General features: G+C 43.6%; 106 protein-coding genes and 5 tRNA genes (1 of these 111 running past the window's edge). 85 read left to right on the top strand and 26 right to left on the bottom strand.

Going from position 1 to position 115,343, the window contains the following annotated elements; all coding sequences use genetic code 11:
- From FBF61_RS24515 to FBF61_RS24485, 7 genes are all read left to right on the top strand, one after another.
- Positions 1-1,010 carry the 3' end of a transglutaminase family protein gene (locus FBF61_RS24515; RefSeq protein ID WP_138482294.1) on the top strand. It extends 2,410 nt beyond the left edge of the window, so only the last 1,010 of its 3,420 coding nucleotides appear in the window; its start codon lies off the left edge, out of view; it ends in the stop codon at positions 1,008-1,010.
- Positions 1,011-1,092: 82 nt separating this feature from the next.
- Positions 1,093-3,645 (top strand): circularly permuted type 2 ATP-grasp protein, encoded by a 2,553-nt coding sequence (locus tag FBF61_RS24510; protein ID WP_138482292.1) that lies wholly within the window; start codon positions 1,093-1,095, stop codon positions 3,643-3,645.
- Entirely contained in the window at positions 3,635-4,510 is an 876-nt protein-coding gene (locus tag FBF61_RS24505; RefSeq protein ID WP_138482290.1) for a transglutaminase family protein, read from the top strand. The genes FBF61_RS24510 and FBF61_RS24505 overlap by 11 nt, the downstream gene beginning before the upstream one ends.
- 209 nt (positions 4,511-4,719) lie before the next feature.
- A complete protein-coding gene (locus tag FBF61_RS24500) occupies positions 4,720-5,700 on the top strand; it encodes a pyruvate dehydrogenase complex E1 component subunit beta (protein WP_138482288.1) in 981 nt (326 codons plus the stop codon).
- 181 nt (positions 5,701-5,881) lie between these two features.
- Positions 5,882-6,268 carry a TraR/DksA family transcriptional regulator gene (locus FBF61_RS24495; protein WP_138482286.1) on the top strand — a complete coding sequence of 129 codons (387 nt, stop codon included), beginning with the start codon at positions 5,882-5,884 and terminating at the stop codon, positions 6,266-6,268.
- A gap of 135 nt (positions 6,269-6,403) precedes the next feature.
- Positions 6,404-6,664, top strand: a complete 261-nt coding sequence (locus FBF61_RS24490; RefSeq protein WP_138482284.1) for a DUF6922 domain-containing protein — start codon at positions 6,404-6,406, stop codon at positions 6,662-6,664.
- A complete protein-coding gene (locus FBF61_RS24485; protein ID WP_138482281.1) occupies positions 6,654-7,289 on the top strand; it encodes a nucleotidyl transferase AbiEii/AbiGii toxin family protein in 636 nt (211 codons plus the stop codon). The genes FBF61_RS24490 and FBF61_RS24485 overlap by 11 nt, the downstream gene beginning before the upstream one ends.
- Here FBF61_RS24485 and FBF61_RS24480 read toward each other — a convergent pair.
- Positions 7,286-8,509 carry a metallophosphoesterase family protein gene (locus tag FBF61_RS24480; RefSeq protein ID WP_138482279.1) on the bottom strand — a complete coding sequence of 408 codons (1,224 nt, stop codon included), beginning with the start codon at positions 8,507-8,509 and terminating at the stop codon, positions 7,286-7,288. The two genes, FBF61_RS24485 and FBF61_RS24480, sit on opposite strands and share 4 nt — an antisense overlap.
- Before the next feature lie 45 nt (positions 8,510-8,554).
- On the opposite strand from FBF61_RS24480, the gene FBF61_RS24475 reads away from it, so the two are divergent.
- Entirely contained in the window at positions 8,555-9,370 is an 816-nt protein-coding gene (locus FBF61_RS24475) for a polysaccharide deacetylase family protein (RefSeq protein WP_229215200.1), read from the top strand.
- Between the two features lie 13 nt (positions 9,371-9,383).
- Here the strand turns inward: FBF61_RS24475 and FBF61_RS24470 are convergent, their stop codons facing one another.
- From FBF61_RS24470 to FBF61_RS24455, 4 genes are all read right to left on the bottom strand, one after another.
- Positions 9,384-10,499, bottom strand: coding sequence for an acyltransferase family protein (locus FBF61_RS24470; RefSeq protein ID WP_229215199.1), 1,116 nt, complete (start codon positions 10,497-10,499; stop codon positions 9,384-9,386).
- A 28-nt stretch (positions 10,500-10,527) separates the two neighbouring features.
- Positions 10,528-11,049: a KdsC family phosphatase gene (locus FBF61_RS24465; protein WP_138482273.1), complete on the bottom strand. Its 522-nt coding sequence runs from the start codon at positions 11,047-11,049 to the stop codon at positions 10,528-10,530.
- A gap of 61 nt (positions 11,050-11,110) precedes the next feature.
- Positions 11,111-11,914 (bottom strand): Rossmann-like and DUF2520 domain-containing protein, encoded by an 804-nt coding sequence (locus tag FBF61_RS24460; protein ID WP_138482271.1) that lies wholly within the window; start codon positions 11,912-11,914, stop codon positions 11,111-11,113.
- A 54-nt stretch (positions 11,915-11,968) separates the two neighbouring features.
- The gene (locus tag FBF61_RS24455; RefSeq protein ID WP_138482269.1) at positions 11,969-12,700 is read right to left on the bottom strand and encodes a 3-keto-disaccharide hydrolase; all 732 of its coding nucleotides are present in this window, start codon (positions 12,698-12,700) and stop codon (positions 11,969-11,971) included.
- A gap of 138 nt (positions 12,701-12,838) precedes the next feature.
- On the opposite strand from FBF61_RS24455, the gene FBF61_RS24450 reads away from it, so the two are divergent.
- From FBF61_RS24450 to ftsZ, 15 genes are all read left to right on the top strand, one after another.
- On the top strand, positions 12,839-13,546 hold the full coding sequence (locus FBF61_RS24450) for a hypothetical protein (protein ID WP_138482267.1): 708 nt from the start codon (positions 12,839-12,841) through the stop codon (positions 13,544-13,546).
- Between the two features lie 192 nt (positions 13,547-13,738).
- Positions 13,739-14,182 carry a 50S ribosomal protein L13 gene (gene rplM, locus FBF61_RS24445; RefSeq protein ID WP_138482265.1) on the top strand — a complete coding sequence of 148 codons (444 nt, stop codon included), beginning with the start codon at positions 13,739-13,741 and terminating at the stop codon, positions 14,180-14,182.
- A 3-nt stretch (positions 14,183-14,185) separates the two neighbouring features.
- Positions 14,186-14,572, top strand: coding sequence for a 30S ribosomal protein S9 (gene rpsI, locus FBF61_RS24440; protein ID WP_026631735.1), 387 nt, complete (start codon positions 14,186-14,188; stop codon positions 14,570-14,572).
- Between the two features lie 204 nt (positions 14,573-14,776).
- On the top strand, positions 14,777-15,598 hold the full coding sequence (gene rpsB, locus FBF61_RS24435) for a 30S ribosomal protein S2 (RefSeq protein WP_138482263.1): 822 nt from the start codon (positions 14,777-14,779) through the stop codon (positions 15,596-15,598).
- Positions 15,599-15,785: 187 nt separating this feature from the next.
- A complete protein-coding gene (tsf, locus tag FBF61_RS24430; protein WP_138482261.1) occupies positions 15,786-16,622 on the top strand; it encodes a translation elongation factor Ts in 837 nt (278 codons plus the stop codon).
- Between the two features lie 134 nt (positions 16,623-16,756).
- Positions 16,757-17,344 carry an RNA polymerase sigma factor gene (locus tag FBF61_RS24425; RefSeq protein ID WP_138482258.1) on the top strand — a complete coding sequence of 196 codons (588 nt, stop codon included), beginning with the start codon at positions 16,757-16,759 and terminating at the stop codon, positions 17,342-17,344.
- A gap of 79 nt (positions 17,345-17,423) precedes the next feature.
- Entirely contained in the window at positions 17,424-18,350 is a 927-nt protein-coding gene (locus FBF61_RS24420) for a DUF3078 domain-containing protein (RefSeq protein ID WP_138482256.1), read from the top strand.
- A 25-nt stretch (positions 18,351-18,375) separates the two neighbouring features.
- Positions 18,376-18,705 carry a large-conductance mechanosensitive channel protein MscL gene (mscL, locus tag FBF61_RS24415; RefSeq protein WP_138482254.1) on the top strand — a complete coding sequence of 110 codons (330 nt, stop codon included), beginning with the start codon at positions 18,376-18,378 and terminating at the stop codon, positions 18,703-18,705.
- Between the two features lie 144 nt (positions 18,706-18,849).
- Positions 18,850-20,202, top strand: a complete 1,353-nt coding sequence (gene murD, locus FBF61_RS24410) for a UDP-N-acetylmuramoyl-L-alanine--D-glutamate ligase (protein WP_138482252.1) — start codon at positions 18,850-18,852, stop codon at positions 20,200-20,202.
- 36 nt (positions 20,203-20,238) lie between these two features.
- On the top strand, positions 20,239-21,393 hold the full coding sequence (locus FBF61_RS24405; protein WP_138482250.1) for an FtsW/RodA/SpoVE family cell cycle protein: 1,155 nt from the start codon (positions 20,239-20,241) through the stop codon (positions 21,391-21,393).
- Between the two features lie 2 nt (positions 21,394-21,395).
- Positions 21,396-22,493 carry an undecaprenyldiphospho-muramoylpentapeptide beta-N-acetylglucosaminyltransferase gene (gene murG / locus FBF61_RS24400; protein WP_138482248.1) on the top strand — a complete coding sequence of 366 codons (1,098 nt, stop codon included), beginning with the start codon at positions 21,396-21,398 and terminating at the stop codon, positions 22,491-22,493.
- Between the two features lie 34 nt (positions 22,494-22,527).
- A complete protein-coding gene (murC, locus tag FBF61_RS24395) occupies positions 22,528-23,919 on the top strand; it encodes a UDP-N-acetylmuramate--L-alanine ligase (RefSeq protein WP_205748315.1) in 1,392 nt (463 codons plus the stop codon).
- 25 nt (positions 23,920-23,944) lie between these two features.
- The gene (locus FBF61_RS24390; RefSeq protein WP_138482244.1) at positions 23,945-24,721 is read left to right on the top strand and encodes a cell division protein FtsQ/DivIB; all 777 of its coding nucleotides are present in this window, start codon (positions 23,945-23,947) and stop codon (positions 24,719-24,721) included.
- Between the two features lie 15 nt (positions 24,722-24,736).
- The gene (ftsA, locus tag FBF61_RS24385) at positions 24,737-26,077 is read left to right on the top strand and encodes a cell division protein FtsA (RefSeq protein WP_138482242.1); all 1,341 of its coding nucleotides are present in this window, start codon (positions 24,737-24,739) and stop codon (positions 26,075-26,077) included.
- 41 nt (positions 26,078-26,118) lie between these two features.
- The gene (gene ftsZ, locus FBF61_RS24380; protein WP_138482240.1) at positions 26,119-27,552 is read left to right on the top strand and encodes a cell division protein FtsZ; all 1,434 of its coding nucleotides are present in this window, start codon (positions 26,119-26,121) and stop codon (positions 27,550-27,552) included.
- A gap of 41 nt (positions 27,553-27,593) precedes the next feature.
- Here ftsZ and FBF61_RS24375 read toward each other — a convergent pair whose 3' ends face one another.
- Complete coding sequence (locus tag FBF61_RS24375; RefSeq protein ID WP_138482238.1) at positions 27,594-28,136, bottom strand: NADPH-dependent FMN reductase; 543 nt, start codon at positions 28,134-28,136, stop codon at positions 27,594-27,596.
- A gap of 256 nt (positions 28,137-28,392) precedes the next feature.
- Between FBF61_RS24375 and accD the strand changes: the two genes are divergently transcribed.
- The 23 genes from accD to FBF61_RS24260 all read left to right on the top strand — a co-directional run bounded on the left by accD (position 28,393) and on the right by FBF61_RS24260 (position 53,210).
- A complete protein-coding gene (gene accD, locus FBF61_RS24370; protein ID WP_138482235.1) occupies positions 28,393-29,235 on the top strand; it encodes an acetyl-CoA carboxylase, carboxyltransferase subunit beta in 843 nt (280 codons plus the stop codon).
- A 1-nt stretch (position 29,236) separates the two neighbouring features.
- Positions 29,237-30,214 (top strand): radical SAM protein, encoded by a 978-nt coding sequence (locus FBF61_RS24365; protein WP_138482233.1) that lies wholly within the window; start codon positions 29,237-29,239, stop codon positions 30,212-30,214.
- 167 nt (positions 30,215-30,381) lie between these two features.
- Complete coding sequence (gene smpB / locus FBF61_RS24360; protein WP_138482231.1) at positions 30,382-30,840, top strand: SsrA-binding protein SmpB; 459 nt, start codon at positions 30,382-30,384, stop codon at positions 30,838-30,840.
- A gap of 136 nt (positions 30,841-30,976) precedes the next feature.
- Entirely contained in the window at positions 30,977-31,486 is a 510-nt protein-coding gene (locus FBF61_RS24355) for an HNH endonuclease (protein WP_138482228.1), read from the top strand.
- A gap of 198 nt (positions 31,487-31,684) precedes the next feature.
- Entirely contained in the window at positions 31,685-33,508 is a 1,824-nt protein-coding gene (gene rpsA / locus FBF61_RS24350; RefSeq protein ID WP_138482226.1) for a 30S ribosomal protein S1, read from the top strand.
- An 85-nt stretch (positions 33,509-33,593) separates the two neighbouring features.
- Positions 33,594-33,664, top strand: a tRNA-Cys gene (locus FBF61_RS24345).
- A gap of 276 nt (positions 33,665-33,940) precedes the next feature.
- Positions 33,941-35,236: a c-type cytochrome gene (locus FBF61_RS24340; RefSeq protein ID WP_138482224.1), complete on the top strand. Its 1,296-nt coding sequence runs from the start codon at positions 33,941-33,943 to the stop codon at positions 35,234-35,236.
- A 48-nt stretch (positions 35,237-35,284) separates the two neighbouring features.
- Positions 35,285-38,377 (top strand): TAT-variant-translocated molybdopterin oxidoreductase, encoded by a 3,093-nt coding sequence (locus FBF61_RS24335; protein WP_138482222.1) that lies wholly within the window; start codon positions 35,285-35,287, stop codon positions 38,375-38,377.
- Positions 38,378-38,431: 54 nt separating this feature from the next.
- Positions 38,432-39,865 (top strand): NrfD/PsrC family molybdoenzyme membrane anchor subunit, encoded by a 1,434-nt coding sequence (gene nrfD, locus FBF61_RS24330; protein WP_138482220.1) that lies wholly within the window; start codon positions 38,432-38,434, stop codon positions 39,863-39,865.
- 46 nt (positions 39,866-39,911) lie between these two features.
- Positions 39,912-40,442 (top strand): DUF3341 domain-containing protein, encoded by a 531-nt coding sequence (locus tag FBF61_RS24325; protein WP_138482218.1) that lies wholly within the window; start codon positions 39,912-39,914, stop codon positions 40,440-40,442.
- A gap of 14 nt (positions 40,443-40,456) precedes the next feature.
- Complete coding sequence (locus FBF61_RS24320; protein WP_138482216.1) at positions 40,457-41,065, top strand: c-type cytochrome; 609 nt, start codon at positions 40,457-40,459, stop codon at positions 41,063-41,065.
- Between the two features lie 31 nt (positions 41,066-41,096).
- On the top strand, positions 41,097-42,443 hold the full coding sequence (locus FBF61_RS24315; RefSeq protein ID WP_138482214.1) for a quinol:cytochrome C oxidoreductase: 1,347 nt from the start codon (positions 41,097-41,099) through the stop codon (positions 42,441-42,443).
- A 21-nt stretch (positions 42,444-42,464) separates the two neighbouring features.
- On the top strand, positions 42,465-43,571 hold the full coding sequence (locus FBF61_RS24310) for a cytochrome c oxidase subunit II (protein WP_138482213.1): 1,107 nt from the start codon (positions 42,465-42,467) through the stop codon (positions 43,569-43,571).
- Positions 43,572-43,600: 29 nt separating this feature from the next.
- Positions 43,601-45,487, top strand: coding sequence for a cytochrome c oxidase subunit I (locus tag FBF61_RS24305; protein ID WP_138482211.1), 1,887 nt, complete (start codon positions 43,601-43,603; stop codon positions 45,485-45,487).
- Between the two features lie 28 nt (positions 45,488-45,515).
- The gene (locus FBF61_RS24300; RefSeq protein ID WP_229215198.1) at positions 45,516-46,484 is read left to right on the top strand and encodes a COX15/CtaA family protein; all 969 of its coding nucleotides are present in this window, start codon (positions 45,516-45,518) and stop codon (positions 46,482-46,484) included.
- 26 nt (positions 46,485-46,510) lie between these two features.
- Positions 46,511-47,404 (top strand): heme o synthase, encoded by an 894-nt coding sequence (cyoE, locus tag FBF61_RS24295; RefSeq protein WP_229215197.1) that lies wholly within the window; start codon positions 46,511-46,513, stop codon positions 47,402-47,404.
- Positions 47,405-47,422: 18 nt separating this feature from the next.
- Complete coding sequence (locus FBF61_RS24290; RefSeq protein WP_138482207.1) at positions 47,423-48,010, top strand: cytochrome c oxidase subunit 3; 588 nt, start codon at positions 47,423-47,425, stop codon at positions 48,008-48,010.
- A 13-nt stretch (positions 48,011-48,023) separates the two neighbouring features.
- Complete coding sequence (locus tag FBF61_RS24285) at positions 48,024-48,794, top strand: cytochrome c oxidase subunit 3 (protein ID WP_138482204.1); 771 nt, start codon at positions 48,024-48,026, stop codon at positions 48,792-48,794.
- Positions 48,795-48,823: 29 nt separating this feature from the next.
- Positions 48,824-49,153, top strand: a complete 330-nt coding sequence (locus FBF61_RS24280) for a cytochrome C oxidase subunit IV family protein (RefSeq protein WP_138482202.1) — start codon at positions 48,824-48,826, stop codon at positions 49,151-49,153.
- 12 nt (positions 49,154-49,165) lie between these two features.
- The gene (locus FBF61_RS24275; RefSeq protein WP_138482200.1) at positions 49,166-49,795 is read left to right on the top strand and encodes a hypothetical protein; all 630 of its coding nucleotides are present in this window, start codon (positions 49,166-49,168) and stop codon (positions 49,793-49,795) included.
- A 2-nt stretch (positions 49,796-49,797) separates the two neighbouring features.
- The gene (locus tag FBF61_RS24270; protein ID WP_138482198.1) at positions 49,798-50,337 is read left to right on the top strand and encodes a DUF420 domain-containing protein; all 540 of its coding nucleotides are present in this window, start codon (positions 49,798-49,800) and stop codon (positions 50,335-50,337) included.
- 23 nt (positions 50,338-50,360) lie between these two features.
- Positions 50,361-50,612 carry a CAMCR motif-containing small membrane protein gene (locus FBF61_RS24265; RefSeq protein ID WP_510185893.1) on the top strand — a complete coding sequence of 84 codons (252 nt, stop codon included), beginning with the start codon at positions 50,361-50,363 and terminating at the stop codon, positions 50,610-50,612.
- 75 nt (positions 50,613-50,687) lie between these two features.
- Positions 50,688-53,210: a glycosyl hydrolase gene (locus tag FBF61_RS24260; protein ID WP_138482194.1), complete on the top strand. Its 2,523-nt coding sequence runs from the start codon at positions 50,688-50,690 to the stop codon at positions 53,208-53,210.
- Positions 53,211-53,212: 2 nt separating this feature from the next.
- On the opposite strand, the gene murI is transcribed toward FBF61_RS24260, so the two are convergent.
- Complete coding sequence (murI, locus tag FBF61_RS24255) at positions 53,213-54,022, bottom strand: glutamate racemase (protein WP_138482192.1); 810 nt, start codon at positions 54,020-54,022, stop codon at positions 53,213-53,215.
- A gap of 266 nt (positions 54,023-54,288) precedes the next feature.
- On the opposite strand from murI, the gene FBF61_RS24250 reads away from it, so the two are divergent.
- The 21 genes from FBF61_RS24250 (at position 54,289) to FBF61_RS24150 (ending at position 75,722) form a co-directional block, all read left to right on the top strand.
- Complete coding sequence (locus FBF61_RS24250) at positions 54,289-54,879, top strand: RNA polymerase sigma factor (RefSeq protein WP_138482190.1); 591 nt, start codon at positions 54,289-54,291, stop codon at positions 54,877-54,879.
- Complete coding sequence (locus tag FBF61_RS24245; RefSeq protein ID WP_138482188.1) at positions 54,860-55,672, top strand: hypothetical protein; 813 nt, start codon at positions 54,860-54,862, stop codon at positions 55,670-55,672. Before FBF61_RS24250 ends, FBF61_RS24245 begins: the two co-directional genes overlap by 20 nt.
- An 11-nt stretch (positions 55,673-55,683) precedes the next feature.
- Positions 55,684-56,778 carry a hypothetical protein gene (locus FBF61_RS24240; protein ID WP_138482185.1) on the top strand — a complete coding sequence of 365 codons (1,095 nt, stop codon included), beginning with the start codon at positions 55,684-55,686 and terminating at the stop codon, positions 56,776-56,778.
- A 164-nt stretch (positions 56,779-56,942) separates the two neighbouring features.
- Positions 56,943-57,025 (top strand) — tRNA-Tyr (locus FBF61_RS24235).
- Between the two features lie 55 nt (positions 57,026-57,080).
- Positions 57,081-57,153, top strand: a tRNA-Gly gene (locus FBF61_RS24230).
- Between the two features lie 85 nt (positions 57,154-57,238).
- Positions 57,239-57,310 (top strand) — tRNA-Thr (locus tag FBF61_RS24225).
- Positions 57,311-57,723: 413 nt separating this feature from the next.
- A complete protein-coding gene (gene tuf / locus FBF61_RS24220; protein ID WP_138482183.1) occupies positions 57,724-58,911 on the top strand; it encodes an elongation factor Tu in 1,188 nt (395 codons plus the stop codon).
- A gap of 101 nt (positions 58,912-59,012) precedes the next feature.
- Positions 59,013-59,083 (top strand) — tRNA-Trp (locus tag FBF61_RS24215).
- Between the two features lie 16 nt (positions 59,084-59,099).
- Positions 59,100-59,291 carry a preprotein translocase subunit SecE gene (secE, locus tag FBF61_RS24210; RefSeq protein WP_056291150.1) on the top strand — a complete coding sequence of 64 codons (192 nt, stop codon included), beginning with the start codon at positions 59,100-59,102 and terminating at the stop codon, positions 59,289-59,291.
- Between the two features lie 37 nt (positions 59,292-59,328).
- A complete protein-coding gene (nusG, locus tag FBF61_RS24205) occupies positions 59,329-59,883 on the top strand; it encodes a transcription termination/antitermination protein NusG (protein WP_015812908.1) in 555 nt (184 codons plus the stop codon).
- A gap of 76 nt (positions 59,884-59,959) precedes the next feature.
- Complete coding sequence (gene rplK, locus FBF61_RS24200; RefSeq protein ID WP_138368218.1) at positions 59,960-60,409, top strand: 50S ribosomal protein L11; 450 nt, start codon at positions 59,960-59,962, stop codon at positions 60,407-60,409.
- A 32-nt stretch (positions 60,410-60,441) separates the two neighbouring features.
- Positions 60,442-61,140 (top strand): 50S ribosomal protein L1, encoded by a 699-nt coding sequence (gene rplA / locus FBF61_RS24195; protein ID WP_138482181.1) that lies wholly within the window; start codon positions 60,442-60,444, stop codon positions 61,138-61,140.
- A gap of 1 nt (position 61,141) precedes the next feature.
- Complete coding sequence (gene rplJ, locus FBF61_RS24190) at positions 61,142-61,672, top strand: 50S ribosomal protein L10 (protein WP_138482179.1); 531 nt, start codon at positions 61,142-61,144, stop codon at positions 61,670-61,672.
- 90 nt (positions 61,673-61,762) lie between these two features.
- Positions 61,763-62,149 (top strand): 50S ribosomal protein L7/L12, encoded by a 387-nt coding sequence (gene rplL, locus FBF61_RS24185; protein ID WP_031528319.1) that lies wholly within the window; start codon positions 61,763-61,765, stop codon positions 62,147-62,149.
- Positions 62,150-62,463: 314 nt separating this feature from the next.
- Entirely contained in the window at positions 62,464-66,327 is a 3,864-nt protein-coding gene (rpoB, locus tag FBF61_RS24180) for a DNA-directed RNA polymerase subunit beta (RefSeq protein WP_138482177.1), read from the top strand.
- Positions 66,328-66,407: 80 nt separating this feature from the next.
- Positions 66,408-70,730: a DNA-directed RNA polymerase subunit beta' gene (gene rpoC / locus FBF61_RS24175; protein WP_138482175.1), complete on the top strand. Its 4,323-nt coding sequence runs from the start codon at positions 66,408-66,410 to the stop codon at positions 70,728-70,730.
- Positions 70,731-70,872: 142 nt separating this feature from the next.
- Positions 70,873-71,202 carry a DUF3467 domain-containing protein gene (locus FBF61_RS24170; protein ID WP_138482765.1) on the top strand — a complete coding sequence of 110 codons (330 nt, stop codon included), beginning with the start codon at positions 70,873-70,875 and terminating at the stop codon, positions 71,200-71,202.
- A gap of 115 nt (positions 71,203-71,317) precedes the next feature.
- Entirely contained in the window at positions 71,318-71,779 is a 462-nt protein-coding gene (locus tag FBF61_RS24165) for a (2Fe-2S)-binding protein (RefSeq protein WP_138482173.1), read from the top strand.
- Between the two features lie 2 nt (positions 71,780-71,781).
- A complete protein-coding gene (locus FBF61_RS24160; RefSeq protein WP_138482171.1) occupies positions 71,782-73,926 on the top strand; it encodes a xanthine dehydrogenase family protein molybdopterin-binding subunit in 2,145 nt (714 codons plus the stop codon).
- A 200-nt stretch (positions 73,927-74,126) separates the two neighbouring features.
- Positions 74,127-75,104, top strand: a complete 978-nt coding sequence (locus FBF61_RS24155; RefSeq protein ID WP_138482169.1) for a hypothetical protein — start codon at positions 74,127-74,129, stop codon at positions 75,102-75,104.
- A gap of 267 nt (positions 75,105-75,371) precedes the next feature.
- Complete coding sequence (locus FBF61_RS24150; protein ID WP_138482167.1) at positions 75,372-75,722, top strand: hypothetical protein; 351 nt, start codon at positions 75,372-75,374, stop codon at positions 75,720-75,722.
- Between the two features lie 35 nt (positions 75,723-75,757).
- On the opposite strand, the gene FBF61_RS24145 is transcribed toward FBF61_RS24150, so the two are convergent.
- Positions 75,758-75,934 (bottom strand): hypothetical protein, encoded by a 177-nt coding sequence (locus FBF61_RS24145; RefSeq protein WP_229215196.1) that lies wholly within the window; start codon positions 75,932-75,934, stop codon positions 75,758-75,760.
- Between the two features lie 238 nt (positions 75,935-76,172).
- Between FBF61_RS24145 and FBF61_RS24140 the strand changes: the two genes are divergently transcribed.
- Positions 76,173-76,487, top strand: a complete 315-nt coding sequence (locus FBF61_RS24140; RefSeq protein ID WP_138482163.1) for a hypothetical protein — start codon at positions 76,173-76,175, stop codon at positions 76,485-76,487.
- Between the two features lie 28 nt (positions 76,488-76,515).
- Here the strand turns inward: FBF61_RS24140 and FBF61_RS24135 are convergent, their stop codons facing one another.
- Positions 76,516-77,514 (bottom strand): 2-hydroxyacid dehydrogenase, encoded by a 999-nt coding sequence (locus FBF61_RS24135; protein WP_138482161.1) that lies wholly within the window; start codon positions 77,512-77,514, stop codon positions 76,516-76,518.
- 168 nt (positions 77,515-77,682) lie between these two features.
- Here FBF61_RS24135 and FBF61_RS24130 point away from each other — a divergent pair, with 168 nt between their 5' ends.
- Positions 77,683-79,203, top strand: a complete 1,521-nt coding sequence (locus FBF61_RS24130) for an ArnT family glycosyltransferase (RefSeq protein WP_138482159.1) — start codon at positions 77,683-77,685, stop codon at positions 79,201-79,203.
- An 8-nt stretch (positions 79,204-79,211) separates the two neighbouring features.
- Here FBF61_RS24130 and FBF61_RS24125 read toward each other — a convergent pair whose 3' ends face one another.
- Entirely contained in the window at positions 79,212-80,315 is a 1,104-nt protein-coding gene (locus FBF61_RS24125) for a transglutaminase domain-containing protein (protein ID WP_166444604.1), read from the bottom strand.
- Positions 80,316-80,493: 178 nt separating this feature from the next.
- On the opposite strand from FBF61_RS24125, the gene FBF61_RS24120 reads away from it, so the two are divergent.
- Entirely contained in the window at positions 80,494-81,201 is a 708-nt protein-coding gene (locus tag FBF61_RS24120; protein ID WP_138482155.1) for a 3-keto-disaccharide hydrolase, read from the top strand.
- 194 nt (positions 81,202-81,395) lie between these two features.
- On the opposite strand, the gene FBF61_RS24115 is transcribed toward FBF61_RS24120, so the two are convergent.
- On the bottom strand, positions 81,396-82,664 hold the full coding sequence (locus tag FBF61_RS24115) for a dipeptidase (RefSeq protein WP_138482154.1): 1,269 nt from the start codon (positions 82,662-82,664) through the stop codon (positions 81,396-81,398).
- A 131-nt stretch (positions 82,665-82,795) separates the two neighbouring features.
- Positions 82,796-84,166, bottom strand: a complete 1,371-nt coding sequence (locus FBF61_RS24110; protein WP_229215195.1) for a hypothetical protein — start codon at positions 84,164-84,166, stop codon at positions 82,796-82,798.
- Positions 84,167-84,723: 557 nt separating this feature from the next.
- On the opposite strand from FBF61_RS24110, the gene FBF61_RS24105 reads away from it, so the two are divergent.
- Positions 84,724-85,758 (top strand): dienelactone hydrolase family protein, encoded by a 1,035-nt coding sequence (locus FBF61_RS24105; RefSeq protein ID WP_229215194.1) that lies wholly within the window; start codon positions 84,724-84,726, stop codon positions 85,756-85,758.
- A gap of 135 nt (positions 85,759-85,893) precedes the next feature.
- Here the strand turns inward: FBF61_RS24105 and FBF61_RS24100 are convergent, their stop codons facing one another.
- A complete protein-coding gene (locus tag FBF61_RS24100; protein WP_138482152.1) occupies positions 85,894-86,475 on the bottom strand; it encodes a class I SAM-dependent methyltransferase in 582 nt (193 codons plus the stop codon).
- A gap of 144 nt (positions 86,476-86,619) precedes the next feature.
- Here FBF61_RS24100 and FBF61_RS24095 point away from each other — a divergent pair, with 144 nt between their 5' ends.
- Positions 86,620-87,009, top strand: coding sequence for a winged helix-turn-helix transcriptional regulator (locus FBF61_RS24095; protein WP_166444603.1), 390 nt, complete (start codon positions 86,620-86,622; stop codon positions 87,007-87,009).
- A gap of 13 nt (positions 87,010-87,022) precedes the next feature.
- Positions 87,023-87,643 carry a Crp/Fnr family transcriptional regulator gene (locus tag FBF61_RS24090; protein WP_138482150.1) on the top strand — a complete coding sequence of 207 codons (621 nt, stop codon included), beginning with the start codon at positions 87,023-87,025 and terminating at the stop codon, positions 87,641-87,643.
- 85 nt (positions 87,644-87,728) lie between these two features.
- On the opposite strand, the gene FBF61_RS24085 is transcribed toward FBF61_RS24090, so the two are convergent.
- Together FBF61_RS24085 and FBF61_RS24080 are read right to left on the bottom strand one after the other, a co-directional pair.
- Positions 87,729-89,075 (bottom strand): MFS transporter, encoded by a 1,347-nt coding sequence (locus tag FBF61_RS24085; protein WP_138482149.1) that lies wholly within the window; start codon positions 89,073-89,075, stop codon positions 87,729-87,731.
- A gap of 8 nt (positions 89,076-89,083) precedes the next feature.
- Entirely contained in the window at positions 89,084-89,881 is a 798-nt protein-coding gene (locus FBF61_RS24080; protein WP_138482148.1) for an isocitrate lyase/PEP mutase family protein, read from the bottom strand.
- Positions 89,882-90,136: 255 nt separating this feature from the next.
- Here FBF61_RS24080 and FBF61_RS24075 point away from each other — a divergent pair, with 255 nt between their 5' ends.
- The 3 genes from FBF61_RS24075 (at position 90,137) to FBF61_RS24065 (ending at position 92,165) form a co-directional block, all read left to right on the top strand.
- Positions 90,137-90,529, top strand: a complete 393-nt coding sequence (locus FBF61_RS24075) for a VOC family protein (RefSeq protein WP_138482147.1) — start codon at positions 90,137-90,139, stop codon at positions 90,527-90,529.
- Positions 90,530-90,655: 126 nt separating this feature from the next.
- Entirely contained in the window at positions 90,656-90,916 is a 261-nt protein-coding gene (locus FBF61_RS24070) for a helix-turn-helix domain-containing protein (RefSeq protein WP_229215193.1), read from the top strand.
- Position 90,917: 1 nt separating this feature from the next.
- On the top strand, positions 90,918-92,165 hold the full coding sequence (locus FBF61_RS24065; RefSeq protein ID WP_138482761.1) for a type II toxin-antitoxin system HipA family toxin: 1,248 nt from the start codon (positions 90,918-90,920) through the stop codon (positions 92,163-92,165).
- 364 nt (positions 92,166-92,529) lie between these two features.
- Here the strand turns inward: FBF61_RS24065 and FBF61_RS24060 are convergent, their stop codons facing one another.
- A complete protein-coding gene (locus FBF61_RS24060) occupies positions 92,530-93,201 on the bottom strand; it encodes a DUF2971 domain-containing protein (protein WP_138482143.1) in 672 nt (223 codons plus the stop codon).
- Positions 93,202-93,319: 118 nt separating this feature from the next.
- On the bottom strand, positions 93,320-94,390 hold the full coding sequence (locus FBF61_RS24055; RefSeq protein WP_229215192.1) for a virulence RhuM family protein: 1,071 nt from the start codon (positions 94,388-94,390) through the stop codon (positions 93,320-93,322).
- Positions 94,391-94,694: 304 nt separating this feature from the next.
- On the opposite strand from FBF61_RS24055, the gene FBF61_RS24050 reads away from it, so the two are divergent.
- Both FBF61_RS24050 and FBF61_RS24045 read left to right on the top strand, forming a co-directional pair.
- On the top strand, positions 94,695-94,982 hold the full coding sequence (locus tag FBF61_RS24050; protein ID WP_138482141.1) for a hypothetical protein: 288 nt from the start codon (positions 94,695-94,697) through the stop codon (positions 94,980-94,982).
- A gap of 150 nt (positions 94,983-95,132) precedes the next feature.
- A complete protein-coding gene (locus tag FBF61_RS24045; protein ID WP_138482139.1) occupies positions 95,133-96,392 on the top strand; it encodes an MFS transporter in 1,260 nt (419 codons plus the stop codon).
- Between the two features lie 27 nt (positions 96,393-96,419).
- On the opposite strand, the gene FBF61_RS24040 is transcribed toward FBF61_RS24045, so the two are convergent.
- Positions 96,420-96,668, bottom strand: coding sequence for a hypothetical protein (locus FBF61_RS24040; RefSeq protein ID WP_138482137.1), 249 nt, complete (start codon positions 96,666-96,668; stop codon positions 96,420-96,422).
- A gap of 144 nt (positions 96,669-96,812) precedes the next feature.
- Between FBF61_RS24040 and FBF61_RS24035 the strand changes: the two genes are divergently transcribed.
- From FBF61_RS24035 to FBF61_RS24020, 4 genes are all read left to right on the top strand, one after another.
- Positions 96,813-98,450 carry an ABC-F family ATP-binding cassette domain-containing protein gene (locus tag FBF61_RS24035; protein WP_138482135.1) on the top strand — a complete coding sequence of 546 codons (1,638 nt, stop codon included), beginning with the start codon at positions 96,813-96,815 and terminating at the stop codon, positions 98,448-98,450.
- Between the two features lie 141 nt (positions 98,451-98,591).
- A complete protein-coding gene (locus FBF61_RS24030; protein ID WP_138482133.1) occupies positions 98,592-98,876 on the top strand; it encodes a hypothetical protein in 285 nt (94 codons plus the stop codon).
- A gap of 595 nt (positions 98,877-99,471) precedes the next feature.
- Complete coding sequence (locus FBF61_RS24025) at positions 99,472-100,173, top strand: hypothetical protein (protein ID WP_138482130.1); 702 nt, start codon at positions 99,472-99,474, stop codon at positions 100,171-100,173.
- Entirely contained in the window at positions 100,170-100,613 is a 444-nt protein-coding gene (locus FBF61_RS24020; protein ID WP_138482128.1) for a pYEATS domain-containing protein, read from the top strand. Before FBF61_RS24025 ends, FBF61_RS24020 begins: the two co-directional genes overlap by 4 nt.
- A gap of 323 nt (positions 100,614-100,936) precedes the next feature.
- Here FBF61_RS24020 and FBF61_RS24015 read toward each other — a convergent pair whose 3' ends face one another.
- Both FBF61_RS24015 and FBF61_RS24010 read right to left on the bottom strand, forming a co-directional pair.
- Positions 100,937-102,211, bottom strand: coding sequence for a relaxase/mobilization nuclease domain-containing protein (locus tag FBF61_RS24015; RefSeq protein ID WP_138482126.1), 1,275 nt, complete (start codon positions 102,209-102,211; stop codon positions 100,937-100,939).
- Positions 102,199-102,630 carry a plasmid mobilization protein gene (locus FBF61_RS24010; protein ID WP_229215191.1) on the bottom strand — a complete coding sequence of 144 codons (432 nt, stop codon included), beginning with the start codon at positions 102,628-102,630 and terminating at the stop codon, positions 102,199-102,201. Before FBF61_RS24010 ends, FBF61_RS24015 begins: the two co-directional genes overlap by 13 nt.
- Before the next feature lie 412 nt (positions 102,631-103,042).
- On the opposite strand from FBF61_RS24010, the gene FBF61_RS24005 reads away from it, so the two are divergent.
- Complete coding sequence (locus FBF61_RS24005) at positions 103,043-104,536, top strand: carboxylesterase family protein (protein ID WP_138482124.1); 1,494 nt, start codon at positions 103,043-103,045, stop codon at positions 104,534-104,536.
- 460 nt (positions 104,537-104,996) lie between these two features.
- Positions 104,997-107,087, top strand: coding sequence for an HRDC domain-containing protein (locus tag FBF61_RS24000; protein ID WP_138482122.1), 2,091 nt, complete (start codon positions 104,997-104,999; stop codon positions 107,085-107,087).
- Here the strand turns inward: FBF61_RS24000 and FBF61_RS23995 are convergent.
- From FBF61_RS23995 to FBF61_RS23970, 6 genes are all read right to left on the bottom strand, one after another.
- Entirely contained in the window at positions 107,084-108,145 is a 1,062-nt protein-coding gene (locus FBF61_RS23995) for a hypothetical protein (protein WP_138482120.1), read from the bottom strand. The genes FBF61_RS24000 and FBF61_RS23995 overlap by 4 nt on opposite strands.
- 71 nt (positions 108,146-108,216) lie before the next feature.
- A complete protein-coding gene (locus FBF61_RS23990; protein WP_138482118.1) occupies positions 108,217-108,564 on the bottom strand; it encodes a hypothetical protein in 348 nt (115 codons plus the stop codon).
- 98 nt (positions 108,565-108,662) lie between these two features.
- Positions 108,663-111,047 (bottom strand): argonaute/piwi family protein, encoded by a 2,385-nt coding sequence (locus FBF61_RS23985; RefSeq protein WP_138482116.1) that lies wholly within the window; start codon positions 111,045-111,047, stop codon positions 108,663-108,665.
- The gene (locus FBF61_RS23980) at positions 110,986-112,023 is read right to left on the bottom strand and encodes a PD-(D/E)XK nuclease family protein (RefSeq protein ID WP_138482114.1); all 1,038 of its coding nucleotides are present in this window, start codon (positions 112,021-112,023) and stop codon (positions 110,986-110,988) included. The genes FBF61_RS23985 and FBF61_RS23980 overlap by 62 nt, the downstream gene beginning before the upstream one ends.
- On the bottom strand, positions 112,023-112,628 hold the full coding sequence (locus tag FBF61_RS23975) for a hypothetical protein (protein WP_138482112.1): 606 nt from the start codon (positions 112,626-112,628) through the stop codon (positions 112,023-112,025). The genes FBF61_RS23980 and FBF61_RS23975 overlap by 1 nt, the downstream gene beginning before the upstream one ends.
- Positions 112,625-113,251 carry an RNA polymerase sigma factor gene (locus tag FBF61_RS23970; protein WP_138482110.1) on the bottom strand — a complete coding sequence of 209 codons (627 nt, stop codon included), beginning with the start codon at positions 113,249-113,251 and terminating at the stop codon, positions 112,625-112,627. The genes FBF61_RS23975 and FBF61_RS23970 overlap by 4 nt, the downstream gene beginning before the upstream one ends.
- A gap of 172 nt (positions 113,252-113,423) precedes the next feature.
- On the opposite strand from FBF61_RS23970, the gene FBF61_RS23965 reads away from it, so the two are divergent.
- Positions 113,424-114,935 carry an alpha/beta hydrolase gene (locus FBF61_RS23965; RefSeq protein ID WP_138482108.1) on the top strand — a complete coding sequence of 504 codons (1,512 nt, stop codon included), beginning with the start codon at positions 113,424-113,426 and terminating at the stop codon, positions 114,933-114,935.
- The last annotated feature ends 408 nt before the right edge of the window (positions 114,936-115,343 follow it).

Here is a 115,343-nt window from a genome sequence, read left to right as displayed (position 1 = left end):
TCTGGATGGTGGACAGGATTTTCAGGAATTTGCTGGTGGATATCACCGGCAATACGCACCGTTCAGAATTCTGTATGGATAAATTGTACTCGCCGGATTCCGCAACGGGCCAGCTGGGTATACTTGAATTCAGGGCATTTGACATGCCGCCGCACAAACACATGAACCTGGTCCAGACTTTGCTGGTCCGGGCTTTGATCGCCAAATTTTGGAAAAATCCATATAAACATAAATTGATACGCTGGGGAACAGAGCTGCACGATCGCTTCCTGTTGCCGCATTTTGCCTACCTCGATATGGTGGACGTGGTCAATGATCTCAAAGAGGCAGGATATAATTTCGATATTTCCTGGTTTGATCCATTCTTCGAGTTCCGTTTTCCACATTATGGCGGGATCAAGGTTGACAATATCCAGCTGGACTTGCGTCTGGGTATAGAACCCTGGCATGTTTTGGGAGAGGAATTGTCCAATTCCGGTACCGCCCGTTTTGTCGATTCTTCGCTGGAAAGACTGCAGGTGAAAATCAGCGGTTTTGTGGAAGGAAGGCATATTCTGGTATGCAATGGCTGTCGGGTACCGCTTCGGAGTTCGGGTATCAAAAGTGAATATGTGGCCGGAATACGTTACAAAGCATGGAACCCGCCATCTGCTTTGCACCCGACGATCGGGGCTGACGCGCCGCTGGTTTTTGATATTGTGGATACATGGAATAACCGTATATTGGGCGGTTGTACTTATTTTGTTTCACACCCCGGCGGGCGCAGTTTTGACACTTATCCCGTAAACAGTTTTGAGGCAGAATCCAGAAAAATCAGTTTGTTCCAGGGTTTCGGGCATACACCTTCCGCAAAACAGGAAGTCCCTATATTGGAGAAAAATACAGGAGGCGTCTCCAGGTTTGTCGCGGAGACCAAAAAGGAAATGAAAAGCGATACACCGATAGAGCTGATCAACCCGGAATATCCTAATACGCTGGATTTGAGAAAATTCTGGAAAACGAGATCGTAATCTTGCCGGCAGTTACGTCGCGGGTGCAACGCAATATGGTATGCCAAACACCCTTTTCTAACTGAATAATTTCAATTGAACTATGCTTACCGAGGCATCCGTGAATCTTTTACAGTCGTATCAAAGCGGACTTAGCTCTTATGATGAAGTTCTGGATCTGAACGGTAAAATAAAGCCATACTGGCAGGCACTCTTCTCCACGCTGGAGAAGCTGGGGCTTGACGAACTGAAAAACAGGAACCAGGAGATTATCAGTAAGCTGCGTGAGAATGGTGTGACCTACAATGTATATGGCACACCTGACGGCCTGAACCGTCCGTGGCAATTGGATCCTATTCCTTTTTTGATCGAACAAAAAGAATGGGCACTGATTACAAAAGGCCTACAGCAAAGGGCTATATTGCTTGACCTCATACTGAAAGACCTTTACGGCCCGAGGAATCTGGTAAAAGATGGAATTATCCCGGCCGAACTTGTCTTCGAAAATACCGGCTTTTTAAGGTCATGTATTGATATAAAACTACCTTCCGCGAATCAGCTGACGCTTTTTGCTGCGGACATGGCGCGGGGGCCCGACGGTCAGATGTGGATTGTCGACAACCGGACGCAGGCACCTTCCGGCTCTGGCTACACGCTGGAAAACAGGATCGTGATGAGCAAGCTCCTGCCCGAACTTGCAGATGGGATGTATGTCAGCAAACTTTCACCTTATTTCAATTGTCTCCAGAACACCGTTTCGAGGTTATCGGATAAAAGTAAAGACGCACCAAATATTGTCTATCTCACTCCCGGCCCAAACAACGAAGCGTATTTTGAGCACGCGTACCTGGCATCTTATCTTGGCTACACCCTGGCTCAGGGTGACGATCTCCTGGTGCGGAACGGATGTGTGTGGCTTAAATCGATAGACGGACTTCAGAAGGTGGATGTTATTATCCGCCGGATCGATGACGACTGGTGTGACCCGCTCGAACTCCGCGAGGATTCGCAGCTGGGTGTGCCGGGATTGCTTCAGGCTATCAGGATGGGAAATGTGCAGGTGCTGAATCCGCCGGGAACCAGTGTGGTTGAAAATCACGCGTTTCTGGCATTTATGGATAATATCAGCCTATATTTTCTGGGAGAAAAACTTGTGATGCCTTCCGTTGCTACCTGGTGGTGCGGACACAAAAAAGAACTGGGTTATGTGTGTGACCACCTGGATGAGCTGATCATTAAAAAAGCCAACAGAAAATCAAAGTTCAGGTCGATTTACGGCAGGCTGCTTTCTTATTCGGAGCGTGAAGAGCTGAAAAAAATGATCTCCCAGCGCCCGCACGAATATATCGCCCAGCAGGAAGTAAGCCTTTCTACCACGCCGTCATTGATCAACGGGAATATTGAACCCCGTTATGCAGCGTTGAGAGCATTTATGGTAGCCGATGAAAACGGTTATCATGTGATGCAAGGCGGCTTGACAAGGAGCTCCCCAGTGAAAGACCGGTTCGTTATTTCCAACCAATATGGGGGGCTTTCAAAGGATACCTGGATCGTTTCAGATAAAACCGAAGAAATTCAGGAGAAAATTGTGCTGAATGTTCCGGCCTCTGTAAACAAACACATATCGCTTCCCAGCCGGAGCGCGGAAAATTTGTATTGGGTGGGCCGTTATTGCGAAAGAACGATGGCGGTGATCAAATTCATGAACATTACGATCAATGTACTGAACCTGGACAGAAACTTTGGTGGATCGGCCAAGCAGGAGCATATCAAAGTTTTGCTGCAGGCCCTTACGCATCTTTCAGCTACTTACCCCGGTTTTACCGAAGAAGATACGCTCTCAAATCCTTACACGGAAATTATTGATCTGGTGTCCAATACGACCAGACCAGGGAGCATTGCATCGAACATAGGATCGTTTCTGAATTCCGTCGGCGCAGTACGTAACCAGTGGGACCTTGAAATCTGGCGGATCGTCGATCTGATCGATAATGGATTTCATGAGATCCGAAATGCGTCGTCGATGAACAGCAACAATATCCAGAAAACGCTGGACGGATTGTTCAACAACATGTTCACGTTTTTGGGTGTGATAGCCGAAAGTATGCCAAGGGATAACAGCTTTTTGTTGTTCGAAACAGGCAAACTTATCGAGCGCATCTTGTCCCGCACCAGCGTGATCCAATCAAACTTTGGCGTAAAAAATGAGCAGAATGTTGAGAATGAATTAATAGAAGCTACTTTAATTAATCATCATTCTCTCGTGAATTATCGTCAGATATATAAATCTCAGCTTAGCGTGGAAACGATGCTGGACATGGTTTTACTTGAAAAGTCACTGCCTTACTCGCTGGTTTATATGCTCGATGAATTGAAAAGGAACCTTGGTAAATTGCCGGTAACGACAAGAGGGGAGCGTTTGAATGAGGCCCAAAAATTTGTGCTGAAAGCTTCCACCTTGGTCAAGCTCGCGAATATATCGGCCCTCAGCAAATCGGATGAAGATTCGGAAAGGAAGGAATTGTTCGATTTGTTATCGGAAGTTTCCAGGCTGATTTCCTCTGTTTCCACCAATCTGACCAACATGTATTTCAGCCACACCATGATGCAGCATTCGTTTTTTGAACCCGTTGACTACGATAAGGATGAAATATAGGCTGACACATAAAACTGAATACCAATATACTGTGCCGGTAAACAACTACCACAGTTTGTTGTGCCTCACGCCGCGCACGTTGCCGAATCAGATATGTCATTCATTTTCCATCAATGTAACGCCAGAGCCTGCGCAGATTGTGGAACGGACTGATTTTTATGGAAATAAAAACCATTATTTCTCAATTCATACACCGCATAAGAACCTCACTGTGCTTACGTCCAGTATTGTGGAATGCCTGAGCGAGGCCATGGGGCCGCCGTTGATCTCTGCCGACGGAACTTGCGGGGCTGCCCGCCAGCGGTTTGTTACAGACAGGTCGCTTAAGATTTCATTGATGGAATATATCACGCCCAGCCCGCTTGTGAAATGGGACCAGGAAATTCTGGATTTCGCGGCTGACTGTTTTCGGGATGATGTTTCACTTTACGAATGTGTCCGGAATTTGTGCCGGAAAATTTACACGGAATTCGATTTCGTTTCTGATTTCACAACGGTTAATACGCCAATAAAGGAGGTACTTGCCTCCAAAAAAGGTGTTTGTCAGGATTTTTCCCACTTAGCCATTGCTTGCATACGTAGTTTCGGTTTTGCCGCCAGATATGTAAGTGGCTATCTGGAAACGCTTCCGCCGCCCGGAAAACAGAAATTACAGGGATCGGATGCGTCGCATGCCTGGATATCGGTTTTTATTCCTGATTATGGCTGGTGCGACTTCGACCCTACCAATAATGTCGTACCCGGAGAAAGGCATATCATCACGGCATGGGGCCGCGATTACAGCGATGTCCCGCCATTAAAAGGGATAATATTCAGTTATGGAAAACACGAGCTTTCTGTGGAAGTAGATGTGATTCCGGTTTAACCCGTATTTGCTGTAATTTTTGGCTTCTTTTTAACAGAATGGTTCTCTGAAAGAATTTGAGAATTGACCTTGTTTCTCTAATTTTACCAGATCATTTTGAAATAAGTATACAAAACGTCTTTTTATGTAACCACCAGGTGTAAATCAAATTCAGAAAATCGGATTTTGCTGTGGTTCCTTCTAAGAATTAAATAATTATAAAATCACGAATGAAAGAATTAGCATTCAGAGATGCCATTCGCGACGCTATGTCGGAAGAGATGCGCCTTGACAAAAGTATATTTCTTATGGGCGAGGAAGTTGCGGAATACAACGGCGCCTACAAAGCCAGTCAGGGAATGTTGGACGAATTTGGTCCCGACCGCGTCATCGACACGCCTATTGCTGAGCTTGGATTTGCAGGTATTGCAGTTGGAGCAGCAGGAAATGGTCTTCGTCCGATCGTCGAGTTTATGACCTTCAACTTTTCGCTGGTAGCTATCGACCAGATCATTAATAGTGCGGCCAAGATTCTTTCCATGTCTGCCGGGCAGTATGGTTGCCCGATTGTGTTCCGTGGACCTACTGGTAATGCGGGGCAGCTTGGAGCGCAGCATTCTCAGAACTTTGAAAACTGGTTTGCGAATACGCCGGGTTTGAAAGTGGTTGTGCCTTCCAATCCTTATGATGCGAAAGGTTTGCTGAAGTCTTCGATCCGTGACAATAACCCGGTTATCTTTATGGAATCGGAAGTGATGTACGGAGATAAAATGCAGGTGCCCGAAGAGGAGTATCTGATTCCGCTGGGCAAGGCTGATGTAAAACGCGCAGGTAAGGATGTAACCATTGTTTCTTTCGGAAAAATGATTCCCCGCGTGGTGATGCCCGCGGTACTCCAGTTGGAAAAAGAAGGAATTGATGTGGAGGTTGTAGACTTACGCACAGTTCGTCCTATTGATTATCCTGCTGTTATTGAGTCCGTTAAAAAGACAAACCGTTGCGTAGTAGTAGAAGAAGCCTGGCCTTTGGCATCCATTTCAACAGAAATTACATACCATATCCAGCGTCACGCATTCGATTATATGGATGCGCCGGTGATCAGGGTCACCAATCGCGACGTGCCTCTTCCATACGCTCCAACGCTGATTGAAGAAATTTTGCCAAGCGTAAAAAGAGTGGTCGAAGCTGTAAAGTCGGTTCTTTACAAATGATCACCAGAAAGAAATAATACGAAGCCATTTCCCTTGTCGGGTAATGGCTTTTTATTTGGCAGCCTGCTTTCCGGTAAGAAAGGGTCTTATCTTTTATATAATGTTCCAAATAAGCAGAAATACTACTATTTTTGTATTTTAAAGCCTCCCCTTAATAGAGATTCACGAAAAATCAATTAAGATTATGCAAGAAGAACGGACCAGGTATTCAGAAGAAGAACTAAAAGAATTTGAAGAACTCATTCGTGGAAAACTGGAAGCAACAATGAGTGAACTTAATTATATCAAAGGAGGTCTGAGTAAGAAGAACGATAGTGGCACTGATATAACGGCTGGTTCGGCTAAGCTTGTGGAAGACGGAGCAGATGCAAGCGAACGTGAAAATTTGAGCCAATTGGCTGCCAGGCTACAGAAATATTCCATACAGTTGGAAAATGCATTGGTACGCATTAAAAACGGAACGTACGGAATTTGCATTGACACCGGCAAGCTCATCCCGAAAGAAAGATTGAGGATTGTACCACATACACAGCAAACCATTGAAGCGAAACTGAGACGCGCAAGCTGATCGGAAAGCTATTCGAGTATTAAGCGACAAACAATCTGAGGATTGTTTGTCGCTTTTGTTTTATCCTCAGTCTCTTTTCAATTGCGTGTAATAAGGATTAATGTAAATTTACAACACACATCAATAGCTGATTGTATGAAAAAACCTGACAGACCAAATATCCCAGCCCGACTGCTCTGGGAATTTGACTATGATCATTTCAATTTCAGGAAATCATATAGAATTGTAATTGAACGGGTGTTGGAGCGAGGCGACCTTAATAATTGGCGGGAAATGATCCAATATTATTCAAAAGAACAGATTTTAGAAACCATCGATTGGTCCTCGCAGCTAGAAGAAAGAGACAAGCATTTTTCAAGGCTATTCATCAATTCAGATTTTGTAAATGCTGAATAAAGATCCATTTATAATTGACCCGCACACTTTTGAGCTTATTCAGCAACTTCAGGCAACCCCTGGACTTAGCGACTTTTACCTTGTTGGAGGAACCTCACTTGCTCTGCAGATTGGGCATCGTAATTCTATTGATATCGATCTTTTTACTACGAAGGAGTTTGTAACGGATGAGATAATTGAATTTTTACAACCCCGCTTCCATGTGGAGGTCTCATCCAAAAGAAATATAAACAGTCTTTTCACTTTTATCAATGACGTCAAGACCAATTTTGTACGTCATGATTATCCTTTGATAAAACCTGCAAGAACAGAAGAAGGAATTACATTTTTATCAGCCCAGGATATTTCGGCGATGAAGCTAAATGCCATTGTCAACTCGGGTAAACGCTTGAAGGATTTCGTAGATGTATATTTTCTTCTAGAGCATTTCAGTCTCAATCAAATCATTTCGTTTTTTGAAACGAAATATCCCCATATGAATGCTGTAATCGCGTTAAAATCGCTTTCGTACTTTGATGACATAGACCCCGAACTGGATCCTCCAAAAATGAAAATAAAACTGACATCCAGCCAGATTCGAAAAAGGATTGAATTGGCGATATTGAATCGTAATACAATTTTTTAAGATTCCTCTTCCGTCCCCAGCACTTCCCTGAAGACCTCCATAAGCCCTTCCGAAGGCTGCTGACCTTTGTTTTTGGTTTTAAAATACTCCAGAAACAGTTTTTCGATACTGAGAGATAAATCTATTTCTGCGCTAGTTTCTGCCAGCTCGCTTTTTTTGATTTGCGGAATGATCTGTATGATCCCGGAATGTGCTTCGGTCAACCGTTTTTTGTCAGCTGCTTCCAGGTAGTTATCGGATACAATCGTTAGCTCGATCAGGTCGTCGGAATGTTCATGCAGCCAGGCAATTGCGTCGTCAATATTATCGAAATTTTTACGCCTCAGCTTTTTGCCTCTTAACAGTTCAATCGGTCGGTAACTGATCAGCTTCCCGGCCTCTGCTTCGATCAAAACTACATATTTGGACTGATTGGCCTCTGAAAAACTATAAGCAAGCGGACTGCTGGAATAGATGACCGGCGCAGGATTTTTATCAATAACCTGATATCTGTGCAGGTGTCCCAACGCGACGTAATGTACTTGTTTTGGGAAGTTTTCAGTAAAGATAGCCTGTGCGCCTCCTATGTGAAGAATAGGGCGCTCATCGTCTGGTTCTTCGGGCATAGGTCCGCCTTTTTGCATTACAAAAAGATGCGTGGCCAGTAAATTGAAACCTTCGTTATCCAGATACAGGTCGGCCAGTTCCTGCCAGTGATTTTGTAAATTAATCCGCAATGCTTCTTCGGAATCTTCAATACCGAGGAAAGTTTTAAGGCGTTGTTCATTGGCATAAGGTGTATGTAAAATCCGCAACGGAACGTCCGAATTGGGCAGACTCAGTTCTATAAAACCTTTGGCAGAGCGTATGATTTCTACTTTTCCCTGTGTACAGAACGGGCTTATTTCAGTATTAGGAAAGCCTACAAAAATAATCCCGCAAACTTTTGCCAGCGCATCAGGAACCTGAATCCGTTCGGGAGAATCGTGATTGCCTGCGATGGCCACTACGGCCCTGCTTCCATTTGCGGAAAGGCGGTGCAAAGTGCTGTATAACAATTCCGTAGCTTCTGAAGAAGGATTGAAATTGTCGAAAAGATCGCCCGCCACTATCACCGCGTCAACCTTTTCCTGTTCTGCAATTACACAGATTTCGTCCAGCACGAGCCGCTGTTCTTCCAGGCGGGAGTAGTTATCAAGCCTTTTACCAATATGCCAGTCGGCCGTGTGGAGAATTTTCATTTTGTGTGATTAATTTAGCGAAAATAACATTTCATCCGGGAAGTATTGAAATATTCAGCGAACAGGCCTGTATTCATTTTTGTATCAAAACTAACTTTCTTCTTTCTATTTCTGGGGTGCGGACAGGAGACGGTTAACCACGAAAAAAGCGGCGTAGCCATTTCTTTTGACGACCGTTTTATTAATGAATGGTATGCGTTGCGACCCTTGTTCCAAAAATATAATGCGAAAGTTACCTTCTTCGTCACATGCAGCGATAGCCTTTCTGCGGAGGAGATCTCTAAATTAAAACAGCTTGAAAGAGATGGGCATGAAATTGGTTTTCACGGGACTATTCACGGCAAATCTACCGAACTGATCAAGGCATTGGGGCCGGAAAAGTACGCTGCCACAGAAATCTATCCGGGTAAAGACGCAATGAAAAAGGCCGGTTTTTATCCAAAATCCTATGCGCATCCCGGTGGTAATCACAATGACCAGGTCGACTCAGTGCTGTTTGCGAACGGGTTCGAAATCCTGCGGGATGTAGCGATTTCCAGACGTAAAATTTATGGAATACCCGTTTATACGATTGCGCCCAGAGTGATGGATTGGATATTTTACGGGTTTAAAAAAGAAAAACTTGTAGATGCTCTGCTGATCGATACCGACTCGGGTATTACAGAGCGAGAAATCAATGATGCAATTGAAAAGGCAAAAAATACGGGCTCGGCATTGATGCTATTTGGCCATGAACCTTTGTACGGTTCTCCGAATAATGGCGAGTATGGATTCAAGGTGGCGTTTCTTGAGAAAATATTGAAAGAAGCGAACCGGAAAAATCTGAAATTCTATACCATGTCCGAACTTCCTGAAAACTAGGGAGCTGAGGTTGTTAGCGTCCGAAACGCTTGTCCTTAAAGGCCAGCAGCGGTTTTTCGATATAATTGTACGACAAAGTGGCAACCAAAACGGATGCTGCAACGCTTAGAACATAAAGCACGATTTGGTAAACCGGTCCTCCCCATTCAGGAGAAAAGGTGATCAATAGGTTGATTACCAGTACAATGACCGCTACGTGGTAGAGATATAATCCATAGGAGATTTTACCGATATGATGCATAAACGGATTCTCCAGACTGATCAGCGTATCGGGATTGCAGGAAACATTTAAGACAAAAAACGCAAAGAAAACGGCATATACTTCCAGGAATCCTGTGAAATGCACGCCTGAAAAGAATAGGACAAGCAGGATCAGATAAGCAATAACCTGTACATCCTTTCTGAAAATAAAGTCCAGGATATGAGTTTTCTGATTGTATACCAGCCACGCGCAAAGTCCGCCCAGCGCCATTGTCTGTATTCTGAACTGGCCCAGAAAGGTACTGATCATCGTACTTCTCGTCTCTTCGGAAACATCAACCAACTCAAGGCCGAGGAGGAGAATTGCAGCAGTAATTGCCAGAAAGAAAATAAGTATCGGGATACGTTTTTTAGGATATTTGATCAGCCAGGGCCACAGGTAGTAGAATTGCTCTTCCACCCCAATTGACCAGGTTTGGGCGCACCAGTAGGGCAGATCATAAAGGACGAATGCAAAATTTGGTAAAACCAATAGAAGTAGCGTGAGTCTTTCGGCCGCGTGTACCTGCAACTTTTCATCAGTGCCTGGAAAATCCATTAAGCTGATGTGCGGAAATACTAGAAAAGACAGTCCGATGATCAAAAAATAGATGGGCCAGATGCGAAAAATCCTGCGCAGATAGAATTTTCCGGTATCAACGTTCCCGAACCGGCCTCTTTCTTCCAGCAGTAAATAAGTGATCAAAAAGCCGCTCAGGACAAAAAACAGCCCTACACCTAGTCGTCCCGCGTGCTGTACAATCGGTAATTCATAGAAATTCGGAATTCCCAAAGCATGTTTAGCCTGTTCCAGATGATGAAAAACCACTAAGAGAGCTGCAATGCACCGGATGCCATTCAGGTTTGGGAAGTAACGCTTTTTTTCCACTAATTCTGCTCGGGATGTTTCCCTCGTTTTACTCAAACCAACTCATCCATTTTCCCTGAACCTTCATTACCTGCTCGATCAGATCGCGAACTGCGCCATGACCGCCTTTTTTAGGGGATATGTAATCGGATAGTTCCAGGATTTCCTCAACTGAATCGGCAGGGCAGGCAGCAAGTACCGACGTGCGCATGACTTCGTAATCAGGCAGATCGTCGCCCATGAATACGATTTCGTCTTCGGAAAGGCCGGTCTCGGCCAGATATTTTTTGAAAACAGGCAGCTTGCCATCGGGAGAAGTACCGATGAAAATATCGGAAACACCGAGATATTCCAGACGTCTGCGGACGCCAACCTGATTTTGGGCGGATATAATAGCTACTTTGTACCCCATTCTGATCGCGCGGTTGATACCATATCCGTCTTTCACATTGAAAATCCGGGGTTGTTCTCCGCTTTCGAGCGCAATCACGCTTCCATCAGTCATTACACCATCGATATCGAAAATAAAAGTGGTGATACGTTTAAAACGGTCTGCCAGTTTAGAATCCATGCATGATAAAATTGTGGTTCTTGCAAATATAGCCTAACTTTTTTCAGAGCGAGCAAAATCACTATTTAGAGATGTGCAGGTTTCTTATTTTGTCAGTCATGAGCCTGTAAATTTCGGTCCAGTCGGAGTTTGTTTCCTGCAGGTATTCGAGATGATGTGCGGTGGTCTTCCAGTCTCCGCGCCGTGCGGGGCCGGTTTGCCCGAGGGCCGGATCATCGGACTGCAAAGCTTTTTCAATCGTAGTTCGGATGAGCGGTTTGAGCAGATCAAAATTCAGTTGCTCATGTTCGAGCAAAGCGTGGGAAATACCCAGCAGGTAATTTGTGAAATTACTCGCAAAAACGGCCGCTACATGAAGGATGAACCTTTCATCTGAATCCATACGGCTGACATTATTGCTCACGCTCTGGGCAAGTTGCAGAAGCTTGTTTTCAATTAGCTCGTTTTTTGACTCAATACAAAACGGCAATTCTGTATAATCCATTTCCACGCCTTTTGTAAAAGTCTGCAGCGGGTAAAAAACACCGGTATGGACATATACGTCGCTGTAAATTTCAATCAGGTTCTGAAAATCCGCCAGTGATTTCGCACCGGAAGTGTGAACAAGGATAACGCCCTCAGGTAAAACGACCCTCTCGATAATACTTTCGATCGCATCGTCGGTGACGGCTATAACGATCACATCCGCCTCGCTTTCAGAGAAATTAAGATCGGGCTGAATATTGGTATCATACAGATAAGATGCCAGCTGGCGGGCTTTCTGCGTGTCGCGGCTGTATATTTCACAAATCCAGTGTCCGGCATCCTCGAAAGCCTGTGCGAGATGCCAGGCCACATTTCCTGAACCAATAAATGAGATTTTCATACAGGAGAAAATAAATATGTCCTCAATTTATGATCGGAATGCCAGCTCTACAAATCAATTTACCAAAGGAGCGGTTTGCTCGGCACTCGTCACGCCGGAAGGCAGTTCAAGTATACGCATATTCCGAAAATGAATTTCAGCACCCTCGGCCTCCAGGCATATATATCCCTTTTTGCGTTCTGACCCACGGAGCCCGTTGACGAATTTTCCATTGACCGACAGCTTGACCGTTCCGTCTACACAAACCACCACATACTTGTTCCACTCGCCTTTTCCTTTACATCTCTTTTCAATGGATTTGCTCCTGATACCCCTCGGGTTATCAGGAACGGCCGTCATGCCCATCGTTGGGAAAAGTTCTCCGTGAACATAGTCATCCGTTGCGTTGTGCTGCCTTGCATAGTCGAGTTCCAGCATTTGCACTTCTATGGCTTTTGTAAGCGGATCGTGTTCCTGCGGCGTGCCTTCGCTCCATACAAAAATGCCGGAATTGCCGCCTGCCTCCATGTGTTTCCATTCTACCTCTAATATGAAATTTTCATATTGGCGATCGGAGCGCATTACCCCTATAGGCTTCCCGGAGCATATTAATGTGCCATTTTTTACTTTCCAGGTCTCCTTGGATGTATTCACGTCGACCCAGCCATCGAGATTTTTACCATTGAAAAGAGGTTTGAAGGAAAGCATTTCAAATCCCTGTGCCCGGGGTGCAGGGCCGTTTAAAAAAAACAATGCGAGCAGCATCAGTAGTGCAGGTAAGCTGGGAAGTGGGCGAATGTTCTTCATCTGAAAGGATACTTATTTGTTAAAGAGATTTAGGAAAAATGATTTTCAGTGTGACTTTTTCAAAAGCCGACGTCTAAATGACATTTCGCTTGTGGAGCGAGTGGTTTTTGTCAAAAGTCAATAATATCATTTAATTCTATGAAAACGATACAATTAGCTTTGTTTACTATCATGATTTTGAAATTTACGACATCCCAGGGGCAGTATCAGCTTAGTTCCGGTGCCGGAATTGATGTGGGGGCCGGGTTGAGAGGCAAATCATGGACGCCGGGGATCACTTATCACGAAGAGCTCGGCGTGCGTGGAATGCCATGGCTGCAGGCTATGCTGGGTATCAGGGCATGGGGATATTATGCCGGGAATTCGGAGCTTTTTTCGCAAAAAACAGATTTTCCGAGAGACACACTTCAATATAATGCGCTTTCTTCCAATGGTATAGGGTTTGTTTTGGGCGTAAATTTGAAATTCGGGAGGGTGAACTTCGGAGCTAGCACAGATCTTGGTAATCTGGCTTACGGATCAGCCCGGCGCGCTATTTATCGGAAAAACACGGCAGACACTACCGGTATAGGATCTGCATATTATAATAAGTATGTCTCCACAATGCCCGCCAATTTGAACCTGCTTCCACTTCTTCTGCGGAGGCACAGCGGGCAATCGGAAATTTATGCGAGGATTTGGATCACAAAGAAAGTTGGGATAAAGCTGGCTTACATATATGGCAGGCAAGCTTATACCACCAAATCCGTGGAGAATAGCCCCGTTTATCTTGATAACCGTCAGCGGCGGTTTTCGAATGTTTATTCGATACCTTACGTGGCGTTGTGTTTCCGTTTGTTTGAGTAAATAAAGGTATGCCTGCCAAAATAGCAGAGATGAGCACCCGGACAATCCTCTCCAATGCGGTCCGGATGCCGAAATATCTTAGACATACTTGTAATTCAATTTGTTAAACTCTATATTTGCACTCCCATTTTGCGATGGGACTGTCTTGTTACAGTGTAAATTATTGAAAATCAATTAAATTTTTTGTTAATCGTGGATACGTTAAGCTACAAAACCATCTCGGCGAACAAAAACACAGTGAACAAGGAGTGGGTTGTTGTGGATGCTCAGGATGCAATTTTAGGTCGTTTGGCCAGTGAAGTTGCTAAAATTATCAGAGGCAAGCACAAGGCAAGTTACACTCCTCATGTGGACTGTGGTGATAATGTTATCATTATCAACGCCGACAAAATTAAGTTGACAGGAAAGAAGATGACCGACAAAATCTATGTTCGTCACACTGGCTATCCGGGAGGTCAACGTTTTCAAACTCCCCGTGAGTTGCTCGAAAAACACCCAGAGCGTGTGATTGAGAAAGCAGTAAGAGGTATGCTTCCAAAAAATCGTTTGGGACGTCGTTTGTTTACTAATCTGTTTGTATATGCTGCTGCAGAACATCCGCACAGCGCTCAACAACCAAAAGAAATCCAGTTGTAATTCATGGAAGTTATCAACACAATAGGTAGAAGAAAAACAGCTGTGGCCCGTATCTATATGACGCCAGGCAAAGGAGATATCAAGGTAAACGGACGCGATTACAAAGAATATTTCCCTTTCGAAGTTCACCAGATCGTTCTTCAGCAGCCTTTTGCCGTCATCAGCGGAGGCAATGGTTATGATCTTAAAGTGAATGTAAGAGGCGGCGGTATATCAGGACAGGCGGAAGCAATCCGTATGGCTGTTTCACGTGCGCTTTGCGAATATAACGGAGAATTCCGTGGGGCGTTGAAAAAAGAAGGATTCCTTACCCGTGACCCTCGAATGGTTGAACGTAAGAAATACGGACGCGCTAAGGCTCGTAAGAGATTCCAGTTCTCGAAACGTTAATATCAAACCGTCACTTTTGGTCATTGATGGTCAGATATCGTCATTTACTGTTTTCCATCTTAAAACAAGACCTGACAATAAGCGACGACAAATGACCGCGCGGCGGACCGCAACTAATGACAAAAAATTGTCCAGACGTAGCTTATCGTGCCCGATGCTTCGTGCTGCGTAATTTCAAAAAAAACATTCTAACATTAATCTGTAATGGCACAATTAGAATATAAAGAACTATTGGATGCAGGTGTCCACTTTGGTCACCTTACCCGCAAGTGGGATCCACGTATGGCTCCATACATCTTCATGGAGAAGAACGGTATCCACATCATTGACCTGAACAAAACTTTGAGCTGCATCGATCAGGCTGAGGCCGCTTTGAAGCAGATCGTTCGTTCAGGACGTAAGATCATGTTTGTTGCTACTAAAAAACAAGCTCAGGAAATCGTAACGGAAGAGGCGAAACGCCTTAAAATGCCTTACGTGACTGATCGCTGGTTAGGTGGTATGCTTACAAACTTCGGCACAATTCGCAAGTCTTTGAAAAAAATGCAGACTCTTGAGAAGATGCTTAAAGACGAAACCACGGTTAGCAATATAGCGAAGAGAGAACGCCTGATGCTTACACGTGAAAAGGATAAACTGGAAAGAGTGTTAGGTGGTGTAGCTGACCTGACCCGTCTTCCTGCTGCCCTTTTCATCGTTGATGTAAAACGCGAGCACATTGCAGTTGCAGAAGCAAAAAGATTGAACATACCCATCTTTGCAATCTGTGACACCAACTCAAACCCTGAACTGGTTGACTTCCCGATCCCAAGTAATGACGATGCTTACAAGGCTATCTCATTGATCACTTTGGCTATCGGAAAAGCGATCGAAGAAGGTTTGATGGAACGCAAGCAAGATAAAGACGATCAGCGCCTTGTAGAAGAAGAAGAAGCCAAACGTCAGGTTGACAAAGGCGGTGAAGAAGCGGCTCCTGCACCACGTGCGGAAGTAGCAGAAGAGACAAGTGCTGTTGATGAAGAGTAATTAGGGCGATATGGACTTGGTTCCAGTAACCTTTCCTGTCTGACAGATAAAAGTAGCCCATAGCCTTTTTGCTATGGGCTACAGTTTTTTAAAATTCAATTGGAAAACGGATTTCATAACTATTTGATAATGCAATAGTAAAGGTCGTTTTCATTCAAAATAATATTAAATCATATTAAAGCAAATCATGGCAATTACCGCACAAGATGTAAACAAACTCCGCCAAATGACTGGCGCGGGCATGATGGATTGTAAAAAAGCACTTCAGGAAGCTGATGGTGATTTTGACAAGGCCGTTGATATTCTACGTAAACAAGGTCAGAAAGTAGCTGCCAAACGTGCAGATAACGCTGTGTCCGAAGGAACGGTTTTGGTTAAAATCAGCGAAGACGGAACAAACGGAAAACTGGTTGCATTGGCTTGCGAAACTGAACCGGTTTCCAATGTCGAGGATTTCAAGAATCTTGCGCAAAGCATTCTTGACAAAGCAGTTGCAGACAATATTTCTGATAAAGAAACTTTGCTTTCTTCTCCTTTGGCAGATGGCCGTCCTGTTAGCGAGCATATCGTTGATCTGGTTGGCAAGCTGGGCGAAAAACTTGAAATCACTGCCTACGAAAATGTAACTGCTGATCAGGTTGTCCCTTACATCCACTCAAATGGTAAATTGGGCGTATTGGTAGCGTTTGGAGGAGTAAACGGAACTGACGTTACCGAGCTTGGTAAAGACGTAGCAATGCAGATTGCTGCCATGAAACCTATCGCTTTGGATAAGGATGAAGTTGATTCTGCAACTGTTGAGCGTGAAATTGAAGTGGGTAAAGAGCAGGCAAGAGCGGAAGGCAAGCCAGAAGCGATGCTTGAAAAAATTGCTCAGGGAAAACTTCAGAAGTTTTACAAAGACAATACTTTGTTGAATCAGGAGTTTGTAAAAGATTCTTCTCTGACGATTCGCCAGTTGCTTGAAAAAACAGCGAAAGGGCTCACAGTTACGTCATTTAAGCGTATTGCTATTGGTGCTTAGTAGTTAAGCCTAACAAAATATTCCTGACAACGCCTGGTATACATTTGTATACCAGGCGTTGTTTTTTAATATTTACGAAAATTAAGATCGTTATTTAATTTTTCGCACACTATCAGTGATCTTTTGATATCAGAATGGTTACAACATCAACAGACAATTACGCCTGGCATAATTCGACGGACGAAGAACTTGTAAAACTCTTCCTGGAATCTCAGGACAACCGTTATTTCGAGAAATTATATGAAAGATATTCCTTTAAGGTTTATCAGAAGTGCGTTGCACTGATCAAAGATGCGTCCGGAGCGGAGGATGTTACCCATGATGTTTTTCTTAAGCTGATCGGTAAAATGAACTCGTTTAAGAAAGATGCCAAATTTTCAACATGGTTGTTTTCAATCACTTACAACCATTGCATGGATCTGTTAAGATCTAATAAAAGGCGGATCATAACTGTTCACGGAGAAACGGCCGACTTTGTTGATGATTTTGATATGTATACGATCTTCGACCTTGATGAAATTGATATGAGGAGTTTGAAAATCGCATTGACACAATTGAACCTGGATGAAAAAGCACTTTTGTATATGAAATACATGGATGATTTCAGTATCAAGGATATAGCGTTGACTTTCAAGGTTACTGAGAGCGCGGTAAAAATGCGCCTGATGAGATCCAGGGAAAAACTGAGAAAAAGATATCTGGAAGCGCGTCTCTTTATATAAATATACCCTCGAAATGCTCTCCCCAATTCTTTCAGAAATAACAGTATTTTAACTCAACGTTTCACCAAATAAATTGAAAATGAACGAAAAACTTCGCCGTGGCCTACTATGCTTTTTAATTTTTGTCATCGCTGTTCCTGGTTTTGGGCAGAATAATGTTGATCTGACCAACTCGTTGAATAAAGAAAAACTCAAAACAGCAAATGATACAACCTGGAAAAAGATTGAATTCGGCGCTAATTTGAATCAGGGTTCTTTTAGCTCTAATTGGACCGGCGGAGGTGTTAATTCAGTGGCGCTCGGCCTTTTTTTTAATGCGCTCAATGAAACTAAACGCGGCAAGAACGCCTGGAGGAATGATTTTCAGTCGCAGTATGGTATTGTCAGAAACAAAGGGCAACAAAGCAGAAAAAATGTTGACAGGATCTTTTTTGACACAAAATACAACCGTGAACTGACACAGAAATGGAGCTTGTTTGCTAATATTAACTTTCTTTCCCAGTTTGGTGCCGGATATGAATATTCCTCCAATCCTGATTCGGCAAATGTCAAGAGAAAGGTTTCCGGAATACTCTCTCCTGCTTATCTCACAGAGGCCATTGGTATTGAATATCGTCCCGTCCCTTATTTTTTCCTGGATTTTGCACCGGGAGCTTTGAGGCAGACTATTGTGGTGGACACAGATTTGTATGTTAATACACCGGATCAGAAGAATTATGGTGTTCCGATTGGCAAGAGGATAAGAACCGAGGCAGCTTTAATGCAGATTGTCGCCAACTTTGATAAGGACATAGCAAAAAATGTTAACCTCAAATTCCGATATCTGATGTATTCAAGCATCAAACACCCCTTGAATATAGACAACCGGCTGGATGCCATGCTGACTGCCAAGATAAATAAATTTGTAAATGTCAATCTTGGTGCGATTGTAGTTTATGATGATGATCAAAGCAATAAAGTACAGTTCGCCCAGGCTCTCAGTATAGGATTTTTATACTCTTTTTAATCCATTTCACTAACCTCAACTTGTTATGCTTCAGGAGTTCAAAACGTTCATTGCCAAAGGAAATGTCCTTGATTTGGCTGTCGGTGTTGTCATCGGTGCGGCTTTTGGTAAAATTACTACTTCATTGGTTGAAGATATAATCAACCCCATCCTCGGTCTTTTGATTGGCGGTGTGGATTTCACGCAGCTGAAAATTGTTTTGAAAGATGCAGTAGGCGATACGCCTGAAGTGGCCGTAAAATACGGCAACTTTATTCAGGTGTTAATTCAGTTTGTTATTATTGCCTGGGTGATATTTTTAATTGTTAAGCTTGCCAACAGGCTAAGGATCTCAGAATCTTTGAAAAAGGAGTAGTTGAAATCCATAGAAAAATAAATACCAAAAAAGAGGCATGTACCGACATGCCTCTTTTTTTATGGAGATATAGGGCAGGAGTAAATATTTTTTCCGGAAAAGTTTACCTTCGCAGTCAATGCAGGTTCTACCACGTTTAATTTAATGCTTGTGCAAAAAAAGGTAATTGTTTTGGGAGGAGGAGAGAGCGGTGCCGGAGCTGCGATCCTTGCAAAATCCCGGGGATATGATGTTTTTTTATCAGATCGCGGCCAGTTGCACCAAAAATATAGCGATATTTTGACCAGCAGAGATATCTCTTTTGAGCATGGACAACATACAGAAGAGCGGATCCTGGCAGCTGATCTTGTCGTAAAAAGTCCAGGAATTCCGGATACGGTTCCGCTTATTCTGGCTTTAAAAGAAAAGGGAATTCCCGTCATATCTGAAATCGAATTTGCCTCCCGTTACACGGACGCCAAGCTTATTGCAATCACTGGGAGCAACGGAAAAACGACCACAACACTGCTCACCTACCATCTTCTGAAAACCGCAGGCTTACATGTAGGGCTGGCCGGTAATATTGGTGAAAGTTTTGCGTGGCAGGTGGCTGAAAAAGATTTTGACTACTATGTGCTAGAAATAAGCAGTTTTCAGCTGGATAATATTGTGAGTTTTCGGCCGGACATAGCTGTGTTACTGAATATTACCCCGGACCATCTGGATCGCTACGGGTATAATTTCGAAAACTATATCAACTCTAAATTCAATATCATCATCAATCAGACCGGAAGTGATCAGCTTGTTTATTTCCGCGACAGTGAAGTGATTGCTTCTGGTTTGGAGAAGCGAAACCCTCCGGTTAGAAAATGGGCGATTTCGCTGTCGGATACGCTCAGTGAAGGCTCATATTGGAATAATGGAATTTTGAAATCTGAAATTGACGGAGTTGGCTTAGAGCAGGATTTCGGCCAGTTGCCTATCAAAGGGCCACATAACGCGATCAATGCAATGGCGGCTATATCGGTCGCCCTGCTCGTAGGTGTGGACGGCACAGATATACGAAAGGGCTTGATGACCTTTACAAACGCGCCCCACCGGCTGGAGAAGGTAGAGGAGATCAACGGCGTTACTTACATTAACGACTCCAAAGCAACGAACGTAGATTCGGTTTTTTATGCTTTGGGAAGTTTTGAGCAGCCTGTTATCCTGATTGCCGGTGGAGTTGATAAAGGGAATGATTATAGCCAGATTGAGGACCTGGTAAAAAATAAAGTGAAGGGATTGATAGTTCTGAGTAAAAGTTTTGAAAAACTAAAGGACTACTTTTCGGGAATTGTTCCTCAGATTTATACCACTCAGGATGTTCAGGATGCGGTAAATAAGGCGCAGGAATGGAGCACTCCGGGGGATGTTGTTTTGCTTTCTCCCGCCTGTGCGAGTTTTGATCTGTTTCAGAATTATGAAGACAGAGGTGATAAATTCAAAGCCGCCGTCAGGAATCTGTTGAGCCGTTAATACCCAATAACATCAGTTTGTAACCGGTAATTCAACATGGATTTCTTGCAAAAGTTAAGAGAAGATACGCAGGCCTGGTTTGCCAGAAACCTGAAAGGAGATCCCTGGATTTGGGGAATTTGTATCATCATGCTTCTCTGGAGTATTGTGGTAGTATATAGTGCAAGCGTAAAAGACGCATATAGCCAAATGGACGGTAACACTGAGTACTACCTCTATAAGCATGTTCTTTTATGTGTAGTTTCATTGGTGGTGATGTTCTTCGTCCACCGTATTCCTTATATCCGATTTGTGTATGTTACCCGGCTGGCCGTGTGGAGTTCGATCCTTTTGCTGGTTTTTACGATGTTCTTCGGGACATCCGTTAATGACGCTGCGCGATGGATCGAGATACCAGTTATAGGGCAGCGGTTTCAGCCGTCGGAATGGGCGAAAGTGGCTTTGATCGCACACTTATCACTTATTCTTGCAAGGCATATCAAGGGCGGCTGGAATACCAGGGAGCTTTTTATGGAACCACTGGCACTGGTAGGAGTGGTATGCGGGTTGATATTTACAAGTAATGTATCGACGGCTGTTATGCTGGCAGGTATTTGTTTTCTGCTGATGTTTGTAGGTAAAGTTCCTTTGCATTATTTGCTTTTTACTGCATTAGGGCTCGTTTTCTTCGCTACCATTGCTATTCTTTTGAATTCGACCCAAAGGTCCGGGACTGCCCAGAACAGGATCACTGCTTTTTTTGACAAGGATGTAGTTGTTTATCAATCTCAGCAATCCTATATGGCAATGGCCCGTGGCGGGTTGTATGGTGAAGGCGTTTCCAAAAGCCGGCAGAGGCGTTTCCTCCCTGAGCCTCAGAAAGACTTTATTTTTGCGGTTGCTGTCGAAGAATATGGTACATTGGGCGGCACCATTCTCATTATTTTGTACCTGATCCTCTTATACAGGGGGCTCAAAGCAATTGAGGCAACGAAACGACCGTTTGGCGGTCTGTTGTCCGCAGGATTAACATTTATCGTGGTTAGCCAGGCATTTTCTGCGATGGCTGTGACCGTAGGTTTAGTTCCCGTTACGGGCCAAACCCTACCCTTTTTTAGTCAGGGTGGTACTTCGCTGATTTTTACAGGAATAGCTATGGGAATGATCCTCAGTGTAAGCCGGGGGGAAAAGATCGAAGAGAAACGAATTTAGAAATGTCAAAGAGGGTAATCATCAGTGGAGGCGGAACAGGCGGGCATATTTACCCGGCCATTGCCATTGCGACTGCATTGCAGCAAAGGGAACCTGATCTCGAAATCCTTTTTGTTGGTGCTCTGGGTAAAATGGAGATGGAAAAAGTGCCCCGGGCAGGATATAATATTATCGGCCTGCCGGTTGCGGGAATTAAAAGAGAAATCTCTGCGGATAATCTTTCATTTCCCTTTAAACTCATCCGCAGCCTCTCCATGGCAAGAGCAATCATAAAAGATTTCAAACCTGACGTTGCGGTTGGAGTAGGTGGTTTTGCCAGCGGGCCTTTGTTAATGATGGCTTCCCTTGCCGGTATACCGACATTGATCCAGGAGCAGAATTCTTATGCAGGTATTACTAATAAATTACTTGCAAGACGAGCAAAGAAAATCTGCGTGGCATATCCGGGGATGGAGGCATTTTTCCCGAAGGATAAACTTGCGCTGCTCGGAAATCCAGTGAGAAGCGACATTGTGGATGTGTCCTCGAAGCGGAGAGAGGCATTGGTTCATTTTGGGTTAAACGAAAATCAAAAGACACTTTTCGTGATGGGTGGCAGCCTTGGTGCGCGGTCGATCAATGAGAGTATTAATAAGGGCTTACCTGAAATAATTGCAGCAGGCTATCAGATTTTGTGGCAAACAGGAAACGGATATATTGATACCGCCAAGACAACCATAGCCGGGCTGAATACTGATAGTGTGAGAGCTTTCGATTTTATATATACCATGGACCTTGCTTATGCAATAGCCGATGTCGTGGTATCGCGTGCAGGGGCTTTGTCCGTTTCGGAACTATGCCTGGCGGGAAAACCTTCGGTGCTGGTTCCGTATCCTGCAGCGTCGGAAGACCATCAGACAAAAAATGCGCTCAATCTTGTGGAACAAAATGCCGCTATCCTGATTAAAGATTCGACGGCGCGAGATGCATTAGTGCCGGCTGCTTTGGAATTATTAAAGGACATGGCCAGACAGCAAGAACTTAAGATTAATATCAGAAAACTTGCCAGGCCGACAGCTGCTGACGATATAGCTGCTGAAGTATTTAAGTTAATAAAATAACACACCCCAGAATTTTACGCTTATGTCATCTTCTATGACGAATTGGAAATATATTTATTTTGTCGGGATCGGCGGGATCGGAATGAGTGCGCTGGCCAGATGGTTCAATGCAAATGGTTTTCACGTGGCAGGATATGACAAGACGTTGACACCGCTTGTTCAGAAGCTGGTTGAGGAAAACATCCCGGTGACGCTCGAAGATGAAGTTGGAAGCATTCCCGGAGATTTTAAAGCGGATCCTCAGCAAACTTTAATCATTTACACACCGGCCGTGCCTGTACATCACAAGCAGATGCATTATTTCCGGGACCAGAATTTCCTGATTCTGAAGAGGTCGCAGGTGCTGGGGATGTTGACACGAAATTTAAGGACAGTCGGGGTAGCCGGAACTCATGGAAAGACTACGACTTCATCCCTGGTTGCGCATATCCTGCGTCATGCCAACGTAAACAGTACTGCTTTTTTAGGAGGAATTACCCAGAATTACGGCACGAACCTGTTGCTCAATGAACCTACGGAAAATCTGGAAGAGGTGGTTTGTGTGGTGGAAGCCGACGAATTTGACCGTTCATTCCTGACTCTTTTTCCGGAAATTGCCATTGTAACTTCCACGGATGCCGACCATCTTGATATATATGGAAAGCACGAAGCGGTGCTGGAATCGTTCCGGGAGTTTGTAAGCCAGATTGACGATAACGGGATACTTTTCATGAAAGACGGCCTGGAAATTGCTTCGAGTACCAAGGCCAAAGTGTCAACCTATGCACTGAAAAGCGGCGATTACCATGCCGAAAACGTTCATATCGAGAATGCCAGATTTGTGTTTGACCTGGTCTATCCGGGTGGGACAATTGATGGGATCGCGATGAGAATACCAGGCTATCACAACATCGAAAATTCCATCGGGGCGAGCGCGGTTGCCTTGTATCTGGGAGTGGCCCCTGAGAAGATCAAAGAAGCACTGGAGAGTTATAAGGGTGTCAAAAGGCGTTTTGAATATCAGCTGGAAGAGGCAGCTCACGTTTATATCGACGATTATGCGCATCACCCTGCCGAGATCGAGGCGTTCCTTTCATCTGTCAAAGCTTTGTATCCGGGAAGACATGTCACTGCCATATTTCAACCGCACCTTTTTACCCGGACGCGCGATTTTGCGGAGGGTTTTGCCGAAAGTCTGTCCATCGCAGACCGTTTGCTTTTGATGGAGATCTACCCTGCCAGAGAGCTGCCGATCGAGGGGGTAACTTCTGAAATAATACTACGTAATGTGAGTGCAAAGGACAAACAAATTGTAGGTAAAGATAATATAATTAAGATTTTAGCCGGTTTAAATACGGATATTGTGGTTACAATCGGTGCCGGAGACATTGATACATTGGTGGAGCCGGTGAGGAACTTGCTTAAAAATCCATTTGTGAATAATTAGTCAAAGCATTTTTAATATTACTAAGATGTTACGTAAATTTGACTATTCATGGTTTTTATTAAAACGTAGTTTGTGGCTCATTTTGCCAATTGCTGCCATAGGAATGGCGGAGAACAAACTTGGAAAACAGCGTTGTACGAATCTGGTAATATCCATTAAAGGCGACTCCAGTACACGGTTTTTGAATCAGTCGGATGTGCAGTTACTGGTGACCGAGAACGGCGGTGATCCGTTGATGGGTAGCCGTTTGGACGATGTAGCCTTGCATGAGCTTGAAAACAGGGTCAGACGTAACAAATTAATCAAAAAATGCCAGGTCTTTCGTGACCTCAAGGGGAATATAGTGGTTGAGGTGGAGCAGGAAAAACCACTTGCGCGCTGGATAAATACTTCAGATAACGGGGAGCTACGGAATACATCGGGATACTATATTAACGAGGAAGGCGTTTTTTTTCCATTATCCGATACTTATTCAGCCCGTACTTTGCTGGTTTCCGGCTCTTTTTTCAATAATTCCGGTAAGATGAAAACGGAAAAGGGGGCGTCGTTTATGGAACTGCTGCGTTTTTTAAACACCGACCCTTTCTGGAAAGCTCAGATCGCTCAGTTAAATGCAGATAAAGAAGGGGAGATCTTTTTTACCACTGTTTTGGGGAACCAGCGAATTGAGTTCGGTACTGCGGAGGATTATCAGTTGAAATTTAATAAGCTGAAAATATTCTACGAAAATGTATTGAGCAAAGACTGGAGCAGGTATCAAAGAATTAGTATTAAGTTTCAAGATCAAATAGTTTGTGAATAATAATTCACCATCAACATGGCACACGAAAAAATTGTAGTTGGAGTCGATATCGGAAGTACGAAGATTGCTGTTATTGCTGCCCAGGGGTCGACGTCAGGCCCCCGGCAGAACAATATCGAGATATTGGGTTTTAGTGAAGTTCCTGTGCCTGTCGGAGCAGTAGTAAACGGATCAGTAGAAAATATAAAGCAAGTAGGCAGTGCAATCAGGGAAGCTTTGCAGGAGGCATCCTCCCGCTCAGATCTTGACATTGGTATAGTAAACGTAAGTTTTGGAGGTACTCATGTAAAAATCGGCACGCATAGCGATGGAGTTATAAGACCATCTGCGTCATCGGGAGAAGAGGTGACGCAGCGAGACGTCGATCAACTGGTTGACGATATGTACAGGGCTAAAATTGAGCCTAATTACGATGTGCTACATGTCTTGCCCATGGAATTTGTGGTAGATAACTCTCCCGGGGTTCGTGAACCGGTAGGCCGGACGGGAATTAAGCTGGGAGGTAATTTCCTGATTATTTCTGCAAATAACCAATCGATACAACGTACCAAGAAAAGCCTGGCAGATGCTGATCAAAACCTGAAATGTGATAAAATGGTTTTTGGCCCCCTCGCAACAAGCCTTGCCGTACTGACCGATAATGAAATGAAAGCGGGTATTGCGTTGGTGGATATAGGTGATCACACGACTGATCTGGTTATTTATCAGGATAGGATTGTGAGGCATATTGCAACATTCCCGATTGGTGGCAGGCACATTACCAATGACCTTGCCATAGGCTGCGGTATTCAGTTTGAAAATGCCGAGCAGCTTAAAAAAGAATATGGTGTGGCGGTATCCGCAGATATACCGCTGAATGTCGAAATCCTTGTGAATTTCCTTGCGGGACGTCCACCCAAGCAGGTTTTGAAAAAGAATGTTGGGTTGATCATTGAAGAAAGACTGAAGGAGATAGCGGCAATGGTTTATGCTGAAATTATCAAATCCGGATATCTCGATAAATTGATAGGCGGGATTGTATTAACCGGAGGATCGGCTAATATTGATGAAATTGAAGTCCTTTTTGAAAAAGTAACTGATATGTCTGTCAGGGTAGGCTATCCTGAAAATATGGAACGTACAGCCAAGGCTGATGCTGTCAGTAACTCCTCATTCAATACAGCAATTGGTCTTGCATGGGCCGGGCTTAAATTAATCGATCCCAGGGTAAAATCGGTTTGTAAGGCCCCCACAGTAGCCACAACGGTGATTATTCCAAAAGAAAAACCGAAAGAAGTCAAAGAACCGGTGAAGAAGATCGGGACTTTTTGGGATAGCATTATTGGCAAAAAAGATGATAGTCTGGGAGACTATTGAGGTAAATAGCAGGAGAAATAGCACTATATCAACTCAAAATTATGAATACAAGCTTGTTGCACGCTCTAGACCAGGACTACATTGTGAACGAAATCGTCAAAGATCTGCCAAATGGGGCCAATCATGCCGAGCCTGCCATCATTAAAGTGATAGGTGTGGGCGGCGGCGGCAGTAATGCGGTAAATTACATGTTTGAGAAGAAAATCAAGGATGTTGAATTTGCAGTTTGTAACACTGACCGGCAGGCATTGGCTAACAGCCCCGTACCGGTTAAGATCCAGTTAGGTGCGACATTGACCCAGGGCCTCGGGGCAGGGACGGATGCATCGAAAGGAAAGGAAGCGGCGCTCGAAACGATCGAGGAAATCAAAGGGTTGCTCGGCGGCTCAACACAGATGGTTTTTATTACTGCAGGTATGGGCGGCGGAACTGGAACCGGAGCTGCACCTGTCATTGCCCAGCTTGCAAAGGAAATGGGCAAGCTCACTGTTGCGGTAGTTACGGCTCCCTACACCTGGGAAGGACTTGATAAAAAAGAACAGGCACTGGAAGGGATTGAACAGCTGAAAGAATATAGCGACACGGTTCTGGTAGTCCTTAATGATAAATTGGAAGAGCTTTACGAGGACATGACGCTGACACAGGCTTTTGCCGAGGCAGACGGAATTCTCTTGAATGCCGTAAAAAGTATTTCCGAGATCATTACCACGAACGGTAATATCAATACGGATTTTAAAGACGTAGAAAAGGTACTGAAAAATGCGGGGCAATCTGTTATGGGAACATCGGAGTCTAGTGGTGCTGAACGCGCGCAGATTGCGATCAAAGAAGCCCTGGATTCGCCTTTGCTCAATGACCGGGATATCCGCGGTGCCAAACGTATTCTTGTGACACTTGCTACCAGCAAGAAAAAGGAGGCTACTATGAAGGAGCAGCGTGAGATCTGGCGTTATGTACTGTCTCAGGTTGGTGGTGAAGCCAGGATGTTCAAATTGGGGACGATTACCGACGATACGCTTGGCGACAAGCTAAGGGTGACGATTGTGGCGGCAGGTTTCGATAGTATCGAATCTCCGATTCCTGGTATCGAATTGAAAAATGTAATTAAAACCAAGGGGCCTGAGCCCGTGGTTATTTTTGAACCTGAAAAAGAGGAAGTTCTAGAGGAACTTGATCTTGTTTTAACGGGTGAAGTAGAAGAAAAAACACATACCGGTGCGATCGATCTGGCCCTGGAAAAGGAAGTTGTCTCGGCAGATTTCCATTCTATCAACGTACATGTAACAAATTTTGAAGAAAATCAGGACTGGTCTGATGAGGAGACAGAAAGGCTTGATATTATGGTCAAATCCTTCCGAGACGGCCTGGTTAAATTTCCTGATCTGGAAGGACCTGCTTACCGAAGAAGCAGGGTTGAGCTTTGGAAAAGGCCTGCAATACCTGCAAGCGAAATGGAACAACATTGGTTAAAATAGCGAAAGGGAGCTAAATGCTCCCTTTCGCTATTTTAACAGTTTCAAAAATGGATAATTTGCCCAGCCTGAATTTCCAGCAGTTCCTTATACAGGGTATTTGAAATGATCTTATCATGGTAATGAGACCGGATCTGGGCGAGTTTTACCCTTAACGCCAGTGTATTCATTCCAAGATAACTGAATACATCATTGAGATGGCTTAAGGCGACCGCAGCCCCCTGCATATTCGAAGACAGCCCTACAAGAGCTGCTTTTTTATTAGCAAAACTATTGGGATAAGGTAACCCATCTATAAAGGCCTTGAGTACACCGGGGTAAGACCCATTGTATTCCGGAACTATAAAAACGAATTTATCAGTTTGTTCCAGCAATTCTTTCAAGCTATTGAATTCCGGATTTTTTCCGGTATTTTCATATAGGGCAGAAACGGTGAAATCGTGCGGTAAATTTATGAGGTCTAATATGATACTGGGGGTATTGAGTTGATTTAGAATGTTTTGGTAATATTCAGCAATTTTCCGTGACATGGAATTGGGCCGGTTTGTACCCACTATAATCACAATCGGGGAAGTATCGTTGGTCATTTTTAAGCGATTAGAATACCCTGCTCGAATTAATCAGGATAGAAGTAGCGTTGGTTAAAGTAACAAATTACTGTCAAAATTGTTCAACAGGTTGCATTAGTTACCCCAAAAAATGAATCTGTAATAATTCACTCACAATTGCTTCCTGGCGCGTTACACAACATTTATTGCTATATTTGACCCCGTTACTCATCATGAAAATATAGTAATTGGTTGATTTTAAGGCTTTTACTAAGATATTAATCCACTAAATAATATGTCCTGGTTTATTCGGAAAGAGAAAGGTATTAATACACCCACCGAAATGAAGCGCGAAGCGCCGGATGGATTGTGGTATCAGTGCCCTAATTGTAAAAAAATTACACCCACCAGAGAACATAAGCAAAATGCTTTCACATGCCCTCATTGCAACTATCATGAAAAGGTAGGGTCTGATGTGTACTTTAACCTGCTGTTCGATGATAACGAATTCATTGAACTGGATGCTAATCTGACATCCGGCGACCCGCTACATTTTGTCGATACCAAATCTTACCCCGACCGCATCAAGTCGACGATGAAGAAGACTGGGTTGAAAGATGCTGTACGCACCGGGCACGGAAAAATGAATGAACTGGATATTGTGATTGCCTGTATGGATTTCAATTTTATTGGCGGCTCGATGGGTTCTGTGGTAGGCGAGAAAATCGCACGTGCCATTTCTTATGCGCTCGAAAAGAAAATTCCCTTTTTGATGATCTCAAAATCGGGTGGTGCGAGGATGATGGAAGCAGGGTTTTCCCTTATGCAGATGGCGAAGACTTCCGCTCGGTTGGCCCAGCTTTCTGAGGCAAAAGTGCCGTACATTTCTCTTTTAACAGACCCTACTACAGGTGGTGTAACGGCTTCTTACGCTATGCTTGGAGATTTCAATATATCCGAACCGGAAGCATTGATTGGATTCGCCGGCCCGAGGGTAATCAGGGAAACAATTGGTAAAGATTTACCAAAGGGCTTTCAAAGTGCGGAGTTCGTGCTTGAACACGGTTTCCTCGATTTTATAGTTGACAGAAAAGACCTGAAAGACAAACTGACCAGTCTGCTCACCATGCTACGTTGATATGCGGTTGATTTCCCATCCAGTACTGTGCAATTACTATGTGACTTACCGTTGTAACGCATCGTGCAGTTTTTGTGACATTTGGGAAAAACCATCGCCACACATTACAGTAGAGAACCTGCGTGAAAATTTACGGGATTTAAAGCGTCTGGGCGTCAAGGTGATTGACTTCACCGGTGGCGAGCCGTTATTGCACAGGCAGCTGGACGTTCTTTTAAAAGAAGCCAAAGATCACGGGATGATTACCACAGTGACGAGTAACGGGTTACTGTATCCCAAATACGCCGAAAAGCTCCGCGGGCTGATCGATATGCTGCATTTTTCCCTGGATTCTCCGGACCGCGATGAACATGACAAGTCAAGAAACGTAAAATGCTTTGATAAGGTGATGGAATCCATTGAGATTGCCAAATCCTTTGGTGAACGACCCGACATCATATTTACCGTTTTTGAAGACAATGTTCATAAAATCAGACAGATGTGGGAGGAAATATGTCTGCCCAATAATCTGGTATTGATATTAAATCCGGTTTTTGAGTATAACAACGTTGGCTCCAATCTTTCCGAGGATGCTCTAAAGGAATTGCTTTGGTGGGGAAAACAGAAAAATGTTTATCTCAACGATGCTTTTATCCAGTTGCGTCTGGACGGTGGAAACCATGTAGAAGATCCGGTCTGTAAGGCAGCAAGCACGACAATCGTTATCTCGCCGGAAAACAAGCTTGTATTGCCATGTTATCATCTGGGACTGAAGGATTATCCGATCGAAGGAAATCTGTTCAATCTGTATCATTCCGATGAGGTTCAAAAGCTTGTCGCATTGGAAGGCAAATTGCCGGCTTGTGAAGGCTGTGCGATCAATTGTTATATGCAGCCCTCCTTCGCCGTGGAAATGAACCGCTACTGGTGGAGAGCCTTGCCTAGCACGCTCAAATACAACCGCATCAAAGGGACCTGGAAACAAATGGTCAGGTTCTAAATTACGGAGGGTTTCTCCTCTTCTTGTATATCAGTAACGATACTGATCTTCCATTCATTTAAGGGAATCCGAGCGCAGCCATTGGGACACAATCTGTGCGCTCCATTAATTGGTATAGTTTTAACAAAAACTTAATTTTGATCCCCTTTGCTAATTAGAGAATATATATGTCCGAAAAAATAGTTAAAAAAGTAGATATACGTAACAGGAAAGCTTCGTTCGAGTACTTTTTTCTGGAAGAAATTACGGCAGGGATGGCGTTGACGGGAACGGAGATCAAATCGATCAGGCAGGGGAAAGTAAATTTCCAGGACGCTTATTGTTTATTTATGGACGGTGAGCTTTATATCAGAAGTCTTCATATTTCTCCCTATACGGAAGGTACACATTACAATCATGATCCTATGCGTGATCGTAAATTGTTGATTACGAAGCGGGAAAAAAGAAAGTTAATCGAGAATCTCAAAGATCAGGGGCTGACGATCATTCCGGTCAGATTATTCACAAGTGAGCGGGGTTTGGCAAAACTGCATATTGCGCTGGCAAAAGGTAAGAAACTTTACGATAAAAGGGATTCTATCAAAGAGCGCGATGTAAAGCGGGAAACAGATCGGATGAATTTTTAGACCAACAACTTGATTTGACAAAACAGAGTGCGTAATACTGTGATACTGGGCAAACTACTTCAATAATAATTGAAATATGAGGCGCGTTTTTTAGGTAAAATTCCTATATTGTCAGAACTAAATACCTCAAGGTCTCATGGGTAAGGTACTTGTTCTTAATCAAGATTATAGCGCATTAAGTGTCTGCACGGTTCCAAAAGCGTTTTTGTTAGTTTACATGAATAAGGCTGAAATGTTAGCCGAATCTCCAAGGCATTATCTTCGGACTGTCAGTGATCAATATCCAATGCCTGTTGTGATCCGCCTGAACCGGTACATTCACATACCTTACAGAGGAGTGGTCATGACTCGGCAGAACCTCTTCAAGCGGGACGGGAATCGTTGCCAGTACTGCGGAACACATGACAATCTCACACTGGATCACGTAATCCCAAAATCAAAAGGCGGAAAAACTACCTGGGATAATCTCGCTACTGCCTGCAAACGCTGCAATTCCCGAAAAGGAGATCATACACCCGAAGAAGTTGGTATGCCATTGCGTCAACGTCCTTTCCGACCTTCATTTTTAATGTTTATCAGAGATTTTTCTGGTTTGGCTGATGATGAGTGGTTGCCATATCTTGGCTCTAAGGAAAGAAGTTACTGAAACCTCTTATCTCTCCGAAAAAGCCGTATCAGGCTAACCTTCAGCATATTTCCGGTTAAAATATCTTGCTCTGTTAAGTAATTTTCAGAGGAAAGAGTTACCTTTGCGCTCTAATTTTTTATTCTAATTTACTTTTTTCACTAATTTTCAGCTACTTAGCTCGCGAGCTGATGTATTTAAGAGCGATAATTCCTATTTATGTCTAAGGAAAAAACAAGTCAACCACTTCCTGATTTCGATTGGGATAAAGCAGCAGACAAAGGTTTCGGTACAGGTTATTCATCTGCGGACCGTGACCGTCTGGAACAAATGTATGAAACTACCATTTCTCCTGTGCAGGAAAAAGAAGTAGTAAAAGGTATAGTAGTTGGTATTACAGACCGTGAGGTGATCCTTAACATCGGTTTCAAATCTGATGGTATTGTTTCATCCAATGAATTCCGCGACCTGCCAGGCATGAAAATTGGCGACGAAGTGGAAGTTTATGTAGAAAACCAGGAGGACGCACAAGGTCAGCTTGTTCTTTCACGTAAAAAAGCGAAAGTGATTACTGCATGGGATAACATCCAGAAATCATTCGATGAGGATGTTGTGATCGATGCAAATGTGAAGAGAAGAACCAAAGGTGGTCTTATTGTTGACATATTTGGTATCGAGGCATTTTTGCCGGGTTCACAAATCGATGTGAAGCCTATTCGCGATTTCGACATTTTTGTCGGAAAGCGTATGGAAGTTAAAGTTGTTAAGATCAATTACGCTAACGATAACGTAGTTGTATCTCACAAAATATTGATCGAAAAAGATCTTGAAGCACAACGCCAGCAAATACTTAATAACCTTGAAAAAGGTCAGGTACTTGAAGGTGTGATCAAAAACATGACCAACTTCGGTGTATTTATCGACCTTGGTGGCGTCGATGGTTTGTTGCACATTACTGATATTTCATGGGGCCGTATTAACCACCCATCTGACCTGCTTGCGCTTGATCAGAAATTGAACGTGGTTGTTCTGGATTTCGATGAAGAGAAAAAACGTATTTCATTGGGTCTGAAACAACTTCAGTCTCACCCATGGGATTCATTGGCAGAGGAAATCCAGGTTGGTTCAAAAGTAACAGGACGTATCGTTAACGTTGCTGACTACGGTGCTTTCCTTGAAATCAAACCAGGTGTTGAAGGTTTGATCCACGTTTCTGAAATGTCATGGTCGCAGCACCTGCGCAATCCTCAGGAATTCATGAACGTCAATGACGAGATCAGCGCAGTTGTGTTGACATTGGATCGTCAGGAGCGCAAAATGTCTCTTGGTATCAAACAGCTTACCGAAGATCCTTGGACACAGGGTTCACTGAAGGAGAAATATGCAATCGGAACCCGTCACAAAGGAGTTGTTCGCAACCTTACTAACTTCGGTCTGTTCATCGAACTTGAAGAAGGTATAGACGGTCTTGTTCACGTTTCGGATCTTTCATGGACCAAGAAAATCAAACATCCATCAGATTTCGTAAAAGTAAATGACGAACTGGAAGTTGTTGTTCTTGAACTGGATGCGGATAACCGTCGTCTTGCTCTTGGCCACAAACAACTGGAAGAAAATCCTTGGGATACGTTTGAAACCATATTTGCAGTTGGTTCAGTTCACAAATGTACGATCGTTGCAAAAGGCGACAAGTTTGCTACACTTGAACTTCCTTACGGAATCGAGGGTGTTGCAGCTATCAAAAATCTTGCAAAAGAGGACGGTACTCTGGCTGAGGTAGGTGAAAGCCTGGACTTCACGGTTCTGGAATTCCTTAAGGATGAAAAGAAAATCGTTCTTACTCACTCTAAAGTAAAAGCGGCTCCGGCTTCGGAAGAAAAGAAAGAGGATAAACCTGCGAAGGTGGCTTCAGCTCCTGCGAAGAGTTCATCTACTCCTGAAAGCACGAGCAAAGAAGGAGAGAAATCTACCTTTGGCGACTTGAGCGTACTGTCTGCTTTGAAAGAACAGATGGAAGAGAGTGAAAAGAAAGGAAAAAAATAAGGTAGTGTGCAGAAGTAGCGAAAAATTTTGATACTTTTGCACCCGGATTAGCTGTCACCATTCAGGTAGCAGCTAATTCTAATCTGGTTCCGTGGCCGAGTGGCTAGGCAGAGGTCTGCAAAACCTCGAACAGCGGTTCGAATCCGCTCGGAACCTCACCAATTTGCAGTTCGCTTTTTAAGTTTTAGGCGATCATAAATTTACTAAAAAAAATACCATTTGATCAGGGCTAATAGGCGGCTCGGCAAATGGTATTTTTTTTGATAAATATCTGAAAATCAATACATATTACAGTTAATATCAAAATAGATAAATCATGATAAATTAGACGAATTATAAATAACACAGTGGTTCAAAATATCCCTGAAATACTTTTGTGGATAAAAAATCGTAAGCTAGTTTTGTCTGTTGAAGAATAATGAATAGTTGATTATGAATATACCATTCCGAAAGGACGCTAAGTTTTGTTCCTCCTTTAGTTACTCAAAAACGTTTATAGCTATTGTTGTAGCTTTATTATTAAGTGTTCCAAACTTAGTATTTGCTCAGGACAGTACAGCTGCTGCTGGCGCTGCTCCCGCAGGAGGAGGTGATGCTGCTAAGGGAGAAGCACTTTTCAAAAATAACTGCGCCCAATGTCACGCTGTAACTGAAGAAAGAGTTGTAGGTCCGGGCTTGAAAGGCGTAAGTTCAAGACATGATTTTGCATGGTTAAGTAAGTGGGTACGTAACTCGCAAGCAGTTATTGCATCCGGAGATCCCTATGCAGTAAAAATTTATAATGAGTATTCAAAAGCTCAGATGACAAGTTTCCCTAATTTATCAGATGACGATATAAAGGGGATATTTGCTTATGTTGATAAAGCTGCCACCGCTGCTCCTGCAGCTGCGGCGCCGGCTGCCGCGTCAGGAGCAAGTTCAGCCGGTACTGATGGGGGAGGTGCGCCGTCCGACTTATTCGTAATTGTGCTGGCTGCACTGGTGGTTGTGATGTTGCTGGTGTTAGGCGTCTTGCTTGTTATTGTATCGCTTCTTTCCAAGGCAGTTGGCGGTGGTGAATCTGCGGAAGCGGAAAAAGGAGACTTCATGACCCGACTGGGTGCTTCATTGAAGAAAATAGCCGGCGATCCGGCAATTCGTTCTGCCACAATATGGATTTTTGTATTGCTTGTTTTAAAGGCTACCGTGGACGGCGCATATAGCGTTGGTGTTCAGCAAGGTTATGCTCCTAAACAACCGATTTCCTTCTCTCACAAACTACATGCAGGGGAATACAAGATTGACTGTAATTATTGTCATACAGGTGTAAACCGGGGTAAATCTGCCCACATTCCTTCTGCAAATATCTGTATGAATTGTCACGGGGTTATTAAGAAAGAGTCTCCTGAAATTCAGAAAATCTATACCTCTATTGAGAATAACCAACCGATCGAATGGGTTCGTGTACACAACCTGCCTGATCTTGCGTACTTCAATCATGCCCAGCACGTAAATGTTGGTGGTTTGGAATGCCAGAACTGTCATGGTGAGGTTGAAAAAATGGAGGTAATACAACAGCGTTCATCGTTGACAATGGGCTGGTGTATTGATTGTCACCGTAAAACGGAGGTTAATACAAAAGACAACAAGTATTACGATAAGCTGGTACAATTGCACGCTTCTGAAAGTAAAGAGGCATTAAAAGTAGCAGATATTGGTGGTTTGGAATGCTCTAAATGTCACTATTAAGCAATAGAAATTAATACCGAATACAACTCATTTGTATTGAATAGTTTTATGGAAAATAGTAATAAAAGATACTGGCGAGGACTTGAAGAACTGCGGAATGACGAAAAATTTGTTAAGGATGCACGTTCAGAGTTTTCGGATGGGCCTACTGAAAGTCAATATGAAAGTCTTGTAGATGGAGTTGGAACACATCGTCGGGATTTTTTAAAGGTTCTAGGTTTTGGTATGGCAGCGGTATCGCTCGCTGCTTGTGAAACACCGGTAAAAAAAGCAATACCTTATGTCAATAAGCCTGAGGGAGAATTCCCTACAATCTCAAACTGGTATGCGTCTACTTACTCAGAAGGTGGTGATTATGCCAGTATTTTAGTTAAAACACGAGAAGGGAGGCCCATTAAAATCGAGGGCAATTCCATGTCAAATGCATCATGTGGTGTTAGTGCCCGCGTTCATGCATCTTTACTTGGATTGTACGATAATGAAAAATTAAAAGGCCCTAAAAAGGGAGAAGATACAAAAGTTAGCTGGGAAAGTGTCGATAAAGAGATTGCAGATCAGCTGGCAAATATTTCTACCAAAGGTGGAGCTATCAGAATTGTTTCCTCCACCATATTAAGTCCGTCTACAAAATCGGTCATTGCAGACTTCACTGCTAAATATCCGACTACAAAACATATAGTTTACGATGCCAATTCTTCTTCGGCAATTGTAAAAGGAAATGAGCTCTCATTTGGCAAGGCTGTTATTCCAACTTATAACTTTAATAAAGCTAAACTAATAGTAGGTATCGATGCGGATTTCCTGGGAACATGGATAGCGCCTGAGACCTACTCTTCGCTATTTGCAGAAACACGTATTGTCAGCAGTTCGAAAGAGGGGAAAAAAGACATGTCCCGTCACTATCAGTTTGAGGCAATATTGTCTTTGACAGGTTCGAATGCCGATTATCGTACCGCTGTAAAACCATCCCAACTTGGTTTGGTTGTCACTACATTATATAACAAAGTAGCGGCCAAATTGGGTGGAAAAGCGATTTCCGCGCCTACTGTTGAAGTAGCAAATTTGGACAAAGCTGCTGCCGAATTGGTATCCGCAAAAGGACAGGCGCTTGTAGTATGCGGCATTAACGACCCTTCGGTTCAGGTTGTAGTGAACGCGTTGAATAGTTTATTGGGCAGCTATGGCACAACGATTGATATCGATAATCCGGTTTATTTCCGTCAGGGAAATGATGCTGCGATGAACGATTTCATCGAAGAAGTAAAAGGTGGGAAAGTCGATGCTGTTATAGTTTACGGATCAAATCCTGTTTACGATCATCCTCGTGGAGCTGAACTTGCTGCTGCATTACCAAAGGTGGCACTGGGGATATCATTTAACGATCGTGCAGATGAGACTTCTTCTTTATTAAAATATATCTGTCCTGCACCTCATTACCTGGAATCATGGAATGATGCAGAACCGAAGGCTGGCTTTTTTAGTCTTACGCAGCCAACAATCAGTTTGATATTTAGTACCCGTCAGGCGCAGACAAGCTTATTGAAATGGGCAGGTTTGCAATCTGACTTTCATGAGTATATCAAGGCGTACTGGAGAAAGAGCATTTATCCACAAGGTGGAACTGGAGGGTTTGAGCAATTCTGGGTTAAGTCTCTTCACGATGGTGTGTTTGCAGGAAATAATGTTGCTGTAGCCTCTAATGTTACTTTTGTGGGTAATGTTGACGCAGCTGCTGCGGCAATTGCTAAAAAATATAAAACGGCTTCATCAGGAATTGAGCTGGCGATATTTGAAAACGTCGGTATAGGTAACGGATTTGCTGCTAATAATCCATGGTTACAGGAGTTCCCTGAGCCGGTTACAAAAGCATGCTGGGATAACCATGCTGGCCTTTCTCAGAAAACTGCCACAGAGCTTGGGGTGGTTCAGGGAGATGTTGTTAAAATAGAACTCAAAGGTAAGTCGGTTGAGGTTCCTGTTATTGTTCAGCCGGGACTTGCTCATGGTACTGTCGCGGTGGCTATTGGTTATGGTCGCGAAAAAGCAGGTAAATCTGCCAATGGAGTTGGGAAGAACATCTATCCGTTGGCATCGCTTGCAGACGGTTTCATATCGTTTGCACCCGGAGAGGTAACTGTTTCCAAGACGGGCGATTTCCGTGAGATAGCACAAACCCAGACACACAACACTGTGATGAACCGTAAGTCGGTTCTTCAGGAAACAGTTCTTTCGCATTTTCAGAAAGACCCTCTGGCGGGTCGCTTTGTACCTAAAATTCCAACTTCGGAGGGAACTGTGGATGCAACAGATCTTTCACTCTGGAATGGCCATAAATATAAGAATCATTCATGGGGTCTTGTCGTAGACTTGAACACTTGTTTTGGGTGCGGATCTTGCGTGATCAGTTGCCAGGCTGAAAATAATATTCCTGTTGTAGGGCGTCAGGAAATTATAAATGCCAGAGAAATGCACTGGATGCGTATTGACAGGTATTATAGTAGTGATGCTGATGTAGAAGACCTAAGAGGACTCGAGATAGCTTCGGAAAATCCTGAGGTTACTTTCCAGCCGATGATGTGTCAGCATTGCAATAATGCTCCTTGCGAAACGGTATGTCCTGTATTGGCAACTACGCACAGTTCGGAAGGATTGAACCAAATGGCTTATAACCGTTGCGTAGGCACAAGATATTGCGCCAACAACTGTCCGTATAAAGTACGTCGTTTCAACTGGTTCAAATATTTTGACAACGATAATTTTGACTACAACTTTAACAATGACCTGGGTAAAATGGTCATTAATCCGGATGTAACTGTGCGGTCTCGTGGAGTAATTGAAAAGTGCTCAATGTGTGTACACTTAATCCAGGAAGCGAAGTTGACTGCGAAAAAGGAAAGAAGACGCTTAAATGATGGTGACGTTACAGTGGTTTGTGGCTCGTCTTGTCCGACTAACGCGATTACCTTTGGAGACATGAATGATCCGGAGAGCAAAATATCCAAATTACTTTCAGAGGAACGTGAAGGACGGGCATTCCATATGCTCGAGGAGATCAACGTTCGTCCACAGGTTTCTTATCTGACTAAGATCCGAAATAAAGATGTGGTGGCAAAAGCGGAAGAGAAGAAGGAGCACGCGTGATTTTCCCAGTTATTGAATTTGTTTGAAGATTAAATCATTATAAATTATAGTAGTATGCATGTTACTTCACCTGTAAGAGAACCACTAATTCAAGGTGGGAAAACGTACGCAGACGTAACGGAGGACATATGCCGCCATGTTGAGGGTACTCCAACGAAGGAATGGAAGATTGCTTTTGGAATTTCACTTTTGGTGCTTGCCTATGGATCTGTTTGTCTTGCATGGACCTGGTGGGAAGGACTTGGTGTTTGGGGATTGAATAAGACCGTCGGTTGGGCGTGGGATATTACAAACTTTGTATGGTGGGTTGGTATTGGTCACGCCGGGACGCTTATTTCTGCGATTCTTTTGCTATTCCGCCAGAAATGGAGAACATCTATAAACCGTGCAGCAGAAGCGATGACGATCTTCGCCGTTATTTGCGCGGCTTCTTTTATCCTAATGCACATGGGTCGTCCTTGGATGGCTTATTGGGCGCTTCCATTGCCAAACGCATTCGGGTCTCTATGGGTGAATTTCAACTCTCCTTTGGTTTGGGACGTGTTCGCGATCAGTACATATTTCTCAGTTTCGCTGGTATTCTGGTACATTGGTTTAATTCCTGACTTGGCGACAATCCGTGATCGTGCTACGAGCAAAATTTCTCGTTTAATGTACGGAACTTTTGCAATGGGCTGGGACGGTTCGGCTAAGACCTGGGCACGGTATGAATATATCAGTTTGATTCTGGCCGGTCTATCTACACCACTTGTACTTTCAGTACACACTATTGTAAGTATGGACTTTGCGACTTCGGTTATTCCGGGTTGGCATACAACAATTTTCCCTCCATACTTTGTTGCAGGAGCTATTTTTTCGGGATTTGCGATGGTTCAAAACCTGATGCTGATCACCAGGGTTGTTTATCGTCTGGAAGATTATATTACACTCGAGCATATTGAGACAATGAACAAGGTAATCACCCTGACAGGTTCTGTTGTAGGTGTTGCCTATATAACTGAGTTCTTTATTGCCTGGTACGGTGGAGTGGAGTACGAGTACTATGCATTCTTTAATCGTATGACAGGTCCTTACTGGTGGGCATACTGGGCGATGATGACATGTAACGTGATTTCTCCGCAGCTGTTCTGGTCAAGAAAATTACGCCGTAGCATCACTTTTACCTTCTTTATTTCAGTAGTAGTGAACATTGGTATGTGGTTTGAGCGGTTTGTAATTATTGTAACTTCTCTCCACCGTGACTATGTTCCTTCGAGTTGGGCGATGTTTTCTCCAACCATGTTTGATATCGGGGACTACATTTTCTCTTTTGGTTTATTCTTCACTTTGTTTCTTTTATTCTCTAAATATTTGCCAGTTGTGAACATGGCAGAGGTTAAGGCAGTAATCCGTTCGACATCTGCAAATCTTCCTGCGAAAATTGCCGGAGTTGCAAAGGTCAGACAACGTGGAAATGCCGAACCGGTTTTTGGTAAGGATCAAGAATAAATAATTCGCAATAGCGACTTGACAGGTATTTTAATATAAGTATAATATGGCAGAGTTATCTGGTAAATATTTGGTCGGAGTTTATGACGATGACGATACTGTTCTTCATGCAGTACCAAAGCTTAGAAAGGCTGGAGTTAAAATAAAGGAAGTCTACTCACCATTTCCGATTCACGGGTTGGATGAAGCACTGGGTCATCCAAGAACCAGAATTGGTATCGCAGCTTTTATGTTTGGCGTTACTGGATGCTGTGTTGCTTTGACATTGATGATCTGGACGATGGGTATCGACTGGCCAATGATCATCGGTGGTAAGGATCCGATATCTGTCCCTAACTACATTCCTATCACGTTTGAGCTTACCGTGTTATTTACCGCTTTTGGAATGGTGATAACTTTCTTCATCTCTAATGGACTTGGGCCAGGCACTCATTTTCATCCAAGATTTGACGAGCGTTCAACAGACAATAAGTTCGTGATGGCCATTGACCTGGGAAGGAATTCTATGAGTGCCGATGAGATATCCCGTGCTTTGAAGGACAGTGGGGCTGAAGAAGTCAATATCAAGCAATTTTAACGGAGGTTCGTGCAATGAAATTTAAAAGTTTATATAAGAATCTGTTGGTGGCGGTGATGATAATCACAGTGGCTACTGGTTGTAAAAAAGATCCGAGTGATCCCGGAAAAGAATACGCGCCAAATATGTATTTGCCTGTTGGATACGAGCCCTACAAACAGGAAAAAGCAAATCCTATTAATCCGATGGGGCTGACAATGAGATTACCTGTTGCCGGAACGGTTGCAAGACGTAATTATCGCACTTCCTTCGGCGAGGGGGACTCCGCAAGTATTGATTTGATGGTCTACAATATTCCAGCCGACAGTATCTCAATTTCTGAACGAGTTTTGAAGAATCCGATTCCTCTTAACGATAAGACGCTCGCGGAAGGCAAGGTGTTGTATGACAGATATTGCCAGCATTGCCACGGAGCAAATGGTGCGGGAGACGGGAAGGTTGCTGCGATGTATAAGGGTGTTCCTAATTATGCCAGTGACGCTTACAAATCCTTAAATGAAGGTCATATTTTCCACGTAATTACGCACGGGAAGGCCAGAATGTGGCCCCATGCTTCTCAGGTTAATCCGGAAGAGCGGTGGAAAATTGTACACTACGTACAAAAGCTTCAGAAAGGTTCGTAATACATTTGATAACAGAGAAATTAATTAAATAATGGCATCAGCACATTCGATTCCTTCCATTGAAGAACGGTTTGAATTTACATCGGGAGCTAAAAGAAATTTGCTAATAGGCGGTGGTGTAGGCCTTGCCCTGATATTATTAGGAGCTTACCTTGCTGCGACAGGAGGAAGTGGTCATGAGGCGGCGGCACACGGCGCAGAACATGCAGCGGCAGCAGGTCACGCCGCCACCGAGCATGCAACGGAAGCCGCAGCTTCAGAGGGTCATCATGCAACGAGCTGGATGACAAGAATATGGGCTAATCTTTGGGTTAATGCAGTATATTTTACAGGTATTTCGGTAGTGGGGATGTTTTTCATATCCTATAATTATCTTGCACAGGCTGGCTGGTCGGCTGTATTTAAAAGAGTACCTGAGGCATTACCTGCATTTCTTCCAGTTACAGGCGTCGTCATGTTAATAACTTTTTTTCTTGGCGGACACGATCTTTTTCACTGGACGCACGAGGGACTGTATGAAGTGGGCGGACCGGAGTATGATCATATAATTGCTGGCAAAAAAGGGTTTCTAAATACTCCGTTTTTTGTTTTTCGATTGGTATTTTATTTCGCTGTGTGGTATTGGCTGTGGCGTGTGATCCGCAAGTTGTCTTTACAGGAAGATGAAATAGGAGGTACCGAGTTTTATGAAAAGTCGATTAGATTCGGAACGGCTTTTTTGGTTGTGTTCGGCGTCACGTCGTCTACTTCTGCCTGGGATTTTGTAATGTCCATCGACACGCACTGGTTTAGTACAATGTTTGGATGGTATACGCTTGCAAGCTGGCACGTGGCCGGACTGGCAGTTATCACATTGGTGGTAGTTATGTTGAGAGAAAGAGGATACTTGCGTGCGGTAAATTCCAGCCATCTTAGAGATCTTGGCAAATTTATATTTGCTTTTAGTATTTTCTGGACGTACGTGTGGTTTGCGCAGTTTCTTTTGATTTACTATGCTAACTTACCGGAAGAAACTATCTACTTTATCGAAAGATTCAGAGGTCATGGTGGTTTCTTCAAAGCACCGTTTTTCATCACTTTGTTTCTTAATTTCTTTTTCCCTTTCCTTGTCCTGATGACAAGGGATGCTAAGTTCACGCATTCTATTCTTAAAGTTGCGTGTTGGAGTGTGATCATCGGTCATTATATGGATTTTTATACCAATATAATGCCTGGAACATTGGGAGCAAACGCTGGATTTGGGCCTTTGGAATGGGGATTCTTCCTCTTGTTTATTTGTGCATTCGGATATTCAATTGCAACTCAGTTAGAAAAAGCGAATTTGATCCCAAGGAACCACCCCATGTTGGAGGAGTCATTGCATCACGATATCGCTTAATTGCAAAACCAGTTAATTATCATGTATATTATTATCGCATTAGTTGCTCTCGTTTTTGTGGTTCTCACAGGTATTGTGATTGCCAGGCTTCAGAATGTACTCAAAAGTGTAACACCTTCGGAATCAGCCGATGCTGAGCCATCAGGTAACCGCTGGAACGGCGCTTTGTTTATTGTAATCCTTATTGTTGGAGCGGTTACAATTACATGGTCGTATTTGCACGCGAGAGAGTTTTTTCTGCCAACCGCATCTTCGGTACATGGGAGGAGAACGGATGATTTGTTTTGGTTCTCGATGGGAATCCTTACGATCCCTTTTATATTGGTTAACTTTCTGATTTTCTTTTTTGCTTGGAAGTATCAGCATAAAAAGAATCATCGCGCGTCTTTTTATCCCGATAACCATAAACTTGAACTTATCTGGACCATTATACCCGCAATCGTAATGGCACTTCTGGTTTTCACTGGTTGGAAAGCTTGGTCAGATATTACGGCAGACGCTCCAAGGGATGCGGAAGTAATAGAGATTACAGGTAAGCAGTTTAACTGGATTGTTCGTTATCCGGGTGTTAATGATAACAAGCTGGGCGATTACAATTTCAAGTTGATAGATGCTCAGAATGAAGTAGGAATTGACTTGTCTGATGAGAATTCATTTGATGATTTTACAAATCCAAGTGAAATGCATATTCCCGTAAATCGTCCGGTTTTACTTAAAATCAGAGCTCGTGACGTTTTGCACAGTGTTTTCATACCTCACATGAGGGTGAAGATGGATGCAGTTCCAGGGATGCCGACCAAGTTTTGGTTTGTGCCGGATAAGACTACTGCTGATATGCGTGCTGAATTGAACAACCCGAATTTTGATTACGAAATAGCGTGTACGGAGATTTGTGGACAGGGACATTTTTCAATGAAAATGAGATTGATCGTTGAAGATGAAGCTTCATACAAAAAATGGTGTGCAGAACAAAAGACTTTTTTGGAGACTTATCCTGAGTACCTCGCCAAAGTTCCCGAAAATCTAAAAGCAAAGGCCATGAAGTACGTGCCTGCTGAAGCAGCGTCGCCTGCAGATACTTCGGCAACATCGGTTGGATCAGGAGCGGTGACATCCAGTCTTCGCTAATTTTAATAATTTAAATACATTTCAAGTATATGTCAGCTATTGAAGGATTGGAAACAGCTCATCATCACCATGAAGTGGAGCATGAACATCATCATGAAGAGCAAAACTTTTGGCAGAAGTATATATTTTGTGAGGATCATAAGGTCATAGCCAAACAATATCTGATTACCGGTATTTTGTGGGCGGTGATAGGAATTTCGATGTCCGTTATCTTCCGGATCCAATTGGGATTACCGGATTCTAACTTGTCATGGCTCAAACCAGTTTTGGGAGGTTGGATCAGTGATTCGGGCAAGCTTGACCCTAATTTTTATTTGGCTCTTGTTACAATGCACGGTACGATCATGGTATTCTTTGTGTTGACGGCAGGGCTAAGTGGTACGTTCAGTAATTTTCTGATTCCGTTGCAAATCGGTGCTAGGGATATGGCGTCAGGGTTTATGAATATGCTCTCGTATTGGTTTTTCTTTCTTGCCAGTGTGATCATGTTTGTGTCATTGTTCCTGCAGGCAGGTCCGGCGGCCGGTGGTTGGGTAATTTACCCGCCTTTAAGTGCTTTGCCGCAAGCGCATCCGGGTTCAGGAATGGGTATGACCTTGTGGTTGGTTAGTATGGCGCTTTTTATTGTATCTCAGTTATTAGGGGGGATCAATTATATAACAACGGTGATTAACCTGCGTACACGCGGTATGTCGTTTGATCGTCTGCCTCTGACGATCTGGTCATTCCTTATTACAGCTGTGTTAGGGTTGATTTCGTTTCCTGTTCTATTGTCTTCTGTATTGTTGTTGATTTTTGACCGCCATTTCGGAACAAGTTTCTATCTGTCGGATATATATATCAATGGTGAGGCGTTGCCGAACGTTGGTGGTAGCCCAATCCTTTTCCAACATTTGTTCTGGTTCCTGGGGCACCCTGAGGTTTATATCGTTCTGTTGCCAGGATTGGGGATAACTTCTGAGGTAATTGCTACCAATGCTCGTAAGCCAATATTTGGTTATCGTGCGATGATCGCTTCCATGTTGGGTATTGCGTTCCTAGCCTTTATCGTATGGGCCCACCATATGTTTGTAACTGGTATGAATCCATTCCTTGGATCTGTGTTCATGTTCCTGACTCTGATCATCGCAGTACCTTCTGCGGTTAAAGGTTTTAACTATATAACGACACTGTGGAAAGGAAATATCGTCTTCACGCCGGGAATGCTGTTTTCTATTGGGCTTGTCTCTCTTTTTGTATCGGGAGGTCTTACAGGAATTATATTGGGTAATAGTGCATTAGATATCCAACTTCACGATACCTACTTTGTGGTTGCCCACTTTCACCTAGTAATGGGGGCTGCTTCCGCATTCGGGCTTTTCGCAGGAGTTTATCACTGGTTTCCAAAGATGTTCGGTAGAATGATGAACACCACTTTGGGTCAAATCCATTTCTGGTTTACCTTCGTTGGTATCTACCTTATCTTTATACCCATGCACTACGTTGGTATAGCAGGTTTCCCGCGTCGGTATTACCAATTCACGAGCTACGATTTCACTCATAAATTTATGGACATGAATATGTTCATTTCTGTAGCGGCGATATTCTCTTTCCTTGCGCAATTCATTTTCCTCTGGAATTTCTTTTACAGTATTTTCAAAGGAAAGAGAGCTCCGCAGAATCCGTGGCGTTCGAATACATTGGAATGGACCGCACCAATCGTTCCTGGTCACGGTAACTGGGACGGCGAGATTCCGGCAGTGTATCGCTGGTCTTATGATTACAGCAAGCCTGGAGCAAAAGAAGATTTTATTCCACAAAATATTCCTTATTCTCAAACATTGGAATCTAACTTGCCACATGAGAATGAACTGATTTCCACGGAGAAAGTGATTGAGTCACAAAACTTCAATGACCAGTTTAAGTCCTCGCATTGAGTCAAGCGCCAATCGCCGATTTCGGCGATTGGCGTTAAACACTGTAATTACACTCTATTTTCTGATTGTTGCCGGTGGAGTTGTGAGAAGCACGGGTGCGGGTATGGGTTGCCCCGACTGGCCTAGGTGTTTCGGTAGATGGGTTCCTCCCACTGAGGTGTCTCAGTTACCAGTCAATTACAAGGAAATTTACGGCGCGAAGCTAAAGGGTGAGGTAATTTTTAATCCCACCAAGACTTGGATTGAATATGTTAACAGACTCCTGGGTGCATTCACAGGAGTTATGATATTCCTCACTTTGCTTGCGGCTATACCTTTTCTGAAATCCAGTCATAGGCATATATTTTTCCTGAGCGTTTCTGCATTTGTTTTAGTGGGTGTTCAGGGATGGCTTGGGGCAAAAGTTGTTTCCTTTGAATTGTTGCCGGTTATGGTAACATTACATATGCTTCTGGCCATAGTTATTGTATTTCTGTTACTGTATCTATTCACCTGGGCCGGTTATACTGCAAATGTGGTTGAAAAAGGAAGGCCGCATGATGCTGCCCTGAACAAGATTGGAGTGGTTGTTTTGACATTGTCGGTAATACAGATTTTGTTGGGAACACAGGTGAGAGAGGTTATGGATGAGGTAATAGCAAGATTAGGGTATAGTGAAAGGGCAAGGTGGATAGATGGTTTGGGGGCGATATTCTACTTTCATCGATCGTTCTCAATTGCAGTTTTAGCAATTAACGTTCTTTGGATTGTTAGAATCCGAAAATCAGCTGGTGCGGGTTCTCCACAAAGTAAAATTGCCTCTGTGTGCATGTTAATCCTAATAATTGAATTGATAAGCGGGTTGGCTATGGCCTATTATGGAGTACCGGCATTTGCTCAACCGCTTCATCTTGTTTTAGCTATTTTGATGATAGGTCTGCAGTTTGTGATTTGGTTACTTGTAAATGGAGAACGTTTTCTACGAACGGAGAATGGTTTGAAATTTGAAATAAGTTAAGGAGTAAATTGTAAATATTTTGGTTGATGATATCTGCGGAAGAGAGCTTAGGAGGATTTGATAGGGTAAAGGAAAGGCTAGGAGTTCTGTTTGAATTGTTGAAATTCAGGCTGGCTTCTCTGATTGCATTTTCAGGGGCAATGGGCTATTGCCTTGGTGCGACTAAGGTTATCTGGACGGAAATGGTGCTATTCGTTGTTGCCTCAATTGGCATCACTGGCGCGGCTAACATAATCAATCAGATCCTGGAAAAGGACTATGATAAATTGATGAAGAGAACCTCTTCAAGACCGTTGCCAAGCGGGAGGATTTCCGTTGAACAGGCGATCGTTTGGGCAGTTTTTTTGGGAGTAGTCTCGTTGTTTATTTTTGTATCGGTTTTTAATTTAAGTACAGGACTCATATCCTTACTTTCATTGGTACTTTATGGTTTTGTTTATACTCCGCTAAAAAGGGTTGGACCGATTGCAGTTTTTGTGGGGGCATTTCCAGGGGCTTTTCCTCCGATGATAGGCTGGGTTGCTGCTACAAATCATTTTGGTCTCGAGCCGGGTATTTTGTTTGCGATTCAGTTTTTCTGGCAGTTTCCGCATTTTTGGGCGATTGCATGGGTTTTGGATGAAGATTATAAAAGGGCTGGTTTTAAATTGTTGCCGGCAAATGGTCTTAAGGATTCTGACACGACCTTGCAGATCATGATCTATACGCTGTTTCTGCTACCAATTGGATGGTTACCTTATGAACTTGGCATGACCGGTATCAATTCCGCTTTCGTGGCTACTATATTCGGCGTCTTGTTCCTTGCGCAGACCTTTCACCTGATGAGAACTTGCACGGATAAAACGGCACGTCAGTTGATGTTTGGGTCTTTTATATATTTGCCGATAGTTCAGATCGCATTTTTATTGGATAAATTGTGAAATTGATTAAAGTACGAAATGGAAAGCGTTCATCAATATAAAGTAGATAAGGAGCCGCAGGAAACATTGGCAATGGATCCAATGAAGTTTATTCTGTGGTTGTTTTTGGTAAGTATTATCATGCTTTTTGCTTCTCAAACAAGCGCTTATCTTGTTCGCAGAGCAGAAGGTAACTGGCTGGAATTCGAAATGCCGAAGATATTCTGGTATAGTACTGTGGTACTTTTGCTTAGCAGCATTGCGATGCAATGGGCCTATTTCTCGGCAAAAAAAGATCAGTTCAAACAATTGAAAATAGCAATTTCTATTACTTTTGTACTAGGCCTGGTATTCCTGGCGATGCAGTTTGAAGGTTGGAAGCAGCTGGTGTCTATGAATGTTTATTTTGTCGGCAACCCTTCCGGATCGTTTTTTTACGTGTTTACAGGTTTACACGGATTTCATATCATTAGCGGCCTTATCGTGCTGTTTTTTTCATGGATGGCTGCTTTTCGTTTGAACGTTCATGCCAAAAATCTGAGGAAGATACAGATTTGCGTTACTTATTGGCATTTTTTAGATATACTCTGGTTATACCTTTTTGTTTTTTTATTGACTTTTAATTAATAATTTTTAATCGATGGCTGCAAATGTAACAACACCTGGCGCGGTAGAACCCAAAATGTGGTTGGGGGGAATTGAGCCTATGAAAGCAAGTTACGGAAAACTGATGATGTGGTTTTTCCTCATCTCGGATACGTTTACTTTCTCCGCCTTATTGGTGGCATACGGCACAGCGCGGTTTAGTTTCCCGGCTTTTTCCGGCGAAGCAGCAGATTTTACATTTTCCAACATGTACTGGCCTATTCCTGAAAAGGTGTATGAGGCGGTACCATTTCTTCATGGAATTTCATTACCGCTGGTATTTGTAGGTATCATGACTTTTATACTTATCGCTAGTAGTGTAACTATGGTACTTGCGGTTGAAGCTGGTCACCGTATGGACCGTGCGAATGTTGAAAAGTATATGCTTTGGACAATCCTCGGCGGATTTACATTTTTAGGCTGCCAGGCGTGGGAATGGGCTCACTTTATTCACGGAACTGATGCCGGAAGTGTTATGAAGGTGATTGAGAACGGAACGTGGATTGAGAAAACTGTTTTCGGCGCAAACCTCACCGAAAATCAATACGGTCCTCCTGCATTCGCCGATTTCTTTTTCTTTATTACTGGATTTCACGGAACCCACGTTTTCAGTGGTGTAATATTAAACATACTTATTTTCTTCCGTTCCGCTACCGGATTTTACGATAAAAGAGGAAGTTATGAAATGGTAGAAAAAGTTGGTCTTTACTGGCACTTTGTCGATTTAGTGTGGGTGTTTGTATTTACATTCTTTTACCTGGTTTAAATCATTAAATAATATTAATTCAAAGTCAGATGTCAGAAGTACACCATATTCATAATCAGGATCCAAACGCGGGCGCAGAGCAACGTAAAGCGATATGGAAAACGTTCTGGATCCTATTGATCCTTACCGCGATCGAATTCGTAATCGCATTCACAGTCCCTCACGGCGTTCTGAAGATCTCAATTTTCATCGTGATGACGATTGTGAAAGCGTTTTATATTGTGGGTGAATTTATGCACTTGAAGCATGAAACCAAGTCGTTGATCTGGTCGATATTAGTGCCGATTATTTTTGTAGCGTGGTTAATATTGGCGCTCTTGCTCGAAGGGCACGCGATTTTTAGCGCGATTTTTGACTAGTACCAGAGAAATATGAAAAAATCTCGCAAAGCCGGATTGCTAATTGTAACATTGGTAATTCCGGCTTTGATTTTTACTTTCTTGCAGTTCTTTGCCGACAACCATTATGATCTGCCATATTACCACCCGCTAGTCGCTCCAAATGGAAGTGTAGTTGATGAGAGGGGAGATACGGTATATCAACAGTTTGCGAAACTGACTTTAAAGCAAGACAGTACCAGAGATACTCTAAGTAAGAAACTCATTGGACAGGTGACTGTCGTAAGCTATTTGCCGGCAGAATGTCGTGACACTTGCAAACTCGTTTTGTCCCAATTGGAAAGAATTGAAGGCCTGCGTAAGGAAATTCCCGAATTGACTATTTTGACGTTGGCGGAAAAGGGTGCTGAAAAGTCGGCTGATGATGGGTGGAAAGTGATATATGCAGATCGGGAGAGTATAGAAAGATGTTTGAAGGAACTGCGTTTTCAAACGGTTATTCCAAAAAGCAAGACGAGTGGCTTAAAAAGTAAACTTGTCCTTTTAGACAAAAAGGGATTTATCAGAGGATATTACGATGGCTCTGATGCACCGGAAATTGACCGTTTGATGGCCGAAATCAAGATATTGGATTACGAAGAGAAATTAAAAAAACGCCTGTGAACATGGCAACATTAGTTTTAGAAAAGAAACCAAAATACGAGCGTATAATCAACATCCTGGCTGTAGTAATTCCATTGGCTGTGGCTGCCTTGTTGGGAATCAGACAAAAAATAGATCTCGGTTCATGGACTAAGGTTTTACCACATGTTATTGGTGTAATCAATACATTGACAGCTGGGTTTCTGCTTTTAGGGTACTATTATATCCGTAAGAATGACAGAAATGGGCATAGGAAAGCTATGACAGCTGCATTTGGATTGGGCGCTGTTTTTCTGGTTTGCTACATATTATACCATATTTCAAACGAATCTACGCCGTTTGGAGGAGAAGGGTTTGTCAGGCCTGTTTATTATTTTCTGCTGATATCTCACATTTTACTTTCCATCGTGGTCGTCTGGTTTGTGCTTCGTGCAGTGTATTTCGGATATACAAATCAATTGCCACAGCATCGGAAAGCGGTGAAATGGGCTTTTCCTATCTGGCTTTATGTCAGTGTCAGTGGTGTTATCGTTTATCTAATGATTAGTCCTTACTATGTATGAAAAAGCTGGCGATATTTTTAGGCATGTTTGTTCTCTTTATTTTGACTGCTACCAACACATGGGCCCAATGTGCAATGTGCCGTGGATCAGTGGAGAGTTCGATGGGAAATGGAAGAAATAATGTTGGAGTAGGACTTAATACAGGCATCATGTTTTTGTTTGTCATGCCTTACCTTCTTGTTGCGGTAATTGGTTACTTATGGTATCGTAACAGCAAAAAGGCGCAGCAAGAGCGGCAATTTGTTACAACTAGGGTAAAGCAAGCCTTTCCATAGCGAAATATTTAGTTTATTTTAGAAGCGAAGCCCGGAGCGGTTTCGCTTTTTTTATGTCATTAAAATATGTACACTATGCGTAGGCTTCTCTTTGTGCTGATATATATGAGTACTCAGGTTATTTACGGCCAAAAAATTTCCACTGCCAAACCCTGGACGTACTGGTGGTGGATGGGCAGTGCGGTTACGAAAAATGACATTACAGCGCAGCTGACTTATTTTGAGAAGTCGGGATTAGGCGGAGTGCATATTATCCCCATTTACGGTGTCAAGGGTTATGAGAACAAGTCAATCCCTTTTTTAAACGCAGATTGGATTGACATCATGCAATTTACAGTTCGTGAAGCCAAGCGACTTGGAATTGGTGTAGACATGACAACCGGTACGGGCTGGCCATTTGGAGGGCCAAATGTGAGCCCGGCTATCGCTGCGAAGAGTATGTCTGTTGACGGCGGGAAATTTGTTACTGAGCTCACTAACCAAAAAGTAAAACGTTCTGCTCCTGGGGGCGAAGGCTTGGTACTTGATCCATTCCATCCAAAGGCCATGTCGTCATATTTAAGTCGGTTCGATTCTGCTTTTGCCAATGTAAGAGATCGGCCAAGATCTATGTACAATGACTCGTATGAAGCGTACGGGGCTAACTGGACGGTAGATTTCGAGGAGCAGTTTAACAAACGGCGAGGATATAATCTGAAGGATGTTCTGCGGTTTTTGACAGATACCACCCGAAACATCGAAGCGGACAGGGTAAGGATAGATTATCATCAAACCCTTGCTGAGCTGTTGCGAGAACGATACGCTCATCCATGGACTCAGTGGAGCCGTGAGCGGGGTTTTCTGACAAGGTATCAGGCACATGGTTCACCAGGTAATTTGTTGGACTTGTATGGAGAAGCTGATATTCCGGAGACAGAGTCGTTCGGGACAAGCCGGTTTGAAATCCCGGGGCTTCGGATAGATCCCGATTATTCCATCGATCAATTTGGTACACCCAATCCGCTGGCTATGAAATTTGCATCCTCAGCTGCTCATTTTTATGGCAAGAAACTTGTAAGCTCAGAAACCGGGACGTGGCTGGCAAATCATTTTAAGGTTTCTCTTTCTCAAATTAAACCGCAGATTGACGAGCTTTTTACAGCCGGTGTCAATCATATATTCTACCATGGCACCACTTATTCCCCTTCCAGCGAACCTTATCCCGGCTGGCTCTTCTATGCATCAACTAATTTCGGAAGCAGCTCACATTTCGCCGGACAATTTTCTTTACTAAATAAATACGTACAGCAATGTCAGGAACGCTTGCAGCAAGGTCGGCCTGATAATGATGTTTTGGTGTATTTCCCAATCCATGATTTGTGGGCTACACCTGGCAAGTCTGCCGGAGGGGTACATTTGCTGGAAGTACATCACGTTGACAGATGGCTTCTAGATCTGCCTTTTGGTAAATTAACCACGAAATTGTGGAAGGAGGGTTATTCGTTCGACTATGCATCAGACTTGCAGATTGGCAAGCTGCGTGTTGGGAAAAATGGTGAGTTATCATCCGGACATGCTGTATATAAGGCCTTACTTATCCCTTCCAGTACCTATATGCCGCAAGAGACTCAAAAGCACTTGATCAGCTTGGCAAAAGCTGGTGCCCGTATTGTTTTTGAAAACAATTTGCCGTCCAGAGTTACCGGATATGTGTTGGGGGAAAAGAGGCAGAAAGTTTTTAACGGAGAAATGAAGGCGCTTGAAAAAATGGCGGGAGTGAGTGTAACCGACGACTGGCGTGAAGCACTGGGGAAATATGGCGCTGGGCCGGAAACGTTATCTCAGAAGGGGCTTACATTTATAAGGAAAAAAGGAGTTGACGGACAGCCCTATTATTTTATATCCAATCTTGGAAATACTTTCAAGGAAGATTGGATTACCCTGAATAGTACAGGAGTTTATGAAAAGTTCGATCCAATGGCCGGAACGTCACAAATCGCTTCCCGAAAAGCGCGTGATAAACGGGAATTCTTTTTATCATTGGCTCCGGGACAATCCTGCTTCTTAAATCCCATCGCTGGATCAGCAGAGGTTCCATTTGTGAAAAATGAATACCAGGAATTGCCAATTACAGGAGAATGGAAATTTAAGTTTTTAAATGGTAGACCAGCATTCTCAGAAATTTTTAAACTGAATGCTCTTGACTCGTGGACACTACTTTCGGATTCGGCCGAATATTTCTCCGGCACTGCTTCCTACGAAACGACGTTTAGTGTGCCCGAGCATATTCTTGCCGATAAGACCTTTAAATTGAACCTGGGAGATGTAAGAGAGGTAGCGTCGGTTAAAATCAATGGGCAGCATGTTGGTACGGCCTGGTGTATTCCGTTTGAACTGACTATTCCTTCATTGCTGCTTAAAACAAAGGAAAACCTTTTGGAAGTAGAGGTGACAAACTTGTCGGCTAACTACATGCGGCTGAGGGATCGGCAGGTGCCGGATTGGAAAAAGTTTTATGATATTAATATCGTTGATATCACTTACAAAAGATTTGACGCGTTAAATTGGAAGCCCATGCCCTCTGGGTTACTTACACCAGTAAAACTTGTTTACTATTGATATCATTCCCACAACGGATAATGTTCCAGCTGAATTTGACGGCCAAAAAAGATATTGGTAGACTGTTCAAATGAAAGCGTATAGTCGGACACATAAAACTGCCTTTTGCCTTCTCCTTTTTCATTTGTCAGATAATGTTGCTCTAGCCAGGCCCTTAATGAGTGAGCTACAATTTCGGAGGTATCCAAGATTTCAACGTTTTCACCGTAAAATTTCCGGATCTGATTTTTAATGAGCGGGTAATGTGTGCATCCCAAAATGAGTGCTTCAATACCTGAGAGCGACGCGTCTGAAAGATAGCTGGTAATGATACTTTCGCTGATATTATTGTCAAAAAAACCTTCCTCAATCATCGGGGCGAGCAGGGGAGTAGCCAGCGATTTCAGATCGATATTTTTGCATAATGCATCAACTTTTTTCTTGTATACATTGGAAAGAACAGTTTGTTTCGTCCCGATAAGCCCGATTGTCTTGCCATTGTAATGTTCCTTGATATAATCTACAACTGGATCAATTACATTCATCACTTTCGCCTTACTGCCAACATATTCACGAACAAGTTCATAAGCAGCAGCCGAAGCCGAGTTACAGGCAATCAAAATCAATTTACAATTCTGCTGAAGGAGCATATTGCATATTTTAATAGCATATGCCTGAATGGCCGCAGTTGACTTATCACCGTATGGCAGGTGAGCTGTATCGCCAAAATAGATCGTATTTTCCTGGGGTAAAAGTCTTGTAACAGCGCTGGCAACAGTCATACCGCCAATTCCGCTATCAAAAATTCCAATGGGAGCAGAAGAATCAAGCATCGGGAAATAATTTGTATTTTATATTCCTGCCAAAGCTAAAAGATCGGAATTGATATTTTTTTTAAAGTTTGATATAATCTTAAAATTTAGTCGAAAGAAGTATCAGGTCAAGCTTAATTTGCTGTATTGTAATTTGTTATAAATTAATGAAGGTTGAGATAGTTGATTGTCCAAACCGATACCAGGACGAGACTTTAAAAAAAGTATGAGCCCTACGCAACCTCTGTGGGAAGAATAGGCATCTTGATAACGAAACCACCAAAAGAATGGGTCGAATTTTATCATTGTTTAATCAGGAAGGACAGCTTGTTAAAGCGCTCGGGAGAGATGATCCCAAGGCGCAGCAACAAGTGTATGATAAATATAGTCGCCGAATGTTTGCGTTGTGTTTTCGTTACATATGCGATGAAATGGCCGCGGAAGATGTGATGATCGAGGGGTTTTTGAAGGTTTTTGGAAAAATAAGTCAGTTCAATAGCGAGGGAAGTTTTGAGGGATGGATACGTAGAATTATGGTTAATGAGGCACTTGGCTACCTTCGAAAGCAAAAGAGGATGCCCGAGGATACATTATCGGATGAGGCAGCCAGTATCCCGGATTATTTGCAGGCAGATCAAAATCTGGAAACTGAGGAGTTATTGAATCTGATAGAAAAGCTGCCCATAGGTTACCGGACAGTTTTTAACCTTTACGCAATTGAAGGGTACGCGCACATTGAAATTGCACAGATGCTCGGGATAACTGAAAGTACTTCCAAATCGCAGTTGCATCGTGCAAGGGCACAATTGCAACAGTGGATTTCGGATTGGCAAAATGATTTTAAAAAAAAAGTAGAATATGAAAAAGCATCCAGTTGATGATCTTTTCAATCGTAGGCTTACAGGGCAGGAGAAGCAGCCTTCGCCCTCGGCTTGGTTAAAAATAGCCAAAGAGGCAAGGTCAAAGCCATCGGCGCCGGGCTGGATATGGTATGCCGCGGCCAGTGTAATTGTTGCGCTGTTAACAGGTTATGCGATCTGGGAAAATAACGATCCGGATACCCGACCAGCTTCGCTGGCTAATAATGTTGCGCCACCTGTTAATGACGATCAACCGGTTATCGCGGATTTGACTGATAAAGACTCACTACCTATCGTTAGTGCGGAAAACAAAAAGCCAACGACGATTGTCGCTGCGAAAATTGCCAAACGTCAGGCTCGGGAACAGTTTAGTGTCTCGCAAGAAATTATAACCGACAACAAAAAAATAGACGATCCTCAAAAAGAGGTTTTTGCGGGTGACTTGAAAGAGATTCCTTCAGCCGATATTGATCAGAAAACTGGCGAAATAAATCCACTGGAGATGAAAGCCATTGCAGGTATACCACTTGTCAAGAAATCAAGTGAAATGCAAGATGAAGTTGAGCCATCGCGGACGGTAGTTGTCGTAATAGATACGGACAACAATGGTTTTCAAAGTAAGCCAAAGACTTCCAGGTTTTCGAAGGTATTCAGGCAACTGAAAAATGCGAGAGCCGGCGAAAGGGTTGATTGGGACGAATTGGGTTTTGATCCTAAGGTGTTGGTAGCCAGAGTAGATGATCGCCTGCGTAACGGCGAAGAAAAAGTTTCAGAAAAATATCATAACATAAAAGAGAAAACAAAACTGTAATCTGTTAAGCCATGAAAAATAAATTCTATTTCGCCTGGATATTCTCTTTCCTATTTACTGGGGTTAGTGGGTACGGAGGGGTAACATTTTTAGAAAAAAATCCGTCAGATAAGGATTCTATTATCGTCACATTTGGAGCTAAAACCCGCATGATTATCTATGGTGAAAATCGCGAGGATCTGGATAAGATTATGGCCTATGATCTCAACGCGCTATTGAGGGATTTGAAAATCAGGCTTGATAGCACTAGTGCAGATACAACTTACTTGCGGGAAGAATTTAATGGTAGCAGATATTTGAAGGACTCATCTCAGAAAAGCGAGAAGGATTATGTGCGGATAGGTCTTCGGGGTATTCATATCAAAGACGGGGATACAGAGGTGACGATTAACGCGAAAGGGGTAGAAGTTAAGGACGACGGAGCCGATTCTACGTACAGAAGGACAGGGAAACGTTTCTACCGCTCTGGTAGGAATTCAAGTCCGAGGAAGGGTTTTAACATAGCACTGGGGCTCAATACATACGGGGTCAACAAATCCACTTTGGGTTATAATAAGGATGACTATGGTCTTCGACCATTTGGATCTCGTTTTATAAGCCTTGGTTATATAGCTAGCTCAACAATTGTACGAGGAGAGAATGCCCGGTTGCACCTGGATTTTGGGGTAGACTTTTCCTGGTACAATTTAATGTTTGATGGAAATAACACGGTAGCCAAAGGTCCAGATAAGGTAGACTTTCCTCTTGTAACTGACGATGATGGCAATGAGATAGAGATGAAAAAAAGTAAATTGACAGTACCTTACGTCAATCTCTCGTTCATGCCGACTGTAAGTTTTCCGCATGCATTTATTTCATACATCAGTGCCGGTGTGTATGGAGGATACAGACTGGGCAGTTACACGAAACTGAGGGCAGAGGGTAGCAAGGATGTAAACCGTGTTCGTGAGAATTTTTATATTGAAGATTTGCGGTACGGAATCGGAGCAGAAATAGGCATTAGAAATTTTCCGGATTTTTTCGTCAATTATGATTTGAACGGGCTTTACACGGATAACAAAGGTCCGGCAGTAAAAATGCTCAGCTTTGGAGTAAGATTATTTTGATTGAAAAAAGCAACAATAGTGGCTCTGGACAGCTTTTTTTTCCGGGGCCGCTATTTTTTATTTATTTTTTTTCAAAAGAATTTGAGAATTTCAGAAAAGGGTATAATTTTGCGACTCCAAAAAGTGAAACAAGCGGTTTTCACGGTTGTGTTGAAATGTTGTTTGGGGGTGTACCAGAGCGGCCAAATGGGGCAGACTGTAAATCTGCTGGTGTATGCCTACGGTGGTTCGAATCCATCCGCCCCCACAGTTTGTGCCAAATTTCCTCTTGTTATTACCAGTCAAGAAAGGCAAAAACAAATGCGGAAGTAGCTCAGCTGGTAGAGCGATAGCCTTCCAAGCTATAGGTCGCGAGTTCGAACCTCGTCTTCCGCTCATTTTTAAAACACCGTAAGCGATCAGCGAAAACATTCATATTGATACTTTTTCGCTGATCGCTTTTTTGGCTGTTTAACGTTTCGCCGTTGTAGCTCAGGGGTAGAGCACTTCCTTGGTAAGGAAGAGGTCAGGGGTTCAAATCCCCTCAATGGCTCAGAAAGAGTTTGAATTATTGAGTAGACGAGCACTTCCTTGGTAAGGAAGAGGTCAGGGACGGTCCGCCGCGCGGTTCAAATCTCCTCAATGGCTCGAAAGGGTTTGAATTATTGAGTAGAGGAGCACTTCCTTGGTGAGGAAAAGGTCAGGGACGGTCCGCCGCGCGGTTCAAATCCCCTCAATGGCTCGAAAGAGTTGGAATTATTGAGTAGAGGACCACTTCCTTGGTAAGGAAGAGGTCAGGGACGGTCCGCCGCACGGTTCAAATCCCCTCAATGGCTCAGAAAGATTTTTGGTTCTTTGTATTGGTTTAATTGATTTTGAAGTGCTTGGCAAGTGTAAGCTAAACAGGATCAATCATTAGTGTTTAATAAATTCGTAATAACTTTTAATTTTAAGCGTACTTAAGTCATGGCAAAAGAGACGTTTGACCGCTCGAAACCCCACGTAAATATTGGTACTATCGGGCACGTTGACCACGGTAAAACTACCCTTACTGCTGCTATCACAACTGTGTTGGCGAAAAAGGGTTTAGCAGTACTTCGCGATTTCTCATCAATTGATAATGCTCCTGAAGAGAAAGAGCGTGGTATCACAATTAACACATCTCACGTAGAGTACGCGACAGCAAACCGTCACTATGCACACGTTGACTGTCCAGGTCACGCGGATTATGTGAAGAACATGGTTACAGGAGCTGCGCAGATGGATGGAGCAATCATCGTAGTTGCTGCGACTGACGGTCCTATGCCACAAACTCGTGAGCACATCCTTTTGGCTCGCCAGGTAGGTGTTCCTCAACTCGTTGTATTCATGAATAAAGTGGATATGGTTGATGATCCAGAACTTCTTGAGCTTGTTGAAATGGAAATTCGTGAGCTTTTGAGCTTCTACGATTATGATGGAGACAACATTCCTGTTATCCAAGGTTCTGCTTTGGGTGGATTGAATGGCGAAGAGAAATGGGTTAAAACGATTGAAGAATTGATGGACGCTGTTGATAGCTACATTCCAATTCCTCCACGTATGACTGATCTTCCTTTCCTTATGCCTGTTGAAGACGTATTCTCGATCACTGGTCGTGGTACTGTGGCAACTGGTCGTATCGAGCGTGGTGTGATCAACTCTGGTGAGCCTGTCGATATCCTTGGTATGGGTGCAGAAGGTCTTAAATCTACCGTTACTGGTGTTGAGATGTTCCGTAAGATCCTTGACCGTGGAGAAGCTGGAGACAACGTAGGTCTTCTACTTCGTGGTATCAATAAAGAAGATATCCGTCGCGGAATGGTTATTTGCAAGCCGGGTTCAGTGAAGCCTCACGCTGCTTTCAAAGGCGAAGTTTATGTGCTTTCGAAAGAAGAAGGTGGACGTCACACTCCATTCTTTAACAAATACCGTCCTCAATTCTACTTCCGTACCACGGACGTAACTGGCGAGATCACACTTCCTGCAGGGGTTGAAATGGTTATGCCTGGTGATAACATCACAATTGACGTAAAATTGATCAATAAGATTGCTATGGAGAAAGGTCTTCGTTTCGCAATCCGTGAAGGTGGTCGTACAGTAGGTGCTGGTCAGGTAACAGAAATTCTTGACTAATTAGTTAAAAAGCAATAGCAAGTGCATTTCTACAAGGAATGCACTTGTTTTTTGTAAATAAATTGTATCTTTGCAGCCCGAAAGAAAAGGTTGCATGATAAACGGGTGTAGTTCAAGGGTAGAATAGCGGTCTCCAAAACCGTTGATGGGAGTTCGAATCTCTCCACCCGTGCATAATAAAAAAGAAAATGGAAAAGTTTACTTCTTTTTTGAAAGCGTCTTGGGAAGAAATCACCCAGCATGTAACATGGCCTCCTTTCAATGAGCTTCAGGCTAACACGACATTAGTGCTTGTCGGATCGCTCATATTTGCCTTGGTGGTAGGTGTGATGGATTTCGTTTTTGAAAATGCACTGAAACTGTTTTATCAGTCCTTCTAAGAGTGTTTTTTTATTATAGCGGCAACCCCAGAATGGTATGAGTAGTTTAAATTGGTTTGTATTGAGAGCGGTGTCTGGACAAGAGAAAAAAATCAAGTCCTACATTGAAAATGAAATAACACGTCAAAAATTAAATGAATTCGTTCCGCAAATTCTTATACCGTCTGAGAAGATATATGAGATGCGTAATGGAAAGAAACGTGTTAGGGAAAAGAATTTTTTTCCTGGATACATTATCATTTCTGCCGATTTATCAAAGGGTGAAGTGTTGCATATAATAACCAGCATTCCTGGAGTAATTGGTTTTCTCGGGAACGCTGAAGGAAACTCAAAAGTACCAGTGCCCCTTCGTCAGTCAGAAATCAACAGAATTTTAGGTAAAGTTGATGAAGCAGAACAGCATGAAGAGGCTCCTAGTATGTCATTCATCAAAGGTGAAACCGTGAAGGTTGTTGATGGTCCGTTCAGCGGATTCATCGGTTTGGTGGAAGAAGTATTCGATGAGAAGAAAAAACTCAATGTAGTTGTAAAAATATTCGGGCGTAATACACCCGTGGAACTCAGTTACGCACAAGTAGAAAAGGATAGTTGAAAGAATAACGGGCAGGGTAAGCTTCCACTTGCATGTGAGCCGTTAATCAATCAATGAACCGACAAATTACAAAACAATGGCAAAAGAAATAGGTGGATACGTCAAACTACAGGTAAAAGGTGGCCAAGCCAATCCTTCACCTCCAATCGGTCCTGCACTAGGATCGAAAGGTTTGAATATCATGGAGTTTTGCAAGCAATTCAATGGCCGTACCCAGGATAAAATGGGTGTGGTATTGCCGGTAGTTATTACTTACTATAAGGATAAGTCTTTTGACTTTGTCATAAAGACCCCCCCGGCCGCGATTCTGCTTCTGGAAGCATCAAAAGTTAAAGTTGGTTCGGCTCAGCCCAACCGCTTGAAAGTAGGTTCGGTATCATGGGATCAGGTTCGTACGATCGCTGAGACAAAAATGCCGGATTTGAACTGCTTTACAATTGATTCTGCGATGAAAATGATAGCGGGAACGGCTCGTAGTATGGGTATTACCGTAGCAGGCAAAGCCCCGTGGGAAGAAAACAACTGAGCGTTATAAAATACGCCTAAGAAACAAAGAACATGGGAAAATTGACCAAAAAGCAAAAAGAGGCGCTTTCGAAATTTGACGCAAATCAAGCCTATTCCCTTGAACAGGCAGCGGATGTACTTAAGACGATTTCTTATACCAAATTTGATTCTTCCGTCGATATAGACGTTCGCTTGGGCGTTGACCCTCGGAAAGCAGATCAAATGGTACGTGGCGTGGTGACATTGCCACACGGAACCGGAAAGGAAGTTCGTGTATTGGTTTTGTGTACTCCTGACAAGGAGGCAGAAGCGAAAGAGGCAGGAGCAGATTATGTTGGTCTTGATGAGTATATCCAAAAGATAGAACAAGGCTGGACTGACATAGATGTTATCATCACAATGCCAAGTGTAATGGCAAAAGTGGGACGGTTAGGTAAGGTATTAGGCCCTCGTGGATTGATGCCAAACCCTAAATCAGGAACGGTAACTCCGGACGTGGCGAAAGCTGTGAAGGAAGTGAAAGCAGGTAAGATTGATTTCAAGGTTGACAAAACTGGAATTATTCATACAAGTGTTGGTAAAGTTTCCTTCGGAAATGAACAGCTTGTTCAGAATGCTCAGGAAGTTATCAATACTTTGGTTCGCCTTAAACCATCTTCGGCAAAAGGTACTTACGTAAAGAGCATTCACTTGTCAAGCACGATGAGCCCGGGTGTTACTATTGATAAAAATACGATTCCAGGATTATAATATGACACGGGAAGAGAAAGCAGTAATTATAGACGAATTGAGTCAAAAATTCGCTAGCACTCCATACTTCTATATTACCAGCGCAAACGGAATGTCCGTAGGCGAGGTAAATACACTAAGAGGCCTTTGCTTCGAACGTGGTATCGAGTATCGTGTTGTGAAGAATACATTGATTAAGAAAGCACTAGAAACATTAGATACGGACTATTCCTCTTTTGACGAAGTGTTGAAAGGATTTTCCGGAGTAATGTTTCACCCGGAGTCAGGTAAAGTGCCTGCACAATTGATCAAAGAATTCAAAAAGAAGTCAGGTAGTGACAAGCTTAAATTTAAAGGAGCTTCTGTTGACACTGCGATCTTCGTTGGTGAAAGCCAGCTTGACGTTCTTATCTCTCTTAAATCGAAACAAGAATTGATTGGAGAAGTGATCGGATTGTTGCAATCGCCTGCTAAAAATGTTATCGGTGCTCTTTCAAGCGGCGGAAACAAATTGGCTGGTATACTGAAAACTTTATCTGAGAAAGAAGACTAATTAGATAGCCAGGCTTAGCTCTCCGGGTAATTAAAAAATAGGAGCTTTTAAAAATCATCTTATTGTATAATCAAAAAAATCTAAATAAAAATGGCAGATTTGAAAGCTTTCGCAGAACAGCTTGTTAACCTAACGGTTAAAGAAGTGAACGAATTGGCTACAATTCTTAAAGACGAGTACGGTATTGAGCCTGCGGCTGCTGGTGCAGTTATGGTAGCAGGTCCTGCCGCTGGCGGTGGCTCAGATGCTCCTGCTGCTGAAGAAAAAACATCTTTTGATGTGATTTTGAAATCAGCTGGTGCAAGCAAGCTTGCGGTCGTGAAATTGGTTAAAGACCTTACTGGTCTTGGGCTGAAAGAAGCGAAAGAACTTGTTGACGGTGCTCCTAAACCTGTAAAAGAGGGAGTTGCTAAGGACGAAGCAGAAGCTTTGAAAAAACAACTTGAAGAAGCAGGTGCAGAAGTTGAAGTGAAGTAATTTGCTGCTCAACAACAACCTATAATTCGAATGAATAGGCCTGGCACTCGTCAGGTCTTTTCCTATTTTGCATATATACCAAACGAAAACGTTCTTTTTGACGTTAAATAAGATAGTCCACTACTGTGGTCATTATCTACCTTCTTTAAATAATCTGTCCGAAACACTTCTTTACTCGTAGAAAAGATAGAAAAGGGGCGGTTATTTTTTCTTCTACGAGGCATTAGATTAGGTTAAAACTAATTAATACCATGCGTATAGTAAAGGTTACTTCAACGCATTAGTTTTTCTGCTAACCCAAATCAAACATAGCCTTGGCTACACTTAAAGCAACACCTAGAAAAAATTTCTCAAGGATTAATCAGATCATCGATTATCCGGATCTTTTAGGAATTCAGGTACAATCGTTCCGGGATTTTTTCAGTCTGGATACGTCGGTCGAAGATAGATCAGGGGAAGGATTGTACAAAGTTTTCGCTGAAAACTTTCCAATTGCGGATTCGCGCGACAATTTCGTGCTGGAGTTCATCGATTACCTCCTTGAACCACCAAAGTATTCTGTCGATGAATCCATAGACCGTGGTCTGACTTACGCAGTGCCACTAAAAGCAAAATTGCGATTGATCTGCAATGATGCGGATCATGAGGAATTTGAAACCATTGAGCAGGAAGTTTTCTTGGGAAATATTCCTTACATGACCGAAAGAGGTTCTTTCGTAATCAATGGTGCTGAGCGTGTTATCGTTTCGCAATTGCACCGTTCACCAGGGGTATTCTTCTCCATGAGCAAGCATACAAATGGTTCTAAATTATATTCTGCGCGGATTATTCCTTTCAAGGGTTCATGGATTGAATTCTCAACAGATGTGAATAATGTGATGTATGCGTACATCGACCGTAAGAAAAAATTCCCGGTTACAACACTTTTAAGAGCAATCGGTTTTGGTTCTGACAAAGATATTCTCGACTTGTTCGGTTTGTCTGAAGAAATCAGTGCCACTCCTGCTAACCTGAAAAAAGCTGTTGGCCGTCGTTTGGCTGCGAGGGTTCTTCGCACCTGGACAGAGGATTTCGTGGATGAAGATACAGGAGAGGTTGTTTCGATTCAGCGTAACGAAGTTTTGCTGGAGCGTGATTCAACCATATCTCCTGATGATATCGAAGTGATTGTGGAGTCTGGACAGAAATCTGTTATTCTGCATAAAGAGGATATGAATGTGGCGGATTATAATATCATTTATAATACGTTACAAAAAGATAGCTCAAACTCGGACAAAGAAGCCGTTGAGCAAATTTACCGCCAGCTGCGTAACGCAGAAGCACCGGACGAACAAACAGCACGTGATGTAATTCAAAGCTTGTTCTTCAGTGACAAACGTTATGACCTTGGTGACGTTGGCCGTTACCGGATCAACAAAAAATTAGGATCTGATACCAGTCTTGACGTTCGTGTATTGACTACTGGCGATATCGTTTCCATCGTGAAATATTTGATCGGTTTGATCAATGCAAAGGCAGTAGTGGATGATATTGACCACTTGTCAAACCGTCGTGTTCGTACCGTTGGAGAGCAACTTTATGCTCAGTTTGGTGTAGGTCTTGCTCGTATGGCGCGTACTATTAAGGAGCGTATGAACGTACGTGATAACGAAGATTTCAAGCCTGTTGATCTGATCAACGCGCGGACTTTGTCTTCGGTGATCAACTCTTTCTTTGGTACAAACCAGTTGTCTCAGTTTATGGATCAAACCAATCCATTGGCTGAAATCACGCACAAACGTCGTATGTCGGCACTTGGGCCTGGTGGTCTTTCTCGTGAAAGAGCTGGTTTTGAGGTTCGTGACGTTCACTACACGCACTACGGGCGTCTGTGTACGATTGAAACTCCTGAGGGACCGAACATTGGTTTGATTTCTTCACTTTGCGTTTTCGCCAAAGTAAACGGAATGGGTTTCATCGAAACTCCATATCGCGTTATCGATGGTTCGGGTAAGCTTACTAATGAGCTTATCTATATGACTGCTGAGGAAGAAGATTCCAAATATATCGCACAGGCAAACGCATCTGTCGATAAAGACGGAAACTTTACAGTAGAGAAAATCAAGACACGTTTTGAGGGAGATTTCCCGATGGTAGATCCTTCACAAGCATCTTACATGGACGTTGCGGCTAACCAAATTGTATCGGTTGCAGCTTCGTTGATTCCTTTCCTGGAGCATGATGATGCTAACCGTGCCCTGATGGGGTCGAACATGCAGCGTCAAGGTGTTCCATTGTTGCGCCCACAGGCTCCTATCGTTGGAACAGGTCTTGAAAAGCGTGTAGCAATGGATTCACGTGCACTGGTTGTTGCAGAAGGCGACGGTGTGATCGAATATGTAGATGCGACTAAAATCGTTGTGAAATATGATCGTACAGATGCAGATCGTTTGGTAAGCTTTATCGATGACAGCGTTTCTTACGATTTAGTGAAATTCCGTCGTACCAACCAGGATACCTGTCTTAACCTTCAACCAATGGTTTTAAAAGGCCAGAAGGTTTCAAAAGGTGAGGCACTTTGCCAGGGATATGGCACAGAAGGTGGAGAATTGGCACTTGGACGTAACCTTTTGGTTGCTTTCATGCCATGGCAGGGATACAACTTTGAGGATGCGATTGTGATTTCTGAAAAAGTTGTCCGTGACGATATCTTTACTTCTATTCACATTGAGGAGTTTGAACTTGAGGTTCGGGATACTAAACGTGGAGAAGAAGAATTAACTGCTGAGATTCCTAACGTAAGTGAGGAAACTGTTAAAAACCTTGATGAAAACGGTATCGTACAAGTTGGTACTGAGGTAAAAGAAGGTGATATTCTGATTGGTAAGATCACTCCAAAAGGAGAGTCGGATCCTACCCCGGAAGAAAAACTTCTTCGTGCCATCTTTGGAGATAAGGCTGGTGACGTGAAAGATGCTTCCAAAAAAGCACCGCCGTCAATGAAAGGTGTTGTTATCGATACAAAGCTTTTCTCTCGCCCAACTAAGGAAGAGCGTGCTAAACACAAAGATGAATTACGTCTTTTGATGAAGAAATATAGCCGTGAGCTGACTCAGCTTCGCGGACGTATCATCGAAAAGCTGGTTGAGCTGGTGGATGGCAAAACTACACAAGGTGTAAAACATAAATTTGGAGATGAGTTGATTTCGAAAGGGATGAAGTTCAACGTGAGAAATATCTCCGAAAACCTTTTCCCTGCGAATAACCCATACCGCGATGAAAGCCAGTATGCGGTTGCCGAGGAGGTAAACCTTATCGGTGATGTATTGACGGATTCATGGACTGAGGATGCTGATACAAATGCACAGGTATCTTTGGTTCTGAAAAATTACCTGAATGCCCGTAGCGAATTGATGGGCCGCTTCAAGCGTGATCGTTTTGCTCTTGAGGTTGGAGATGAGCTTCCGGCAGGTATCGTTAAACTGGCAAAAGTATATATCGCTAAGAAACGTAAATTGAAAGTTGGGGATAAAATGGCGGGTCGTCACGGTAACAAGGGGGTTGTTGCCCGTATTGTTCGCGACGAAGATATGCCATTCCTTGAAGACGGAACGCCGGTTGATATCGTGTTGAACCCACTTGGGGTACCTTCTCGTATGAACATCGGTCAGATTTACGAAACTATTCTTGCCTGGGCTGGTTTGAAATTGGGTCGCAGATATGCAACTCCGATTTTTGATGGAGCCACAGAAGCAGAAGTAGCAGCTGAATTGAAAGAAGCTGGTTTGCCGGATTGGGGACGTACTTATCTCTACAATGGATTGAGCGGAGAGCAGTTTGACCAGCCAGTTACTGTTGGTTTGATGTATATGATGAAGCTGGGTCACCTTGTCGACGATAAGATGCACGCCCGTTCGATCGGACCGTATTCGCTTATCACGCAGCAACCTTTGGGTGGTAAAGCACAATTCGGAGGTCAGAGGTTCGGAGAGATGGAGGTTTGGGCACTGGAAGCGTTTGGTGCATCCCATATTCTTCAAGAAATCCTTACTGTAAAATCTGATGACGTGGTAGGTCGTGCCAAAGCATACGAAGCAATCGTGAAAGGTGAAAACCTTCCGAAACCGAATATTCCGGAGTCCTTCAACGTACTTGTCCACGAGCTTCGTGGATTGGCTTTGGAGATTACGCTGGACTAATTTATAGTCGTGGCGCCGAAAGGCGCCAGAAATGCAATAAAAAATTGAGTTTCGACTTATAGACAAACGACTTTTTAATTATGTCTTTCAAAAAGAACAAAAAACTAAATAGTGATTTTTCCAGAATGACGATCAGTCTGGCATCACCTGAGTCCATTCTTGAAAGCTCTTTTGGTGAAGTAACCCAGCCTGAAACCATCAACTACCGGACTTATAAACCGGAAATGGGTGGATTGTTCTGTGAACGGATTTTCGGCCCTGTTAAAGACTGGGAATGCCATTGTGGTAAATACAAACGTATCCGTTACAAAGGCATTATCTGCGACCGTTGTGGCGTGGAAGTGACTGAGAAAAAGGTACGTCGTGAGCGTATGGGACACATTGAGCTTGTTGTTCCTGTTGCTCATATCTGGTATTTCCGCAGCTTGCCTAACAAAATCGGGTATTTGCTGGGGCTATCTACCAAAAAACTGGATCAGATTATCTATTACGAGCGGTATGCAGTAGTTCAGCCAGGTGTAAAAGAAGAAGATGGCGTAAGCTATCTTGACTTCCTTACCGAGGATGAATATCTTGATATCATCGATAAACTGCCACGCGAAAACCAAATGCTTCCGGACACGGATCCAAATAAGTTTATCGCGAAAATGGGAGCCGATGCGCTGGAAATGCTTTTGAACCGGATCAAACTGGATGAGCTTTCTTACGAACTTCGTCACCAGGCAGCAACGGATACATCTCAACAACGCAAGGCAGAAGCTTTAAAGCGTCTGAAAGTTGTTGAAGCGTTTCGTGATGCAAACACCCGTATCGAAAACCGTCCTGAGTGGATGGTGATCAAAATGGTACCTGTGATTCCACCGGAACTTCGTCCGCTTGTGCCTCTGGACGGTGGTCGTTTTGCGACATCCGATTTGAATGACCTTTATCGTCGTGTAATCATTCGGAACAACCGTCTGAAGCGTCTGATAGAGATCAAAGCTCCTGAGGTAATCTTGCGTAATGAAAAACGTATGTTGCAAGAAGCGGTTGACTCACTTTTCGATAACAGCCGTAAAGTAAACGCCGTACGTTCAGAAGGTAACCGTGCATTGAAATCACTTTCTGACATGTTGAAAGGTAAGCAAGGACGTTTCCGTCAAAACTTGCTTGGTAAGCGTGTCGATTATTCAGGTCGTTCGGTAATTGTTGTTGGTCCTGAATTGAAGTTGCATGAGTGCGGATTGCCAAAAGATATGGCGGCTGAGTTATTCAAGCCGTTTATTATCCGTAAGCTGATCGAGCGTGGAATCGTTAAGACGGTAAAATCAGCGAAAAAGATCGTAGACCGCAAGGATCCTGTGATCTGGGATATTTTGGAAAACGTGTTGAAAGGACATCCTGTTCTGCTCAACCGGGCTCCGACACTTCACCGTTTGGGTATCCAGGCATTCCAGCCAAAGCTGATCGAAGGAAAAGCAATTCAGCTGCACCCATTGGTTTGTACTGCATTCAACGCTGACTTTGACGGTGACCAGATGGCCGTTCACGTGCCATTGGGTCAGGAAGCAGTTTTGGAAGCTTCTATGTTGATGCTTTCTTCCCATAATATTCTCAACCCTGCCAACGGTGCGCCTATCACGGTACCATCTCAGGACATGGTTTTGGGTCTTTATTATGTAACCAAGGGTCGTGTGAGTACTCCTGAGTATCCTATTGTTGGAGAAGGGAAGATATTTTACGGACCAGATGAGGTGATCATCGCTATAAACGAAGGCAAGCTTTCAAAACACGCTAATATCAAGTGCCGTTTGAGAGTACGTAACGATGATGGTTCTTTTGAGACCAAATTGATCGATACAGTAGCCGGACGTATTTTGTTCAACCAGGCGGTTCCAGCTGAAGTAGGTTATATCAATGAATTGCTGACTAAGAAGAAATTGCAGCAAATCATTGGGCTTGTATTCAAAATGGCTGGTGTTGCCCGCACAGCGCAATTCCTTGATGAGATCAAAGAGCTTGGTTTCCAAATGGCCTTCAAAGGCGGTTTGTCAATGGGATTGAATGACGTGATGGTTCCGGAAGAAAAAGAAAAACTGATCGAACAAGCTAAAGCAGACGTTGAAAACGTTTGGAGCAACTATTTGATGGGTCTTATCACCGAAAACGAACGTTACAACCAGGTTATTGACATCTGGACACGTGTTAACTCACGTATCACAGAAACGTTGATGAAACAACTTGAGACAGATCAGGGTGGATTCAACTCAATTTATATGATGATGCACTCAGGTGCGCGTGGTTCGCGCGAGCAAATCCGTCAGCTGGGAGGAATGAGGGGTCTTATGGCGAAACCTCAGAAAAATATCGCTGGTGGTGCAGGTGAAATTATCGAAAACCCGATCCTTTCTAACTTTAAAGAAGGTCTCGACGTTCTTGAGTACTTTATCTCAACCCACGGTGCACGTAAAGGTCTTGCAGATACAGCTTTGAAAACTGCTGATGCAGGTTACCTGACCCGTCGTTTGCATGACGTTGCGCAGGATGTTGTGGTTGTTGAAGAAGATTGCGGATCGCTTCGCGGTATTGCAATCTCTGCTTTGAAGGACAACGAAGATATCGTTGAGCCACTTTCCGAGCGTATTCTTGGACGTGTGAGCGTTCACGATGTATTCGATCCATTATCAGGCGAAATCATCTTGACTTCCGGTCAGGAAATTACAGAAGAAATCGCTGCATACATCGACGAAACAAGTATTGAAACAGTTGAAATCCGTTCGGTACTGACTTGCGAAACACGTAATGGTGTTTGTGCGAAATGCTACGGACGTTCGCTGGCTTCTGCGCACATGGTTAACATTGGTGAAGCTGTAGGTGTAATTGCATCTCAGTCTATCGGTGAGCCAGGTACTCAGCTGACACTTCGTACATTCCACGTGGGTGGTACTGCTTCCAACATTTCTGTTGAAGCAAACATCAAAGCGAAATTCGACGGTGTGATCGGTTTTGAAGACCTTCGTCTGGTACAATCTGTTAATTCAGAAGGTGACGAAGTAACAGTAGTGATGGGCCGTTCAGGTGAAGTTAAAATTACTAACCCTGAAACCGGACAATTGCTGATATCGAACAATGTGCCTTACGGTGCTCACCTTCTGGTAAAAGACGGCGAGAAAGTTTTCAAAGGTCAGGAGCTTTGTACATGGGATCCATATCACGCAGTAATCCTTTCGGAATTTACCGGAGCAGTATCTTTCGATGCAATTGAAGAAGGTATTACTTACCGTGAAGAATTTGATGAGCAAACAGGCTTCCAGGAGTCAGTGATCATTGAAACGCGTGATAAAACCAAAAACCCCGCTATCGTGGTAAAAGGTAAAAGTACGCTGTTGAAGGATCAGACTGAAAAAGGTTATAACCTTCCTGTTGGAGCTCGTCTTGTAGTGAAGAGCGGTACTAACATCAAAGCAGGTCAGCCTTTGGCTAAAATACCTCGTGTTGTTGGAAAAACCAGGGATATTACGGGAGGTTTGCCACGTGTAACCGAACTTTTCGAAGCTCGTAACCCATCTAACCCTGCTACCGTTTCGGAAATCGACGGTGTAGTATCATACGGTGGTGTGAAACGTGGTAACCGTGAGATTCATATCGAATCGAGAGATGGAACGCAGCGTCGTTACATGGTTGCACTTTCAAAACACATCCTTGTTCAGGATGGTGACTTTGTAAGAGCCGGTGATCCATTGTCGGATGGTGCAATTACGCCTGCTGACATTCTGTCGATCAAAGGGCCTACTGCTGTACAGGAATATCTTGTGAATGAAATTCAGGAGGTATATCGTCTGCAAGGTGTGAAGATCAACGATAAGCACATCGAATGTATCGTTCGTCAGATGATGCAGAAAGTCGAGATTCTGGATGCGGGTGATACCAACTTCCTTGAAATGCAGCCGGTTGACCGCGTTGTATTCCGTGAAGAAAATGACAAGATTCTGGATATGAAAGTGGTTGAAGATGCAGGTAGCTCCGAAACACTGAAACCAGGTATGATCATTTCAGTTCGTCGTTTGCGTGATGAAAACTCAAGCCTTAAACGTCGTGACTTGAAATTGGTAACTGCGCGTGACGCACAAGCTGCTGTGGCAAAACCTACTTTGATGGGTATCACACAAGCATCTCTGGGTACTGAAAGCTTTGTTTCTGCGGCTTCATTCCAGGAAACAACCAAAGTGCTTAGCGAAGCGGCTGTTCGTGGAAAACGTGATGAACTGAAAGGATTGAAAGAAAACGTTATTGTTGGACATTTGATCCCTGCTGGTACAGGAATGCGTCAATACGAAAACCTGATCGTAGGCTCAAAAGAGGAATACGATGCGCTTGCGGATTCCCGTGAAAAACAGTCACGGAAGAAACGAGAGCTGGTATAGGCGAAATTCATTTTGGCTGATAAATCGGGCCGGTTCTGCACATGCGGAACCGGCCCGGTGCTTTTTGATGCTGTTTATTTTTAGTAATTTCCCCGATGAAAGCCGATTGCAAAAAATAGCTGAGGCTATTAAAAAACCAACAATGGAAAACGATAACAAGGAAAACGAACAACAGATCAATGTAGAGCTGTCTGAAGAAATGGCTGAAGGTGTTTATTCCAATCTGGCTATGATTGCTCACTCTAACAGCGAATTTATTCTGGATTTTATCAGGCTTATGCCTGGTGTTCCCCGTGCAAAAGTGAAAGCGCGCATCATCATTACCCCTGAACACGCCAAACGTTTAATAGCAGCTTTAAAGGATAATATAAATAAATATGAGGATCAGTATGGGCCGATACAAAGTTCTCAAGACAACGAACCTACATTTAATTTCCCTATCAGCTTTGGAGGCCCTGGTGGTGAGGCGTGATACAATATGCTGATAATCAATTCTTATTTGTTCGGAAAAACGTTTTGATCTGACCCGGATTATCATATTTTTTGTAACTTGTAAAATATAGTAAAGCTATAATCAATCACTCACCATGGCATTATTAAAACTTACAATTAACAATCGTGCATACGACACTGATGTTGAGGGTGATACTCCGCTTTTGTGGGTGTTGCGTGACAACCTCGGCCTGGTTGGCACAAAGTATGGATGTGGGATCGCCCAATGCGGTGCTTGCACAGTTCATCTCGATGGGAAAGCCGTCCGGTCCTGCGTATTGCCTGTTTCGGCGGTTGGAAAGGCAAAGGTTACAACCATTGAAGGATTATCCGAAAAAGGGGATCATCCTGTTCAAAAAGCCTGGGACGAAGTAGATGTGGCTCAATGCGGGTATTGCCAGGCAGGTCAGATTATGACCGCCGCGGCTCTGCTCAAAGAAAAGCCCAAACCAACGGATGAAGAGATTGTTTCTGGTATGAGTGGAAACATTTGCAGGTGCGGGACCTATCACAGGATTCGTGAAGCGGTAAAAGTAGCAGCCTCTAAACCCAACTGATCATGCAGACATTAGAACAAACTTCCAGGCGGAGTTTTATGAAGATTGCCGCTGCTGCGGGCGGAGGGCTTTTTCTAGGATTCAACTGGTCAAACTCTACTGCACTTCCTGTGGTAGTAGACGCTAAAAAAATTGCGGCTGGCTCTATTACATTCAATAGCTATTTGTCTATTGGTACTGACAATATAATTACAATTGTTTCCCCCAATCCTGAAATCGGACAAGGGATTAAAACCGCTTTCCCAATGGTCGTGGCTGAGGAGCTGGACGCAGACTGGAAGCAGGTAAAAACAGTTCAGGGAAATCTGGATACCGGGATATTTGAAAGACAGGTTACAGGAGGAAGTGGTGCGGTGCCTCACTCATGGGAACGTCTTAGAAAGGCGGGTGCTACCGCCAGGCATCTTTTGATAGAAGCTGCGGCGGCTGGCTGGAAAGTGCCTGTTGCTGAATGTACAACAGAAAATGGAAAGGTATTACATAAAGGTTCTGGCAAGTCACTTTCTTATGGAGAGTTAGCTGAGGCTGCGTCAAAACTTACTGCTCCGAAAGAAGTAAAACTCAAATCAGAAAAAGATTTCAAGCTGATAGGGCAGTCGGTCCGGAATGTTGACAATAATAATATAGCCACTGGTAAACCACTTTTTGGACTGGATGTTTATCGGGAAGGCATGTTGTTTGCGGTGATCCAAAGGCCAAAGGCCTTCGGTCTGAAGCTGAAATCAGTGAATGCCGAGGCTGCAAAAGCCATGCCGGGGATTGTGGATGTCGTTACTTTTGATAACAGTGTTGCTGTTGTTGGAAAGTCTACCTGGCAGGTAAAAAAGGCGAAAGATGTATTGAAAATTGAGTACGAAAAGGCAGCCGATCTGGAAAGTTCGGAAGACCATAATCGTATTTTTAAGCAGCTGCTGGATAACGGAGAAGCTACTGTTCGAAGGAAGGACGGTGATGTTGAAGCTGCCTTTAAAAACGCGGCGAAAGTTATCAAGTCAGAGTATCAATGCCCGTTTTTGCCTCACAGCCCATTGGAGCCCATGAATTTCTTTGCACACGTGCGGGAAGATGGCGTTGAGCTGGTTGGTCCTACTCAGACACCCGAGAGAGCGCGTACCGAAGTTGCCAAGTTGTTAGGAATGGCACCGGAAAAAGTAACCGTGGAAATCACAAGGCAAGGTGGGGGATTCGGTCGACGCCTGGCAGCCGACTTTGTATTGGAGGCAGCAAATGTCTCACGACTGGTAAAGGCACCGGTGAAAGTAATCTGGACAAGAGAAGATGACATGACAGGTGGAATATATCGCCCGGCTGTCAGATACCGTTTTGAAGCGGCACTCGATAAGAGCGGAGAGCTCATCGGTTATAAACTGCGCGGCGTCGGTATGAATTCAGGAAACTCGACAAGGGAGGATAACTTTCCATCGGGAGCAGTCGATAATCTTTTGATCGATTCTGTGGAACATAAATCGCCGATTACCACAGGTCCGTGGAGAGCGCCTATCACCAATTTCCTGGCCTACGCCGAGCAATCATTTCTGGATGAAGTGGCCGAAGCGGCAGGCAAAGACCCGGTTGAATTCAGACTTGCGTTGCTTGAAAAAGCTAAAAAGTCTCCTGCCGGCGAAATTAAGTATGACATTGACAGGATGATCGCAGTCATTAAGCTGGCTGCTGAAAAAAGTAATTGGGGAAAGAAAAAAGGTGTTTACCAGGGATTCAGCGTCTATTTTTCACACAGATCATACGTCGCACAAGTTGGCGAAGTGGTCATTACGAAAGGAAAACCGTCATTGAAAAACATTATAGCGGCGGTTGACTGCGGAATTGTTATCAACAAAAGCGGATCGTTGCAACAGGTAAGAGGAGGAGTTGTTGATGGACTGGGACATGCCATGTTTGGTAACATGACTTTCAAAGAAGGTGCTCCCGACCAGAATAATTTTAACGGTTTCCGTTTGATCAGGATGAATGAAATTCCCGAGGTCGATGTACATTTTGTCGACAATGGTATTTCTCCTACGGGTCTTGGGGAGCCAGCTCTACCTCCGGCAGGCGGAGCTGTTGCCAATGCTTTTTATAAAGCTACAAAACAAAGATTACGTAATCAGCCGTTTATAAACGAAGACGCTTTCAAAGGGATTTCCTAGTATTAAACCTCAGCATATTAACGGACAGTGTGTTTAGTGCTTTGCATTAATATACACTGTCCTTTTTTTGTGCTGTTGGCTAATTTTGAGTAGAGGCTTTGATGCCGAAACTTTATACACTGCAGTACGGAGCTGTACAGGCATTTCCTAAATATAACTCAGTGGCGGATTCCTTATCCATCGCCAATTTGTTTTTTGTCATGAAAAAAAATATCACCATTATTCTTGCGTCAATTTGCTTGATTTTCAGTGCATTCAAGCTTGCTGACTTCCCGGAGACAGAGATCACAAATGGCATCATTGATGCAAAGCTGTATTTGCCTGACCCTGAAAATGGATATTATCGCGGCACCCGCTTTGATTGGGCAGGAGTTGTTCCCAGCCTTACTTACAAGGGTCATAGCTATTTTGGACAATGGTTTCCAAAGTACGACCCGAAACTTCATGATGCAATATCAGGACCGGTTGAAGAATTTACACCACTTGGTTTTGATGAAGCGAAAATTGGAGAGGAATTTCTTAAAATCGGTGTAGGTACACTCGTTAAACCGAATGACAAGAAGTATTCGTTTGCAACGACTTATGATATTAAAAATGCCGGTAAATGGACGGTTAATAAAAAGAAAGACCTTGTAGAATTTACACACGAATTAAAAGATGGAGCGGGCTATTCCTATTTATATAAAAAGACGGTTCGGCTGGTAAAAGGGAAACCCGATATGGTTTTAGAACATACCCTGAAAAATACCGGTTCCAAGAGTATTTCTACGAGTGTATACGATCATAATTTTGTTATGATCGACAATGAACCTTCAAATCAGAATATCAGAATAGTCTTTCCTTTTGATGTAATTGGGGAAGGACAAGGTTTTGGAAGTATCATTAATGTTAACGGAAAAACGCTGAATTACAGCCGCCAGATTCAGAAAGGAGACCAGGTGTTTAGCAGTGGCCTGAAAGGATTTGGCCCCGTTGCCAAGGATTATGATATCCGTATCGAAAATACGAAAACCGGTGCCGGCGTAAGAATGACTTCTGACCATCCACTTGAAAAACTCGTTTATTGGGCCTGCCCCACAACGTCATGCCCGGAACCTTATATTAAATTGGCTGCCGAACCCGGACAGGAAGTAAAGTGGAAAATTAATTATGAATTTTACACATTCCAACCGGAATAGTACGCACATTTTTCTGGCAAGTTTATTGTAATATATTTTTAGCAGTGTTTCACCTTCGATATCCAAATACTGGGTATTATGATCCGCAGTTTGAGACTTTTTTTAAGATGTCAATTTGATAGAATTCTGGAATAAAACAGGTGCTCGATCCATTTACCAATAGAACATAAAAGCAATCTGCCTAACCTGGTACCAGCAGTAGCGCTGGAACAGTTTTATAGTGTCTGTGTTACGTCTCGTTGTAACACAACTATAAACCAGGTAGATATGAAAAGTTTTTCCGTGTTTCCGATCCTGATTTTCCTGATGTTCACAGGTGCCTCCTATGCACAGAACAATACGCCGACGACCGATCCAACTCAGCAGCCGGCGGACACCGATGGAGATAAAAAGACAGATTTCAATTATCCCCAATCTCCGGTTCGCATCCCCAATAGCCCCTCCGAAGATACATTGATAAAGGCTTCAAGATCTGGTGCCATTATCCATGATACACTGGTACCTTTATTAGACAGGAAAGTCGACAATGATAAAGGAAAACGTCGCGGTCGTAAAAAAGATGGTAGCCAGATAGATACTGCCAGCGTCAGACCAAAACAAATTTCAGTTCCAAGATAAGTTGTTCTCTCACACAAGATTATCGAAAGCGGTACTTATGTTTTTACCAATTCCAGCTCAGATTCAAAAAAGGGCTGCGTGACAATCGTCTTGTTTTCATTTATCCAGGTACACCAAACTTTACCATTATAGGCTCTTTTATAGGAAGGAGACGATAGATCTCCATTTTCATAATGAGGAATTTCAACAATTTGATACTCATCAATTTTCATGATTCTGTAGCCATTTTTTTCTTTAACCCAGTCGTCTTTAATAAAGTGGAGCGTAATCATTGTAAAAAAGTATCTAAAATTTAAAGGATATACTTGGTTGTACGAAGAAGAAAAAATGTGTACCAAATACATTTATCATATGTCATCACCCATATCCACTACTCACTGAGCGGTAGGGGACCAATATAAATATCTGTACTATTCAAGCTTTTTCTCTCATGATCTAAACGTAACAGTTATGAGAAATGATGATTGTAAACACACAGTTTTATCGTTAACGAATGACAGTTTCAAACGTTATCTGTTGTTTCACTATGTTGTTAACGCTCCTAATCCTCAGTGGCGGCTTCTGAGTTTTATATCTGAAGAACTCATTTCATCACAGACATGGATCCAATTGCAGAATTATGCACGCGTGGACGTCGAGAGCAAGGGGGGTAAGTTGACGGGCTTCGAAGTGGTGGGAGAAGAACTGATAAGCCACGAAAAAATCAATTCAGAATTTTGGCCCACCAACTGGATGTGGGTAATTCAGAGGAGTGAATTGAACTGAATTACCGGCCTTTATCACCAAAAAACTATCATACAAGTACAGCGGAGGGGGTTTGCGGTTCGCTTCCTTTTCCGAGCTGACGGATATTGTTGAGCGTTACCTGGGCTATCTGTGAAAGGGCTTCCTCGGTGAAGAAAGCCTGATGTGCCGTAACCAGCACATTGGGAAAGCTCATCAGGCGCTGAATATTGTCATCGTCGATGATATTACCGGAAAGGTCTTTGAAAAATAATTTTTCCTCCTGCTCATATACATCAATTCCCAGGTAAGCAACCTGCTTGGATTTCAACGCATGGATGATATCCGCAGTATTGATGAGTCCGCCGCGGCTTGTATTGATCAAAACTACTCCCTTTTTCATAGAAGCCAGGGTCTCCTTATTGATCATATAGTGGTTCTCGGGAGTGAGGGGGCAATGCAGGGAAATTATGTCAGATTCTTTTAAAATGCCATCAAAAGACATGTATGTTATTCCTTCGCTTTCCAGATCTTTGTTTGGAAACAGGTCGTAGGCAACTACTTTACAACCAAAGCCCAGCATAATCCGGCAAAAGGCCTTCCCGATTTTACCAGTCCCTATTACCCCCATTGTTTTGCCGTGAAGGTTAAAACCCAGAAGCCCGTTTAATGAGAAATTCTGTTCCCGGACACGGTTATACGCTTTGTGTGTTTTTCGGTTCAAAGTCAGGATCATAGCGACGGTATGCTCAGCGATCGCTTCGGGTGAGTATTCAGGCACGCGGCAAACTCTGATACCATTCGATCTGGCGGCATCGAGGTCTACATTATTAAATCCTGCACAACGCAGCGCAATAATTCTGACGCCTTTTTTGGCGAGGACGGATATTACTTCTGCATTGACTTTGTCATTGACAAAAACGCAGACTGCATCCGCACCTTCAACGGCATTGACGATATGTGGGCCAAGGTGGGTTTCAAAATATTCCATATCGAAGCCAAATTCTTCGTTGTACCGGTCAAAAAACTGCCTGTCGTAAGGCTTGGCCGAAAAAAATGTGATTTTCATAGATTATGTAGGTGTAAATCTGGATTTTGCAATGTCCGGAATTTTCGTGCGCTTTAATAATGATTTCCAATTATTTCCGGACTGAATTTGCGAGTTTGTTATCACTGATCGGGCAATTGTATACAAGTAATAGTTTATTTTTGATTTTAAAATACAAACCTCTGCGGCTTGGCAAAGAAAACATTGATTCTCTGGTTTTTTATTCTGGTCAAGCTCGTGCTGCACTGGATCATTATTGCACCTGAATACGATTTGCACCGCGACGAATATTTGCATCTTGACCAGGGTAAGCACCTGGCCTGGGGGTATTTGTCGGTTCCTCCTTTTACCTCCTGGACTTCTTATGTGATACTTTTACTCGGAAATTCGGAGTTTTGGGTGAAGCTTTTTCCTGTGCTGTTCGGTGTGCTCACCATGGTTGTGATCTGGAAAGCGATCGAGTCTCTGGGGGGCGGTTTGTTTGCACTTATTTTGGGTGCGGCCGCTATCACGTTGTCCGTTCTTTTGCGGATCAACATGCTTTATCAGCCTACTTCAGTAGATGTGCTGAGCTGGACGCTGCTCTATTTTTCTGTTATCCAGTTTATCAGGACAGAAGAAAACAAATGGCTTTACCTGGCCGCAATTGGTATAGGGATCGGCTTTTTAAATAAATACAATATTGTGTTCCTGCTGGCTGGTCTTGTCCCTGCCCTGCTGATTACTTCCCAACGTAAAATATTTGCCAACAAACAGCTGTATATCGCTGCGATTGTTGCATTGGTCATCATTTTGCCTAACCTGATCTGGCAGTATCAAAACAATTTCCCGGTACTCCATCACATGGCATTGCTGAAAAAAACACAACTGGTAAATGTCAACCGCCTCGATTTTCTGAAAGAACAGCTGCTCTTTTTTACCAGCGCTTTGTTCGTCATCCTGGCAGGGTTTGTTTCTCTTTTTGTGTATCCCCGATTCAGAAAATACCAGGTCTTTTTCTGGGCGTTTCTTTTCACTTTATCGCTCTTTACCTATCTGCGGGCAAAAGGTTATTACGCCATCGGGCTTTATCCTGTTTTCATCGCATTCGGTGCGGTGTATCTGGAATCGCTATTTGTTGGAAAGCTCACCTGGCTCCGGCCCGCATCGATTGTGGCGATGGTTATTCTGTTTGTCCCGTTTTTCAGGGTGGCGTTTCCGATGAGCAGCCCGCACTTTATTGCAGAGCATTCAAAAGCGTATAAGGATTTGGGTTTGCTGCGGTGGGAGGATGGGAAAAACCACGAACTGCCTCAGGATTTCGCGGATATGCTTGGCTGGAAAGAACTGGCGCAAAAAGTCGATGCCGATTATGAAAAAATAGCAGACAAGGAACATACACTTGTTCTTTGCGATAATTACGGGCAGGCGGGAGCTATTAACTATTATTCCAGATTTAAAAACATTGGAGCCGTAACCATGAATGCAGACTATATCAACTGGGTTCCCCTGGATGAAGAGATTAGAAACGTTATCCTGATACAGTCTGCCGACGATGATGATAAAGACCGGAAAAAGGAGCAGCCACTTTTCCGGGAAATCCGGCTGACTGGCCGCATCGAAAGCCGGTATGCAAGGGAGCGCGGAACCAGCATATATGTGCTTCTGGATGCCCGGGTTTCGATCAATAAAATTCTGGAAGGCGATATAAAAGAAAATCGATGGGAGTAACGTGGGTTTTATTTTTTGTAAAAATGCTGCATTCTCATCGGCTTCCAGGTTGAGAGATATTTTTGGATAAAAATAGCTTCGCCGGCGGCAATTTCGATAAATTGGTCGAGTTGCTTTTTTAACCGGGCCTGGTATTGTGCGTTTTGCAGGTTGGCAGTAGAAACGGTATTAATCAACTTGTTTGAAGAATCAGTATGGATTTTTAGTTTTTTGGGAAATACCTCTAACATCTCGTCTGTCCAAAGTGGTTTTCTGAACTGGTGATTTTTGGACAGTACATATTCATTGTAAGTGCTGATCGCCCTGTTGAGCAATGCATTTGTATTTTGAAGAATTTGATAATCACGCGTATTTTTTTCGTAAAGTTCAAGGCTCTGGACGTATTCCCGGGTGGGCTTGTTTGGAATGCCCATTTTTTTAATTCTTCGCAGGCTGGCCAGTAACATTTCCTGCTCTGGTGCCATTGCAATCAGGCGGATTGAATCCTGAAAACTGAAATTACCTGTGTTTTCGAAAATATTATCCCTGATCTGGGCATGGGACAGGGGTGGATTCAGCAATTGCCAGATTGGGTCAAAAGGAACATGCGTCTCTATAAATCTCGCAGGACTGACTTTGTACCATTGGTAATCAAACCTCTTGGTGAATACGAAACCGGTAACATAGCCCGAAGCCCAGGTCGGATCATACAAGAACCACTTGCCGCCTGTTTTTACAGCATTCCACGCATGGCCGTAGGGATCATCGGTGCTGCCCTGTCTTGTATAGCCCTCAATGACATAGCTTTCATAACCCGCTCGTTTTAAGAGGGCATTAAAAAGCTGTGCATAATGCTGGCAAATGCCTTTTTTTCTATTAATTGCCTCACGAACTATATTCTGCCTGAGCGTCCCATAAGCGCTGCTGCCATTTACCAGCAATAACTGTCGCGGATCGTATTCCAGCTCGGTAATCACCCACTGGAAAATCGACTGAACGGAATCTTTCCTAAAGTCGATTGTGCGTATTATGGAATCAAGCTCGGTTTGCTGTGAAAAGGTGGGCGGCGAATACAATGTGCAAATAAGAATCAGCCCGATTTTTTCAGGCCAGGATTGCCAGGATACTGACATTATCATTCTCATTGTTTTTGATAGGATTTACGCGTTGTTAATCAAGAAGTATGTGTAAAATAATAACTTGGATTGTATTTTAATAAAAGGCTGCTTGATTTAAAATTAGTAAAGTTGTTAGTTGTGCGATAGATTTAATTCAGAAAGGTATTTGGATCACATTTTAATGGTATTGGACATGAAGGCACTCAAATTTTTTAGGTTAATAGCGGCTCTCGGGGTGGTCGGGATTATCTCGGCAGCGTTTAGTTCCGGCGGAGACTGGGAAACATTATTCGATGGCAAGGTTCTGAAAGGCTGGCATAGCTACAACCAGGATAAGGTAGTGGGATGGTTTATTGAAAATGGGACACTTACCTCCGACGGCAGCGGCGGAGACCTCGTTTCAGATAAAGAGTACGGCGATTTTGAGCTGGAATTTGAATTTAAAATCCCGGAGGGCAGCAATAGTGGCGTATTATACAAGGTCATCGAAAAACCCGGTCTCACACGGACAGTTTTCTCAGCGCCGGAATACCAGATCATCGATGACAAAAACTATGTCGTTAAAGATGAAAGCGGCAAGAATATCGGATTGAAACCAGGCCAGCTTACCGGCGCCAACTATGATATGAACCCACCCAGCGATCCAACTGCTTTCAAACCTGCCGGAACCTGGAATTCGGGGAAGATAGTGGTTTCCGGCAATCAGGTAAAGCATTACCTCAATGAAAAACTTGTTGCGGATTACGAGTATGGAGGTGAGGCCTGGAAAGCCAATGTCGCTAAAAGCAAGTATAAGGACTGGCCTTACGCTACCGCCCATCACAAAGGCAAAATTGCCCTGCAAAATCACAATGCTAAAGAGAAGGTGTGGTTCCGGAGCTTGAAAATTAAAGAACTTTAGTGGGCATAAACGATACGGAGATTGGTTTCACCATCAAACGCAGCCTTTGCAAAGCATCTCTCCGGTACTTGCCCAGCCAAGGCGATTCCCGGCTCATTTTCTATAGCAGAATGAGGCGGTTTCCAGGGATTCTTTAAAAGACAACATGGTTATACTCGATCTATCTAACGGAAGAGGAAAGTGAGATTTTACAATTACTTCCCTTCCGTTACCTGCCTGATCACACGTAGCCAGTTCAAGCCAAGGATTTTCCTGATCCGCTGATCCTTGTAACCCAATTTTTGCATGGCCATAGTGATCTGGGGAAAATCGCTGATGTCTTTGATTTCGCGCGGCAGTTCAGGGCCGCCGTCCAAATCGGAACCCAGGGCAATGTGGTCCTCGCCAACCAGTTTTACGCCATAGTCGATCACCTTTGCCAGCTGATCCACGTGCATCCAATATTCGTCAGGGATAGTTCCGTTGAAGGTAAATGGAAGTTCGCGCGCAAACTCCTCGTCTACGTCTTTAATGGTTTGCGTGGTAATCTGAGAATTAAGGATCCTCGGCGTTTTAGGTTGAGGATCGGGCTGCACCTTGATTGGATTGTTCGGTTTCTGCCACGCCCAGTATTTCGGATTGTTGAAGAGACTTCCGAAATGGACACCGATCACGCCACCCTTTGCGGCTATGGCTTTCGCAGCTTCGTCCGTTATGCAGCGGGGGTGATCCACAATTTTGTGGAAGCCGCCGTGGCTATAGATCACCGGGTGCCGACTGGCGGCTACCGATTGAATGATGGCATCATTGGATGCGTGCGCGACATTGATCACCATGCCGAGATCGTTCATTTCTTTGATAACCGCTTTCCCATGATCGTTAATGCCGCCCCAGGTATACACATCGTTGCATGCATCGATAAAAGCGTTTGTGGTGCTATGGGCGGTCAGCTGCATAGAGCGTAGCCCAAGCTTGTAAAGAGCGCGCAGCAGGTCAAGATCGCCATGGAGGTCGTAGCCGCCTTCCAGGTCGAGAAAAGCGGCCATTTTACCTTTTTTATTGATTCGCTCAATGTCAGAAGCTGTGAGCGCCAGCTCGATCATCGCATTGTTCTTTTTGATCTGATCCAATGCAAGATTTACCACGCGGAAAGTATTCTTGGTCTCGAATCGTCCAGGATAATAGTTTTCAGGCGTATAGACCGAAAAGAACATCGCATCCACTCCGCCTTCTTTAGCCCTTGGCAGATCGACAGTCCCATCTGCATAACGCTGCCCGATATCGGTTTTTAATATCAGCTCGCGGCTCATAACATGTGTATGTCCATCCATGACAAATGCGTCGCGGTGGAGGTCGGGCATTGGTTTATCCAAAGGATTGAAGGGAAGGGTAGTTCCGTCAACGGAAGCGAATGATTGTATGGGAAAAGCACTACCCGCAGCCGGCAATAATGTCAAGCTTTTAAGAACGTCTCTGCGATTCATGAAATTTACTAAGTGAGTTAATAAGTGATTTTGAAGTAATAAATGACAGATTTTAAGTTAATGATTAGCCTTGGATTATCAAGAATTTTCATTTCCGCTTTCGGAAGCAAATTCCGGCATTTTTCCACTCATTACTCAGAAAACCCCCGCATGTAGGGAACGTTCGGCGGCCGCTCTCCTGCGTTGAATTGCGGTCCGCGTGTCGAGCGGTAGGTCATATTCATGAAAGGTGTTTCAATGCGGCGTCCTACTGCGGAGAAACGGCCGTTTTCCCAGTTGGATTCCATGTTGAATGCTGTGATTCCGGTGGACAAAAGTAGTCTTTCCGCAGGAAATGGCTCCTTTTTGGTTACCATCGTCTCAACAATCCAGTGTGGTTGGGAATTGGAGGCGTGGTACTGAGAAAAAGGGCCTGGCCAGTCGAGCATCGAAATGATCGTCGGCTCCTTACGCCCTTCGATTTCACCGGCGTATGTCCAACCGACGCCCTTTGTATTATATACTGCTGCTTTCGTACCGTCATTGTACTCGACAATACAGACATTTGGCGTTTGTATTTCCTGAAAATGTCCGGGTTTGAGGTTGAAATTAGTCCTGACCGATTCAAGCAGCCTGGCCGCCCAGGGATTGCGCTCGGTCCACTTCCAGGTTTCAGCCCCCCGGATACATTGCACCGACCTGACTCCGGTCTCACCTCCCTTGCGCCGCTCCACAAATGCCTGCAATACATCAACACAATGGAAAAGGGCGCCTTCGTCGGGTGCACCGCCGAGCACTACAGATGATTTGATGGGCGTATCAATATCGATTTCTATCTCGGGCTTGCGGTAGTGGACGGGTATAGACGAGCCCCCGGTCAGAGGAAAGTTCAGTTCGCGGGATTTGTCAAACATCCATTTGGCTTCGTCCCAACTGTAAGAGAGGTGTTTGTCGTTAAATACCGGCACAGAACGCTTGCTCTGCTCAAAAACCCTGACAACTTGCTGGTAGATCCACCAACGGGGCAAAAGCCACTGCCCTTTGAGATTTGTAGGGTATTCTCCGTGTTCTCCGACAATCACAACACCATCCACCGCAAGTTCCTTCCCGCCAAGCGTAACTGCTTCACCAACTGTTTTAAAGATCGGAATGTTCTTCGATTTGCATATTTTCTGGCCCAGTCCGCTTTCCTGAAGCTGATGGATGTAAACAGCTACCACCTCAACCCGCGACGGAGTGTGAGCGCCCTGCCACCAATATCCGTCCAGCAGCTTGGTGACGATCCAGTCCGCATGCGATCGTGTAGCACCCCAATAGCTGATGAGGCAGGCAATGCGCGGCCGTTCCTGAACCGCTGGCTGCCGGACAGGTCCGGGTGCGACGCCAGTTAAAGCAGCGAGACCGGCCATACCAGTTATTTCGAGCATTTTACGCCGGTTCAGGAACGGAACTGAATTGCTGGTTTGGTTGATTGGATTTGAATCTGGTACTGGACCAGTGATGTCGGGTTGTTGCGTTGTCATGAATGCGACGTTTAAAGAGATTTAGGAATGAGAATGCCGTATCGCCATTGAAGATAAGACTATATGTTTACTTAGCATCAGTTTTTTCACACCACTTTAGACAAAATTCCATAGGAGGTTGCTCTTGAGGGATTTTGATCGGCTGACTCGGCTGGGAGGCCACAGGGTATTTTGTTTGACTTTACACTTCCTTCACGGGCGCCCGTGGCACGGAGGGCTAAAACTTTGCCTTTAAACGTGTAATGATCATTTTGAGACCATTGATGCGTTTTTTGGGGCCGAATCCGATCAAGCGTATTGTGGATTTGCAGCTGCAGAGGTAAATCGTACTGTATACAGGCCATTACAGGTCTGTAAAAAATGGATGTATTTAGAGGAGTCTGGTCGCACTTCGTGGAAGTAAACCAGGACTGGAACTGTCGCTGTATTTGCGGCGACAGGCCACTGTGCAACTTTTAACTATTGGTAACCAAGCATTAGGCACTTTCTTCCTAAATTGTAAACCATTACAAACATCCTCTTTTTCTGTATCGATGAAACACGATAGGCGTAGATTCATGAAGACACAACTGATGGCGGGGCTTGGCGCGATTTCTACTGCCGGCATGGCGATCGATCCTAGCACACAGGACTTCGCGGCAGGCCTTGACCCCATCTCGCCGGAGGCACTGCGAAAACACTATAAGACTTGCCTGGGCGGGGCATTTCCCAAACCCGCACCCCTGCTTCCTGAGATAAAGGAAACCATCAGGAAAGACGGATATCGCATTGAATCTATCACCTATGAAGTCGAGGTGAACGACCGGGTTCCGGCGCTGTTGCTGATTCCGGACTCGGCAACGGCCCAGCGCCCTGCACCTGGTATTGCGGTCTGGCACCAGCATAACGGCGAATATCACCTGGGCAAATCCGAACCAGCCGGATTGGCGGGGAATCCCATGCACCATACGGCAGTGGCGCTTGTGCGGGATGGATACGTGGTACTTTGTCCCGATGCGCTTTGTTTTGAAGAGCGGCAGGATCCGACCGGAAAACTGACAAAGGGCGACTATGAGCGTTTCGAGTTTCTTCGCCAAGTGGTTCGCGGGCGCAGTCTGGCCTGGAAAAATGTCCTGGAAATGCGTCGTGCGGTCGATTACCTGTGCGCACGTCCGGAGGTACTTGCCGATCAGATCGGTTGTTACGGGCATTCGATGGGTTCTACCCATGCCTGGCTGGTTGGCCCCCTGGAAGCCAGATTAAAATGTATTGTCGGAAACTGTTGCCTTCCTAGCTATGCGGCGATAGAACACGAGCATCTGCTGCATTGCTTTCCCAATTTTGTGCCTGGCTGGCTTCAATTCGGCGATACCCCGGATATAGCGGCCCTGATTGCTCCCCGAGCACTGCACCTGAACTTTGGCGAACTGGACGGGGGTTCACCAATTGGTTTCGTTCAAAGAGCTCTGCCGCGCATTGAACAGGCGTACAAAAATGCCCGTGTACCACAGAACTTTACTTCTTTCATAGAACCTGGGAAAGGGCACGTGCTTTCTGAGGCCATGTGGCAACGCGCGAGAGAGGTTTTCTCCCGCCACCTTCAATTTCGCTGATTAAACAAGGTGTAGCTTAGCATGTTGCAAGCATCCGGTGTAGTCTCGGGCCATGGAACCGGGCAGGTGATGCGGGTACAGACCACCGAAGAGATGGTAATTTTAACGGAAACTTTGCATGTTTCCTCATTAGCCTTAAAGCCTGATCGCATGATAGTAATGATTCTCCCCCTCATCCTCAAACTCCTCAATGAACGACAGCCCCGATCCAGCTAGCAATTCTTTGTATCTCTCCGCTCCAAGCGATATTGATTCAATTTCTGTAATAGCATCTTCCCACATCATTTTTGTAGACGGAGCCGTAAATAGCAGTTTCCCGCCAGTGGACAGCGCATTTGCCATTTTTTGAATCACAACCTCCTGTGTTTTTTCAGGCAAAAGGAACATTAGCCCCCAGGCGATGATGGCATCGAACTGCCGATTGAAAAATGAGGAATCTTCTGCGGCTTCACAGGCGACGGGAATATTGGGAAAGTTCTGCTTGAAACCTTCAACCATGGAAGGTGACGCATCCATCCCATAAACGGTCAGACCTTCAGCCACCAATGCCTGTGAAATGGGCAGGCCTGTGCCACAGCCTACGTCCAGTACTGTCGCATTGGGAGGTAGTGACTTTGCCCAGAACCGAACCTCCGGCGCGCCGATTCCATTGATGCCCTTCGAGCGACAGCGAATGAATGTTGCCGCGTGTTCCTCGTATCCGTTTGATTTGTCCATGGAGCAATCTGTTTAGCTTCGTTGTCCTAACGTCTTGTTTGTAAAAGTGTTTGACCTCCAAATTTTTAAGTAGTAGCGTTTTACTACTACTTTTTCTATCTTCGCATTGTTGGTATGATAAAAAAGCAGATGAAAACAGTAACCATGAGATCCGATTGCCCTATCAGTTGCACGCTGGATATGCTTGGCGACAAGTGGAGCTTATTGATTCTGAGAGATTTGCTGTTTTTTGGAAGAAATTCCTTTGGTGAATTTCTTCTTTCTGAAGAAAAAATAGCCCGAAATATCCTTTCCGACAGGCTGGAAGATCTGCAGGCAAAAGGGTTTCTTGTGAAGGAAGTTTCGCCTGCCAATAAATCGAAATTTCTTTACTACCCTACTGAAAAAGCAGTCGACCTGGTGCCGCTTCTATTGCAGCTCAGCGCGTGGAGTAAAAAGCACAATGCACATTGCAAGCCAAGAAGCGATGTTCGTGCTTTTGAAGATCCGGAGGGGGATGCAATGCGTGATTTAAAATTGAAGGTGAGAACTTAAAAAGAGAAATCCCATGACTGCCGAAGACCAGTTGAAACAGCATTTGCTCAAAACGGCGAGCTTTACCGACGAAGAGTTTGCGTACATTTTCTCCCATTTCAAACCGCTTTCTTTCAAAAAAGGACAAACCATCATTGCTCCCGGCGACAAAGTGGAGGCGGAATATTTCGTGCTGAGCGGCTGTCTGAAATCATTCTTTGTGAATGACGATGACAAAATGTTCATCCTTCAATTCTCGCTGCCCAACTGGTGGGCTTCGGATTATAATGCATTGGTTCACCAGGTTCGGGCTACGATCACAGTTGATTGCGTGGCGGATACCGAGGTACTTTGCCTGCCCACCGAAGACCGGGAAAGGCTGTGTAATGAACTGCATCAGTTCGAGCGTTTTTTTCGGTTGCGTACGAGCCGGGGTTATGTGGCCGCGCATAAAAGGCTGCTGTCGTTTATGAACAATGATGCCAGAGGCCGGTATGATGAGCTGCTCAGTCTGTATCCCGAGCTTTATAATGCGGTTCCCAAACAATTGATCGCGGCTTATCTGGGCGTTTCCAGGGAAACATTAAGCCGGTTTAATTACAAGAAGAAGAGGGGTAGCAACGGTTTTAAACCACTCCAAACCATTGCCGCCTGACATTTCAGACTGATATCAACATTATTCAGCTACTTGTGCTACTGTGTTGCCCTGCACTACCCTTGGCAAACGAAACAACATGATACTAGTCAGCACACCGCAGCACATCAACGCAGCCAGGCCATAATGATAGGCAAGCTGCACTATGCATTTCGTCGGCGAGGTAAAAGTATAATCCGCCAATCAGGCAAATGCCTAATGCAGAAGCGGTTTGCTGCACGGTTGAATACACACCGGCGGCTGTTCCGGCAAACGCTGGGGGCAGGCTGCGCAGGGTCACGTTCAGTAAAGAAGGTAACACCAATCCGTTCCCAAGTCCGTAAGTTGCCTGCAGTACAAAGAGCATCGCAATGCTTGCGCCTGTTTTGAAAAAAACGATCTGCAGACCGAATGTCGCCAGTATGATCACAATCCCAATTTGTAATACCGCAGTGCCGTACCTGGATGTGAGTTTCGAAGCCGCCACCGAGCTCATTGTAAACAAAATCCCCGGCGCAACGAAATACAGTCCGGCGGTCAAGGGGCTTAATCCCAAACCATTTTGAAGAAAAACGGCGCTCAACAGCAGGTAACAGGTATGGAGCATAAAATGAAAAAGTACTGCCCAGAGACCAATGTTAAAATCTTTGAAACCAAATAAGTCATTATCGATCAGCGGCGACTGCCCCGCCGACTTTCTCTGCTGCTGATTGTAAAAGAAATAGATAAAAATACCTGCCGCCACCACCAGCAGGGCAAAGCTCCACCACGGCCAGCCCGATTCTCTTCCTTGTATCAATGGATAAATGAGGCAAAACAATCCGGCCGTCAGAATGCCTACGCCCGCGATATCCATTTTTGTACCTCTGTGCCGACTCGTTTCAGGCAGGTAAAAATGAGCTGCCAGAAGTGAAAGTATGCCGATCGGAAGATTGATCAGGAATATCAGACGCCAGCCCGCCACAAAGAATTGCCCGCCCGAAAAATAACCGCCCAGTACCTGGCCAATGATGGAAGCCAGCCCGAGCGTGATCCCAAACCAGCCGATCGCCTTGGAACGTTCTTTGGGATCGGCAAATAATATCTGGATAAAAGCAATCGACTGAGGTACCATGAATGCGGCGCTCATTCCCTGTAAAAACCGCATGAGATTTAACTGAAACGGAGTTTGCGAAAGTCCGCACAAGCAGGAAAAAAAAGTGAACCCGACCATACCCCAGAAGAATATACGCTTCCGCCCAAAGTAATCGCCGCAGCGGCCGCCGGTGATCAGAAAGGACGCATACCCCAGCAGATAACCCGCAATCACCAGCTGGATTTGCGCATTGTTGGCCTGAATCCCCGACTGAATGGAAGGGATCGCCACATTAATAATAAAAATATCAATGACCGACAGCAGCGGCGCGGTCAACACAATCACCAGCGATAGCCAGGGCGAAACAGACTTATTCATAGCATTGGTCAGGAAAACAAATCTTGCAAATTGACAGCCGGCGTCGGATCTTCATATAATACCGCCGAATTGCCCCCGGCCAAAAATGACGCGGCAACTCTCGACACAGCCTTCCAGGCCACATGCGCCATGCCGGTACCGGCGCTTAACCTTTTCACACCAAGTTCTGCCAGCCTGTTCGCATCCGGCAGTCCGGGCATCGCCAGCACATTCAAAGGCAGCGTTATGCTGGCGGCAATTTGCGTGATTTCTTCTGCCTGGGTAATCACCGGCACAAACAAGCCGCTCGCCCCGGCAGCAGCGTACAGTTCCCCGCGCCGGAGTGATTCCGAAACGCGATCGGCTTCGTGAACCAGAGCCGCCAGGTACACATCCGTCCGGGCATTGATGTACAACTTCGAGCCGTGACTATCCGCAGCGCGCCGGATTGCCTCAATTTTCTTCGCCAGCAAATCGGGACTGTCTTTCCCATCTTCAATATTAATCCCCGCAACACCCGCGTCGAGCAAAAGCTTCACATTTTCAGCGACCACGGCAGGTTCACCGCTATAACCATTTTCAAAATCCACAGAAAGCGGCACGTTAATCACCCGCACGATGCTATGGGCCACCTGCGCATTCAATTGCGCAGTCATTTTATTCCCATCGGCATACCCCAGCGCCCAGGCCACCCCGGCACTTGTGGTGGCAATGGCCGATGCGCCCAGGTTTTCAATGATCTTTGCACTGGCGGCATCCCACGCATTGGGAAGAATGAGCGTTTTGGCCTGCTGATGCAGACTGATGAAAGTTTCGGTTTTGTTCATTTTTGTTAATGTTTATGAAGGTTCGAAAAGATCTTAATGAGGTACTGTGGGTTTTCCTGGGGAATGGGGTTTCAAGCATTTCGCAGAGCAAATCGCTGGCGCCGGTACAAAGGTGGCAAGAGAATGTGAAGGGGTTATGTGATGTGTGTCACATTTGGAGGGACAACTCCGGATTACATATTGAAGACAAGTATCTTTAGCCAGGCACGGTCTCTTTATCCTGCAAATAATCAACACTTTAAACACATCACATTTATGAAAGTGCAAATTTGGGCCAATTTAGGCGTCGCAAATGTGGAGCGCACCAAAGCGTTCTACACGCAACTGGGCATCACGAAAAATGCCGGCCACGAAAGCGATGAGCTGGCCAGCTTTATATTCGGCGACGAAGGTTTTGTAATCCACTTTTTCAAGGATGATATCCTGAAAGAAAACGGCATGAAAGGCGAACTGGCCGACCTGAGCAAAGGCAATGAAGTGATCTTCTCCATATCAGCTGAAACCGAGGCGGAAGTGAATGAATGGGCGAAAAAGGTAGAAGCTGCTGGTGGTAACGTATTTGACCCGCCAAGGGCTTTTCAGGGAATGTACGGGTGTGCGTTTTCCGATCCCGATGGGCATAAGTTTAATATTTTGAAGTGGAAGTGAGGGGGGGGGATATTGATCTTGACTATCCAGTGTAGTAAATGTTGATTATTACAAACAATATTGATATTTTTGTTTATAATAATCAACATTATGCAACCTAAAAAGCAAGTTCTACTCCCCAGATTCTTGAAAATCCTGGAACAGCTGGGCGAAAATATCAAACTTGCCCGCAAGCGGCGAAAGCTTACCACCATTCAGGTTTCTGAACGGGCCGGAATCGATCGAACTACACTGTATCACATTGAGAAGGGCAACCCAAGCGTATCGATAGGGGCGTATTTCAATGTTTTGAGAGTTTTGGGTTTGCAGGACGATTTCCTCAAATTGGCGGCTGATGATGAGTTGGGAAGGAAATTGCAGGATTTGAAACTAATTGGCAAATCTTAGCATGGCGGACCGGACGGACATTTATGTTTATGCAGATTGGGTCGGAATGGCGGGGCCGAAGCTGATCGGGACGCTCTCTGCGCAGCAAGCCAAGGGCAGGAAATCTTTTAGTTTTACTTACCAAAAAGACTGGATCGCTTCCCACGAACAATTCCTGCTTGATCCTGATATTGCCTGGTTTGGCGGCGCGCAATATCCTAACCAAAAGGAAAACTTCGGCGTGTTTCTCGATTCCATGCCTGACACCTGGGGGCGCACGCTTATGAAAAGAAGGGCATCCATTCTGGCAAAGCAAAATGGGAAGCAGGCTTCTACACTATATGATATAGATTTTCTGTTGGGCGTTCATGACCAAAGTCGGATGGGTGCATTGCGGTTCAAACTGGATCCGGACGGGCCCTTTTTAGATAACGATGCCGTTTCGCCAACGCCCCCCTGGGCTACCGTCCGCGAACTTCAACATGGAGCGGAGCTCATTGAATCCAACGAAGATACCGCGGAAGTAAGAAAATGGCTAGCTATGCTGATGGCGCCCGGCTCCTCTCTCGGCGGCGCGAGACCCAAAGCCAATATCCTCGACGAAAAGGGGCAGCCCTGGATTGCGAAGTTTCCTTCAAAAAATGATACAACCGATCGTGCAGCGTGGGAATATCTGGCTTACCGGCTGGCGATAAATGCAGGAATTGAGATGGCCGAAAGTAAACTGGAGCTCGTGGCGGGTAAATATCATACGTTTTTTACGAAGCGATTTGACAGAGATAAAAGCGCCCGCATTCATTTTGCCTCTGCCATGACGATGACCGGGAAAAATGAGGAGTTGATTCGCGATGATACACCTTCCTATCTCGATATCGTTGAATTTATACAGTTCTCGGGAAGTAGCATTGCCGAAGATCTCGCTCAGCTTTGGCGGCGAATGGTATTTAATATCCTGATTTCCAACACCGACGACCATCTGCGCAATCATGGTTTTCTGCTAACCGCCAACGGGTGGAGACTATCGCCAGCTTTCGATATCAATCCTTCCATTGACAAAGACGGTCTTGCATTGAATATTGACATGGATAACAACCAACTTGATTTGGATCTGGCAAAACGGGTAGGAGTTTACTTCCGCTTGCAGGAAAAACAAATGGACGAAATACTGGATCAGATCAAATCAGCTGTTGCGGAATGGAAGAAAGTGGCGGGTGAAATTGGGATAAGTCGTGGCGAGCAGGTGTTGATGGCTGCGGCGTTTCGAATTTAGTGAAACCCGATCAGAATTCATTTATCCTGTTTCAGCTGCTTAACGTACTCCTGTCTCAAAGATCTCATAGAGCGCTCAAAACTATCGTGACGCTCTGTCGACTTCGTAGAAGGTGGGTCAGCAGGCTTTGAAGAATACTTTAATTCCTGAATGTTTTTGTATTTCGTTGACTGGTTCACGAGTTTTCCTGTCATTGGGAATTATGAAGAACGAAGTTAATTTGGAAAGTCAAACATTCAATGCTTTGGCAGTTTAGACTTTGAAATCCGATATTCGACGATAATATTTGACTCGTACACCTCCGCAATTCCGCTGAAGTAAGTGCTAATATTTTGAACCGAAGACAAACACGGCACAACAAAAATCAAGTATTCAAGGCCTGTGCCCTCAATTCAAATCTATCAATTGCAAGTTCCATTCGATACCGAGTAATATTCTTTGTTAATGCAATTTCCTCTGCATGTTTAATGTGTTGATTTTGTGACGTGGATTTTGCACCGAAATATATTCCGGTTGGAGTCGGACTGGGGATTTCGTTACTAATAATGCTATTCCACATAAATGACCTCCACTCTTGCTCATATTCCCAATCAGTATGTTTGGCAATACTTGCAAGGATAGCAATGTTATAAATGTTAAGACGCAAATCTTGACATGACTTCAAGTCTAAGATTTCATTGCTATAATGAACAGGGTATAATTCCATTGGGAAAGGTTGCCAAGAAGAATCTGTAAAGTCATATTCAACACAAAATCCAGTATGATCTTGTGAGTAATGTGACCACATTAAGAGAGAATCATTTTTCTCGCTTAAAGAGCATATTTTGAGATTAGTCGCTAAATTTTGATTGAGCACACTGAAAAAGGTGTCTTCACCCAAAGCCATCTCACCAATCCAGCCTATCTGCGAATCATAGGGGTCATTGAGTTGTTGAGGTGCAGGATGCCATAAATATTGATTACTTAGAGCCTTGATCGCATTATCATTAGGCCTGAAATATTTATACAATTTCTTCGGCAAAATGCTTTTAATCAAATCAGTACAATTACCTGGCTCTTCTCTTTTTGTACTGCTTTAAAAAAATGACGCTTAACGTTTTTGCCCATTAATTCAGAGATTATTTATGCGCGATAACATAAGTGTTTTATCAATATTATGTCTGGTCGCCAGGATCATCCAGCATCACGTCAAAATCGCTTACATAAAGTCGGTCCTGTGTAACACGATATTTCTCAAATTCACTTTCTGCGTGCGCAGTCGCGATTTCTGTGGTTACTCTGCCGGCATCCTGCAATACCTGGCGGTCTGTCGCTTCAATGAACCGGCCAAGACGGGCTTCCCAGTCCTGCATCGTCATCGGGATCTGTCTGAGCGCCATGTCTTCAGCCAAATCCAGATAAGCAGAAACCAATCGCTGTAATTGAGCCATTTCGGGCTGTGTCAAATAGTTCTTGGCGACGACCACATCAAATTTCTGAATTTTTCCGCGCGGTGCGTCTTTCCAGGTGGTTAATCCCATGTGATTTTTATCTGCATCGGCACGCGAATAGATTACTTCTGCTGCCGTTTGCCCATGAATAGCCCAATGTAATTTGTTTTGCACCGTCGCAAAAAAACGCTTGGTCGCCTGGGCTGACACGTCATAATCAATCGATGTGGCATAGATGTCGGTGATTTTTTGATAAAACTTTCGCTCGGAAATGCGGATTTCCCTAATGCGCTGCAATTGCTCTTCAAAATACCGCTTTCCCAAAATGGAACCGTCATTTTTCAAGCGCTCGTCGTCCATCGCAAATCCCTTGATGGTGAAGCTCTCGATAACAACAGTCGCCCATTTGCGGAACTGTACCGCTCGCTCGGAATTAACCTTGTAGCCTACTGCAATGATTGCGCTCAGGTTATAATGTTTCGTATCATAGACTTTCCCGTCAGTTGCAGTTATTCGAAAATTTCGAATAACTGAAATTTCCTCCAATTCACTATCGGTGAATACTTTTTTTAAATGGTAGTTGATCGTGTGTGTTTCAACACTATAAAGCAACCCAAGCATTTTTTGGCTTAGCCACACATTTTCATCGGCATATATAGCTTCCACACCACCAGCGCCACCCGAAGCCACAAAAGTCAAATACTCTGCGGCAGATGATCTTATGATGGATTTTTCTTCTTTGACAGGTGTTTTTTTACTCATAAACAGAAGTGTGTACTTGATACCAAAATGCATGAGCAAGCCGTGGGTTTAGCTTAGCATTGATGCAGAAGGCAAATATAGGCCAACGATCAATCTGGATATCAATATGCCTCCTGTATTTTAGACCGATGAAATGTCCTTATTGCAGATTACAATATTCCCCTATATTTGCCCCGCGAACTTTATTAAATTTTTATGGTGCTGATGTTACAGTTTAGGTTTGAAAAATGGTCTTGGAGAGGCACACGGGTGAAAGTCCCGAGACCTGTCATAGCACCTGCTTTGATGAAGTTCGCAGTGACCTCTCCTCATCTTTTCACCACAATCCATTTAGGAAATGCGAACTTCAAATGGTCCAGGTGTTGACTCAATTGAACATTCAGTCAACCCAACGAATGATGCCCGTCACGCATCAAATTTCAGTTCAACAATAACATCCGCCGAGGCAGATATTCTGTATCTGATCGACACGCAAGGTTCCCGGGAACTAGCCCGTTCGCTGAGGATGATCCATGACATGGCTCTTTATCATTCGGACATCCCATTTGATGAACCGCAAAAATCCGCTCTCTATGATCTGAAATTGCTTTGGGAAGGGCTGGAGAAGATCGGGGAAAAAGTTTAGGAGTTGAGGACTGTTTGCGACAGTCCTTTTTTACTTTACATATCCACGCAAATCATCGGGTATCCTTGGCAAGATTTTTACAACGGTACGGCTGTCGAGGGTAATATGCACAAGACGGTGCGCCCGCGTTGTTACCTATCAACAAACTTCATGAAGATTGCCGCATTGAGTGCTTTTGAAAGCCGTAATTACAAGTTATTTTTTGCAGGACAAACCATTTCGCTTTTAGGTACCTGGATGCAGAAAACCGCCGTCAGCTGGGTTATTTACTCGCTGACGCAATCCAAGTTTATGCTTGGTGTGAGCATTTTCGCAACCCTTTTTCCATCCGCCATGCTAACCCCGCTGGGAGGTGTCATTTCGGACCGTTATAACCGGTACCGGGTATTGCTGGTCACCCAGGTGCTGTCCATGGCGCAGGCGCTCGCGCTGACTTTGGTGGTGTTTTTCAAGCACTACGCGGTTTGGGAAATTATTGCGCTGAGCGTGGTGCTGGGCCTGATCAATGCATTCGATGTACCCGCGAGGCAGTCGCTGGTGTATGAGCTGGTGGAAGATAAAAAGAACCTCCCCAATGCGCTCGCGCTGAATTCATCCATGGTCAATCTGTCCAAACTCCTTGGGCCTGCTATCGCCGGCGTGGCCATTGAACGGTTTGGTGAGGTCGTTTGCTTTGCTGCCAATACATTCAGCTTCATTGCCGTGATCAGCTCCCTGCTCTTGATCCGGCTGCCGAAGTTCAAACCGTTGAAACACACCAAAAACATCCTCAACGAACTCGCCGAAGGACTGACTTACATCCGGCAAACGCCCGAGATCCGGTACATAATTGTCATGCTGGCTCTGGTAAGTCTGCTGCTGCTTCCTTTCACCAGCCTGATGCCGATCTACGCGAAAGACATTTTCCGGGGCACCGCTTCCACATTCGGTCTGCTCGACAGCGCCATCGGCTTTGGTGCATTAAGCGGGGCGGTTTTCCTGGCAACGCTGCCGCCCGGCACCAATCTCAGCAGGATACTCGCGATCAATACATTTGTTTTCGGCACGGGGCTGATCCTGTTTTCATATACCAGCCTGTATGCGCTGGCACTTTTCTTTATTGCGATCGGTGCATTTGGGATGATGTCGCAAACCACGATCAGCAACACCCTGATACAAACACTGGTGGCGCCGACCATGCGCGGCCGGGTGATCAGTATTTTTGTGATGGCCTACTCAGGCGGCGTCCCCATCGGCAGCCTGATCGTCAGCTACCTTTCGCAGCATATCGGCGTACAGGCCACGGTGCTGGGCCAGGGATTTTTAGCATTGCTCATCGGGATCATGCACGTACGGTATTTGAAAAAGAACAAACCGAACCGGCGGGTTGCTACTACAAACAGTTTGAATGCGGAGATTCCCCAGGTGTGAGTGTTTATGATCCGGTATTCATGGCCGTCAACACCCGGAATACTCCGGCCGAAATAGTCCATTAAGGGCTGCGATTGTTTTTTCTACAATCTCTCTGCCGTCTTGTAGCTCAATGTAAGGATTCGGATCATCGGCGTGAATTTCCCTGATCACTCCCTCAGCCCGTTCCAGTCCGTTGATATCCAGAATCATTTCCGCTTTCGCTCCACGGTTTTTGATATCTGTCAGCATTTCCATGAAGCTCTCATTTACTGATAACGTCGTGCGTAAGTCCATATATTTTGGTTGATTACTTATTTAAAAATTATTTAGAAGGAATGTAATGTTATCATTTAAAAAACATCCCCCATTAACAATTAATTCAACATTGTTGGTCAATAATCGTATCATCGTACCTTTGCGGCTTCAAAAAATGAGACGATGATTACAGTTGAGAATTTGGCCGTTGAGTTTAGCGGTTCTGTCCTTTTTAGCGAAGTTTCCTTCGTTATTAATCCTACCGATAAAATTGCCCTGATGGGTAAGAATGGAGCGGGGAAATCCACAATGATGAAAATTATTGCTGGTGAACAAAAAGCCAATCGCGGCCACGTACGTGCGCCCAAAGACGCCGTGATCGCGTATCTGCCGCAGCATCTACTCACCGAAGATAACTGTACCGTTTTCGAGGAAGCCGCCAAAGCTTTCAAGCAGGTTTTTGAAATGCGTGCCGAAATGGAAAAACTGAATCTTGCGCTCGAAACCCGTACCGATTACGAGAGCGATGAATATATGGCCATCATCGAACAGGTTACCGAACTGGGTGAAAAATATTACCAACTGGAAGAGGTCAATTATGACGCGGAGGTGGAGAAAGCCTTGAAAGGATTAGGGTTCAGGCCTGAAGATTTTCAGCGGCAAACCAAGGAATTCAGCGGAGGCTGGCGCATGCGCATCGAGCTTGCCAAAATACTTTTGCAAAAGCCGGACCTTATTTTGCTGGATGAGCCTACCAACCATATTGATATTGAGTCCGTGATGTGGCTAGAAGATTTTTTGGTCAATAAATCCAATGCAGTAATGGTCATTTCCCACGACCGTGCCTTTATCGACAACATTACCAACCGGACCATTGAGGTGACTATGGGTCGGATTTTTGACTATAAAGCCAACTATTCGCATTACCTGGTGCTGCGAGAAGAGCGCAGGTCACATCAGCTCAAAGCCTATCAGGAACAGCAGAAAATGATTGCGGACAACATGCAATTCATCGAACGCTTCCGCGGCACATACTCCAAAACCAACCAAGTTTCCTCCCGCGAACGCATGCTGGAAAAACTGGAAATTATTGAAATCGACGAAATCGATAATTCAGCCCTGAAACTCCGTTTTCCACCTTCGCCACGGTCGGGCGACTATCCGGTTACCGTGAAAGATGTGTCAAAATCCTACGGAGATCAGGTTGTGTTCAAAAATGCCAGCATGACCATTTCAAGAGGGGAAAAGGTATCGTTTGTGGGCCGGAATGGTGAAGGTAAATCTACGATGATCAAGGCGATCATGGGCCAGATAGATGTGGACGGAACCTGCCAGCTCGGACACAATGTCAAGGTTGGCTATTTTGCGCAAAACCAGGCGTCGCTATTAGATCCCAACTTAACTATTTTCCAAACAGTTGACGAGGTTGCGGAAGGAGATGTAAGAACCCAGATCAAAAACATTTTAGGCGCCTTCATGTTCCAGGGCGAAGATATCGACAAGAAAGTAAGCGTATTATCCGGCGGAGAAAAAACCCGCCTCGCCATGGTGAAGCTGCTTTTGGAACCTGTAAACCTGCTGATTCTCGATGAGCCTACGAACCACCTGGATTTAAAATCCAAGGATGTTTTGAAAGAAGCACTCAGAAACTTTGATGGAACATTGGTGCTGGTTTCGCACGATCGGGATTTCTTACAAGGTTTATCTCAAAAGGTTTTTGAATTCAAAGACAAACGTGTGATTGAGCATTTCGAGACGATTGATGCGTTTTTGGAAAGGAATCGGATCAAGAGTATTGCGGATCTGCAGTTGGCGAAGTAGGGGGTTTAGCTTCCCCAAGCAACAATTTACATAGAAGATAATTATCGCAAAACAGCTTACGATTATTTTACATGTATAAAAGACGAGACCACTTTCCTCTTCTCCCTAACCATAAGTCCCGGCTCTCAAATAATAACATCTGTGAGAAAGTTAAAACTTCACTTAGGAAGAGAAATCGGAAGAAATTATAGAAGCATCAACTCTTTGGCGCATATAACTTTGTTTACTTTCTGGGCCACTATGGATGACTACCCTAAAATTTTAAGAAAAATAGAGCAAATTTTGGTTGGGCTAAAAAAGATCCTTCTTTGCGATTCTTTTGTCATTCGGAAATTTATCAAAAGCAGAGGTCAGTACGATATTATTGACACTATTCCATTACTTGGTCGAGAATATAAAGGAGGTGAGCAATTGTCTTTATTTTAAATGCTGATCGAAAAGAACATTCCTGCTTTGACGGTCTTCTAGGGTAGAAGAATTCAATTTGTCCAGTCAGGCTTCCCACAATCGCAGTCTGAAATTTTCCCAGTGCCGCCGCATCACGGAGGGAGACGGGTCTCGAACTTCGCCTTTAATCGGCTCGTGATCAAGGTTTTATCTCCTGTATTTGAGGTGAACTACACGAAAGACTCACTATTTTTTATACATATAGTACAACAGTATATTTGTTATGTATAATTCTTTTAGCGAAAATTGAGCTGTTTGGGGTCGGATTTTCGCTGGTTTTGGGTGAGTTTTCGGGTGGTTTTTGGTGTTCAAAGTTTGGAAAATGCCCGTGGTTTTTGGCGGTGGTAACTCTCAGCAAATATAATTAAAAGAGTTGAATGCTAAGTCGGCAGCATCCTGTGCCTAGACTCGTCTTCAACCGGCATACAGTATTCCGCTAATTATGCTGGAAATTATTTAGCGGTTAAAGGATTGATATCAAAGCGTATATATTTGAATGGCAGAAAGCCTGTAAATTGTCCTGAAATCAGATAAGTCCGTTTAGCCCAGTTCATCGAATTAGCCCATCCCAAATATGACCAAATATGCCATTTACTTCTTGATTTATGGAGTTCCGGCTATGATATGTATTAGTAGTGCTTGGATAGTTCTGATCAAGTATCACAATTCAAACGTAAAGCAGTCAGTCACATCATTAGAAGGTAATTTGTCTTCCAAAAGTATCAAATTAACAAGTGACCATGCTTTAATTGTTCTGCTTTTGATTTTGTTAGTCTATGGGGCTTTAAATTATTTCCTGGATAGGAAGGTTATGGGGGTTTTGTACAACGATTTGTTATCGGAAGTAAAAAACAAGGAAGTTGAAAAAAATAGAGCAATAGATCTGCTATCTAAGACTCCGATCCGGATAGAATGCCTCGCAATTTTTCCCAATAATTTCAAATTTGATACGAACAGAGGGAAACTGGAGTTTGACTGCGGTACAGGAAGTTTACAAGGTCAGAGACACTTGAAAATGACTAAGTCAATGAAGCTACCATCAAAGGAGCAAACCTATGTGATAACGGTCTATATACCAGGAGATCTAATCGATTATTCGATTAAACGGATCACTTACACACCCTACCGCCTTGGTGATGGTAATGTGAAAGATGATCTACTTCTATGCTACAAAAGCAATGAAGATATTCCGATTAGGTCACTTTTACCAATGAACAAAAATTCTTCTGATGGGCAGTTCTTAAAAAGCCAGATAGTATTAACAAATTGCAAATGAAATATATATTATTTGTCTTTCTGTTTTTGGTAGGGCCGCAATTCGGAATTGCTCAAAAGTCAATACCGCTAACAATAGTTAATGACAGCTTTAAAGCAAAGGGCGAGTATGGTAATATTACTTGGAACTGGAGTATTTGGGTAGTTCCGGACAATATTGAAGACTTAGACCGAATAAGCTACGTCGAATATGCGCTTCATGAAACTTTCCCGGATCCCACCCGTCGAGTAACGGATAAATATGCAGGAAACGATTGTTTTAAATCACTGAACTATAAGGGTAAACAATATTTTAGGTTTTGTACAAATGGATGGGGCGAATTTGATATTTTGGTTAAAGTCGTCCTCGTTAATGGGAATTTTAATATATATAAATTTGATTTAAACTTATTTAATAGTGCGTCAATACGAAAACCACATCCCCGGCATTATTATAAATAGTATATTCAAGTGGCGATTTAGTTGAGATTATGCACTCGCTGAGTATAAAATCCTTCGATAACCCAGAACAAGTTGAAATTTGAAGATATACCCTTTGTCAATAAATAATAATTCTTAATTTTAAATACTACTATTTTCAGCTCAGCGCAATCGCCCATCCCCATTCAAAGCAAATGTGACGGGGTTCAGCCCTTGGCTGCAAATCCATAAGGCGGTTTAAGGAGCGGCGACAGCCGCGGTAAATAGCCTTATGGATTTGCAGCCGTCGCTTTTTGCTTTGTACCTTTCGTTGCGCTGTGGTGCAAGCGCAATTCTTCAATAACTCAAAAGCCCATCGAAAACCCTTTCTGCTTCTTACGCTTCGGCTTCTTCAACTGATGCGGTATATACTCGCCATCATTAACCGGAGACAACAGAGAATCAAGAGCCTTACCATTCTCCAACGAACTACCATTTCCAACATGGTAAACATTACTTGCACCAGCAACCTGCCCCACATCCTGCCCCATCTTTTGAGACTTTTGCTGATGAAGAGGAAAAGGATCCTCGATGCATCGCTCGGTAATTCCCTTCGCACTGTACTGCTTGCCCAATGAACTTCCGTTGAAAACACATTTCGTACGATGGTCTAAGTATGTAATCCCGTACAGCTTGCCTTCTTCATTTTTCCGAATCACTGTATCGATTCCGTCTTTTTGAAGAATATTGATCAGCCTGGGCAATGACACGTTTTGTTTGCCATACAAAGTAAAATCTATACTATTCTTCACGCGTAACGAATCCTTCGTACGGTTCGGATTCATCTCATTGTACAGAAAACGCACTTTCAGATTTCTATGTGTTGGCTTGAAATGAAAGTCGCTTGCTTTGATAGGCACCCCAACCCGGTTGCCATCTTTATCCAGCACGTGGTATAAGATGCCATTGTTCTTTCTGATCCTCGAACCCTCAGAGCCAATGTCCGCAGCAACATTATAATGGTTGAGCGCTGCATTCAATTCACCCATTGTGGTAAACTTGTATTCGTTCAGAACCTTGTCGAGCACATTGGCGATGGCCTTTTTAGTTTCTGACTTTCCATACTCCGCTTTAATGCTGACAGGCTTCAAATTAAACTCCTGCGCTTTTCGATCCTGTGCCTTCACCAATCCAAAATCTATCTCAATCGCTTTCCTGGTTTTCTCTGATTGATTTTTGCCGAGGTTGTGCAGTGAGATCCGGCTACCATCAGCTTTGATGTTGGTCGTCACAATATGCACATGTGGGTGACCGGCGTCCCGATGCTCGTATACGAGGGCGGGTTGTTTATCAAATCCAATACCTTTTAAATAGGCTTTCGAAATCTCCGCAAGCTGTTCTTTACTCAGCTTTTCCGACGGATCAAAGTTCAGGGACACGTGAACCGTATTGACCTTCGTCCGTTTGTTCAAAGCGAGTTGTCTCTGAATACGGTTCAGCTTCTGATCAAAACTCATGGCATCCGCATCCTTTGGATAGTTGATAGCCGAAATGCATTCCGCATGTCCCTGTTGCAGCTTATTCTCATTGTATTGCAGCACAGCCCGAAGCCGACTGCTCGTATGAATTACTGCAACCATCGGTCTGCCAGTTTATCAGTTTGCGATTTGATCTTGTCCAAGATAGAAAATAGGGATGTCCTTTCAGCTTCGTAGTTGGCGATCCAATTTCTAAATTCCGAAATTTGATTGACCGCATTGAGGCGTTTGGTCGCCTGGTTGAAGTTGTTGCCAAGTCTATTGAGCTCTTCCCGCAGCTCCGACAATTCACCGATCATTTGATCTTGTGAACCGTTCCTTTCGATGACGGTTACTGGGCGGTTGAAAATTAAAAGCCGTAAAAATTCACTTAATTTCCGGCATGTTGTGCGGCTGCGTTTGGCTTCCAGATTGGCGTATTCTTTGGGTGTCAACCGGAAGATTACATGCCTTGTCTTGTTCGATTTTTCTTCTTTCATCACGATCCTATCTACACTTTCAAACATTAAAAATCCCTTCACAAACCTGGACCGACTTTGGAGGGGAAGGCCAGATCGGGTGCGCAGCAACCGGCGATTGTATTACAATCGTACATCTGGCCAGACGCGCAAAGCAGGCGGCTCATTTGGATTTCAAAGTCTTTGAAACCGGTGCTGAGCCGATTTGTGAAGCTAGTTGATTGAAATGGAATTTACCTATCCTGGGTAAATTTGACTTAGGATCGGAAGCGTCTAAGGTGATGATAACCTATTCGAAAATAGTCGTGTTTGGTCGTGTTTGGTCGAGAAAAGTCGAGAATATTTGTGTTTGTTCGAGAATTGTTGAAAATGCTCAGGTTCGGTCGTTACTGCCATTTTGATTTACTTTAACAGTTCTGAAAGTAACCCCCCGAAATGTTTTCTATAAGTTTGGTAAAACGCTTTCCCATAGCACATGAACAGACAATTTTACTACTTCGCAATCTTTCTTTTTGCAATTCTGATTTTGCAGGAAATATTGATAACGACGATACTAGAAGTTGTCGGACAAGGGGTTTATGCCTTAGGTTTATTTATGCCCTATTTTATCTTAGTGTCAATAACACAGGCATGTTGCAGCATAATCGTAATGCTTTATTGCTATGGCTGTAAATACATCTGGCCTTTCCGGGCAAGCTGGCTTTGTATGATTGTGTTGTTGGTTCACACAGCCATCGTTTACAAGATTCTGGTTAATCAAAATTTTCAAAGCTGGTATTACTATTCTTACAGCTCCGTGTCTGCGGCAAATTTGCTATTGGGGATAAGTTTGGTTGCTCTGACGAGCCGTGAGCATTCTTGGCTGAAATGGATTGGCATCGGATCTATTTGCGTTGATACTGCTCAGATAGCACTATTGATTTGGTACAACGTCTTTGCCGATTTCCAAATGAAGGGAATTCTTTCGCAAGCTAATTTTGGTTTTAGCTGGCTTATAGTCGCAATAACAGGGTTATGGATCATACATTTTTTTGGAGAGGTAAAGGCCATTAAAAGTTCGAATAGTATACCGAGGGCGTCGTCGGTTAGTTTTATACTCGTATCCGTTATCGTTAGCTATCTTTCCCTCTCCCTAGGTGTCGAATTTTATGAAGAAAGTATTGCTCCACTGCCTGTGCGATATGTTTCGGCAACGGAACAAGCCCTCGCAGACCGGTTTGAACCGCATCTTTTTGTAAGCGATGATGGTGAACAAATGCCTTACCGTCTGATGAAACCGCTTGACTACGATTCAGCCCCAAAATATCCCTTTGTTCTTTGTCTACACCATGGTGGAGCGCGCGGGCAGGACAATGTAGCACAAGTTCAGGGCTCCTACGCCCCTGTGTTAGCACATTACGACAACCGCAGAGATCATCCTGCTTTCCTACTAACTCCGCAATGTGAAGTCGGAAAAGGATGGATGGATCCAGACGTGGATTCTGCAATCATGGAATTAATAGCTTCTCTCGAAGAACAATACAGAATTGATACGCTACGACGATATGTTATCGGTGAGTCTGGTGGCGGCTATGGCTCATGGCATCTTATTGGCAACCATCCCGGTATGTTTGCGGCGGCTATTCCAGTTTGTGGTGGAAGTGAGGAAAGGTTGGTGGATAACATGGTGGGCGTAAGCATCTGGGCCTTTCACGGAAGCGACGACTTACTTGTGCCCGTAAGCTATTCCAAGAAATGGTCAATGCGCTTCGTAAAGCAGGAAGCAAGCCTCGCTACACGGAGTTTGCAGGCGCCGACCATTATATCGGTAAGCGAGTTGCTGAGACACCCGGCATCTGGAATTGGCTTTTTATGCAGAAGCGTAAGGGTAAATACTGATCTTCACAATGAAGCTGTCATCGTTCCAAACATCTGGAATTTAGCAACTGCAGTTGGTTTGCCAGCTATAAATAGTCTATTTTTTGGATAGGTCAACTAAGTAAATGACCACGTTCCCTCTGGAAGGTTAGTCACCTGCAACTCGGTACTTGTAACCCTCCAAATCGTTATCTGATCTTTTATTAGTGGTGCGCCAAACATTGATTTATAGTTGTCAATTTTTGATTGTTTACCGATTTCAGAGCCGTATAAAAGAAATCTTTCAATTTCTCCTTCAAAATAATTGCTATACTTACTCTCTTAGTAAAAGAGCTTGGGTATACTAACGCCTCAAAACGGATAAAGCAAATACGATATTTGGCGAAATAGAAAGCCCGTTAAATCTTTAAATGTATCCTTCTGTCATCACAACGCAGAAACAATCATTTTGCCTCGTTGTCTTTGTAACGTTTTTCATCGTGAAATTGAAATAGGATCTGCACACATCGTAACGATTATTGTAGAAAGCCATTTATACATTAGCTTTTGGAAAGCATTGATTAACTTCGGACATGGCAAGCGCAATATCCGTACAAGATCTGGTTATCAAATTTTTGGAAGAATCTAACCAAACGATTTTTCTTACTGGAAAGGCTGGTACTGGCAAGACCACATTTCTGCATCGCCTGAAAGCGTTAACCACTAAGAATTTTGCGGTCGTAGCACCCACAGCAATTGCTGCTATTAACGCTGGTGGCAGTACCATACATTCTTTTTTTCAAATCGGTCAAGGGCCCCAGTTACCAACGGACGAAGAGCTGCTAACTTTACGAATTAGTCGCGAAAAAATGTTGATGCTAATCCGTCTTGACCTATTGGTTATTGATGAGATTAGTATGGTCCGGGCGGATACACTTGATCATATTGACCGGATATTGAGACAGGTTAAGGGTTCTATCCAACCATTTGGTGGAGTTCAATTATTGATGATTGGTGATCTGTTCCAACTACCCCCGGTTTGGGAGAAAGACTGGAGTATTCTGAGTCGCTACTATTCTGGCCCATTCTTTTTTAATAGCAATGTGATCAATGAAGGTGGATTGATCACATTTGAACTTACCAAAGTTTATCGCCAGAATGATCTAGCATTTATTGAGATTCTCAACAAAATTCGTGAAGGAGAAGTTACTACAGAAATGCTGCAGAAGTTAAATGCGCATTTGATTAGTACCGATCTGTACACCGTTGTCTCAACTGAAAACTACGTGATGCTATCAACACACGTGGAAAAAGTTCAGAAAATCAATCAGGACTGTCTCGATGCACTGGACGGCGAAACATTTATTTATAAGGCGGATGTCTCAGGCGATTTCTTTACAGATACATTTCCGGCAGAACGTGAGCTAGCGTTGAAAGTTGGAGCTCAGGTAATGTTCATCAAGAACGATTCTTCAGGTAAGAAGCAATACTATAATGGGCGAACTGCTAGGATAACTTCTTTAAATGAGACGAGCATTACGGTTTCTTTTTTGGATGATGGATCGAGCTGCGATGTTCCAAAAGAGACCTGGCAAAATGTCAAATTTGCCATTTCGGATGATACTCAAAAAATTGATGAAACGAACTCGGGTACTTTTATTCAATTTCCTTTGAGGTTGGCTTGGGCGATCACCATACATAAAAGCCAAGGTTTGACATTTGACAAAGTCATCATTGACGTAGCTTCCGCATTCGCTTCCGGACAAACCTATGTCGCGCTCAGTCGTTGCCGCAATCTTGAAGGGATTCGGTTGCTGACAGAAATTCGTGCCGAAAATGTGCAGACAAGCGAGCCCATCCGTGAGTTCATGCGGCAGCAAACCAACACATCGCCATCGATTAGTGATTTGGAAATTGCCAAACTAAATACGTACCGCAACTTGGTTTGTGACGTCTTTCAAATGTCAGCCATTACTTTTGCTTGGAACCTTTTTGCTGACAAACTCTGCTTAGTACTGACCAATCAGGAGGAATTGACAGAATTGGACCAACACACGAAGATGGTAGACGCTGATCTCAAGAAATTGGGTCAACGTTTTATTGACAAGGAAATCAGCATACCTAGGGCAGAAAAGCTCGTAGCGATTAGCAAAGACCGCATCAAGGCAGCAGCTGATTTTTTCCTACCAAAATTGGTGGCCGCGCAAGTGTTTATTGAACAGGCTTTTTTAAATGTCGCCGCCTTAAATCATGAAGCGGAATTTTATACTCGTTATAATTACCTTCAATCGGTAATGCTCTGTAGGATAGCTCTGTTGGAGGCTGTTTCGCATTCAGATTCCAGCTATGTAATACAACAAAAAGGACAGGACGCCGTAGTGAGTTATCGCCCAGCTTTTAAAAACTGGAAACCCATGGCTCAAGTTAAGACACCGGAAATAGTGAACCCAGATTTGTATGAAAAACTACTTGCCTGGCGAAAAGATATAGCCGAACGAAAAACCGTGCCTGCATATTCACTGTTCTCTGAAAAAACGTTGCGCGAAATCGCAAAAAAAACGCCAAAAACATTTAGCCAACTTGCATTGATCAAGAATTTCGGTGAACAACGTGCAAATGAGTTTGGCCACGAATTAATTAACATAGTCAATAGCTACCTCGGCCAAAGCGCAAAATTGTTCTAACGTTGCAAGCCAAATTTTTCATAAAGCCCATTGACCACATTTGTTTCATATATATTAAATGTTTCCGGATTGTTCTGGGCATTTACCCAAGCCTCGTTTAATAAGTTCGCCATTGGTGTGTCGGCAGCTCCTGTCAATTCGGTGCAAGGCGCAAGGTCAGCGTTGTCATAAAAGTCAACGAACTCGTCAATGATTAGCTTTAGTAATTTATCAGGAAACAGTATGCGGTAGACCGGTGGACGGAAGATCTCTGTATCCCTCATAAACACTTGCCAAGTAGATTCAATTTCTCTCTTTTCATTGTGTAATCCTAGTTTTTCCAGCATCAAAATTATGATTCGCATTCGGGCTTCGTTGGCTGGATGCGAATCAGTATAGTCAAATATCCTAGACGAGCCGTGATCGGCAGATATTAATTTAAGATTGGTCCAGCCATAGGCAGCACCTGTCATATAAGTCCCGGCAAGGTCACAAGAAAACTCTTCCAGCCACGAAACTTGCCACAGGTATTTTGCGCGTTCAACTTCTGAACCGAAATGTTCATATTGGCGTCGGTCTTTAAGCGAACCTAGTTCTTTCTTAAAATGCTTGTCTATTTCGAGTCCGGATAATTCACAGCTTCTACCTTGGTACATCGAGTAAAGTAAATGGCCGATTTCATGATAAAGATCAGGTAAATTAAGCAGGCTGTTTTCCTCTCCAGAAGGTATTGCTATGATCTCAAACATTGGAACTGCCCAGTAATAATAATCATGATTACTGATGGTAGATACAATTGGTGGTAATGATGTGATTCGATGTTCTTTGTAGATCTTTGTAATTAATCTATAAAAGAATACTTCCGCATTTCCATAGTTCTTGATGGCTAGGAAACGGTAGGCATGGTAGGCGTTAAATTCACGGTTCAATCGGTTATATAAAAAAATATAATTACCAGATAAAGCGTCATATTCCAACGCACCAATCTCTAATGCTTGCTGAATAGGTGTTCGAATCTCTCTGATCTTTTGGAGTGTACTGTCAATAAACCTGGAACGATAATCTTCGTGATGCTCCATACAGTCAATATCGTTGATTACCAGGTCGATCCGGTGAAGCAGATCAGCATACAGGGCTTTAACAAAATTCTTCATCCCCGCGTTGACCGAAGTTTACGATAAAGCATGGAAGCTTCATTATCCAATATCGAAACGAACTGATCGATGTCGGTCAACTCTTCATTGTTCAGGCTTTGATTATTTTTTAACTTGTTGACTGATTCCCGTATGTGCTCCCTGTATTCGACATTGTCGAGAATATGTTTTTTGAAAAGCTTGTTTTCTGCCAATTGATAAATATAATTAGTAGGGTCTCCCTTGTCATAAAACTCTTCGAGTTTAGACAGTATGCCTAATAATTCGTGCTTGGCATTTAACACTTCATCGTCTGCCACCTGAATTTTCGGATGGGCCGCGATGATATTTTTATCAACCGCCATATTGCGCCGCTTTAAGGTGATTACTGAGCTATTTAGTTCATTGGTCAGATTAGCAACGTTTGTATATTTTTTGAAAAGTAATGTGAAGTCGCTCATAACTATTCTTCTAAGGCATCTTGTAATATCTGCAATTCTTTTGCTTGGACATTCGCATAAGTAAATTCATGTGCGACATCCCGAATCAGTAAATCGATCAATTTTAACGGTAAGGGAAGTGACGATGCTTTATCGGGAGCTGTAAAGTTCAGCTGGGTCATTGCGAATACATCATCCACAGCTTTATCAAAAACGATATTTCCTGACGACAGGCTTACCCTGATCGGGTTGGACGACCCACCAACCTGATAGGGGAATCCGGTATTAAAAATATAAGCTTCTCTTTCTTTACTGATTGGAACTACAGTACCACAGATTGGATTCGCCAGCATGTTATTATCATCCCGTACCGCAGCCCGCAACGGTATTGCTGAACTTTTTGCAACATCTAACACGGCCAACTTTACTTCATCTTCATTGATCTTTTTCTCTGAACGTAGTTGTACAATTGCCTCATGCAGTGCTTTTTGCTCTTCCCCAAAAGACATGCCGTCTCGTAATACCACAATGCTCTTCGGAAAATTCTCTCCGCTTTCCAGATGCCTGCTCAAAACGTTGACAATCTTATCACGGATCAACCTGAAGTTTATTTTTTCATTACGATAAGTATTTCCAGCCTTTTTTGCCGTTTGCTCGACGTCAAATACGATTTTCTCCCCGTTCTTAAAGAAAAAAACAAATCCAGCAAAAAATTCGTGTGCATCAATGCCTATATACAGATCATAATTCAAATCTTTCGCAAGTGCATAGGGCCATTTATTATTGATAACCAAATATTTGAAAAGGGTATTGACCTGATAAGATTTGAAAGGCTGCATTTTTTGATCTGGCACGAAATAACCCTGATTTCCACCTTTATCAATGGAGTGCACGATGTAACGTTTAAGGCTTTTCTCACTTATACACTTTAGGTTTATTTTTCCAGAAAGCTCCTTCTTGACCAACTGATGTAGGTGGTGGCTGAACCATTGGTTGCCAGGCAGATTTGGCAAAACAAATAATCCAAAATTCCCATTCAATCCTTTGCTATCAATCAACACCTCGAAGTCTTTGCAAACTTTTTCCGCAAATGGCTTTTGCCGCATTGAATAAGTCACCAATTCAAAGCCCGGGAAATTGGGGTCCAAAGCTTTCATGGCTTTGTTGAAGTGTGTCTTAATGCAAATAGCCATTGTAACTGGTAAACTATCCGGAACGAATATGTATTGAAGAAGATACTCGTCTTCATTCAAAAGACCGTATTTATAGTTGAATTCCCGGCGACGTTTCGGATATTGGTAAATTTCTGAACCTCGTTTACCGTTTCTAGATTCATATGGGTCATAAGTACTACCATGGTATTTAAGCGTGGGCAGATCAATTACCCGGCAATCCATGTTCCAGGTATTATAGGATATTTCCAACTTGACCCCTGCGAACATTAAGTCTTGAAAATACTTTTTTACGAAAAAGCCTGCACTGTTGAATCTCTGCGGTGGCTTATTAATTGACAGACGATGGAGGCCATTATCTGCGAAGTGAATAGCTTTGGCCAGATCAGTCGCCCCCTCCATTTTCTTATCACTTGTCTTGGTGTAAGTATGATAAAATGTTGGGCTGTCTGGGCTTAGCGATTGTGGGTTTTCAGCGGCCGCATAACGTCCTCTAGTGGTAATATATTCGTACACAGTCCCGGTAAAATTGTCTTTATCGAAACGTTGTTCACCGATTGCCCCGCCAATTGCGCTTCCTTTTACAATGTACCAGTCATCCCCGTTTTGATATAGAAAATTCTTTCCGTTGATATAGTTAGCCCATTGTTCTTTTGGTAACTCGTCTAGTACTTCGCTCAGAGTAGATTTATCAGCATATCGGTAAGCCAAGTCAACGACTACAAAAAAGTCTCCACCCTGCTGGTGTACACGGTACTTGAAGCCATTATAAATGTCAGTTTGAATGTCCTCTGAATTTTTGCTTGGAATCTTTTTTAGATAGGTATTATTGTTACCGCTCCACAAACCTTTTTTTCGATTCAATTGATATTCTATCGCATTTTCAATAAAACGAACGGCAAGTTGCATATTGGCAGGTGACCGATCTGTTGGGTCAAAATAAAAAGTTTCCTTTAGCGGCTTGAGGTAAATGCTTAAAGGGGTACCGGGCAATGTTGTATCATGAAGTTCCGCATCTGAACGAACAGCAATATATTTCTTGCCTTGAAGCCAAGCCTCCGATACGACACCCCGCGTAGACGATGCCAGGTGTTTAATCGCATTGTTAAATGAGCTATTGTAATCCCTGCCTTCAGTAAGGTTGCCTTCCAGCGTTACTTCAATCAGCCTGTAGCTAAACTGCAAAGTTTTCCAATTTCTGATTCTGTACCAATTTAAGGTATTTTGCTTCATCATAATTCAATCCGTTTAGAATAACGTGTTTACACAAATTCTTGAAATTACAGACTGCGCAGGTAGAAACCTTGTTCGTCCTCTCGTACTCATTAATGTCCAGGTTTTCCCAAGATTTCGACTGTGACAATTCTTCCTGATCGTCACTCAGTAGGTACACTGTATCTAAGGCATTAGCTACTGCATCTTTATTAAATACGTGTTCTTTATGTTTGCCGCTGAGCAAATTAAATTCGAACAGTCTTACATCTTTCAGCGTTGGCAATGGCAACCATTTTTCTTGTCTATACTTTTGCCTTGAAAAACCCAATGCGACAATACCTGCTAGCAGCAATTGACGAGAATAATCGGCGTCATCTCTTTCACTGACCTTCCAATCGATCACGTGCATAGACTTTCCCATGTAGCTGATTAAATCTATTTGTGGTTGGACTTTCACACCACCATATTCGTATTTCATCTGCTTGGCGTCGGGGCGTAGAAATCGGGCAGAAAGGAGGTACTGTTCCATGCTTTTACCAAATACCGGACTTTCATAAGTTGGGAAATCAATCAACACTTTTTCTATGGTCGCATAGATTTCGATCAGTTCTATTTCCTGAAATGGTGTTAATGACTCATGTATGTCTAGGATTGCCCAGTCCGCCCCAACCTCCAATCTGGAAATGTTGTTGGCATGATAGAACCGATTTTTTGAGAACTCAAATTGTCTTTTCGCTAGGTCCACACCGCGCTTGGCAATAACTTCGTAATCCGGTATTTTTCGATCAACATAGGCTGGTAAAATTTCTTTGGTGATCATCCAGTCGATTATAGAACCCTGCCACATTTTCAGCGTCTTCATCTTCAATAGTTCGTACGCTTTTCTCCTGTAAGGATTGGTAAAAGTATGCATTGCGGTTTCATATGCGAAGTAAAACTTCCTATGGCATTGACGCAGCACCTGTAACTTGCTAATATTCCAATCCTTTGTGGTCATTACAACGTGGTATAAAGTTCAGTCAAGCGGTTTGTATAATTTGTTAGTGCTTCTTCATTCTGGTATAAGAAGCTTTCATCCGATTTAATTCCGGATAGATCTTTGCCAAAATCTCCACGAATAACACCTTTCCTAAAAGCGGGTTGAAAATTCAAGTTTCCCAATGACATAGTACTGTTCTCAGCTTGTAGTTTATCAAAGGTCACTTTGATCGCAGTCATTGTGTTGTCTATACCCAAGTCTAATAACTTCAACAACTTAACCAAAGATTTTACAGGGATACTGTTTGTGAAAACCATATCTGTTCTGATAGCAGAAAGTAATGAAGGCGTCAGTCCGGTCTTTTCTTGCAACATTTCATCGGAAAGTTGTTTTACAGCGGCGGCTTGCTGTACGATTATGCCAAGAGAAGCTTTACTTAACTCCAACGTTAAGGCTTGTAGTAATTTATTTGCTTTATTCGCTGGTAACTCTGTTGTGACAGGCTGACCGAACACAAATGAGGCTTCCAACTCGTCGCTGATCCCGGCAGCAATTTCCCCTCTAGCGGTAACGTAAGCTTGTAAAACGTGCTCAAATGGCAATAAATTTCTTTGCTTTTTCATTGCAGTTTCCCGTTAATGATGTGCATGGTTTTCTTTTCTATTTTTGCTTTAGCCCTAAGGAATCTTACCTTTAATTGATTATTCTCAATGCCTAACATATTGGCAATGTCTTCATAACTATAATTATTCATGCGCAAAAGAACTATATCACGATCCGTCTCATTGATCATCAAAAGCGCTTTTTCGAGTGCATTGAACAATGGGTTTGTCGAACTTGTACTACCATAAAGCTCTTCGGATTGACCTGCAATCGGGTTTTCGTTGAAATCAATAGGGTCATTATCCTCATCAGCTTCTTGATATTCTTGCTGCCAATCCACCGTTTTGAATTCAACTTCCTCCTTCGCTAATTTCGAGCGAACAAACATGAGGTTATTATTCTTATGGATTTTAAATAACCAATTGGAAAAATGTTTTTCCGTTGAGAACTCATACCGTCCGATTACCTTCCCAACAGTTTCTAATGTTTTGTACAGGATATCATATGCCTCGTCTTCGTCCAAATTCCAGTTCCTTACAGAATATTGGTACAAGGACTTACTATAAAAATCATATAGAATTGCAAGCCCTTCCCGAAGGTTTGACTTGAACTTAGAAATGATTTGAAGGTGTTTTGCTTCCATACTTTACTTATCAATATGCAATGAGGTTACCAAAATGCCGCCAGTGGAGAATAAATCTAAAAAATAATTTGTGATGTCCTCGTAACTTGACCAGGTAACCACTAAACATATAAAACAATAAAAGTATAGAGGCGATGCTTTTTATTAACTTTGGATTATTTAATGCCCATTTATGAATATTCAGTTATACTTTGAATTTGAGGATGCGGAAAGGAAGCCGATTGCCCTAATCGTTAATGGGGTACCTGCTGGACTACAGACTGCATACCGAAATGGCCATCGTGTGTTTTCTTACAAGCTGTCAAATTATGACCAGCCAAGAATAGACCTCATTTTGGTTTCTCTGGAGGAACCAACCAATGTAAACATCCTTGCTTTTAAGGATTCGATGTCACTTAGTCAGCAAGTATTTTTGCAGAGTAAGCATCACCCATCACATGTCAGTTTTGACCTGAAACAAGCAGGCTGGTATGAAAAGGATCAAGAACTTCCAATCGAAAATCCAAGGGAACAACGTATCAGGTGGACACTTCCCATTAATCCGCGAGGGCTTAACCGTTTTGGAGGCAGGCGGATGCCTAAAAAGCCAACAACAGGGAAGCCCTTGCTTGACAGACTAGAAGATCTTAAGATTGATTTTGAGTTTTATGATAAGCAAACAAAGAAAGCGGATTTGTTAGTTGCGAAAGCCGAAGAAGTTAAAAATACACTGGTTGACGTATTCTATGCAACTGATCGCGCACGCAAGAACAAAAATAAAGGATTGATCACTTACGAAAATGGAAGAGGGGATTTAGTGCTTGGAAAATGCGTAGTAAATGTCCCTGGCCGGCGGAAAAAAGGAGAAATACCTTTACCACCATGGTACCTATTCGGCTTTTTTGAAGATGATAATAAACATATGCTTATCAAATCGGTCGAAGAGCTGGGGGCAAAAGATTTTTTTACTGGCGTGCAAACCAAAGTTGCCGAATCACCTGAAAAAGACGCGTTTGTTTTTCTCCATGGATTTAACGTCAGTTTTCATGAGAGCATATTGCGGACAGCGCAGATGGCAGTCGATATCGGCTTTCGGGGAGCATCTATCGTATACAGTTGGCCTTCAATTCATAAAGTATCTGGCTACATGGCCGACGAGGCTACGGCAACAGGCTATTCTGTAGATAGTGTAATACAGTTAATTAAAGATGTGAGGGCTAACACAGGTGCCGAACGGGTTCATCTTATTGCGCATAGTATGGGTAACCGACTATTGACTGAGGCCTTAAAAGCTATGGTTTTGGAAGGTTTTACCAAAGAATACCTTTTTAATCAAATTATCCTTGCGGCACCGGATATAGATGCGGAAGTATTTGTAAAACATATTGCGCCAAAGATCGCTGGGGCAGGCAAGCAGTTAACCTTATATACATCATTGCATGATAATGCCTTGTGGCTTTCTGAGAAATTACATGGAGGTCACCTGCGTTTAGGAACCGCAGGTGAGCAACTCGCTGTTTGTGCAGGCATTGATACTATTGATGCTTCTGATAAAAGTATAGGTCTTTTGGGGCATGGTTATTTTACGGAAAGTAGAGCGCTTATTGACGACATCCATCACGCCATCCGTTTCAATCATTCACCGGAAGAACGCAATCTAAGAAAACGGATTTCCGGAAAGCTGCTTTATTGGGATTTTAATTAATCAGACAAATTTCATGGGTTAAACTCACATTCGATAATAGGTCTTTCCTAGTAAAACATTCTTTATTCTCTGAATATTCTCGATGCCGAGCTGCTGTGCAATTTCATGGTTGGACTTGCCGCCTTGAGCCAATGACCTTATTAGGGCTACTTCACTTGCCGAAAAGTTATTTTCTCTATTCCCAATAACTTTCGCATAATAGCCATCATCCAACCACATCTGGCCAATTAGTAAGTTCGGAACACCGGTACGAGGGTGCTCTTGGGCATATTTTGTGATAGTGTAAGCTTTCCCGAAATTAGGACAGTGTAGGATTAGACTCGAAATGAGCTAATTTTAACTGTCACATGAAAAAGAAAAACTACTCAGAAACCCAGATCGTGGCGATCCTCAAACAGTATGAGGGTG

The sequence above is a fragment of the Dyadobacter bucti genome, assembly GCF_005869225.1.
Lineage (GTDB): Bacteria > Bacteroidota > Bacteroidia > Cytophagales > Spirosomataceae > Dyadobacter > Dyadobacter bucti.
This window is presented reverse-complemented; position numbering and strand designations above follow the sequence as displayed.

Excerpts from the sequence above, each read along its gene's own strand:
- FBF61_RS24510 (WP_138482292.1), top strand. The coding sequence starts at position 1,093 with ATGCTTACCGAGGCATCCGTGAATCTTTTACAGTCGTATCAAAGCGGA.
- FBF61_RS24505 (WP_138482290.1), top strand. The coding sequence starts at position 3,635 with ATGAAATATAGGCTGACACATAAAACTGAATACCAATATACTGTGCCG.
- FBF61_RS24500 (WP_138482288.1), top strand. The coding sequence starts at position 4,720 with ATGAAAGAATTAGCATTCAGAGATGCCATTCGCGACGCTATGTCGGAA.
- FBF61_RS24490 (WP_138482284.1), top strand. The coding sequence starts at position 6,404 with ATGAAAAAACCTGACAGACCAAATATCCCAGCCCGACTGCTCTGGGAA.
- FBF61_RS24485 (WP_138482281.1), top strand. The coding sequence starts at position 6,654 with ATGCTGAATAAAGATCCATTTATAATTGACCCGCACACTTTTGAGCTT.
- FBF61_RS24480 (WP_138482279.1), bottom strand. The coding sequence starts at position 8,509 with ATGAAAATTCTCCACACGGCCGACTGGCATATTGGTAAAAGGCTTGAT.
- FBF61_RS24465 (WP_138482273.1), bottom strand. The coding sequence starts at position 11,049 with ATGGATTCTAAACTGGCAGACCGTTTTAAACGTATCACCACTTTTATT.
- FBF61_RS24460 (WP_138482271.1), bottom strand. The coding sequence starts at position 11,914 with ATGAAAATCTCATTTATTGGTTCAGGAAATGTGGCCTGGCATCTCGCA.
- FBF61_RS24455 (WP_138482269.1), bottom strand. The coding sequence starts at position 12,700 with ATGAAGAACATTCGCCCACTTCCCAGCTTACCTGCACTACTGATGCTG.
- FBF61_RS24450 (WP_138482267.1), top strand. The coding sequence starts at position 12,839 with ATGAAAACGATACAATTAGCTTTGTTTACTATCATGATTTTGAAATTT.
- rpsI (WP_026631735.1), top strand. The coding sequence starts at position 14,186 with ATGGAAGTTATCAACACAATAGGTAGAAGAAAAACAGCTGTGGCCCGT.
- rpsB (WP_138482263.1), top strand. The coding sequence starts at position 14,777 with ATGGCACAATTAGAATATAAAGAACTATTGGATGCAGGTGTCCACTTT.
- tsf (WP_138482261.1), top strand. The coding sequence starts at position 15,786 with ATGGCAATTACCGCACAAGATGTAAACAAACTCCGCCAAATGACTGGC.
- FBF61_RS24425 (WP_138482258.1), top strand. The coding sequence starts at position 16,757 with ATGGTTACAACATCAACAGACAATTACGCCTGGCATAATTCGACGGAC.
- FBF61_RS24420 (WP_138482256.1), top strand. The coding sequence starts at position 17,424 with ATGAACGAAAAACTTCGCCGTGGCCTACTATGCTTTTTAATTTTTGTC.
- mscL (WP_138482254.1), top strand. The coding sequence starts at position 18,376 with ATGCTTCAGGAGTTCAAAACGTTCATTGCCAAAGGAAATGTCCTTGAT.
- murD (WP_138482252.1), top strand. The coding sequence starts at position 18,850 with ATGCTTGTGCAAAAAAAGGTAATTGTTTTGGGAGGAGGAGAGAGCGGT.
- FBF61_RS24405 (WP_138482250.1), top strand. The coding sequence starts at position 20,239 with ATGGATTTCTTGCAAAAGTTAAGAGAAGATACGCAGGCCTGGTTTGCC.
- murG (WP_138482248.1), top strand. The coding sequence starts at position 21,396 with ATGTCAAAGAGGGTAATCATCAGTGGAGGCGGAACAGGCGGGCATATT.
- murC (WP_205748315.1), top strand. The coding sequence starts at position 22,528 with ATGACGAATTGGAAATATATTTATTTTGTCGGGATCGGCGGGATCGGA.
- FBF61_RS24390 (WP_138482244.1), top strand. The coding sequence starts at position 23,945 with ATGTTACGTAAATTTGACTATTCATGGTTTTTATTAAAACGTAGTTTG.
- ftsA (WP_138482242.1), top strand. The coding sequence starts at position 24,737 with ATGGCACACGAAAAAATTGTAGTTGGAGTCGATATCGGAAGTACGAAG.
- ftsZ (WP_138482240.1), top strand. The coding sequence starts at position 26,119 with ATGAATACAAGCTTGTTGCACGCTCTAGACCAGGACTACATTGTGAAC.
- FBF61_RS24375 (WP_138482238.1), bottom strand. The coding sequence starts at position 28,136 with ATGACCAACGATACTTCCCCGATTGTGATTATAGTGGGTACAAACCGG.
- accD (WP_138482235.1), top strand. The coding sequence starts at position 28,393 with ATGTCCTGGTTTATTCGGAAAGAGAAAGGTATTAATACACCCACCGAA.
- FBF61_RS24365 (WP_138482233.1), top strand. The coding sequence starts at position 29,237 with ATGCGGTTGATTTCCCATCCAGTACTGTGCAATTACTATGTGACTTAC.
- smpB (WP_138482231.1), top strand. The coding sequence starts at position 30,382 with ATGTCCGAAAAAATAGTTAAAAAAGTAGATATACGTAACAGGAAAGCT.
- FBF61_RS24355 (WP_138482228.1), top strand. The coding sequence starts at position 30,977 with ATGGGTAAGGTACTTGTTCTTAATCAAGATTATAGCGCATTAAGTGTC.
- rpsA (WP_138482226.1), top strand. The coding sequence starts at position 31,685 with ATGTCTAAGGAAAAAACAAGTCAACCACTTCCTGATTTCGATTGGGAT.
- FBF61_RS24340 (WP_138482224.1), top strand. The coding sequence starts at position 33,941 with ATGAATATACCATTCCGAAAGGACGCTAAGTTTTGTTCCTCCTTTAGT.
- FBF61_RS24335 (WP_138482222.1), top strand. The coding sequence starts at position 35,285 with ATGGAAAATAGTAATAAAAGATACTGGCGAGGACTTGAAGAACTGCGG.
- nrfD (WP_138482220.1), top strand. The coding sequence starts at position 38,432 with ATGCATGTTACTTCACCTGTAAGAGAACCACTAATTCAAGGTGGGAAA.
- FBF61_RS24325 (WP_138482218.1), top strand. The coding sequence starts at position 39,912 with ATGGCAGAGTTATCTGGTAAATATTTGGTCGGAGTTTATGACGATGAC.
- FBF61_RS24320 (WP_138482216.1), top strand. The coding sequence starts at position 40,457 with ATGAAATTTAAAAGTTTATATAAGAATCTGTTGGTGGCGGTGATGATA.
- FBF61_RS24315 (WP_138482214.1), top strand. The coding sequence starts at position 41,097 with ATGGCATCAGCACATTCGATTCCTTCCATTGAAGAACGGTTTGAATTT.
- FBF61_RS24310 (WP_138482213.1), top strand. The coding sequence starts at position 42,465 with ATGTATATTATTATCGCATTAGTTGCTCTCGTTTTTGTGGTTCTCACA.
- FBF61_RS24305 (WP_138482211.1), top strand. The coding sequence starts at position 43,601 with ATGTCAGCTATTGAAGGATTGGAAACAGCTCATCATCACCATGAAGTG.
- cyoE (WP_229215197.1), top strand. The coding sequence starts at position 46,511 with ATGATATCTGCGGAAGAGAGCTTAGGAGGATTTGATAGGGTAAAGGAA.
- FBF61_RS24290 (WP_138482207.1), top strand. The coding sequence starts at position 47,423 with ATGGAAAGCGTTCATCAATATAAAGTAGATAAGGAGCCGCAGGAAACA.
- FBF61_RS24285 (WP_138482204.1), top strand. The coding sequence starts at position 48,024 with ATGGCTGCAAATGTAACAACACCTGGCGCGGTAGAACCCAAAATGTGG.
- FBF61_RS24280 (WP_138482202.1), top strand. The coding sequence starts at position 48,824 with ATGTCAGAAGTACACCATATTCATAATCAGGATCCAAACGCGGGCGCA.
- FBF61_RS24275 (WP_138482200.1), top strand. The coding sequence starts at position 49,166 with ATGAAAAAATCTCGCAAAGCCGGATTGCTAATTGTAACATTGGTAATT.
- FBF61_RS24270 (WP_138482198.1), top strand. The coding sequence starts at position 49,798 with ATGGCAACATTAGTTTTAGAAAAGAAACCAAAATACGAGCGTATAATC.
- FBF61_RS24265 (WP_510185893.1), top strand. The coding sequence starts at position 50,361 with ATGTTTGTTCTCTTTATTTTGACTGCTACCAACACATGGGCCCAATGT.
- FBF61_RS24260 (WP_138482194.1), top strand. The coding sequence starts at position 50,688 with ATGCGTAGGCTTCTCTTTGTGCTGATATATATGAGTACTCAGGTTATT.
- murI (WP_138482192.1), bottom strand. The coding sequence starts at position 54,022 with ATGCTTGATTCTTCTGCTCCCATTGGAATTTTTGATAGCGGAATTGGC.
- FBF61_RS24250 (WP_138482190.1), top strand. The coding sequence starts at position 54,289 with ATGGGTCGAATTTTATCATTGTTTAATCAGGAAGGACAGCTTGTTAAA.
- FBF61_RS24245 (WP_138482188.1), top strand. The coding sequence starts at position 54,860 with ATGAAAAAGCATCCAGTTGATGATCTTTTCAATCGTAGGCTTACAGGG.
- FBF61_RS24240 (WP_138482185.1), top strand. The coding sequence starts at position 55,684 with ATGAAAAATAAATTCTATTTCGCCTGGATATTCTCTTTCCTATTTACT.
- tuf (WP_138482183.1), top strand. The coding sequence starts at position 57,724 with ATGGCAAAAGAGACGTTTGACCGCTCGAAACCCCACGTAAATATTGGT.
- secE (WP_056291150.1), top strand. The coding sequence starts at position 59,100 with ATGGAAAAGTTTACTTCTTTTTTGAAAGCGTCTTGGGAAGAAATCACC.
- nusG (WP_015812908.1), top strand. The coding sequence starts at position 59,329 with ATGAGTAGTTTAAATTGGTTTGTATTGAGAGCGGTGTCTGGACAAGAG.
- rplK (WP_138368218.1), top strand. The coding sequence starts at position 59,960 with ATGGCAAAAGAAATAGGTGGATACGTCAAACTACAGGTAAAAGGTGGC.
- rplA (WP_138482181.1), top strand. The coding sequence starts at position 60,442 with ATGGGAAAATTGACCAAAAAGCAAAAAGAGGCGCTTTCGAAATTTGAC.
- rplJ (WP_138482179.1), top strand. The coding sequence starts at position 61,142 with ATGACACGGGAAGAGAAAGCAGTAATTATAGACGAATTGAGTCAAAAA.
- rplL (WP_031528319.1), top strand. The coding sequence starts at position 61,763 with ATGGCAGATTTGAAAGCTTTCGCAGAACAGCTTGTTAACCTAACGGTT.
- rpoC (WP_138482175.1), top strand. The coding sequence starts at position 66,408 with ATGTCTTTCAAAAAGAACAAAAAACTAAATAGTGATTTTTCCAGAATG.
- FBF61_RS24170 (WP_138482765.1), top strand. The coding sequence starts at position 70,873 with ATGGAAAACGATAACAAGGAAAACGAACAACAGATCAATGTAGAGCTG.
- FBF61_RS24165 (WP_138482173.1), top strand. The coding sequence starts at position 71,318 with ATGGCATTATTAAAACTTACAATTAACAATCGTGCATACGACACTGAT.
- FBF61_RS24160 (WP_138482171.1), top strand. The coding sequence starts at position 71,782 with ATGCAGACATTAGAACAAACTTCCAGGCGGAGTTTTATGAAGATTGCC.
- FBF61_RS24155 (WP_138482169.1), top strand. The coding sequence starts at position 74,127 with ATGAAAAAAAATATCACCATTATTCTTGCGTCAATTTGCTTGATTTTC.
- FBF61_RS24150 (WP_138482167.1), top strand. The coding sequence starts at position 75,372 with ATGAAAAGTTTTTCCGTGTTTCCGATCCTGATTTTCCTGATGTTCACA.
- FBF61_RS24145 (WP_229215196.1), bottom strand. The coding sequence starts at position 75,934 with ATGAAAATTGATGAGTATCAAATTGTTGAAATTCCTCATTATGAAAAT.
- FBF61_RS24140 (WP_138482163.1), top strand. The coding sequence starts at position 76,173 with ATGAGAAATGATGATTGTAAACACACAGTTTTATCGTTAACGAATGAC.
- FBF61_RS24135 (WP_138482161.1), bottom strand. The coding sequence starts at position 77,514 with ATGAAAATCACATTTTTTTCGGCCAAGCCTTACGACAGGCAGTTTTTT.
- FBF61_RS24125 (WP_166444604.1), bottom strand. The coding sequence starts at position 80,315 with ATGTCAGTATCCTGGCAATCCTGGCCTGAAAAAATCGGGCTGATTCTT.
- FBF61_RS24120 (WP_138482155.1), top strand. The coding sequence starts at position 80,494 with ATGAAGGCACTCAAATTTTTTAGGTTAATAGCGGCTCTCGGGGTGGTC.
- FBF61_RS24115 (WP_138482154.1), bottom strand. The coding sequence starts at position 82,664 with ATGAATCGCAGAGACGTTCTTAAAAGCTTGACATTATTGCCGGCTGCG.
- FBF61_RS24110 (WP_229215195.1), bottom strand. The coding sequence starts at position 84,166 with ATGACAACGCAACAACCCGACATCACTGGTCCAGTACCAGATTCAAAT.
- FBF61_RS24105 (WP_229215194.1), top strand. The coding sequence starts at position 84,724 with ATGAAGACACAACTGATGGCGGGGCTTGGCGCGATTTCTACTGCCGGC.
- FBF61_RS24100 (WP_138482152.1), bottom strand. The coding sequence starts at position 86,475 with ATGGACAAATCAAACGGATACGAGGAACACGCGGCAACATTCATTCGC.
- FBF61_RS24095 (WP_166444603.1), top strand. The coding sequence starts at position 86,620 with ATGAGATCCGATTGCCCTATCAGTTGCACGCTGGATATGCTTGGCGAC.
- FBF61_RS24090 (WP_138482150.1), top strand. The coding sequence starts at position 87,023 with ATGACTGCCGAAGACCAGTTGAAACAGCATTTGCTCAAAACGGCGAGC.
- FBF61_RS24085 (WP_138482149.1), bottom strand. The coding sequence starts at position 89,075 with ATGAATAAGTCTGTTTCGCCCTGGCTATCGCTGGTGATTGTGTTGACC.
- FBF61_RS24080 (WP_138482148.1), bottom strand. The coding sequence starts at position 89,881 with ATGAACAAAACCGAAACTTTCATCAGTCTGCATCAGCAGGCCAAAACG.
- FBF61_RS24075 (WP_138482147.1), top strand. The coding sequence starts at position 90,137 with ATGAAAGTGCAAATTTGGGCCAATTTAGGCGTCGCAAATGTGGAGCGC.
- FBF61_RS24065 (WP_138482761.1), top strand. The coding sequence starts at position 90,918 with ATGGCGGACCGGACGGACATTTATGTTTATGCAGATTGGGTCGGAATG.
- FBF61_RS24055 (WP_229215192.1), bottom strand. The coding sequence starts at position 94,390 with ATGCATTTTGGTATCAAGTACACACTTCTGTTTATGAGTAAAAAAACA.
- FBF61_RS24050 (WP_138482141.1), top strand. The coding sequence starts at position 94,695 with ATGCGAACTTCAAATGGTCCAGGTGTTGACTCAATTGAACATTCAGTC.
- FBF61_RS24045 (WP_138482139.1), top strand. The coding sequence starts at position 95,133 with ATGAAGATTGCCGCATTGAGTGCTTTTGAAAGCCGTAATTACAAGTTA.
- FBF61_RS24040 (WP_138482137.1), bottom strand. The coding sequence starts at position 96,668 with ATGGACTTACGCACGACGTTATCAGTAAATGAGAGCTTCATGGAAATG.
- FBF61_RS24035 (WP_138482135.1), top strand. The coding sequence starts at position 96,813 with ATGATTACAGTTGAGAATTTGGCCGTTGAGTTTAGCGGTTCTGTCCTT.
- FBF61_RS24025 (WP_138482130.1), top strand. The coding sequence starts at position 99,472 with ATGACCAAATATGCCATTTACTTCTTGATTTATGGAGTTCCGGCTATG.
- FBF61_RS24020 (WP_138482128.1), top strand. The coding sequence starts at position 100,170 with ATGAAATATATATTATTTGTCTTTCTGTTTTTGGTAGGGCCGCAATTC.
- FBF61_RS24015 (WP_138482126.1), bottom strand. The coding sequence starts at position 102,211 with ATGGTTGCAGTAATTCATACGAGCAGTCGGCTTCGGGCTGTGCTGCAA.
- FBF61_RS24005 (WP_138482124.1), top strand. The coding sequence starts at position 103,043 with ATGAACAGACAATTTTACTACTTCGCAATCTTTCTTTTTGCAATTCTG.
- FBF61_RS24000 (WP_138482122.1), top strand. The coding sequence starts at position 104,997 with ATGGCAAGCGCAATATCCGTACAAGATCTGGTTATCAAATTTTTGGAA.
- FBF61_RS23995 (WP_138482120.1), bottom strand. The coding sequence starts at position 108,145 with ATGGAGCATCACGAAGATTATCGTTCCAGGTTTATTGACAGTACACTC.
- FBF61_RS23990 (WP_138482118.1), bottom strand. The coding sequence starts at position 108,564 with ATGGCGGTTGATAAAAATATCATCGCGGCCCATCCGAAAATTCAGGTG.
- FBF61_RS23985 (WP_138482116.1), bottom strand. The coding sequence starts at position 111,047 with ATGATGAAGCAAAATACCTTAAATTGGTACAGAATCAGAAATTGGAAA.
- FBF61_RS23980 (WP_138482114.1), bottom strand. The coding sequence starts at position 112,023 with ATGACCACAAAGGATTGGAATATTAGCAAGTTACAGGTGCTGCGTCAA.
- FBF61_RS23975 (WP_138482112.1), bottom strand. The coding sequence starts at position 112,628 with ATGAAAAAGCAAAGAAATTTATTGCCATTTGAGCACGTTTTACAAGCT.
- FBF61_RS23970 (WP_138482110.1), bottom strand. The coding sequence starts at position 113,251 with ATGGAAGCAAAACACCTTCAAATCATTTCTAAGTTCAAGTCAAACCTT.
- FBF61_RS23965 (WP_138482108.1), top strand. The coding sequence starts at position 113,424 with ATGAATATTCAGTTATACTTTGAATTTGAGGATGCGGAAAGGAAGCCG.